The organism is Luteimonas sp. Soil_N_1 (genome assembly GCF_057656255.1).
Map to the genome: position 1 here is coordinate 1,754,514 of NZ_JBDGKS010000001.1, position 115,343 is coordinate 1,869,856.

General features: G+C 67.3%; 96 protein-coding genes, 5 tRNA genes and 1 pseudogene (2 of these 102 cut by a window edge). 65 read left to right on the top strand and 37 right to left on the bottom strand.

Translation table 11 applies throughout. From position 1 onward, the window contains the following. Positions 1–2,326, top strand: partial view of an efflux RND transporter permease subunit gene (locus AC3A4E_RS08175; protein WP_487631003.1) — the 3' portion only. The gene continues 758 nt to the left of window position 1, outside the view; 2,326 of the gene's 3,084 nt are visible here — the last part of the coding sequence; its start codon lies beyond the left edge, outside the window; it ends in the stop codon at positions 2,324–2,326. A gap of 325 nt (positions 2,327–2,651) precedes the next feature. On the opposite strand, the gene AC3A4E_RS08180 is transcribed toward AC3A4E_RS08175, so the two are convergent. From AC3A4E_RS08180 to ykgO, 5 genes are all read right to left on the bottom strand, one after another. Further along, the gene (locus tag AC3A4E_RS08180; RefSeq protein ID WP_487631004.1) at positions 2,652–3,860 is read right to left on the bottom strand and encodes a TraB/GumN family protein; all 1,209 of its coding nucleotides are present in this window, start codon (positions 3,858–3,860) and stop codon (positions 2,652–2,654) included. A 64-nt stretch (positions 3,861–3,924) separates the two neighbouring features. Continuing rightward, a complete protein-coding gene (locus AC3A4E_RS08185; protein ID WP_487631005.1) occupies positions 3,925–4,827 on the bottom strand; it encodes a carbon-nitrogen hydrolase in 903 nt (300 codons plus the stop codon). 161 nt (positions 4,828–4,988) lie between these two features. Next, positions 4,989–6,047, bottom strand: a complete 1,059-nt coding sequence (locus AC3A4E_RS08190) for an agmatine deiminase family protein (protein ID WP_487631006.1) — start codon at positions 6,045–6,047, stop codon at positions 4,989–4,991. Positions 6,048–6,051: 4 nt separating this feature from the next. Then, complete coding sequence (locus AC3A4E_RS08195; RefSeq protein WP_487631007.1) at positions 6,052–6,393, bottom strand: hypothetical protein; 342 nt, start codon at positions 6,391–6,393, stop codon at positions 6,052–6,054. 172 nt (positions 6,394–6,565) lie between these two features. Next, a complete protein-coding gene (ykgO, locus tag AC3A4E_RS08200; RefSeq protein WP_005913193.1) occupies positions 6,566–6,691 on the bottom strand; it encodes a type B 50S ribosomal protein L36 in 126 nt (41 codons plus the stop codon). Positions 6,692–6,805: 114 nt separating this feature from the next. On the opposite strand from ykgO, the gene cmk reads away from it, so the two are divergent. From cmk to galU, 7 genes are all read left to right on the top strand, one after another. Next, complete coding sequence (cmk, locus tag AC3A4E_RS08205; protein ID WP_487631008.1) at positions 6,806–7,483, top strand: (d)CMP kinase; 678 nt, start codon at positions 6,806–6,808, stop codon at positions 7,481–7,483. 252 nt (positions 7,484–7,735) lie between these two features. Continuing rightward, the gene (gene rpsA, locus AC3A4E_RS08210) at positions 7,736–9,424 is read left to right on the top strand and encodes a 30S ribosomal protein S1 (protein WP_487631009.1); all 1,689 of its coding nucleotides are present in this window, start codon (positions 7,736–7,738) and stop codon (positions 9,422–9,424) included. A 63-nt stretch (positions 9,425–9,487) separates the two neighbouring features. Beyond that, positions 9,488–9,790 (top strand): integration host factor subunit beta, encoded by a 303-nt coding sequence (locus tag AC3A4E_RS08215; protein WP_487631010.1) that lies wholly within the window; start codon positions 9,488–9,490, stop codon positions 9,788–9,790. Between the two features lie 182 nt (positions 9,791–9,972). Next, on the top strand, positions 9,973–11,151 hold the full coding sequence (lapB, locus tag AC3A4E_RS08220; RefSeq protein ID WP_487631011.1) for a lipopolysaccharide assembly protein LapB: 1,179 nt from the start codon (positions 9,973–9,975) through the stop codon (positions 11,149–11,151). Continuing rightward, on the top strand, positions 11,152–12,150 hold the full coding sequence (locus AC3A4E_RS08225; RefSeq protein WP_487631012.1) for an MraY family glycosyltransferase: 999 nt from the start codon (positions 11,152–11,154) through the stop codon (positions 12,148–12,150). A gap of 12 nt (positions 12,151–12,162) precedes the next feature. Beyond that, positions 12,163–14,073 carry a polysaccharide biosynthesis protein gene (locus tag AC3A4E_RS08230; RefSeq protein ID WP_487631013.1) on the top strand — a complete coding sequence of 637 codons (1,911 nt, stop codon included), beginning with the start codon at positions 12,163–12,165 and terminating at the stop codon, positions 14,071–14,073. Next, positions 14,070–14,972 carry a UTP--glucose-1-phosphate uridylyltransferase GalU gene (gene galU, locus AC3A4E_RS08235; RefSeq protein WP_487631014.1) on the top strand — a complete coding sequence of 301 codons (903 nt, stop codon included), beginning with the start codon at positions 14,070–14,072 and terminating at the stop codon, positions 14,970–14,972. The genes AC3A4E_RS08230 and galU overlap by 4 nt, the downstream gene beginning before the upstream one ends. A 340-nt stretch (positions 14,973–15,312) precedes the next feature. Here galU and tsf read toward each other — a convergent pair whose 3' ends face one another. The 6 genes from tsf to AC3A4E_RS08265 form a co-directional block, all read right to left on the bottom strand. Beyond that, the gene (gene tsf / locus AC3A4E_RS08240) at positions 15,313–16,191 is read right to left on the bottom strand and encodes a translation elongation factor Ts (protein ID WP_487631015.1); all 879 of its coding nucleotides are present in this window, start codon (positions 16,189–16,191) and stop codon (positions 15,313–15,315) included. A gap of 132 nt (positions 16,192–16,323) precedes the next feature. Continuing rightward, entirely contained in the window at positions 16,324–17,127 is an 804-nt protein-coding gene (gene rpsB, locus AC3A4E_RS08245; RefSeq protein WP_487631016.1) for a 30S ribosomal protein S2, read from the bottom strand. Positions 17,128–17,386: 259 nt separating this feature from the next. Then, positions 17,387–18,397 (bottom strand): Csu type fimbrial protein, encoded by a 1,011-nt coding sequence (locus AC3A4E_RS08250; protein WP_487631017.1) that lies wholly within the window; start codon positions 18,395–18,397, stop codon positions 17,387–17,389. Positions 18,398–18,405: 8 nt separating this feature from the next. Continuing rightward, the gene (locus AC3A4E_RS08255; RefSeq protein ID WP_487631018.1) at positions 18,406–20,754 is read right to left on the bottom strand and encodes a fimbria/pilus outer membrane usher protein; all 2,349 of its coding nucleotides are present in this window, start codon (positions 20,752–20,754) and stop codon (positions 18,406–18,408) included. Between the two features lie 10 nt (positions 20,755–20,764). Continuing rightward, positions 20,765–21,403 carry a fimbrial biogenesis chaperone gene (locus tag AC3A4E_RS08260; RefSeq protein WP_487631019.1) on the bottom strand — a complete coding sequence of 213 codons (639 nt, stop codon included), beginning with the start codon at positions 21,401–21,403 and terminating at the stop codon, positions 20,765–20,767. Positions 21,404–21,524: 121 nt separating this feature from the next. Then, positions 21,525–22,028, bottom strand: coding sequence for a Csu type fimbrial protein (locus AC3A4E_RS08265; RefSeq protein WP_487631020.1), 504 nt, complete (start codon positions 22,026–22,028; stop codon positions 21,525–21,527). Positions 22,029–22,249: 221 nt separating this feature from the next. Here AC3A4E_RS08265 and map point away from each other — a divergent pair, with 221 nt between their 5' ends. The 6 genes from map (at position 22,250) to trxC (ending at position 28,684) form a co-directional block, all read left to right on the top strand. Further along, positions 22,250–23,047 (top strand): type I methionyl aminopeptidase, encoded by a 798-nt coding sequence (map, locus tag AC3A4E_RS08270; RefSeq protein ID WP_232150546.1) that lies wholly within the window; start codon positions 22,250–22,252, stop codon positions 23,045–23,047. A gap of 49 nt (positions 23,048–23,096) precedes the next feature. Continuing rightward, positions 23,097–25,664 carry a [protein-PII] uridylyltransferase gene (gene glnD, locus AC3A4E_RS08275; RefSeq protein WP_487631021.1) on the top strand — a complete coding sequence of 856 codons (2,568 nt, stop codon included), beginning with the start codon at positions 23,097–23,099 and terminating at the stop codon, positions 25,662–25,664. 29 nt (positions 25,665–25,693) lie between these two features. Then, entirely contained in the window at positions 25,694–26,527 is an 834-nt protein-coding gene (gene dapD, locus AC3A4E_RS08280; protein ID WP_487631022.1) for a 2,3,4,5-tetrahydropyridine-2,6-dicarboxylate N-succinyltransferase, read from the top strand. Between the two features lie 114 nt (positions 26,528–26,641). Further along, a complete protein-coding gene (locus tag AC3A4E_RS08285) occupies positions 26,642–26,998 on the top strand; it encodes an arsenate reductase (RefSeq protein WP_487631023.1) in 357 nt (118 codons plus the stop codon). 57 nt (positions 26,999–27,055) lie between these two features. Next, positions 27,056–28,192 carry a succinyl-diaminopimelate desuccinylase gene (dapE, locus tag AC3A4E_RS08290; RefSeq protein WP_487631024.1) on the top strand — a complete coding sequence of 379 codons (1,137 nt, stop codon included), beginning with the start codon at positions 27,056–27,058 and terminating at the stop codon, positions 28,190–28,192. Between the two features lie 57 nt (positions 28,193–28,249). Then, entirely contained in the window at positions 28,250–28,684 is a 435-nt protein-coding gene (gene trxC, locus AC3A4E_RS08295; RefSeq protein ID WP_487631025.1) for a thioredoxin TrxC, read from the top strand. A gap of 10 nt (positions 28,685–28,694) precedes the next feature. Here the strand turns inward: trxC and AC3A4E_RS08300 are convergent, their stop codons facing one another. Further along, positions 28,695–30,161, bottom strand: a complete 1,467-nt coding sequence (locus AC3A4E_RS08300; RefSeq protein WP_487631026.1) for a GntP family permease — start codon at positions 30,159–30,161, stop codon at positions 28,695–28,697. Between the two features lie 106 nt (positions 30,162–30,267). On the opposite strand from AC3A4E_RS08300, the gene AC3A4E_RS08305 reads away from it, so the two are divergent. The 5 genes from AC3A4E_RS08305 to AC3A4E_RS08325 all read left to right on the top strand — a co-directional run bounded on the left by AC3A4E_RS08305 (position 30,268) and on the right by AC3A4E_RS08325 (position 40,800). Then, positions 30,268–32,526, top strand: a complete 2,259-nt coding sequence (locus tag AC3A4E_RS08305; RefSeq protein ID WP_487631027.1) for a TonB-dependent receptor — start codon at positions 30,268–30,270, stop codon at positions 32,524–32,526. Positions 32,527–32,683: 157 nt separating this feature from the next. Further along, positions 32,684–36,019, top strand: a complete 3,336-nt coding sequence (locus tag AC3A4E_RS08310) for a PAS-domain containing protein (protein WP_487631028.1) — start codon at positions 32,684–32,686, stop codon at positions 36,017–36,019. A 208-nt stretch (positions 36,020–36,227) separates the two neighbouring features. Next, the gene (locus tag AC3A4E_RS08315) at positions 36,228–36,716 is read left to right on the top strand and encodes an NUDIX hydrolase (RefSeq protein WP_332077655.1); all 489 of its coding nucleotides are present in this window, start codon (positions 36,228–36,230) and stop codon (positions 36,714–36,716) included. 164 nt (positions 36,717–36,880) lie between these two features. Then, positions 36,881–39,460 (top strand): bifunctional lysylphosphatidylglycerol flippase/synthetase MprF, encoded by a 2,580-nt coding sequence (gene mprF, locus AC3A4E_RS08320; protein ID WP_487631029.1) that lies wholly within the window; start codon positions 36,881–36,883, stop codon positions 39,458–39,460. Next, complete coding sequence (locus AC3A4E_RS08325; RefSeq protein ID WP_487631030.1) at positions 39,457–40,800, top strand: AcvB/VirJ family lysyl-phosphatidylglycerol hydrolase; 1,344 nt, start codon at positions 39,457–39,459, stop codon at positions 40,798–40,800. Before mprF ends, AC3A4E_RS08325 begins: the two co-directional genes overlap by 4 nt. Positions 40,801–40,821: 21 nt before the next feature. Here AC3A4E_RS08325 and mfd read toward each other — a convergent pair whose 3' ends face one another. From mfd to AC3A4E_RS08340, 3 genes are all read right to left on the bottom strand, one after another. Next, the gene (gene mfd, locus AC3A4E_RS08330; RefSeq protein ID WP_487631031.1) at positions 40,822–44,343 is read right to left on the bottom strand and encodes a transcription-repair coupling factor; all 3,522 of its coding nucleotides are present in this window, start codon (positions 44,341–44,343) and stop codon (positions 40,822–40,824) included. Positions 44,344–44,497: 154 nt separating this feature from the next. After that, positions 44,498–45,073: a GNAT family N-acetyltransferase gene (locus AC3A4E_RS08335; RefSeq protein ID WP_232138179.1), complete on the bottom strand. Its 576-nt coding sequence runs from the start codon at positions 45,071–45,073 to the stop codon at positions 44,498–44,500. Positions 45,074–45,193: 120 nt separating this feature from the next. Beyond that, positions 45,194–46,051, bottom strand: a complete 858-nt coding sequence (locus AC3A4E_RS08340; RefSeq protein ID WP_487631032.1) for a 23S rRNA (adenine(2030)-N(6))-methyltransferase RlmJ — start codon at positions 46,049–46,051, stop codon at positions 45,194–45,196. 180 nt (positions 46,052–46,231) lie between these two features. On the opposite strand from AC3A4E_RS08340, the gene AC3A4E_RS08345 reads away from it, so the two are divergent. From AC3A4E_RS08345 to AC3A4E_RS08370, 6 genes are all read left to right on the top strand, one after another. After that, positions 46,232–46,639 carry a hypothetical protein gene (locus tag AC3A4E_RS08345; RefSeq protein ID WP_487631033.1) on the top strand — a complete coding sequence of 136 codons (408 nt, stop codon included), beginning with the start codon at positions 46,232–46,234 and terminating at the stop codon, positions 46,637–46,639. 57 nt (positions 46,640–46,696) lie between these two features. Then, positions 46,697–47,377, top strand: coding sequence for a two-component system response regulator CreB (gene creB, locus AC3A4E_RS08350; RefSeq protein WP_487631034.1), 681 nt, complete (start codon positions 46,697–46,699; stop codon positions 47,375–47,377). A 1-nt stretch (position 47,378) separates the two neighbouring features. Then, on the top strand, positions 47,379–48,806 hold the full coding sequence (gene creC / locus AC3A4E_RS08355) for a two-component system sensor histidine kinase CreC (RefSeq protein WP_487631035.1): 1,428 nt from the start codon (positions 47,379–47,381) through the stop codon (positions 48,804–48,806). An 84-nt stretch (positions 48,807–48,890) separates the two neighbouring features. Further along, positions 48,891–50,270 (top strand): cell envelope integrity protein CreD, encoded by a 1,380-nt coding sequence (creD, locus tag AC3A4E_RS08360; RefSeq protein WP_487631036.1) that lies wholly within the window; start codon positions 48,891–48,893, stop codon positions 50,268–50,270. A 99-nt stretch (positions 50,271–50,369) separates the two neighbouring features. Next, on the top strand, positions 50,370–50,978 hold the full coding sequence (locus AC3A4E_RS08365) for a GNAT family N-acetyltransferase (RefSeq protein ID WP_487631037.1): 609 nt from the start codon (positions 50,370–50,372) through the stop codon (positions 50,976–50,978). Continuing rightward, positions 50,975–51,868: a carbon-nitrogen hydrolase family protein gene (locus AC3A4E_RS08370; RefSeq protein ID WP_487631038.1), complete on the top strand. Its 894-nt coding sequence runs from the start codon at positions 50,975–50,977 to the stop codon at positions 51,866–51,868. Before AC3A4E_RS08365 ends, AC3A4E_RS08370 begins: the two co-directional genes overlap by 4 nt. Before the next feature lie 688 nt (positions 51,869–52,556). Here the strand turns inward: AC3A4E_RS08370 and AC3A4E_RS08375 are convergent. The 7 genes from AC3A4E_RS08375 to AC3A4E_RS08405 form a co-directional block, all read right to left on the bottom strand. After that, positions 52,557–53,093, bottom strand: a complete 537-nt coding sequence (locus AC3A4E_RS08375; protein ID WP_487631039.1) for a phosphatase PAP2 family protein — start codon at positions 53,091–53,093, stop codon at positions 52,557–52,559. Continuing rightward, the gene (locus AC3A4E_RS08380; RefSeq protein ID WP_487631040.1) at positions 53,074–54,264 is read right to left on the bottom strand and encodes a glycosyltransferase family 4 protein; all 1,191 of its coding nucleotides are present in this window, start codon (positions 54,262–54,264) and stop codon (positions 53,074–53,076) included. Before AC3A4E_RS08380 ends, AC3A4E_RS08375 begins: the two co-directional genes overlap by 20 nt. Before the next feature lie 124 nt (positions 54,265–54,388). Next, the gene (gene ppx / locus AC3A4E_RS08385; RefSeq protein ID WP_487631041.1) at positions 54,389–55,933 is read right to left on the bottom strand and encodes an exopolyphosphatase; all 1,545 of its coding nucleotides are present in this window, start codon (positions 55,931–55,933) and stop codon (positions 54,389–54,391) included. A gap of 80 nt (positions 55,934–56,013) precedes the next feature. Then, positions 56,014–58,146 carry a polyphosphate kinase 1 gene (gene ppk1, locus AC3A4E_RS08390; RefSeq protein WP_487631042.1) on the bottom strand — a complete coding sequence of 711 codons (2,133 nt, stop codon included), beginning with the start codon at positions 58,144–58,146 and terminating at the stop codon, positions 56,014–56,016. Beyond that, the gene (phoR, locus tag AC3A4E_RS08395; protein ID WP_487631043.1) at positions 58,143–59,471 is read right to left on the bottom strand and encodes a phosphate regulon sensor histidine kinase PhoR; all 1,329 of its coding nucleotides are present in this window, start codon (positions 59,469–59,471) and stop codon (positions 58,143–58,145) included. The genes ppk1 and phoR overlap by 4 nt, the downstream gene beginning before the upstream one ends. A 585-nt stretch (positions 59,472–60,056) precedes the next feature. After that, positions 60,057–60,746 (bottom strand): phosphate regulon transcriptional regulator PhoB, encoded by a 690-nt coding sequence (gene phoB / locus AC3A4E_RS08400; RefSeq protein WP_232138165.1) that lies wholly within the window; start codon positions 60,744–60,746, stop codon positions 60,057–60,059. Between the two features lie 125 nt (positions 60,747–60,871). Then, on the bottom strand, positions 60,872–62,545 hold the full coding sequence (locus AC3A4E_RS08405; protein ID WP_487631044.1) for a M48 family metalloprotease: 1,674 nt from the start codon (positions 62,543–62,545) through the stop codon (positions 60,872–60,874). Between the two features lie 213 nt (positions 62,546–62,758). Here AC3A4E_RS08405 and grxC point away from each other — a divergent pair, with 213 nt between their 5' ends. The 4 genes from grxC to AC3A4E_RS08425 all read left to right on the top strand — a co-directional run bounded on the left by grxC (position 62,759) and on the right by AC3A4E_RS08425 (position 66,066). After that, positions 62,759–63,007, top strand: a complete 249-nt coding sequence (gene grxC / locus AC3A4E_RS08410; RefSeq protein WP_487632041.1) for a glutaredoxin 3 — start codon at positions 62,759–62,761, stop codon at positions 63,005–63,007. Next, entirely contained in the window at positions 63,004–63,396 is a 393-nt protein-coding gene (locus tag AC3A4E_RS08415; protein ID WP_487631045.1) for a carboxymuconolactone decarboxylase family protein, read from the top strand. The genes grxC and AC3A4E_RS08415 overlap by 4 nt, the downstream gene beginning before the upstream one ends. A gap of 165 nt (positions 63,397–63,561) precedes the next feature. Further along, complete coding sequence (locus AC3A4E_RS08420) at positions 63,562–64,569, top strand: isocitrate dehydrogenase (protein ID WP_487631046.1); 1,008 nt, start codon at positions 63,562–63,564, stop codon at positions 64,567–64,569. A 165-nt stretch (positions 64,570–64,734) separates the two neighbouring features. Further along, positions 64,735–66,066, top strand: coding sequence for a Na+/H+ antiporter NhaC family protein (locus AC3A4E_RS08425; RefSeq protein WP_487631047.1), 1,332 nt, complete (start codon positions 64,735–64,737; stop codon positions 66,064–66,066). An 85-nt stretch (positions 66,067–66,151) separates the two neighbouring features. Here AC3A4E_RS08425 and AC3A4E_RS08430 read toward each other — a convergent pair. The 5 genes from AC3A4E_RS08430 to AC3A4E_RS08450 all read right to left on the bottom strand — a co-directional run bounded on the left by AC3A4E_RS08430 (position 66,152) and on the right by AC3A4E_RS08450 (position 66,812). Continuing rightward, positions 66,152–66,236 (bottom strand) — tRNA-Leu (locus AC3A4E_RS08430). Positions 66,237–66,365: 129 nt separating this feature from the next. After that, positions 66,366–66,441: transfer RNA gene (locus AC3A4E_RS08435), tRNA-Lys, on the bottom strand. Between the two features lie 75 nt (positions 66,442–66,516). Continuing rightward, positions 66,517–66,593, bottom strand: a tRNA-His gene (locus tag AC3A4E_RS08440). 30 nt (positions 66,594–66,623) lie between these two features. Further along, positions 66,624–66,700: transfer RNA gene (locus AC3A4E_RS08445), tRNA-Arg, on the bottom strand. 35 nt (positions 66,701–66,735) lie between these two features. Further along, positions 66,736–66,812: transfer RNA gene (locus tag AC3A4E_RS08450), tRNA-Pro, on the bottom strand. A gap of 157 nt (positions 66,813–66,969) precedes the next feature. Here AC3A4E_RS08450 and AC3A4E_RS08455 point away from each other — a divergent pair. The 5 genes from AC3A4E_RS08455 to lon all read left to right on the top strand — a co-directional run bounded on the left by AC3A4E_RS08455 (position 66,970) and on the right by lon (position 74,284). Beyond that, positions 66,970–67,731, top strand: a complete 762-nt coding sequence (locus AC3A4E_RS08455) for a Bax inhibitor-1/YccA family protein (RefSeq protein ID WP_487631048.1) — start codon at positions 66,970–66,972, stop codon at positions 67,729–67,731. Between the two features lie 481 nt (positions 67,732–68,212). Further along, a complete protein-coding gene (tig, locus tag AC3A4E_RS08460) occupies positions 68,213–69,520 on the top strand; it encodes a trigger factor (RefSeq protein WP_487631049.1) in 1,308 nt (435 codons plus the stop codon). Between the two features lie 59 nt (positions 69,521–69,579). Beyond that, the gene (clpP, locus tag AC3A4E_RS08465) at positions 69,580–70,206 is read left to right on the top strand and encodes an ATP-dependent Clp endopeptidase proteolytic subunit ClpP (RefSeq protein ID WP_487631050.1); all 627 of its coding nucleotides are present in this window, start codon (positions 69,580–69,582) and stop codon (positions 70,204–70,206) included. Between the two features lie 113 nt (positions 70,207–70,319). Continuing rightward, entirely contained in the window at positions 70,320–71,606 is a 1,287-nt protein-coding gene (gene clpX / locus AC3A4E_RS08470) for an ATP-dependent Clp protease ATP-binding subunit ClpX (RefSeq protein WP_487631051.1), read from the top strand. 224 nt (positions 71,607–71,830) lie between these two features. Beyond that, positions 71,831–74,284 (top strand): endopeptidase La, encoded by a 2,454-nt coding sequence (gene lon / locus AC3A4E_RS08475; protein ID WP_487631052.1) that lies wholly within the window; start codon positions 71,831–71,833, stop codon positions 74,282–74,284. Between the two features lie 127 nt (positions 74,285–74,411). Here the strand turns inward: lon and AC3A4E_RS08480 are convergent, their stop codons facing one another. Then, the gene (locus tag AC3A4E_RS08480; protein WP_487631053.1) at positions 74,412–74,753 is read right to left on the bottom strand and encodes a hypothetical protein; all 342 of its coding nucleotides are present in this window, start codon (positions 74,751–74,753) and stop codon (positions 74,412–74,414) included. Positions 74,754–74,779: 26 nt separating this feature from the next. Beyond that, entirely contained in the window at positions 74,780–75,352 is a 573-nt protein-coding gene (locus AC3A4E_RS08485; RefSeq protein ID WP_487631054.1) for a Smr/MutS family protein, read from the bottom strand. 123 nt (positions 75,353–75,475) lie between these two features. Here AC3A4E_RS08485 and surE point away from each other — a divergent pair, with 123 nt between their 5' ends. The 4 genes from surE to AC3A4E_RS08505 are packed head-to-tail and all read left to right on the top strand — an operon-like array spanning position 75,476 to position 78,271. Continuing rightward, complete coding sequence (gene surE / locus AC3A4E_RS08490; protein WP_310234967.1) at positions 75,476–76,258, top strand: 5'/3'-nucleotidase SurE; 783 nt, start codon at positions 75,476–75,478, stop codon at positions 76,256–76,258. Continuing rightward, entirely contained in the window at positions 76,255–76,950 is a 696-nt protein-coding gene (locus tag AC3A4E_RS08495) for a protein-L-isoaspartate(D-aspartate) O-methyltransferase (RefSeq protein ID WP_487631055.1), read from the top strand. The genes surE and AC3A4E_RS08495 overlap by 4 nt, the downstream gene beginning before the upstream one ends. A 17-nt stretch (positions 76,951–76,967) precedes the next feature. Then, positions 76,968–77,534 carry a YqaA family protein gene (locus AC3A4E_RS08500; RefSeq protein ID WP_487631056.1) on the top strand — a complete coding sequence of 189 codons (567 nt, stop codon included), beginning with the start codon at positions 76,968–76,970 and terminating at the stop codon, positions 77,532–77,534. Next, entirely contained in the window at positions 77,531–78,271 is a 741-nt protein-coding gene (locus AC3A4E_RS08505) for a peptidoglycan DD-metalloendopeptidase family protein (RefSeq protein ID WP_487631057.1), read from the top strand. The genes AC3A4E_RS08500 and AC3A4E_RS08505 overlap by 4 nt, the downstream gene beginning before the upstream one ends. 214 nt (positions 78,272–78,485) lie before the next feature. Here the strand turns inward: AC3A4E_RS08505 and AC3A4E_RS08510 are convergent, their stop codons facing one another. Both AC3A4E_RS08510 and yhbY read right to left on the bottom strand, forming a co-directional pair. Next, positions 78,486–78,875, bottom strand: coding sequence for an Mth938-like domain-containing protein (locus tag AC3A4E_RS08510; protein WP_487631058.1), 390 nt, complete (start codon positions 78,873–78,875; stop codon positions 78,486–78,488). 18 nt (positions 78,876–78,893) lie between these two features. Continuing rightward, positions 78,894–79,199 carry a ribosome assembly RNA-binding protein YhbY gene (yhbY, locus tag AC3A4E_RS08515; RefSeq protein WP_487631059.1) on the bottom strand — a complete coding sequence of 102 codons (306 nt, stop codon included), beginning with the start codon at positions 79,197–79,199 and terminating at the stop codon, positions 78,894–78,896. 81 nt (positions 79,200–79,280) lie between these two features. Between yhbY and rlmE the strand changes: the two genes are divergently transcribed. From rlmE to AC3A4E_RS08585, 14 genes and pseudogenes are all read left to right on the top strand, one after another. Next, positions 79,281–79,913 carry a 23S rRNA (uridine(2552)-2'-O)-methyltransferase RlmE gene (gene rlmE / locus AC3A4E_RS08520; RefSeq protein ID WP_487631060.1) on the top strand — a complete coding sequence of 211 codons (633 nt, stop codon included), beginning with the start codon at positions 79,281–79,283 and terminating at the stop codon, positions 79,911–79,913. 51 nt (positions 79,914–79,964) lie between these two features. Continuing rightward, positions 79,965–81,890, top strand: coding sequence for an ATP-dependent zinc metalloprotease FtsH (gene ftsH, locus AC3A4E_RS08525; RefSeq protein WP_487631061.1), 1,926 nt, complete (start codon positions 79,965–79,967; stop codon positions 81,888–81,890). 238 nt (positions 81,891–82,128) lie between these two features. Further along, positions 82,129–82,176, top strand: a pseudogene (locus AC3A4E_RS08530) (hypothetical protein); the annotation flags it as partial. A gap of 147 nt (positions 82,177–82,323) precedes the next feature. After that, the gene (locus AC3A4E_RS08535; protein WP_487631062.1) at positions 82,324–82,524 is read left to right on the top strand and encodes a glycine zipper domain-containing protein; all 201 of its coding nucleotides are present in this window, start codon (positions 82,324–82,326) and stop codon (positions 82,522–82,524) included. After that, positions 82,524–83,423, top strand: a complete 900-nt coding sequence (gene folP / locus AC3A4E_RS08540; RefSeq protein WP_487631063.1) for a dihydropteroate synthase — start codon at positions 82,524–82,526, stop codon at positions 83,421–83,423. The genes AC3A4E_RS08535 and folP overlap by 1 nt, the downstream gene beginning before the upstream one ends. 163 nt (positions 83,424–83,586) lie before the next feature. Further along, positions 83,587–85,098: a sodium/proline symporter PutP gene (gene putP / locus AC3A4E_RS08545; RefSeq protein ID WP_487631064.1), complete on the top strand. Its 1,512-nt coding sequence runs from the start codon at positions 83,587–83,589 to the stop codon at positions 85,096–85,098. Between the two features lie 115 nt (positions 85,099–85,213). Beyond that, positions 85,214–86,182: a tRNA (adenosine(37)-N6)-dimethylallyltransferase MiaA gene (gene miaA / locus AC3A4E_RS08550; protein ID WP_487632042.1), complete on the top strand. Its 969-nt coding sequence runs from the start codon at positions 85,214–85,216 to the stop codon at positions 86,180–86,182. 168 nt (positions 86,183–86,350) lie between these two features. Further along, positions 86,351–86,635, top strand: a complete 285-nt coding sequence (gene hfq, locus AC3A4E_RS08555) for an RNA chaperone Hfq (protein WP_487631065.1) — start codon at positions 86,351–86,353, stop codon at positions 86,633–86,635. A gap of 20 nt (positions 86,636–86,655) precedes the next feature. Beyond that, positions 86,656–87,975, top strand: coding sequence for a ribosome rescue GTPase HflX (gene hflX / locus AC3A4E_RS08560; protein WP_487631066.1), 1,320 nt, complete (start codon positions 86,656–86,658; stop codon positions 87,973–87,975). Between the two features lie 192 nt (positions 87,976–88,167). After that, on the top strand, positions 88,168–89,361 hold the full coding sequence (gene hflK, locus AC3A4E_RS08565) for an FtsH protease activity modulator HflK (protein WP_487631067.1): 1,194 nt from the start codon (positions 88,168–88,170) through the stop codon (positions 89,359–89,361). Next, the gene (gene hflC, locus AC3A4E_RS08570; RefSeq protein ID WP_487631068.1) at positions 89,358–90,221 is read left to right on the top strand and encodes a protease modulator HflC; all 864 of its coding nucleotides are present in this window, start codon (positions 89,358–89,360) and stop codon (positions 90,219–90,221) included. The genes hflK and hflC overlap by 4 nt, the downstream gene beginning before the upstream one ends. Positions 90,222–90,234: 13 nt before the next feature. Beyond that, positions 90,235–90,420 carry a DUF2065 domain-containing protein gene (locus tag AC3A4E_RS08575; RefSeq protein WP_487631069.1) on the top strand — a complete coding sequence of 62 codons (186 nt, stop codon included), beginning with the start codon at positions 90,235–90,237 and terminating at the stop codon, positions 90,418–90,420. 516 nt (positions 90,421–90,936) lie between these two features. Continuing rightward, complete coding sequence (locus AC3A4E_RS08580) at positions 90,937–92,229, top strand: adenylosuccinate synthase (protein ID WP_232138123.1); 1,293 nt, start codon at positions 90,937–90,939, stop codon at positions 92,227–92,229. Positions 92,230–92,471: 242 nt separating this feature from the next. Then, entirely contained in the window at positions 92,472–93,170 is a 699-nt protein-coding gene (locus AC3A4E_RS08585) for a DUF429 domain-containing protein (RefSeq protein WP_487631070.1), read from the top strand. Between the two features lie 31 nt (positions 93,171–93,201). Here AC3A4E_RS08585 and AC3A4E_RS08590 read toward each other — a convergent pair whose 3' ends face one another. Together AC3A4E_RS08590 and AC3A4E_RS08595 are read right to left on the bottom strand one after the other, a co-directional pair. Next, positions 93,202–94,011, bottom strand: a complete 810-nt coding sequence (locus AC3A4E_RS08590) for a formate/nitrite transporter family protein (protein ID WP_487631071.1) — start codon at positions 94,009–94,011, stop codon at positions 93,202–93,204. A gap of 106 nt (positions 94,012–94,117) precedes the next feature. Next, positions 94,118–94,990: an AraC family transcriptional regulator gene (locus tag AC3A4E_RS08595; protein WP_487631072.1), complete on the bottom strand. Its 873-nt coding sequence runs from the start codon at positions 94,988–94,990 to the stop codon at positions 94,118–94,120. A 141-nt stretch (positions 94,991–95,131) separates the two neighbouring features. On the opposite strand from AC3A4E_RS08595, the gene AC3A4E_RS08600 reads away from it, so the two are divergent. After that, a complete protein-coding gene (locus AC3A4E_RS08600; RefSeq protein ID WP_487631073.1) occupies positions 95,132–95,887 on the top strand; it encodes an SDR family NAD(P)-dependent oxidoreductase in 756 nt (251 codons plus the stop codon). 257 nt (positions 95,888–96,144) lie between these two features. Continuing rightward, positions 96,145–98,340: a CHASE domain-containing protein gene (locus tag AC3A4E_RS08605; RefSeq protein WP_487631074.1), complete on the top strand. Its 2,196-nt coding sequence runs from the start codon at positions 96,145–96,147 to the stop codon at positions 98,338–98,340. A gap of 185 nt (positions 98,341–98,525) precedes the next feature. Here the strand turns inward: AC3A4E_RS08605 and smpB are convergent, their stop codons facing one another. Then, complete coding sequence (gene smpB / locus AC3A4E_RS08610) at positions 98,526–99,026, bottom strand: SsrA-binding protein SmpB (RefSeq protein ID WP_487631075.1); 501 nt, start codon at positions 99,024–99,026, stop codon at positions 98,526–98,528. Positions 99,027–99,064: 38 nt separating this feature from the next. On the opposite strand from smpB, the gene AC3A4E_RS08615 reads away from it, so the two are divergent. Together AC3A4E_RS08615 and AC3A4E_RS08620 are read left to right on the top strand one after the other, a co-directional pair. Beyond that, positions 99,065–99,499: a type II toxin-antitoxin system RatA family toxin gene (locus AC3A4E_RS08615; protein ID WP_487631076.1), complete on the top strand. Its 435-nt coding sequence runs from the start codon at positions 99,065–99,067 to the stop codon at positions 99,497–99,499. Then, on the top strand, positions 99,496–99,774 hold the full coding sequence (locus tag AC3A4E_RS08620; protein ID WP_487631077.1) for an RnfH family protein: 279 nt from the start codon (positions 99,496–99,498) through the stop codon (positions 99,772–99,774). The genes AC3A4E_RS08615 and AC3A4E_RS08620 overlap by 4 nt, the downstream gene beginning before the upstream one ends. A gap of 4 nt (positions 99,775–99,778) precedes the next feature. On the opposite strand, the gene AC3A4E_RS08625 is transcribed toward AC3A4E_RS08620, so the two are convergent. Further along, positions 99,779–100,165 (bottom strand): outer membrane protein assembly factor BamE, encoded by a 387-nt coding sequence (locus tag AC3A4E_RS08625; protein ID WP_487631078.1) that lies wholly within the window; start codon positions 100,163–100,165, stop codon positions 99,779–99,781. Between the two features lie 133 nt (positions 100,166–100,298). Here AC3A4E_RS08625 and fur point away from each other — a divergent pair, with 133 nt between their 5' ends. Further along, the gene (fur, locus tag AC3A4E_RS08630; RefSeq protein ID WP_232115395.1) at positions 100,299–100,703 is read left to right on the top strand and encodes a ferric iron uptake transcriptional regulator; all 405 of its coding nucleotides are present in this window, start codon (positions 100,299–100,301) and stop codon (positions 100,701–100,703) included. 127 nt (positions 100,704–100,830) lie between these two features. Here fur and recN read toward each other — a convergent pair whose 3' ends face one another. After that, entirely contained in the window at positions 100,831–102,498 is a 1,668-nt protein-coding gene (recN, locus tag AC3A4E_RS08635) for a DNA repair protein RecN (RefSeq protein ID WP_487631079.1), read from the bottom strand. A gap of 146 nt (positions 102,499–102,644) precedes the next feature. Here recN and hrcA point away from each other — a divergent pair, with 146 nt between their 5' ends. The 4 genes from hrcA (at position 102,645) to dnaJ (ending at position 107,592) form a co-directional block, all read left to right on the top strand. Continuing rightward, a complete protein-coding gene (gene hrcA, locus AC3A4E_RS08640) occupies positions 102,645–103,694 on the top strand; it encodes a heat-inducible transcriptional repressor HrcA (protein ID WP_487631080.1) in 1,050 nt (349 codons plus the stop codon). A 41-nt stretch (positions 103,695–103,735) separates the two neighbouring features. After that, positions 103,736–104,266 (top strand): nucleotide exchange factor GrpE, encoded by a 531-nt coding sequence (gene grpE / locus AC3A4E_RS08645; protein ID WP_487631081.1) that lies wholly within the window; start codon positions 103,736–103,738, stop codon positions 104,264–104,266. A gap of 135 nt (positions 104,267–104,401) precedes the next feature. Further along, the gene (gene dnaK / locus AC3A4E_RS08650) at positions 104,402–106,318 is read left to right on the top strand and encodes a molecular chaperone DnaK (protein ID WP_487631082.1); all 1,917 of its coding nucleotides are present in this window, start codon (positions 104,402–104,404) and stop codon (positions 106,316–106,318) included. 137 nt (positions 106,319–106,455) lie between these two features. After that, on the top strand, positions 106,456–107,592 hold the full coding sequence (dnaJ, locus tag AC3A4E_RS08655; protein ID WP_487631083.1) for a molecular chaperone DnaJ: 1,137 nt from the start codon (positions 106,456–106,458) through the stop codon (positions 107,590–107,592). 1,126 nt (positions 107,593–108,718) lie between these two features. Here dnaJ and AC3A4E_RS08660 read toward each other — a convergent pair. Further along, positions 108,719–109,480, bottom strand: a complete 762-nt coding sequence (locus AC3A4E_RS08660) for a 3-oxoacyl-ACP reductase (RefSeq protein ID WP_487631084.1) — start codon at positions 109,478–109,480, stop codon at positions 108,719–108,721. A gap of 200 nt (positions 109,481–109,680) precedes the next feature. Here AC3A4E_RS08660 and dapB point away from each other — a divergent pair, with 200 nt between their 5' ends. The 4 genes from dapB to greA all read left to right on the top strand — a co-directional run. Further along, on the top strand, positions 109,681–110,406 hold the full coding sequence (gene dapB, locus AC3A4E_RS08665; protein WP_487631085.1) for a 4-hydroxy-tetrahydrodipicolinate reductase: 726 nt from the start codon (positions 109,681–109,683) through the stop codon (positions 110,404–110,406). A 151-nt stretch (positions 110,407–110,557) separates the two neighbouring features. Then, a complete protein-coding gene (gene carA, locus AC3A4E_RS08670) occupies positions 110,558–111,709 on the top strand; it encodes a glutamine-hydrolyzing carbamoyl-phosphate synthase small subunit (RefSeq protein ID WP_487631086.1) in 1,152 nt (383 codons plus the stop codon). Position 111,710: 1 nt separating this feature from the next. Further along, a complete protein-coding gene (carB, locus tag AC3A4E_RS08675) occupies positions 111,711–114,980 on the top strand; it encodes a carbamoyl-phosphate synthase large subunit (RefSeq protein ID WP_487631087.1) in 3,270 nt (1,089 codons plus the stop codon). 25 nt (positions 114,981–115,005) lie between these two features. After that, a protein-coding gene (gene greA / locus AC3A4E_RS08680; protein ID WP_465074692.1) for a transcription elongation factor GreA crosses the window boundary here: on the top strand, positions 115,006–115,343 show its 5' portion. 127 nt of this gene lie beyond the right edge of the window; the window shows 338 of its 465 coding nt (coding positions 1–338); the start codon lies at positions 115,006–115,008; the stop codon falls past the right edge of the window.

Sequence of the window (115,343 nt, forward strand, 5' to 3'; positions counted from 1 at the left end):
GGACATCGCCGACGTGCGCTTCAAGCCGCAGCGCATGGACTACGGCCGCCGCCTCGACGGTCGCGCGGCAGTGGGCCTGGAGATCTACAAGGAGCGCGATGCGAACCTCGTGGAGGTGTCGCGCGCGGTGCTGTCCGAGGTGGAAGCGGCGCGCAGCGAGCCGGGGCTGGAGGATATCGACGTCAAGATCACCCAGAACATGGGTGAGGAAGTCACGTCCTCGCTGCTGGAACTGGTGGAAGCCGGCGCCATCGGCCTGGTGCTGTCGATCATCGTGCTGTACTTCTTCCTGCGCCACTGGCCGTCCACGCTGATGGTGACGCTGGCGATTCCGATCTGTTTCATCATCACCCTCGGCTTCATGCACTTCTTCGACGTCACGCTCAACGTGCTGTCGCTGATGGGGCTGCTGCTCGCGGTCGGCATGCTCGTCGACAACGCCGTGGTGGTGGTGGAAAGCATCTACCAGGAACGCGAACGTCTTCCCGACCAGCCTTGGCTGGCCTCGGTGCTGGGCACGCGCCATGTCGCGATCGCGCTGTCGGCCGGCACGCTGTGCCACTGCATCGTGTTCGTGCCCAACCTGCTGGGTGAGACCAACAACATCAGCATCTTCATGAGCCAGCTCGCGATCACCATCTCGGTGTCGCTGCTGGCCTCGTGGCTGGTTGCGGTGAGCCTGATTCCGATGATGTCGGCGCGCATGAAGACACCGCCGGCGGTGGCGCGTCCCGACGGCCTGATTCCGCGCATGCAGCGGCGCTATGCACGCGTGTTGCGCTGGTCGCTGCAGCACCGTGGCTGGAGCGTGCTGGGCATCCTGCTGGTGGTCGCGGTCAGCGTGTTTCCCGCGACCCAGATCAAGTTCGACATGTTCGGCGGCGGCAGTGGCGGCAAGGAAATCCAGCTCTACTACCAGTGGAAGGGCAGCTACAACCTGCAGCAGCGTTCCGACGAGGTGCGTCGCTTCGAGGATTTCCTCGACGAGCGGCGCGGGGATTTCCGCATCCGTCAGCTGTATTCGTGGTTCGGCGAGGGTGGCGACTCGGGCACGATGATCACCTTCGACGACTCCGTCGGCGACACCAAGGCCCTGACCGAAGCGATCAGCCAGGCGCTGCCCAAGTCCGCGCGTGCGGAGGTCGGCGTGCGTGAAGGCAACCAGGGTGGTGGCGGTGGCCCGGCAGGGCAGGGCGTGACGGTGCAACTGGTCGGCGACTCGACCCAGGTGCTGCGCGAGATCGCCGACAGCGTGATTCCGCTGCTGTCCGCCAATCCGTCGCTGCGCGACGTCCGCGTGGACTCGGGTGATCTCAACCACGAGCTCACGATCCGCGTCGATCGCGATCGAGCGGCCGCGTTCGGCTTCAGTGCCGAGCAGGTGTCGAACTTCGTCGGTCTGGCCTTGCGGGGCACGCAGTTGCGCGAGTTCCGTCGCGGCGAGGACGAAGTGCCGGTGTGGGTCCGGTTCGCGGGCGCCGAGCAGTACAGCGAGGCCGACATCGCCAGCTTCATGGTGCGGGCACCCGACGGGCGCAGCGTGCCGTTGACCAGCCTGGTGGAGATGCGCGTGGAGCCGTCGGCCAACCGTATCGTGCGCGTGGACCGACAGACCTCGCTGACGCTGCAGGCCGGCCTGGCCGGCGATGCCTCGATGCCGGATGCGCGCAAGGCACTGGAACAGACGCTGGAGGCGGTTTCGTTCCCCGCCGGGTATGGCTACACGTTCTCGGGCAGCGGCTTCGAAGACGACTCGGCTGCCTTCAGGCAGATGTCATTCAATCTGCTGATCGCGCTGATCATGATCTACGTGGTGATGGCGGCGGTGTTCGAGTCGTTGCTGTTCCCGGCCGCGATCATGAGCTGCGTGGTGTTCTCGGTGTTCGGCGTGTTCTGGCTGTTCTGGCTCACCGGCACGGCGTTCACGGTGATGGCCTTCATCGGTATTCTCGTGCTGATGGGCGTGGTGGTGAACAACGGCATCATCATGGTCGAGCACATCAACAATCTGCGACGACGCGGCATGTCGCGTCTCGACGCGCTGGTCGAAGGCAGCCGGGAGCGTCTGCGCCCGATCCTGATGACGATGGGCACGGCGATTCTCGCGATGATTCCGATCTCGCTCAGCGATACCGTCGTGCTGGGCGGCCTGGCCTACTCGCCGATGGCACGCGCGGTGGCGGGTGGTCTGGCGTTCTCGACCGTGGTCAGTCTGCTGTTCCTGCCCACGATCTACGCGATCCTCGACGACATGCGGCACGGCACCGTGCGCATGATCCGGCGGGCACGGGGCGTGCAGACGCCTGCGGTCGCCGCCACGCCATAACGCGGCACGGGTATCCGGCAGCTGGCATCACCAGCTGCCGATGCCTCGCGGCGGCGGGCAGACTGATCCGGCTTCGCCGGCCGATCGGATGTTCTTCAGGGCGTTCGGCACGCGTCGCTCCCGAGCGCGTCGATCACGTCGGGCAGGTGACTGGCGGTCCGGGATCGTGCCGCCAGCCTGTCCGAAGTGATGTGCCTTTCGGCGCCCGGTACGCGAATTCGCAGGGCAGGATGCACGCGTCGAATGACAGCGCGTCCCGGGAAACACATCGACGGTAGGCGGCGTGCATTACACGCGCACCGGAGTTTCCGCCGGTTGCCCCGGATCAGGAAAACACTTTTCCTGCGATGCGCAGCCCGGCCACCCAGACCCCGATACTCGAGCCGAGGTTGGCGAACAGGAAGCTCAGGATCGTCCGCGAGACGCGGTTGCGGTACCAGCCACGCAGCGTGCCGGCGTCGTCGCGCAGCGACAGGAAGTCGTTGTACGCCGGCTTGCGGATATAGGCCTCGACCAGCGCACTGAAGAGGCCCGGCGAGATGCCCGGTGGCCGGATCGGTTTCAGTGGCGCGGCGATCGCGGCGGCAAGAATGCCGAGCGGATGCGACAGCGCGGCCAGTGCGCCGAGTGCCGCGAAACTGGCGGTGATGACGACCCATTCCTTGACCAGTTGCCGGCCCAGCTCCGCGCCGCCCTGGTAATACCCCCAGCCGATCATCGCCAGGATCAGCAGCGTGATCGCGGTCATGACCCATTTCAGGCTGTTGCCGGGTGGTGCGTGCTCGAGCTCCTCGCGCGTCTGCGCGGGCGTACGGGTGTCATCGGCGAGATGGCGTGCGAGGCCCGCAAGATGGCCCGCGCCGACGACCGCCAGCACTTCGCGCGCGTCACCGGCCTGCTCACGCAGCTTCGCGGCCATGTACCGGTCGCGTTCGCTGATGATCGCCTCGTACAGCTGCGGGCTGCTCTTGGCGAACTCGCCGAAACTCGACTCCAGCATGTCGCCCTGCTTGAGCTTCTCGATCTCGTCTTCGTCGAGGTCATCGGTGGTCATCAGTCCACCGAGCAGGCTGCCGACGAGCTTCATGCGGCCGAGGAAGCCGAGCTTCCTGGATGCACGCTTGAACGTCAGTCCGACATCGCGATCGATCAGTGCAACCGGCAGTTCGCGTTCCCGGGCGAGGGTGACCGCGCGCTTGAGTTCGGCACCGGGCTCGATGCCGAGTTGTTCGGCAAGCCGGCGCTGGTAGGCGGCCAGCGCCAGATTGGCGGCGAACAGGGCAACCCGGCCCCTGCGGATCACGTCGACGAGGTTGAGTTTCGCCAGCGCGTCCGGATCGCTGATCGCCTGCAGACGCTGCGGGTCGAGTTCCACCGCAACCGTGTCGAACGCGCCGCTGCCGATCGCATCCTCGACCGCCTCCACGCTGACTCTGGAGACGTGGGCGGTTCCCAGCAGGGTGTAGCGCACGCCGTCACGTTCGACGACTGCATGTGGCTGGGATTGCCAGGAGGTGGCGGGGGAATCGGTCATCGTGGCGTCGTGGTCCAGGTACGGAATGTAAAGGCGGCGCTGCCGTGGACGGCAGCCCGCGCGTTCAATCGATGTAGCGCTTGAGCAGGTCGCCGTAGGCGTCGATGCGACGGTCGCGCAGGAACGGCCAGATGCGACGCACGTGCTCGCTGCGGCCCAGATCCACTTCGCAGGTCAACACGGTCGGGTCGGTACCCGCTTCGGCGAGGAACTCGCCCTGCGGACCGAGCACGTGACTGTTGCCCCAGAAGTCGATGCCGGACGCGCAGACCGGCGACGGCTCGTGGCCGACGCGATTGCACGACAGCACCGGCAACCCGTTCGCGACCGCGTGGCCGCGATGGCTGAGGATCCAGGCATCCCGTTGACGCTTCTTTTCGTCGTCCGCGTCGCTCGGATCCCAACCGATCGCGGTCGGGTACAGCAGCAGGTCCGCACCCGCCAGCGCCATCAGACGCGCGGCTTCCGGATACCACTGGTCCCAGCACACGAGCAGGCCGAGCCGGCCGACCGAGGTGTCGATCGGCTTGAATCCGATGTCGCCCGGCGTGAAGTAGAACTTCTCGTAGAAGCCCGGGTCGTCGGGGATGTGCATCTTGCGGTACTTGCCCGCCGTGCTGCCGTCCGCGTCGAAGACCACGCCGGTGTTGTGGTACAGCCCGGCGGCGCGGCGCTCGAACAGCGAGCTGACCAGCACGACCTTGTGCTGCTTGGCCAACGCGGCGAGACGCTCGGTGCTCGGGCCGGGAATCGGCTCGGCAAGATCGAATTCGTCGACCGATTCGTGCTGGCAGAAGTAGGCACCGTTGTGCAGCTCCTGCAGCAGCACGAGCTTGGCGCCCTGTTTCGCGGCTTCGGCGACGCGCGCTTCGATGATCGACAGGTTGGCGTCGGCATTGCCGGCGCCCTGGTCGATGACGGCGCGCTCCTGGATCAGCGCGACAGGCAACGTGGTCTTGCGGGACATGGATTCGAACCCTTGGAGTTAGGACGACATGCTAACGCGACGTCGTAAGCGGCTCTGGCCGGTTCACGCGTGCCGCGTGTGTGCAGGTGCAATGGTGTCGCCCCGGACGTACGCAAGCCCATCCTGGTGTCGTGCGCGGGCCACCGTACAGGCGGCCGCGATCAGGCGTGATCGACGGGCTCGCGCAACAGGCCTGCAGGCAACTGCATGGTGATGCAGTGCAGACTGCCGTTCTGCCAGATCAGCGGACGGCACGGCACCTGCACGATCTCGCGACCGGGATGCGCCTGCGCGAGCACCGCCGCCGCGGCATCGTCGGCCGGATCGCCGTAGGCCGGCATCAGCACCGCGCCATTGAGGATCAGGTAGTTCGCATAGCTCGCAGCGAGACGGCGCCCGTCATCGAGCACCGGCTGTGCCCACGGCAGCGGAAACAGCCGATACGGCACGCCATCGCGGGTGCGCAGCGCCGAGATGTCTTCGGCCATCGCCTGCAGTTCCGCATGGTGCGGATCGTCCACGTCGTCGCAGGCCTGGAACACGATCGCGTCGTCCGGTGCGAAGCGGGCGAGGGTGTCGATATGCGCGTCGGTGTCGTCGCCTTCCAGATAGCCGTGGTCGAGCCACAGCACGCGATCCTGGACGAGCCAGTCGGACAGCTTCGCGGTCAGCGTCTCGCGCGAGGCTTCTGGATGGCGTTCGTGGAGGCAACGCCAGGTCGTCAGCAACGTACCGGCGCCATCGGTCTCGATCGCACCGCCTTCGAGCGCGAAGTCGATCTCGCGTCGCTGCGCTTCCGGGGCGAAGACGCCGGCGCCGTGCAGATGGCCGACCAGCAGATCGTCCTGGCTCGCATCGAACTTGCCGCCCCAGCCGGTGAAGCGGAAATCGTTGAGCAGAAAGGCGTCATCGCCACGGCGCAGCGAAATCGGACCCGAGTCGCGCAGCCAGGTGTCGTCGTAGGCCGCTTCGACGAAACGCACCCGCGTCATGTCGATGCGGTTCGACGCCAGCCGCACGAAGGCGTAGCTCTGGATGTCCTCGTCCGGCACGCAGATCACGACCGGCTGGAAGCGGGTGATTGCCGCGACCAGCGCGATGTACGTGTCTTCGACCTCGCCCAGGCGCGCGGCCCAGTCGGTGTCTTCGTTCGGCCAGGCGATCAGGATCGCGGACTGGGGTTCCCACTCCGCGGGGAAGCGCAATGCGTGTTCGGTCATGGACTCAACGGATGGCGGGCTTGGGGCCGATCTCCGACGCCGTGGCACGGTTGGCGACGGTGTCGATGACCCGGTTCCGCTCGAAATAGACGGTGAAGGTGGGGTAGACCCAGCGGTTGATCGTCGGCCACTGGCGCTTCTGGCCGCCACGCGGATCCATGCGCTCGCTCGGTGCGCCGAAGCTGGCTTCGACATCGGCCATCGACATGCCACGCGCCGGTACGCCGACGCCGGCGGCCTGCCTGGTGCGATCGACCAGCAACGTGTCTGCAGCGGCGGGCGTGCTGGCGAGCAGCGCGCAACCGAGCGCGGCACCTGCGAGGATCGAAGCGAAGGAACGCGACATGGCGAGGACTCCGGAGCAGGGTGGCGATGGACGATCAGTGAAGCGGTGCACGTTTATTTAGCAGAATTCGCGCGACGGCGATGCGTGCACGGGCAGCATGCCCAGAACGAAGAAAGGCCGCATCGCTGCGGCCTTTCTCGCGTGCCCGCCGCTTGCGCGGTGGCAACGCGTCTCAGCGCTGGCGCGCCTTGAAACGCGGGTTGGACTTGCAGATCACGAAGACCTTGCCGCGGCGACGCACAACCTTGCAATCGCGGTGGCGGGTCTTCGCCGACTTCAGGGACGACAGGACCTTCATGGTGAACCTCTGGTATGGGATACAAACAGCAAGCCCGCTATTCTAGCTGCTCTTTCCCACACGATTCAAGCGCTTGGCTCTGTCGCAAGGCGGGGCGGCGCGCAGGAGGCGCAGATGACGGCCACGGTGCCGGTTTTGACGATCGACGGGCCTTCGGGTTCGGGCAAGGGCACCATCAGCCGCGCGGTCGCGCAGCGACTGGGTTGGCATTATCTGGATTCGGGCGCGCTGTATCGCGCGGTCGGCGTGGCCGCGGGCTGGGCCGATCTGGATCTCGACGACGGCGGGGCGCTGGTGCGCTGCACCTTCGATACGACCATCGCATTCGACGAGAGCGGCGAGGAGCTGCGTGTCCTGGTCAACGGCCATGACGCGACCGACGAGCTGCGGACCGAGACGGCGGGCGCCGCTGCGTCGGCCATCGCGGCGATCCCGGAGGTCCGTGCCGCGCTGAAGGACCGGCAACGTGCATTCAGGGTTGCACCGGGCCTGGTCGCCGACGGTCGTGACATGGGCACGGTGATCTTCCCGGACGCCGGGTGGAAGGTGTTCCTGACCGCGAGTGCCGACGAGCGGGCGGAGCGCCGCTATAAACAGTTGAAGAACAAGGGGGTTTCAGTCACAATGGACGGTCTGCTGCGCGAGATCCTCGCCCGCGACGCCCGCGATGCCAACCGTGCGGTGGCGCCGTTGCGGCCGGCCGAAGACGCCGTCCGTATCGACACCACCGGTCAGGGAATCGAGGCCGTCGTCGACCGGGTGCTCGCGTTGCTGCCCGCACGCAACGCCTGACCGGTCCACGGTCGGGCGCCTGCTGCAGGTCGGGTGGGCGGTTCCAGCCTGCTCCGGCGTTGTTGGAAGTGTGACATTCCATCGCTGTACCGCTGTGCCCCAAGTCGGCGTCCGGATTGCTCCGGCCGCCGGTCCATTCACCTCAACACTCACGGCCCTGCAATCCCGCGACGGCCGACCAACGGGTGGACTGCCGGCAACACGCGCTGACAAGGCGCCGCCACGCAGTCTGAGTCAACCAGGTATCTACCAATGACCGAATCATTCGCAGAACTGTTCGAAGCCAGTCAGACCAATCTGGCCAAGCTCAAGCCGGGCGCCATCGTCACCGGCATCGTCGTGCAGGTGCGCACCGACGTCGTCGTGATCAACGCCGGCCTGAAGTCGGAAGGCATCGTGCCGATCGAGCAGTTCCGTAACGAGGCCGGCGAGATCGACGTCGCGGAAGGCGACACCGTCAAGGTGGCGCTGGACGCGCTCGAGAACGGCTTCGGCGAGACCGTGCTGTCGCGCGAGAAGGCCAAGCGCGCCATGGTGTGGGACGAGCTCGAAGAAGCGCTCGAGAAGAACGAGACCATCACCGGTCGCATCAGCGGCAAGGTCAAGGGCGGCTTCACCGTCGACATCAAGGACGTCCGCGCATTCCTGCCGGGCTCGCTGGTCGACGTGCGTCCGGTCCGTGACCCGGTCTACCTCGAGGGCAAGGAACTCGAGTTCAAGCTGATCAAGCTGGACCGCAAGCGCAACAACGTCGTCGTCTCGCGCCGCGCAGTCGTCGAGAGCGAGCACTCGGAAGAGCGCGAGCAGCTGATGGAGAAGCTGGTCGAGGGCGCGGTGCTGAAGGGCGTCGTCAAGAACCTGACCGATTACGGCGCGTTCGTGGACCTCGGCGGCATCGACGGCCTGCTGCACATCACCGACATGGCCTGGAAGCGCGTGCGCCATCCGTCCGAAGTCGTGGAAGTGGGCCAGGAGCTCGAAGTCCGCGTGCTGAAGTACGACCGCGAGCGCAACCGCGTCAGCCTCGGCCTGAAGCAGCTGGGCGAGGATCCGTGGGACAACATCGCCCGCCGTTACCCGTCCAACACCCGCGTGTTCGGCAAGGTCTCCAACGTCACCGATTACGGCGCGTTCGTCGAGATCGAGCCGGGCGTCGAAGGTCTGGTGCACGTGTCCGAGATGGACTGGACCAACAAGAACGTCAACCCGTCCAAGGTGGTGCAGGTCGGTGACGAACTCGAAGTCATGGTGCTCGACGTCGACGAAGAGCGTCGCCGCATCTCGCTCGGCATCAAGCAGGTCACCTCGAACCCGTGGGAGACCTTCGCGGCCATCCACAAGAAGGGTGACAAGGTCGACGGCCAGATCAAGTCGATCACCGACTTCGGCATCTTCATCGGCCTGGACGGCGGTATCGACGGCCTGATCCACCTGTCGGACATCGCGTGGAACTCCACCGGTGAAGACGTGGCTCGCGCGTTCAAGAAGGGCGACACCGTCGAAGCCGTCGTGCTGGCGGTCGATCCGGAGCGCGAGCGCATCTCGCTGGGCGTCAAGCAGCTCGAGCAAGACCCGATGGGTCAGTTCATGGCCAACACCCCGCGTGGTTCGAAGGTCACCGGCACCGTCAAGGAAGTCGACGCCAAGGGCGCGATGATCGACCTGGGTGAAGGCGTGGAAGGCTATGTGCAGGCGCGTGACATCAGCGACCAGCGCATCGACGACGCCAGCCAGCACCTGAAGGTCGGCCAGGAAATCGAAGCCAAGTACTTCGGTGTGGATCGCAAGACCCGCGTCCTGCAGCTGTCGATCAAGGCGAAGGACGAGGCGGAAACCGCCGAGACCCTGGCCGAGTACAACAAGCAGGCATCGGAAGCGTCGAGCGGCACCACCAAGCTGGGCGCGCTGCTGCGCGAACAGCTCGGCAACAAGGGCGAGTAAGCCCATGCGGCGCCGGTCCGGGAGTATCCCGGGCCGGCGCTGTCGCATCTGCAAGAACGAGACATGACCAAGTCGGAACTCATCGAACTGCTGACCCAGCGCCAGGCGCACCTCAAGGGCGAGGACGTCGACCTTGCGGTCAAGGCCATGCTCGAGATGATGGGCGGCGCACTGGCCGCCGGCGATCGGATCGAGGTCCGTGGTTTCGGCAGCTTCTCGCTCCACTTCCGGCCGCCGCGCACCGGGCGCAATCCCAAGACCGGCGATGCCGTCGCGCTGCCGGGCAAGCATGTGCCCCATTTCAAGCCGGGCAAGGAGTTGCGCGATCGCGTCAGCGACGTGCATCCGATGCCGGCTGAAGATTGATCGCCCGAGGCGGTCCCATATTTTCTTTCACGCATGTCCCTGCGGATCTCCGCATGGTTGGCGTGCAGGATCGTCAAGCGGGTAGGATCGCCGATGCACCTTCGGCGTCGGCGCATTGCGCGCCTCACCCGTGTCGATCCCGGTCGCGCTTCCGCGGCCGATCCATCGTTGGAGCATGATCCATGGCGTTTGTCACCGAGTGGTTCTGGTTCTTCCTGCTGTTGCCGATCGCGGCCCTCAGTGGCTGGGTGATCGGTCGCCGCGGCGGCGAGCGCCACAGCGACACCCAGGTCAGCCGGCTGTCCACGACGTATTTCCGTGGCCTGAACTATCTGCTCAACGAGCAGCCCGACAAGGCGATCGAGCTGTTCCTGCACATCGCCGAACTCGACAAGGACACGTTCGAGACCCAGGTGGCGCTCGGACATCTGTTCCGCCGTCGCGGTGAAGTCGATCGCGCGATCCGCCTGCACCAGGGGCTCGTCCAGCGTCCCGACCTCAACGACCAGCAGAAGGTCCAGGCCCTGCTTGCGCTGGGCGAGGACTATATGAAGTCCGGTCTGCTCGATCGCGCGGAGACGGTGTTCACCGATCTGGCGCGGATCGACCAGCGTGCACCGCAGGCGTTGCGGCATCTGATCGGCATCTACCAGTCAGAGCGCGACTGGCCCAAGGCGATCGAGAACGCGACACGTTACGAGACCGCGACGGGTGAGCCGATGGGCAAACTGATCGCGCAGTTCGAATGCGAACTGGCCGATCGCCTCCGCTCGGCCGGTGACGTCGATGCCGCACGCAGTGCCGTGCAGCGTGCCTACGCCGCCGATTCGGGTTCCGTGCGTGCAGGCATTCTGGAAGGTCGCATCGAGATCGACGCCGGCAACGACCCGGCTGCAATCCGAGCATTCGAGCGCGCGGCACGTCACGACACGGATTTCCTGCCCGAAATCCTCGCGCCGTTGCTGTCGGCGTACGAGCGCGTCGGCGACGTGCCCGGCGCGCGCAATTTCCTGTCGCAGATGACCGAGCACTACAAGGGCGTTGCGCCCGTGCTGGCGCTGACGCGTCTGGTCGAGCAGGAGGAGGGCGTGCACGCGGCGCGGACCTATCTGGCGCGACAGCTCAAGGACCGTCCTTCAGTCCGTGGCGAGGCGGCGCTGATCGATCTGACGCTTGCGGACGGCGTCGATCATGTCGGCACCTTGCAGGAACTGCGCCTGATCACCGAGCAACTGCTGGTGCGCAACCCGAGCTACCGCTGCAAGCAATGCGGCTTCGGCGCGCGCAGCCATCACTGGCAATGCCCCAGCTGCAAGGAGTGGGGCACCATCAAGCCGCTGCTCAATTACGCAGTGGTCTGAGTGGTGGCACCCACGTTTGCCGCGGCGGTGCTGTGCACCGGTGCGTTTCTGGCAGCCCTGCTGTTGACCGCGCTCGCGCGGCAATATGCCTTGCGTCATCACTTGGTGGATATCCCCGGGGAGCGCCGCAGTCACGCGGCCGCTACGCCAAGGGGCGGCGGCGTGGCCATCGTCGCCGTCGTGCTGCCGGTGATGCTGTGGCTGGGGCTGGCGAGGGACGGTGTCGACTCCGTCCTGCTCGCGGGCGCGTGCGGGCTTGCGCTCGTCGCCGGGATCGGCTGGATGGACGATCACAGGCCGCTGTCGCCCTGGAGCCGGCTGGCCGTGCACCTGGTTGCCGCGGCGTTGCTGGTGCTCGGCGTTCTGTGGGCAGGCGGGCCGGTGTGGTGGGCCGCGATGACGTTCGTGCTGGCGCTGGGGCTGGTCAACGTCTGGAATTTCATGGACGGGATCAACGGCATTGCCTCGACCCAGGCGATCCTGGTGGCGGTCGCGTGTCTGTTGCTGGGGCTGCAAGGCAGTGGCGGTCTGCTGGCATGCGCGGTGATGGCCGCATGCGCGGGCTTCCTGCCGTTCAATTTCCCCAAGGCCAGAATTTTTCTGGGCGACGTCGGCAGCGGTGCGCTGGGGTACCTCGTTGCGTGCCTGATCGCCACTGCGGCGGTCACGGGCCCCGTGGATGCACTGGTGTGGTGGATTCCGCTGTCCGCATTTCTGGTTGACGCCGCGTTGACATTGCTGGCGCGCATCATTCGCGGCGAACGCTGGTGGGCACCGCACGTACAGCATGCCTATCAGCGCTGCATCCAGATGGGGCATTCGCATGCCGGCGTCACCACCGCTTACGCCGTCTGGACCCTGCTGTCGATGCCTGTCGCAGTCTGGATGGCAAGTGCATCTTCATCCGCTATCATCGGAGCGTCAGCCACGTGGTATGTCATCGCCACTGTCATCTGGCTCTGGATCCGGGACCGGCATCGCCGGCAGCAGGTGTCGTAAGGATGCGACCGAATGAGTGATTTCAAGGCAAGACTGGGCGTGCTTCTGCCACGCGCAGCGGTGTTCGTGCACGACCTGGCGATGGTGTGGCTGTGCTGGGTCGGACTGCACCAGTTCCGGCATTCCGTCATGCAGGGCGCACCGGCGTTCTCGCTGTGGTCGACGGAGATCGTCCTCATCCTGTTCGCGCAAGGCCTGATCTTCTGGCGTGTAGGCCTGTATCGCGGGGTCTGGCGGTTCGCGAGCGTCCCGGACCTGATGAACATCGTGAAGGCCTCGATCCTGGGCCTGATGGCGATCATGCTGGTGCTGTTCGTCTACAACCGTCTGGATCTGGTGCCGCGCACCGTACTGGTCACCTACCCGCTGCTGCTGGCGGCGCTGCTGGGCATGCCGCGGCTTCTGTACCGCGCGTGGAAGGATCACGGCATGGTGCGGACACACCAATCCGCCGTGCGCGTCCTGATTCTGGGCGCGGGTCAGGCGGGCGAGGCGCTCGTGCGCGATCTGCGCCGTACCGGCGCCTATGACCCGGTCGGGTTTCTCGACGACGCGCCCAAGCTGCGCGGCAGCCAGCTGCAGGGTCTGCCGGTCCTGGGCCGCATTGCGGATCTCGAAACGGTGGCCCCGGAAACCGCGGCCAAGCTGCTCGTGATCGCGATGCCGTCCGTCGACGCGGCGGAGATGCGCAAGGTCGTGGCGGCCTGCGAGCGGACCAGCCTGCCTTTCCGCACCGTTCCCCGGCTCGACGATCTGCTGGAAGGGCGCTCGCTGCCCGGCGAACTGAAAGAGGTCGCGATCGAGGACCTGCTCGGTCGCAAACCGGTGACGCCGGACTGGAAAGCGATCCGCGCGTGGTTGCGCGGGCGCAGTGTGCTGATCACCGGCGCCGGTGGCTCGATCGGGTCGGAACTGTGCCGCCAGTGCGCCCGCAACGGAACCGCGCAGATCGCGCTTGTCGAGATGGACGAGCTCGCGCTGACGCGCATCGAAAGCGAACTGCGGCGCGACTTCCCGCGCATCGAACTGATTCCTGTCCTGGGTGATTGCGGTGATGCGGCAGTAATCGCACATGCGATGCGCCTGTCGAAGCCCGATGCGGTGTTCCACGCAGCTGCCTACAAGCAGGTGCCGGTACTCGAAGCCCAGTTGCGCGAGGGCGTTCGCAACAACGTACTCGCGACACGTGTCGTGGCACACGCTGCGATCGAGCATCGCGTGGGCACGTTCGTGCTTATTTCCACCGACAAGGCCGTGGATCCGGTCAACGTGCTCGGCGCGACCAAGCGGCTGGCGGAAATGGTCTGCCAGGGTCTGGCCGGCACATCCGTCACCGACTTCATCACCGTCCGGTTCGGCAACGTGCTCGACTCGGCCGGCAGCGTGGTGCCGTTGTTCCGCGAGCAGATCCGGCGCGGCGGCCCGGTGACGGTCACCGATCCTGAAGTGACGCGTTACTTCATGACGATTCCAGAGGCCTGTCAGCTGATCATGCAATCGGTTGCGATCGGCTCGCCGCAGGCGGTCTACACGCTCGACATGGGCGAACCAGTTTCGATCCGGTTGCTGGCCGAGGAGATGATCCGTCTGGCCGGCAAACATCCGGGCCATGACGTCGCCATCGTGTACTCCGGATTGCGACCGGGCGAGAAGCTGCACGAGACACTCTTCCACGCCGACGAACGTTATCGGCCCACTGCGCATCCGAAGATTCTCCAGGCCGATGCACGCCCAGTCCAGACGGAGAGGCTCGGCATCGCACTGGCCAAACTCCAGGATGGTGTCCTGCGTTACGACCTGGATCTGCTCGCTGTCTCATTACGCGAAGCGGTGCCGGAATTCGCGCCGCTGGTTTCGTCTGCTGCACACAACAGTGGTGCGACAATCGTGGCGTTTCCCCCACGACACGCGAGACAGCTATGACGCAAAGGATCCGCAAGGCGGTGTTCCCGGTTGCAGGACTGGGCACCCGCTTCCTGCCTGCGACGAAGACGGTACCCAAGGAAATGCTGCCGATCGTCGATCGGCCCCTGATCCAGTACGCGGTGGACGAAGCGATCGAGGCGGGCTGCGACACGCTCGTGTTCGTGACCAACCGCTACAAGCACGCAATCGGCGACTACTTCGACAAGGCCTATGAACTTGAGGATCGACTCGAGGCGGCGGGCAAGCATGAACTGCTGGAAAAGGTGCGTCGTCCGTTGCCCGATGGGGTTCAGGCGATCTTCGTGACCCAGCCCGAAGCGCGTGGTCTCGGCCATGCAGTGCTGTGCGCGCGTGCGGTCATCGGCGATGAGCCGTTCGCGGTCATGCTGCCAGACGATCTGCTGTGGAACCGCAACGGCGCCGGTGCGCTGAGGCAGATGGCCGATGCCCACGAGGCGACCGGCGCGAGCATGATCGCGGTCCAGGATGTCGCGCGCGAGCAGACCGCCAGCTACGGCATCGTGGCGACCGACGCGTTCGACGGCCGCCACGGCCGTATCAATGCGATGGTGGAGAAGCCCAGGCCCGAGGATGCACCGAGCACCTTGGCGGTCGTAGGACGCTATGTGCTAGACGGCCGCATCTTCGAATTGCTGGAGAAGACCAGGCCGGGGGCGGGTGGCGAGATCCAGCTGACCGACGCGATCGCGGCGTTGCTGGCCGAACAGCCGGTGCACGCCTACCGCTTCAAGGGTGTGCGCTTCGACTGCGGCACGCATCTCGGGCTGATCGAGGCGACGATCCGTTACGCGCTCGACAACGAGAAGCTCAGCGGGCCTGCGGCGCTGCTGATGCGCAATGCGCTCGAGGAACTCGGCGTCCGCGATCTGGAGTGATCCGCGCTGCTTTGTGATCGGACCTGGAACGCCCCGTGACCGGGGCGTTTTCGTATCCGGGACATCGGCATCGAGGTGCCGCGCTGGCGCGCCCGCACATCCAGGGAGATGCGGGCGTCTGCGCGCATCAGCCACGGCGGAGGATGCGTTGCATCCGAAGCGGCGGCGAGGCCTCACAAGAGCGTGTGCGTTCGCGCCATGGGGTGTAGTTGCGCGAAGCCTGACCGGAGGCTCGTCGCATCGACGCTCGTCCGGTCCGCCCGGGATAAAAAAAACGCGCCTTCCGGCGCGTTTTTTTCCGATCACCTGGCGACGCCAGGGGCGTCGCGGGTGGGGATGATCAGGCCAGACCGGCCTGCTTCATCACTTCGGCGGCGTAATCCTCGACCACCTTCTCGATGCCCTCGCCAACGGCCAGGCGCTGGTAACCGACGACTTCTGCACCGGCGGCCTTGAGCACGGCCTCGACGGTCTTGTCGGTGTCGAGCACGTAGGGCTGACCGTACAGGGTGACTTCGTTGACGATCTTGTTGATCTTGCCGCTGATGATCTTCTCGAGGATATCGGCCGGCTTGCTCTTGTCCTTCTCGGACATCTTGGCCAGCTCGATTTCCTTTTCCTTCTCGACGAAGTCGGTCGGGACGTCGGCCGCCTTGTTGTAGGGCGGGTTCATCGCCGCCACGTGCATCGCAAGACCGCGGGCCAGGTCGGCATCGCCGCCCTTGAGCTCGACCAGCACGCCGATACGGCCGCCGTGGACGTAGGCAGCGATGTTGTTGTCGCTCTGCACGCGGACCAGGCGACGCACCTGCACGTTCTCGCCGACCTTGGAAATCACCGCGGCGCGGGTTTCCTCGATCGTCTCGCCGGACTCGACCTTCGCAGCCTTCAGAGCCTCGACGTCCGCGGCACCGGACGACAGTGCGGTCTGGGCGACGGTGTCGATGAAGCGCAGGAAGTTGTCGTCCTTGGCGACGAAGTCGGTCTCGGAGTTGATCTCGACGAGGACGGCGGTGGTGTCGTTCTGCGCGGCGGCGATACGGCCTTCGGCAGCAACGCGATCGGCCTTCTTGTCAGCCTTGGCCAGACCCGACTTGCGCAGGGCTTCTGCAGCGGCGTCGATGTTGCCGCCGGTTTCGCTGAGCGCCTTCTTGCACTCCATCATGCCGGCGCCGGTGCGCTCGCGCAGTTCCTTGACAAGGGATGCGGTGATTTCCATTGGAGACCTCTGAATTCGGGAGATGTCGGCAGGCAATGGCCCGCCCTCGATGTATCGGCGCCAGCGGCACACAGGTCCGCGCATGACGCGAGGCGCGGCCGCCCAGCATGGGACGGCCGCATGTCGCAGCGGTTACTCGGCCGCAGGTGCCGCTTCGGCCTGGGCGTCGTCGGCCTTCTTGCCGCGCGGGGCGCGGGCCGGCTTCTCGCCGCCTTCGGCGAACTCTTCCTCGCGCACATTGGCCGCGCTCGGAGTCGCAGCCTTGCCTTCCAGCACGGCGTCGGCCGCGGCGTTCGCGTACAGCTGCACGGCGCGGATGGCGTCGTCGTTGCCCGGGATCGCGTAGTCGACCAGGGCCGGATCGTAGTTCGTGTCGACGACCGCGATCACCGGGATGCCGAGCTTCTTGGCTTCCTTGATGGCGATGTCTTCATGGCCGATGTCGATGACGAACAGCGCGTCGGGCAGACGGTTCATGTCCTTGATGCCGCCCAGCGAGGCTTCCAGCTTGTCGCGCTCGCGGCGCAGGCCCAGCACTTCGTGCTTGACCAGCTTCTCGAACGTGCCGTCGGTCTCGGCTGCTTCCAGCTCCTTCAGACGCGACACCGACTTCTTCACCGTGGCGAAGTTGGTCAGCGTGCCGCCCAGCCAGCGCTGGGTCATGAACGGCATACCGCAACGCTCGGCTTCTTCCTTGATCGCTTCGCGGGCGCTGCGCTTGGTGCCGATGAACAGGATCATGCCGCGCTTCTGCGCGATACCCGAGATGAAGTTCATCGCGTCGTTGAACAGCGGAACGGTCTTCTCGAGGTTGATGATGTGGATCTTGCCGCGGGCACCGAAGATGTACGGCGACATCTTGGGGTTCCAGTAGCGCGTCTGGTGGCCGAAATGGACACCGGCTTCGAGCATCTGGCGCATGGTGATCTGGGGCATGGTGGAACTCCTGGCAGTGGAACCGGCCGCCACGGAAGGGTATGGGCGGTTGCGCCGCACGGGGCGGGGCAGTGGTTCCGGGGTTGAGCCTCCCTGTCGCCTCCGTGACCGAACCTCTTGCGAGGCACCCCGGCACGGGCTGTTGCGGCAGGTGTGGATTTGCCGGTGACGCCCGGCATTGGCGACCCGGTCTCCCGGGCAGCCGCCGATCATACGCCGGCTGTGGCATCGGAGCAATCAGGCGGCGCCAGCGTGCGGTTCAGTAGGTGATCGTGACCTGGACCGTGTCGGTGTACGTTCCTGCCGGGACGGTCTGGGGACCGGGTATCCGGCCATAGATGGACAGCGACTGGTTGCCGCCGGTCCCGGTGCCCGGCACGGCGCCGGTCGCGGTGGTCGCGCCCCAGCGCTGGTTCCGCGCGGCGTTGCTGTAGAGCTCGTAGTTCACGTAACTCGACCCGCCCGTGCCCAGGCGCATCCGTCGCGTGTTGCCCGAGGCATGGTTGCCGTTGTCGAGCCCCACCGTCCACGCGGTGCGCCCGGTGCAGTTGAATGCCAGCGTGGCGATCCGGTCGATCCCGCCCGTCACCCTTCCCGGCACGGTGCCGAAGCCCATCGGCGTGACGCTGGTGATGGTGCAGCGGCTCGGGACCGGTGCCGTCGCGGTGAACGGGAAGGTGACGCTGCCACCGCCGAGTCCGCCACTGGTGCAGGACGGCGGCAGGGCAGGTACGCCGACCAGCTGGTTGCTGTAGCGGTAGTCGAGGCGGGTTTCCATGCCGGTGAACGCATTGCTGAAAATGCCGGCCGACAGCGCACCTTGCGCCGGGACGCGGCCATAGACGGGAATGCTGAGACTGCCGGAGGCCCCTAGCGCGAGCACCGTGTATTCGAGCGTGGCTTCGAGCGGCGTCGGTGCGGCCGCCGCGCCGGTACTGCCCCACACCAGGGTCCGCGACAGGTCCCGGTAGATCTGGAACTGCAGCGGGTCGCCTTCGGCGTTGCGCATGCGGCGCGGTGTGTACTGTCCGCCACCCGCGATACCCGCGCCGATGTTGAGGCACATGCGGACCCGGACCGTCGAGAGCAGCGTGACGTTGAGCGTGGAGCAATTCACCGTCACCACGCCGTTGGCATCGACCGGCGTCGTGCCCGCCACGCTGCCGAACGCCAGTGGCGTCGCGCTGGCGGTACACGTGGTCGAGGCCCGGACCGGAGGTGGAGCACTGGCCATTGCGGCGCTGCCGAGGACCAGCAGCATGCTTTTCATCCAGATGCTCACGGCACGGACTCCGGCACGCAGCGCAAGCTCAGGGTGTCGGCATGCGGGGCGATGCCGGCGGGTGTCGTCGGCACCGATGCGGTGCACACGCCCCCCGCCGGCAGGCCGATCCGAAGCACGGTGCCGCCGGGCAGGTCCTCGGCGTAGACCTGGCCGTCGTAGCCGACCTGGTCCGGCATGCCGGCGGGTGCGTTCTCGATCCGGCTGCCGACCGGCAGGGGCGCGCCGTCCGCATCCAGCAACTCGATCATCACGGCGCGGACGCGACGGACCTCGAAGCCGACCCGGACACCGGCGCCCTGTGCCGGTGTCGCAAGGCGGGCGGCGTCGGTGACACGGATGTCCGCGGGCAGGTCCATCGGGTCGATCGAGAGGCGGTTGTGCTGCCAGGCGTTGAGCGGCGCCACCAGCAGCAGGCCACGGTCGTCGGTCTCGCCGATCCGCCGGTTCTCCAGCGCAACCGGCACACCGGCGTAGCCGCCAGCGGATACCACGGCGAAGGCGTCGGTGATCGCGCGTGCGGCGAACAGGCCCCCACCCATTCCGACGAGACTGCCCGAAGCCTGCGCATAGGTGAACCGGTTGTCGCCGGCCCGTGACATGCCACCGCCGATGCGGCCGCGCGACCCCTGCCAGGCGCCCTCGGCCAGCCCGCCCGACAATCCGCCCGCGCGCGCCTGGACCCGCCAGCCGGCGCCACCGTCGCCCGGGACGGGTCTGGAGACATCCACGACCGCACTGTCACCGCCCGTGTCGCGCTGCCACGACAGTGCGGCCTGGCGCTCACCCTGACGGCCGAGCGGGACCACCAGGCCGAGGTAGGCGCTGCGGTCGCGGTCCGCATCCAGCCCCTGGTTGATCGAAGCGCTGGCATACCAGCCGTTGGCGAAGCCGTGACTCCAGTACAGGCCGGCGTAACGGGCGCGATCGGGCGTACGTCCGGCCACGCCGTCCGCGCGATCCCGGGTCGCCTGGTCCAGGCGCACCCAGGTCACCCCGAGGTTGCCGGCGCGGGTACTGATGCCGACGACTGCGCGCTCGGTACGACTCGGCGGCGGTGGCCCGTACAGGGCTGCGACATCGCGATAGTCGCCCCGGGTGCGGCGGGTATCGGCGGCGAACTGGTACCGGCTGTCGCTCCAGGACCAGCCCAGGGTGAACTGGCTGCCACGCTGCGTGTCGGCGCGGCTGTGGGCGTACGCGGCATTGAATACGCCAGCCATGCCGGCCAGCCATGCGCCGCCTGTACCGGCGGTGACGAGCCCGTCACTGCCTTCGATATGGGCCTCCATCGTCAGCTGGTTGTTGACGCCGTAACGCAGGCTGCCACTGCCGACCAGGGTGTCGGCGTACTGGAAGGACGCGATGCCGTAGCGTTCCCGCACCTGGCCCAGGCCCAGCGACCAGTCGCTCAGTCCGGCCGCGAGCAGGCGCTGTGTCGAATAGAACGGAAAGTCGAGCGTGTTGACCCGGCCATAGGCGTCGGTGACCACCACCCGCGCGTTGCCGGCGCCGTTGACGCCCGGGACTGGCGCAAGCTGGAACGGACCGGGCGGCGTGCTGCCGGTGTACTGCCGAAGCCCGTTGACGTAGAGCTCGACATTGGACGGCACCGTCGCCTCGCCGAGAAACTCCGGCAACGGAATCGTGATGCGATACGGCTGCAGGGCGAAGTTGCGGCCGACCTGGATGCCACCGATGCGGACCGGTCGGGTCCAGTCCAGAAAGCCCGTGAACGTGTCGCCGACGATGACCGAGACGGCGGCGTCGGGAAACGACCATTGGATCCGGCTGTCCAGCCGCACGCTGTCGTGCTGCCTGCGCTCGCCATCAGGACGGAACACGCGGCCGACGCCGGTGGTCGAAACGATGGCACTGCCCATGCCGAAGATCCGCAGCTCCCCGAAGCCGCTCGCGCTCCAGCCGCCGCTGCTGTCGCTGGCGTAGAGGTCGTAATTGAGCAATATGCCCGGCGCGCGATCGGTCACCACGGCGCGCTCGTCCGCCTGACGACCGAGCCGCGTGGAGGACAGGGCGAGCACGTCGAGGGGCGCATCGATGCGCACGGCCTGGGTGGCCGGGTCGTAGCGCACATGGACGCCCGCGATCGTCTCGACCGCGAGAAGCGCACCGGTGTCGGGCGCCTCCAGGGCAAAGCCCAGGCGGCGCAGCGTGCTGCCGGTGGCATGCAGGCGGCCATCGATCTGCTCGAACGGAACCAGTCCGTCTTGCGCGACCTCGTTGACCGTGACCGCCAGATACAGGCGGGTGGGAACCGGCCGCCGGTCGTCGGGGTCCGGTATTGGCGAGGCATGTGCGGGCGACAGGGACAGCAGGACGGCCATGCCGACAGCGCTAGCGATCCGGCAGCAGCTGACGTGCATCCGGTTCGCCGTTGATGCGGGCCTCGATCCCGGCCGGAGCGCCGGGCTGCAACGCCCCCGGCAGCGGCCAGCGTCGGGTCTGGCCCGGCAGGACGTAGCCGGCCAGCCCCTCGGCCACGACCTGTCGCCCGCCTGTGCCCACACGGGCGAGATCGGCGATCTGCGCGCGCGCACTGCCGATGTTCTGGATCTCCACCGCCGGCCCCCCGTCCGCATCCTTGGCCAGGCGCGCGTGCAGGACCGGCGCCGCGGTGGCGGCGGGTTCGAGGAAGACGGGCACCGAGTAGCGCAGCACGAAGTTCAGACCGGTGCGCGCGGGCGCGGGCTTCGGCCCGGGCAGCTCGTCGACGATCAGCCGGTAGCTGCCCTCCTGCGTCGCGGGTGCATCGATCAGCCGCACGACCCGCACCAGTTGCTCGGCGCCCGGCGCGATCTCAAGCATCGGCGGGCTGACCGCGATATCCGAGGTTTCTGACAGCCGGTCTTCGCCGTCCACCTGCTGCCAGGCGAACACCCTGACCTGCGCGACCAGCCGCTGCGCGCCACTGTTGCGCAGGGTCAAGCCGTCCGCCGCACGCTGGGGCGCAATGGTCACCAGCGTGGGCGCCACCTGCAGGTCTGCTGCAATACCAGGTGGCGACAAAGCGAATCCCACGGCCAAGAGCAGGAGCGATGCGCGCATGTGGGCGCGGATTGACGCCGTCGCCGCGGGTCGTGAGCCAGCCACAGGCTCAGTAGGTGATCGTGGCGGTGACGGTGTCGCTATACGTTTCGGCGGCATAGTTCGCACTGGGAACGCGACCGTAAACGAAGACTTCCTCCACGGTTCCGGTGCCTGAGCCGCTCACCGTATCGGAGGTCTCGCCCCAGACGGTCGTGCGGCTCACGTCCTGGTAGAGCTGATAGGGCACCAGGATGCCGGCGCCGCTGGACATCGCCCGCGCGGTGACACCACCGCCGTCCGCGTGCAGGCCGGGGCTGAGCGCGATGGTGTAGCCGGTGCCGGGCGTGCAGTTGACGTTCAACTGGCCTACGGCATCCACATTGATCGCCGTCGACGGCTGGGCGCCGAACGCCACATCGGTGGCGGCAGGCGTATCGATGGAGCAGGCCGACGTGATCGTCAGGGTCACATCGAACGTCGTCGTTGCAGTCTGCTGTGCAGCGGCAGGCAGAGCGAAGGTGGACGCGGCGAGGGCGCCGATCAGCAGGCAGGCACGATGGAACGAACGCATTTGAGTCTCCTTGAAAGATGGGTCGTCCAGCGTCCGCCTCGCAGCGCCTGCACGTTCTGGAAATGCTAGGGAACGCGACGGTGCCCATGTGTGACCCGCAGCCACAACCGTGTGGTTTCAGAATCTTCTGAGCCCGGAGCGGGCGATCCGCGTTGCGTGCCCGGAGGCGCCCGATGCGGGCACGCCTGCGCTCGAAAGCGAATTTCGGCGATAATGCCGGCATGAGTATCCACACCAAGACGCCCGAAGAAATCGAGAAGATGCGCGTGGCTGGCCGCTTGGCCGCCGAGGTGCTGCAGATCGTCGCCCCGCATGTGAAGCCGGGGGTGACGACCGAGGAGCTGGACCGCATCTGTTACGACCACATCATCCGGGTGCAGGGCGCGATTCCGGCCAACGTCGGCTACAAGGGCTATCCCAAGACGACGTGCATCTCGGCCAACAACGTCATCTGCCACGGCATTCCCAACGACGCCAAGGTCCTTAAGGAAGGCGACATCATCAATATCGATGTCACCGTCATCAAGGACGGCTGGCACGGCGATACCAGCCGCATGTATTTCGTCGGTACGCCGTCGGTGATGGCGCGGCGTCTGGTTGAGGTGACGCGCGAGGCGATGTGGCGTGGCATCCGTGAAGTGAAGCCGGGCGCGACGCTGGGCGATGTCGGTCACGCGATCCAGAAGTACGCCGAGGCCGAGCGTTTCAGCGTGGTGCGCGAGTACTGCGGCCACGGCATCGGCAAGGTCTATCACGACGAACCGCAGGTGCTGCATTACGGCACGCCGGGCGCCGGCGTCGTGCTCAAGGAAGGCATGACCTTCACGATCGAGCCGATGATCAACGAGGGCACGCGCTTCACCAAGGTGCTGCCCGATGGCTGGACCGTGGTCACCAAGGACCGGAAGCTGTCCGCGCAGTGGGAGCACACGGTCGCGGTCACCGCAGACGGCGTGGACGTGCTGACCCGCATCCCGGGCGACGACAACGACCCGTTTCTCGACAACGCGCCTCTCTGACGTGGGCGAGCGCACCGCCCCCCAGGTCCCCGGCGCCGATAGCGACGACATGGCATGGGTGGCGGAGGCGCGTGCCGCGCTTGCCGCCCACGATGCGCGTCTGGCGCAGGGCTTCGACGCCGGCCAGCACATCGACCGTCTGCTCGCCGCGCGTGCCAACGCCGTCGATGGCTGGGTGCGCAAGGCCTGGGCGCGCTGCATTCCCGGCGACGCACCGCTGGCGCTGTTCGCGGTCGGTGGTTATGGCCGCGGCGAACTGTTTCCGCATTCCGATATCGATCTGTTGGTCATCGCCACGTCCGAGGCGCAGGCCGAACATGCCGAAGCACTGGGCCGCATGCTCGCGCTGCTGTGGGACTTCGGATTGCCGGTCGGTCACGCGGTGCGCAGTTTCGAAGAGTGCACGCGCGCCGCCGAAGATGTGACTGTGTTGACCGCGCTGCTGGAAGCGCGCCCACTGCTGGCCAACATCGGCGAGGTGCGTGCGCTGATGGACGCGATCGCCGATACCAAGGTCTGGCCGGCGGATGATTTCTTCCACGCCAAGCGCCGCGAACTCGAGATGCGCCACGCGCGCTTCGGCGATACCGCCGACAACCTCGAACCCAACATCAAGGACGGCCCCGGCGGCCTGCGTGACGTGCACAACCTGCGCTGGATGGCGCGGCGCGTGCTGGGCGTCTATGGCACCGAGGAACTGATCGCGCTGGGCCAGCTCGGCGTGGACGAACACGCAACGCTAGAGCGCGAACGCCGCACACTGTCGCGGCTGCGGTTCGGCCTGCATCTGGTGGCCGGCAAGGCCGAAGAACGTCTGCGTTTCGACTACCAGAAGGCGCTGGCGGCGCGGCTGCATCACGTCGAGGCCGCGGATAATCCGCTGGTCGAGAAAATGATGCAGGAGTTCTACCGCAGCGCTTCGGTGGTGCAGCGGATCAGCGAACGCATGCTGCAGCGGTTCGAGGAGCAGATCGAAGGCGAGGGCAGCCTGCAGCCGCTCGATGCCGAGTTCGGCAGCCAGCGCGGGTATCTGGTCGCGCGTGACGATGTCTGGCCGGGTGGTGACATCGCCCGCGTGTTCGATCTGTTCGCGATGTGGGCCGATCACCAGGAACTGCGCGGCCTGCATTCGCAGACGGCGCGCGCGCTCGCCGAATCGCTGCATGCGCTGCCGTCGTGGCGCAACGCATCGACTGAATTGCGCGAGCAGTTCCTCGGCCTGCTGCGCGGTCCGATTCCGGTGCGCACACTCGAACGCATGGCGCGTCTGGGTGTGCTGGGCGTGTGGATTCCCGAGTTCGCGAACGTCACAGGGCGCATGCAGTTCGACCTGTTCCACGTCTACACGGTCGATCAGCACACGCTCGCGGTGCTGCGCAACATCGCCAGCTTCGCGTCCGAGGCGCCGGACGAGCGCTTCTCCAGCGCGCACGAAGTCTGGCCGCAGCTGCGCAAGCCGGAACTGCTGCTGATCGCCGGCCTGTTCCACGACATCGCCAAGGGCCGCGGCGGTGACCATTCCGAACTCGGGGCAGTGGATGCGCGCGAGTTCTGCGAAGGCCACGGCCTGGGCGAGCCGGACACCGCGCTCGTCGAATGGCTGGTCAAGCGGCACCTGCTGATGTCGACCAGCGCGCAGAAGCTCGACATTTCCGATCCGGCGGTGATCCACAAGTTCGCCACCGAGGTCGCCGATCGTGAGCGCCTCGACTACCTCTACCTGCTGACCTGCGCCGACATTGCCGGCACCTCGCCCAAGCTGTGGAACGCATGGAAGGACCGGCTGCTGACCGACCTGCGCAGCGCGACGCGGCTGGCGTTGCGGCGTGGTCTCGAGAATCCGGTGGCCGCCGTCGAGCGCATCGCCGAAGCGCGCGATCGCGCGCGCGGTCTGCTGTCGGCGCACGGCGTCAATGACACCGAAGCTGATGCGCTGTTCACCCGCATTCCGCAGGAGAGTTTCCTGCGCGGTCGCGCCGACCAGGTGGTCTGGCAGGCGCTGGGCCTGCGTGACACCGTCGACGGCGATGTCGTGGTGCGCGTGCGCCGGCTTGCCGCAGGCGCCCAGGCGCTGGAAGTTTTCGTGCATTCGCCCGATCGTGATGGGCTGTTCTCGGCCATCGTCATCACCCTCGACCGGCTGGGTCTGGTGATCCAGCAGGCGCGCGCGCTGGACGGGCCGGGCGGCACGATCTTCGACGTGTTCCAGGTGCTGCCGGCGGACACGCGGCAGAGCCTCGAGCTTGCCTCGATCGAACGCAAGCTCACCACGGTGTTGACCGGTTCGCTGGATCTGCGCCCCGCACGTCGCGCGCAGCCGCGACATCTGCGCCATTTCCGCGTGCCGCCGCGTATCGAATTCAATGCCAGCGCCGATGGCCGGCACACCGTCTTCAGTCTCGTCTGTACCGATCGCCCCGGGCTGCTGGCCGATGTCGCCCACGAACTGCGCCAGCATGGCGTGCGCGTGCACGACGCGCGCGTGGCGACGTTCGGCGAACGCGTCGAGGACGTGTTCCGGCTGAGCGACAGCGCCGGTCGCCTGCTCGACGACGACGCGCAGGACGCCTTGCGCACCGCGCTGCTCGCCTCGATCGACGGCGACGTGGCACGATAACGCCCCGTTTTCCCCCACGAAGTCCCGTCATGACCCAAGCTCTGCAGACCACCATCGAAGATGCGTTCGCGCGTCGGAGCGACCTGACCGCTGCCGAAATCGGCGACGCCGTCAAACCGGCCGTCGAGCAGGCGATGCAGGGCCTGGAGTCGGGCGAATTGCGCGTCGCCCAGCCTGACGGCAACGGCGGCTGGCAGGTCAACGAGTGGCTGAAGAAGGCGGTGCTGCTGTATTTCCGCACCAACGACATGGCCGTCGTCGATGCGCAGCCGGCGCCGTTCTGGGACAAGGTCGAGCCGCGTTTCGCGGGCTACGACGAAGCGAAGTTCAAGGCCGCCGGCGTGCGCGTGGTGCCGGGTGCGGCCGTGCGCCGCGGCACCTACTTCGGCCGCGATGTGGTGCTGATGCCGAGCTTCGTCAACATCGGCGCGTACGTCGGTGAAGGCACGATGGTCGACACCTGGGCGACCGTCGGTTCCTGCGCGCAGATCGGCAAGCACGTGCATCTGTCGGGCGGCGCCGGTATCGGCGGCGTACTGGAACCGCTGCAGGCCAGCCCGACGATCATCGAAGACCACTGTTTCATCGGCGCGCGTTCGGAAGTCGTCGAAGGCGTCGTCGTCGGTCACCACAGCGTCATCGGCATGGGCGTGTTCCTCGGCCAGTCGACCCGCATCTACAATCGCGCGACCGGCGAAGTCAGCTACGGCTACGTGCCGCCAGGCAGCGTCGTCGTCTCCGGCCAGCTGCCGGCCAGGGACGGTTCCCATTCGCTGTACTGCGCGGTGATCGTCAAGCAGGTCGACGAGAAGACCCGCAGCAAGACCAGCGTCAATGATCTGCTGCGTGGTCTGGCGGACTGAGTGCTCGCTTCGCGGAACATCATGCGAACGGCGGCCCTCACCCCAACCCCTCTACCCCGGCGGGCACGTAGTCCCATCGGGAGAGGGGCTTAGAACAAAAGCACTGGAGCTGCGATGACCACCGTCTACGGCCTCAAGAACTGCGATACCTGCAAGAAGGCGACCAAGTGGCTCGACCGCTTCGGCGTCGCGCATACGTTCGTCGATTACCGGGATACGAAGCCGACGCCAGAGACGCTGGTCGAGTGGGCCGGCAAACTCGGCGGCTTCGAGGCGATGGTCAACAAGTCCTCGACGACCTGGCGGCAGCTGCCGGACAACCGCAAGGCCGCCGCCAGCGACGCGGAATGGAAGCTGCTGCTGCGCGAGTATCCGCAGCTGATCAGGCGCCCGCTGGTGGTGACCGATGACGGTGAGATCAGTCAGGGTTTCAGCGACAACGGCTTCAAGAAGCGTTTCAACATCGACTGAGCGCGCGCGGTGCCCGTTACGATGGCGGGCCTCGCACTTTTTCGGAAATCCGTCGTCATGAGCGCCGTCCTCGATCTCACCCGTGATCTGATCGCACGCAAGTCGGTCACGCCTGATGATGCCGGCTGCCAGCCGCTGATCGCCGCGCGCCTGCAGGCGGCAGGTTTCGCGATCGAGTCGATGCGCCACGGCGATGTCGACAATCTCTGGGCGACGCACGGGCAGGGCGCACCGGTGCTGGTGCTGCTGGGCCACACCGATGTCGTGCCGAGCGGGCCGGTCGAGGCGTGGACGTCGGATCCTTTCAAACCGGAGATCCGCGACGGTGTGCTGTACGGCCGCGGCGCCGCGGACATGAAGAGCGGGGTCGCGGCGTTCGTCGTCGCGGCCGAGCGCTTCGTCGCCGCGCATCCCGATCACACGGGCACGCTTGCGTTGCTGCTGACCTCGGACGAGGAAGGCGATGCGATCGACGGCGTGCGCCGCGTCGCACGCACCTTCGCCGAGCGCGGCACGCGCATCGACTGGTGCATCACCGGCGAGCCATCGTCGACGTCGACGCTCGGCGATCTGCTGCGCGTCGGTCGTCGCGGCAGCCTGTCGGCGACGTTGACCGTGCGCGGCGTGCAGGGCCACGTCGCCTATCCGGACAAGGCGCGCAACCCGATCCACGACGCGGCACCGGCGCTGGCCGAACTCGTCGCGCGGCGCTGGGACGACGGTTTCGAATCCTTTCCGCCGACCAGCCTGCAGATCAGCAACATCGCCGCCGGCACCGGCGCGACCAATGTGATTCCCGGCACCGCGACCGTGCAGTTCAACCTGCGCTACACGCCGCACTGGGATGCGCCGAAGCTGGAAGCCGAGATCGCGGCGTTGCTGGATCGCCATGCGCTCGATTACACGCTCGCCTGGCACCGCAGCGGCGAGCCGTTCTACACGCCGGAGGGTCCGCTGCGCGCCGCGGCGCGCGAGGTGCTGACGACATTCGCAGGCGCAGCGCCCGAAGAGAGCACCGGTGGCGGCACGTCGGATGCGCGCTTCATCGCGCCGCTGGGTGCGCAGTGCATCGAGATCGGGCCGGTCAACGCCAGCATCCACCAGGTCAACGAACACATCCGCGTCGCCGATCTCGAAGCGCTGCCCGATCTCTACGAAGCGCTCATCTCGCGGCTGCTGCCTGACGCGGACTGACATCTTGCCCACGTATCGACGCGCGCGCATGCACGCTGCGCAGGAAGGGAGAACACCATGACCGATTCCGCCATCGTCGCCTGTCCGCAATGCCACACCCGCAACCGCGTGCCGCATGCGCGGCTGGCGGATGCGCCGACCTGCGGCAAGTGCCAGGCCGCCTTATTGCCGGCACACCCGATCACTTTGACCGCGGGCACATTCGACGCGCACGCACTGCAGTCGGATCTGCCGCTGCTGGTCGACTTCTGGGCGCCGTGGTGTGGGCCCTGCCTGTCGATGGCGCCGGCGTTCGAACAGGCCGCCGCGCAGCTTGCGCCGCGGATCGTGCTGGCGAAAGTCGATACCGAAGCCGAACCGGTACTCGGCGGCCGCTTCCATATCCGCAGCATCCCGACGCTGGTGCTGTTCGCCGGTGGTCGCGAAGTCGCGCGCCAGTCCGGCGCACTGCCGTTGCAGGCGATCCTGCAGTTCGCGCGCCAGCAGCGCTGACGCGAATCCCTCAGACCCAGCCGGTCGCGTAGAACAGGCCGATGATCACGAACACCGCGAGTGTCTTGATCAGGGTGATCGCGAAGATGTCCTTGTAGGCCTGGCGATGGGTCAGGCCGGTCACGGCGAGCAGGGTGATCACTGCGCCGTTGTGCGGCAGCGTGTCCATGCCGCCCGATGCCATCGACGCGACGCGGTGCAGGACTTCCATCGGAATGCCGGCCGCGTTCGCATTGGCGATAAAGGTCTCCGACATCGCGGCGAGCGCGATGCCCATGCCGCCCGAGGCTGAGCCGGTGATGCCGGCGAGCGCGGTCACGGTGACGGCTTCATTGACCAGCGGATCGGAAATCGTGCCGAGGCCACGGGTCACCAGCAGGAAGCCTGGCAGCGCGGCGATGACCGCGCCGAAGCCGTATTCGGATGCGGTGTTCATCGAGGCCAGCAACGCGCCGTTGATGGCGGTCTTCGTGCCTTCGGCGAAACTCGTCAGCACCGGCTTCCATGCAAACGCCAGCACGGTGAGGATGCCGACCAGCAGCGCGCCCTGGACGGCCCAGATCGCGGCGATCCGCGAGACTTCCTGCACGACCGGCGCGGGATCGCCGATCACGCTCGGCAGGAAGCTGTGGCTCTCGCCGTAGAAAGTCGGAATCCAGCGGGTGAAGACGATGTTGCTCACGCCGACCAGCACCAGCGGCAGCAGCGCGATCAGGGGATTGGCGAGCGCGCCGCCGGCGAACGGCGCGGGTTCGTTGAGCAGCGTCGCCGGGTCGCCATAGCCTTCGCCGGCCCGCAGCGCCGCGCGGCGGCGCCATTCGAGATACGTCATGCCGATGGCGAGAATGAAGACGCCGCCGATCGTGCCCAGCACCGGCGCCGCCCAAGCATCGGTGCCGAAGAACGAGGTCGGAATGATGTTCTGGATCTGAGGCGTGCCGGGCAGGGCGTCCATCGTGAAGGTGAAGGCGCCGAGCGCGATCGTGCCCGGGATCAGGCGTTTGGGAATGTCGCTCTGGCGGAACAGTTCGGAGGCGAAGGGGTACACCGCGAACACCACGACGAACAGCGACACGCCGCCGTAGGTCAGCAGTGCGCAGACCACGACGATCGACAGCATCGCCTGCTTCGGGCCGAACAGCCGGATGGTCGCGGCGACGATCGATTTGGAGAAGCCCGACAGTTCGATGACCTTGCCGAACACCGCGCCGAGCAGGAACACCGGGAAATACAGCTTCAGGAAGCCGACCATCTTGTCCATGAAGAGGCCGGTGAACATCGGCGCGACCAGCGTGGGGTCGGTCAGCAGCACCGCGCCGAGTGCGGCGATCGGCGCGAACAGGATCACGCTGTAGCCGCGATAGGCGACCACCATCAGGAACACCAGCGCGCCCAGTACGATCAGAAAGTCCATGTCGCCCCACACCACCCGCGGCCCGCGGGCCAGATGGGGCGCAGTGTCGGCGTCGCCGCGCATCGGCGGCCATTGTCCGAAGGTACGATGCCGCGCGCCGCCGTCACTCCCTAGTCTTGCGTTCGGGCGGCACCGTGCCGCACATATGCGACCCGTGGGAGGGGACACAATGAAGCGCAACACCATCCGGCATACCGCCCTGAGTCTGGCTGTGGGTCTGGGACTTTCCGTGCCCGCTGTACACGCGCAGCAGGCCGCCGAACCGGCGCCGCAGACGCAGACCGGCAGCTCCGCCACGACGCTCGACGCGATCACCGTGACCGCGCGTCGCCGCAGTGAATCGATCCAGGATGTGCCGGTCGCGGTCAGCGCCTTCGGCGAGGAACAGCTCAAAGACCTGCAGGCCAACAACATCGACGGCCTGCAGGGCGCCGTGCCCAACCTCAACATCGTGCAGGGCCGCGGTTCGGCCAACAGCGTCAATGCCTTCATCCGCGGCATCGGCCAGCCGGACGCACTGCAGACCTTCGATCCGGGCGTGGGCCTGTACGTCGACGACGTCTACTACTCGCGCATCAACGGCGCGCTGTTCTCGCTGTTCGACGTGCAGCAGGTCGAAGTGCTGCGCGGCCCGCAGGGCACGCTGTACGGCAAGAACTCGACCGGCGGCGCGATCAAGGTCACGACCAAGAATCCCTTCGACGACAGTGGCGGCGCAGTCGAACTGACCGGCGGCGATCACGGACGTGCCGAAGGTCGTTTCTACGTCTCCGGCAAGCTCAGCGAGACCGTGGCGGCGAGCTTCGCCGGCGCGTGGCTCAACCACGACGGCTTCATCCGCGACCGCGTGAGTGGCAAGCACTACAACGACGACGACACGCGCGCGCTCCGCGCCAAGATCGCGTTCCAGCCGACCGACGATTTCCGCGCGACGCTGTCGATCGACCACACCAAGCAGGACGCCGCGCTGTCGCTGGGCCAGCCGACGGCGCCACTGCGCCGCACCGATCTCGTGCTCGGTCCGGTCACGCTGCTGCCTGCGCCGACCGGCGAGTTCGATTTCACCGCGCGCACGTCGTTCCGCCCCGACCAGGGTCAGGAGCTGAAGCACTCGGGCGTGTCGCTGGCGGCCGAGTGGGATCTGAGTGATGCGCTGCTGTTCAAGAGCATCACCTCGTACCGGGAACTGGAGACGCATTCCTTCATCGACATCGACGCCTCCGAATTCGAACTCGGCGACGTGCTGGTGGCGCTGGACCAGAATCAGTTCAGCCAGGAATTCCAGCTGCAGTACGACAACGGCAGCAACCTGCAGACGACGTTCGGCGCGTACTACATGAAGGAAGACGTGCCGTCCTACCAGGAAGCCTACGCCGACGATCTGTTCTCGTTCGCCGGCACGCGCGTGCCGTTCCTGCGCACCATCGCCGACGATCTGAGCACCGAGAGCATCGCCGCGTTCGCGCATGCGAACTGGGAGTTCGTGCCGACCTGGAAGCTCGCGGCCGGCCTGCGCTGGACCCGCGACACCAAGGACTACGACCGCAGCACCAGCACGTTCTGGGGAGCACCGCTGAGCGCGCTCAACGAGACCGTCGCTTTCAGCGCGAAGAAGAGCTGGACCGCGTGGACGCCGTCGGTGAGCCTGCAGAAGGCGTTCTTCGACAATCTGATGGGCTACGTGTCGGCGAACCGCGGCTTCAAGTCGGGCGGTTTCAACGGCCGCGCCAATACGCGCACTGACGCGGCAGCGCCGGACTTCGATCCGGAGTTCGTCTGGACCTACGAAGTGGGCGTGAAGGCCAATTCGCCAGACAACCGCCTGCGCGGCAGCGTTGCGGCGTTCTGGAGCGAGTACAAGGATTTCCAGGCCCGCGTGTCGCAGGACGTCGGCACGTTCCCCGTGCTCAACGCCGCGGAACTCGAGATCAAGGGCATCGAGTTCGAGGGCAGCGCGTTGCTGGGTGAGACCACGACGCTGAGCGCACAGGTCGGCTATCTCGACGCGCAGTACAAGTCCTTCGAGGATTTCCGTCTCGACCCGTCGTATCCGGGCTTCGATCCGAACGTCATCCACGACCATGTGCCGTTCTCGCCGGAATGGACTGCGCGCGTGGCCCTGCAGCACGGCTTCCCGCTCGCCAACGGCGGTCAGGTCAGCGTCGGCGGCGACGTGTCATATCGCAGTGACACCTGGCTGTCGGTCGACAACCGCGTCAACCTCAGCCAGGACGCCTACACCCTGGTCGGCGCCTACGGCGTGTGGGATTCGCCGCAGTACGTGTGGCAGGTCCGCGCCGGCGTGCGCAACCTGACCGACAAGACCTACAAGGTCGAAGGCCAGGAGTTCGCCAGCGTCGGCAACATCCAGACCGCGTACTACGGCTGGCCGCGCAACTGGTACGTGTCGGTGCGCTACAACTTCTGACGCGTCGCGGTTCCGACGTGATTGATGGAAGCGGAGGCCGCCTGCGGGCGGCCTTCGCGCGTCCGGACCATGGCTCGCGCTGCGCTATGCTCGCCGGCGAATCGAGGGGACGCCACGCCGTGATTGCGGCATCGACAACGCGCATCAGGAACACGGCATGTTGAGTGTCGGCGTCGTCGTCGCCGCGGTCGGCCTCTGGCTGGCCGCGATGTTCGCCGCCGCGGTCTACGGCGAGCGGCACCCCGATGCGCTCGGTGCGCGCTGGCGGCACATCTACGTGCTGTCGCTCGCGGTGCACTGCACCTCGTGGACCTTCTACGGCACGGTCACGCAGGCCGCGCGCTACGGCTGGCCACTGCCGCCGACGTTTCTCGGCGCGATCCTGTTCCATCTGCTGGCGTGGCCGGTGCTGCTGCGTCTGGTGCGGCTGGCGCGCGACAGCAATGCGACATCCCTGGCCGATCTGATCGCCTCGCGGCTCGGGCGCGATGCCTGGCTCGCGGCGACGGTCACGTTGGTCGTCGCCCTGGGTCTGGTGCCCTACATCGCACTGCAGCTGAAAGCGGTGGCGATGAGCTACGCGACGCTGCTCGGGCATCCACAGGCGCAGGCCGGCGCAGTCGCGCCGTGGCAGGACAGCGCGCTCTACGTCGCGCTGGCGATGGCGCTGTTCACGATGCTGTTCGGCACGCGCCGCGCGAGCGCCGCGGGGCACAACCGGGGCCTGGTGCTGGCGATGGCGTTCGAATCGGTGTTCAAGCTCGCGGCGATGCTCGCGCTGGGCCTGTTCGTCTGGTTCGGGTTGCGGGGTCTGCCAGAACTTGCATCGTCCGCGGTCGTGACGCCGGTGGTCGGTAGCGCCAGCGGTTTCGTGCCTTTGGTGCTGCTGGGCGCAGCAGCGATGTTCATCATGCCGCACCAGTTCCATGTCGGCGTCGTGGAATGCCGCGACGAATCGCATGTGCGCGCGGCGCGCTGGCGTTTCCCGCTGTATCTGTTGCTGATCGCACTGCCGATGCTGCCGCTCGCGCGCGCGGGCAGTGCATTGCTCGGCGATTCGGTGTCGTCGGACATGTACGCGCTCGCGCTGCCGCTGGCGATGGGGCAGGAAGGACTTGCGCTGGTGGTGTTCCTCGGCGGCCTGAGCGCGGCGACCGGCATGGTCATCGTCAGCACGCTGACCCTGAGCCTGATGATCGGCAACCACTGGTTCGCGCCGGGCCTGCTGCGCGGTGCATGGTCGCGCGGCGATGGCGACGATCATCGCGGCGCGCTGCTGATGCTGCGGCGTGGGGTGATCGTCGCGATCATGCTGCTGGGCTGGATCTACAGCCGCATGGTCAGCGGCAACGACGCGCTGGCCGATGTCGGCGCGGTCTCGTTCTCGGCGCTGGCCACACTGGTGCCCGCGCTCGGCTTCGCGGTGCTGCGTCCGCAGACGCCGCCATTCGCTGCCCTGGTCGGCGTGCTCGCGGCATTCGCCGCCTGGGCCTGGGTGATGCTGGTGCCGATGCTCGCGGGCGATGCGCCGACGTGGTTGCAGGCCTGGCCGGCCGCGCTCGCGTGGTTGTCGCCCGATGGTCTGTTCGGACTCACCGGCTGGAGCCGGCTTGGTCGCGCCGTCGGTGCGAGCCTGTTCGTCGGCGTGGCGCTGACGCTGCTGCTGTCGCTGCGCCATTCGCCTGACGACGCGGCCGCGCGACGGCGGCGTCCGGGCGCGAACCGGCAGACACTGGCGAGTGCCGGCCGGCGCTTCCTGTCGAGCACGCGCGTCGACGAGCTGCTGCAGGACGCACCGGTGCAGGGCCCCGTCCCGCGGCGCGTACAGGCGCGAATGGAACGCGAACTCTCGGCCGTGCTCGGTGCGGCGTCCGCGCGTCTGTTACTCGACGCCGCGCGTCGCGATGCCGGCCCTGATTTCGACACCGTCGCGGCGATCGTCGGCGAGGCCTCGCAGGATCTGCGCTTCAACCAGCGCGTGCTCGAAGCGGCGCTGGAGAACATGACCCAGGGCATCAGCGTCGTCGACGACAAGCTGCGGCTGGTCGCGTGGAATGCGCGCTACGCCGAGCTGTTCGGCTATCCGGCTTCATTGCTGCGCGTTGGCGTCGAGGTCGCGGCGCTGGTGCGGCACAACGTGGGCAGCGGCCTGATCGGCGCGGTCGATGTCGAAGCCGAAGTCGACAAGCGCCTGCGGCACATGCGCGCGGGCACGCCCTATGTCGCCGAGCGCCGGCTTGCCGGGGGGCAGGTCATCGAGATCCGCGGCAACACGATGCCCGGCGGCGGCTTCGTCGCGACCTTCACCGATGTCACCGCGTTCCGCCATACCGAGCATGCCTTGCGCCTGTCGAACGAAACGCTGGAGCAGCGCGTCGCCGAGCGCACCGACAGTCTCGACCAGGCACGTCGCGAAGCCGAGCGCGCGAACCTCGCCAAGACCCGCTTCCTGACCGCCGTCGGTCACGATCTGATGCAGCCGCTGCACGCCGCGCAGCTGTTCACCGATGCGCTGTCGCAGCAGTTGCCGGGCGATGTGGAACCGCGCCTGCGGCAGATCCGCGGTGCGCTGGATTCGACCAGCGATCTGCTGACCGGCCTGTTCGACATGTCACGCCTGGAAGCCGGCGGCCTGGTGCCGCAGCCGCGCGCGTTTCCGCTGGCCGAGGTGCTCGAACCGCTGGCGTCCGAGTTCGCCGCGCTCGCGGCCGAGCGTGGACTGACCTTCCGCTACGTGCGCAGCCGCGCCTGGGTCGACAGTGATCCGCAGCTGCTGCGGCGCGTGCTGCAGAATTTCCTCGGCAACGCGGTGCGCTACACCCGGCGCGGCGGCGTACTCATCGGCGTGCGGCGCGTGGATGGAAAAGTGCGCATCGAAGTGCACGACACCGGGCCCGGCATTGCGGACGCGCAGCAGGCGGTGATCTTCGAGGAGTTCCGGCGCGGCGAAGGCGCGGCGGGGCAGGGGCTCGGTCTGGGCCTGGCGATCGCGGATCGCATCGCGCATCTGCTGCACGCGCCGATCGCCCTGCGCAGCCGCACCGGGCATGGGACGGTGTTCTCGATCGCGGTCGCGGGTGCGCATGCCGATCGCGCCGCGCCGCCGCCCACCCGCGCAGGGCTCGCCGGCGCGCGCGTGCTGGTCGTCGACAACGATCCGGCAGCGCTCGCGGCACTGGCGACACTGCTGCGGGGCTGGGGCTGCAGCGTCGACGCGGTCGCCGATGGTGATGCGGCCGCGCATGCGCTGATGCAGATGCCGGCCGACCTGTGGGTGTTCGATTACCACCTCGATGACGGTGACACCGGCATCGCGCTGCATACGCGACTCGCCGCGCGCTTCGGCGAGCGTCCGACGCTGATCGTCAGCGCCGACGACACCGGCGCGGTCCGCAGCGACGCGCTCGCCACCAGCCTGTCGCTGCTGCCCAAGCCGGTGCGGCCGCTGGCGCTGAAGTCGGTGCTGGATCGCATGCGCGCAATGCGCGGCTGACGCATCTCCGGCCCGGCCACCTCGGTAACGGTGCCGTCATCCCGGCGGACGCTGGGATCCATTTCTTGCCGTGTCCTCCAGTGACGGGAACGCAAGATGGGTCCCAGCGTGCGCTGGGACGACGAGGCAGGGGATCTGCGACAGCCACCGGGACCTGATCGCCGCCTCGTTACAATCGCCGGCTTCCGTAATCTTCGACGCCGTTCCCATGCCCTACACCCCGATCGTCGCCACCCTCGGCTACGTGCTCTCGCCCGACCGCCGCCAGGTGCTGATGATCCATCGCAATGCGCGGCCCGGGGACCATCACCTCGGCAAGTACAACGGTCTCGGTGGCAAGGTCGAGCCGGACGAGGACGTCGTCGCCGGCATGCGCCGCGAGATCATGGAAGAGGCCGGCATCACCTGCGAGGCGATGACGCTGCGCGGCACGATCAGCTGGCCCGGATTCGGCAAGCATGGCGAGGACTGGCTGGGCTTCCTGTTCGTCATCGAGGCGTTCGCGGGCACGCCGATGACCTCGAATCCGGAAGGCACGCTGGAGTGGGTCGACGTCGACCGCATTCTGGAACTGCCGCTGTGGGAAGGCGACCGCCAGTTCCTGCCGCTGGTGTTCGACACCGACCCGCGTGCGTTCCACGGCGTCATGCCGTATCGCGACGGGCGCATGCAGTCGTGGTCGTTCTCGCGACTCTGAGTCGCGCTGCACGCCGACGATCCGGCGACGTCTGCATGCGCTGAACCGCGTCATCCGCCTGCATCGCGGTGGAATCCGACGGCGACGCCGTCCGTGCGCCGCAGGTGTATGCTCCGCCGCCATCGCGCCCCGCAATCGTGTGAGGGCGCAGGCGAGGGGTTCGCATGGCGTTGTCGTCCCGGCGTTCGCTGCAGGCACTGGTCGCGCGCGTGCTCGCGCACGCTGATGCTCTGCGCCGGATCGCGATCGTCGTCGGCATACTGGCGATCGGCACCCTGCTGGTGTTCGCGCTGCGCGGCTTCTGGCACGAACTGCGCTATGACGACATCGTCGCCGCGATCGAGGCCACGCCCGGCTCGCGGATCGCGCTCGCGGTGCTCGCGACCGCGGTGAGCTTTGCCGCGCTGGTCGGTTACGACGCCAGCTCGCTGCGTTACGTCGGCGCCCGCGTGCCGCCGCGCACGATCGCCAAGACGGCCTTCGTCGCCTATGCGCTGAGCAACACCATCGGGCTCGGCGTGTTCACCGGCGGCGCGGTGCGGATGCGGCTTTACGGCGCGGCCGGCGTGGAGCCTGCCGATGTCTCGCGCGCGATCGTCTTCAATGCGCTGGTGTTCGGGCTCGGCGCCTGCGCGGTCGGGGGTGCCGGCCTGTGGTGGGATGCCGCCGCGCTCGCGCCGTTGTTGCGTCTGCCGGCGTTGGCGGTCGCCGTCTGCGGCGCAGCGGCCTTGGCCGCTGTGTTGCTGGTGCTGGCGCTGTGTCACGTGCGCGATCGCATCGGCCGCGTGCGATTGCCTTCGCCACGACTCGCCTGGACGCAGCTGGCGCTGTCGGTGCTCGACATCACCGCGGCGGCTGCGGTGCTGTGGCTGCTGCTGCCCGAAGGCGCGGTGGGCTTCGCGACCTTCCTGGGGTTCTATGCGGCGGCCGTCGTCATCGGCGTCATCAGCCACGTGCCCGGCGGACTGGGTGTGTTCGAGGCGGTGATGCTGGTCGCGCTCGGCAGCAGCGTGCCGGCAGGCGAACTGGCCGGCGCGCTGGTGCTGTACCGGCTCGTCTATTACGTGCTGCCGCTGCTGATCGCGCTGGGCGTGCTGATCGTCCACGAGACCGGCCAGCTGGCGACGCCGGCGCGGCGCTTCCTGTCCGGCCTGGCGCCGCGTGTGCTCGCGGCCGCCACGCTGGTCGCGGCGGTGATGCTGCTGGTCTCCGGCGCGACGCCGGCGACCGGCCGCGCGTTGCAGACCCTGCAGGTGCTGCCGCTGCCGCTGGTCGAAGCGGCGCATTTCCTCAGTTCGATCATCGGCGTACTGCTGCTGTTCGTCGCGCGCGCGTTGTTGCGGCGGCTCGATGCGGCATGGTGGGCGGCCGTCCTGCTGGTCGCCCTCGCGCTGCTGTTCGCCTTGCCCAAGGGTCTGGCGCTGACGGAGGCCGTCGTGCTGTCCGCGCTGCTGGTCGCGCTGCTCGCGTCGCGCCGCTCGTTCAAGCGCCGGGCGTCGCTCTTGGCGGTGCCGTTCACCGGCGGCTGGCTGCTGGCGATGGCGGTAATCTGCGTCGCGGTGACGGGTCTGCTGTTCTTCGCCTATCGCGACGTCGCCTACGGCCATCAACTGTGGTGGCAGTTCGCGGTGTCGGGCGAGGCGCCGCGTTCGCTGCGCGCGATGGTCGCGGTCGCAGTGGTCGCGCTGGTGCTGGCGCTGCGCCAGCTGGTGCGGCCGGGCATGCCGGCGCCGCCCTTGCCGGATGCCGCGCAGCTCGCGCAGGCCCAGGCGATCCTGCGCACGCAGTCCCAGGCCGATGCGGGACTGGTCCTGACCGGCGACAAGCATCTGCTGTTCTCGGAAGCCGGCGACGCATTCCTGATGTACGGACGACAAGGCCGCTCGTGGATCGCGCTGTTCGATCCGGTCGGCCCGCGGGAGTCGTGGCCGGAACTGGTCTGGCGCTTTCTCGAACACGCCCGCGACGCCGGTGCGCGCGGCTGTTTTTACCAGGTCGGGCAGGACGCGCTGCCGCTGTATCTCGATGCCGGCCTGCGACTGTTCAAGCTCGGCGAGTACGCCAGCGTGCCGCTGACCGGCTTTTCGCTGCAGGGCAAGCGGCGCGGCAATCTGCGCACCGCGGTGAACCGGGCCGAGCGGGAGGGGCTGACTTTCGCGATCATCGACGCCGCCGACGTGCCGGCCGCGGTGCCGGGCTTGCGCGTGGTGTCCGAGGCCTGGCTCGGCGAGCATCGCGCTGCAGAGAAACGCTTCTCGATCGGCGCGTTCGATCCCGATTACATCGCGCGCAATCCGGTCACGGTCGTGCGCGATGGCGAGCGGATCGTCGCGTTCGCGAGCCTGCTCGTCGCCGGTGCGCCTGCAAGCGGCGAGGCTGAAGCCAGCATCGATCTGATGCGGCATCTGCCCGATGCGCCGCCCGGAACCATGGATTTTCTGTTCGCGCGTCTGCTGCAGCATCTCTCCGATGCCGGCTACGTGCGGTTCGGCCTCGGCATGGCGCCGCTGTCGGGCATGGCCGCGCATGCGCTCGCGCCGAACTGGCATCGCATGGGCCGGCTGCTGTTCGCGCGCGGCGAGCAGTTCTACAACTTCCGCGGCCTGCGCGCGTTCAAGGACAAGTTCGATCCGCAGTGGGATGCGCGTTATCTGGCCACGCCCGGCGGCGTGGCACCGTTGCTGGTGCTGGCGGATGCCTCGGCGTTGATCGCCGGTGGCTATCGTGGAGTGCTGTCGAAATGAGACTGCTGGTTTTCTGTGTGATCGCACTGCTGTGCGCGTGTCCTGCGTTCGCGCAGGAGCGTGTCAGCCACGGCTTCTTCCACGACGTCGCCCTGACGCGTCCGGCGCAGCCCGCCACGCACACGGTGCTGCTGCTCGGCACAGGCGACGACACCGCGACGGCGGCCGCGCTCGCGCGCGACGGTGCGCTGGTCGCAGCGATCGACGTGGCGCGCCTGCAGGCCGCATTCGCCAAAGACCCCGGTCCCTGCGCGTTCCCCGATGGCGATCTCGAAAATCTCTCGCACTGGCTGCAGGGCTACGCGCGGCTGCCGGATTACCGGCCGCCGGTGCTGGTCGGGCAGGGCGATGGCGCTGCGATCGTGTATGCGATGGCCGCGCAGGCGAATCGCGGTGTGTTCGCCGGCGTGATCACGCGCGGCGCGCTGCCGCCGCTCGCGCTCGGCAAGCCGCCGTGCAAGGGCGCAGGCACGCTGTTCAAGGCGTCGACGCCGGTACCGGAGACGGTGGCGTTGCAGGCGGTGCCGAGGTTGGCGACGCCGTGGCTGGCGCTGGGCGATGCGCGCGCACTGCCGGAATTGCAGGCCCTCGCCGCCGCTATCAACGGCGCCGCGGTGCGAGCCCACGGCAACGCAGTGCCGCCACTGGTCGCTGCCGTGCGCGCATTCGCCACGGCCTCGGCACGTACGCAGCCCGCGCCACCGCCAGCCGACGTGCGTGATCTGCCGCTGGTCGAGGTGCCCGCAACCGGCACCGCGCAACCGGTGTTCGTCGTACTGCTCAGCGGCGACGGCGGCTGGGCGGGCCTTGACGCCGAAGTCGCTGCAGCGCTCGCCGCGCGCGGCATTCCGGTTGTCGGCTTCGATTCGCTGCGCTATTTCTGGTCCGCGCGCACGCCCGATGGGCTCGCCCGCGATCTGGATCGCGTAGTGCGCGCGTATGCCACGCGCTGGCAGCGCCCTCGGGTACTGCTGATCGGCTACTCGCAGGGCGCAGACGTGCTGCCGTTCGCAGTCAATCGTCTGCCGGCCTCGACGCGCGCGACCGTCGCGCACACCGTGCTGATGGGACTGGGCAAGCGCGCGTCGTTCGAGTTCCACGTCGGCAACTGGCTGTCGGCCGGCGACGACGATGCGCTGGAGATCGCACCCGAAGTGCTGCGTCTGTCGGCCGAGCACACGCTGTGCATCGAAGGCGAGGGCGACAACGATGCGACCTGCGCGGCGTTGCCGCCAGGCCACGTCACCGTGCGCACGCTGCCCGGTGGTCACCACTTCGGCGGCGACTACACGCGGCTTACTGATCTGATTCTGTCCAGCACGGGCAACGCACCGCGCTGAACGATCAGACCTGGCGGTGCATCACCGCGCCGCCTGCGACGGCGCCAGCGCGATCAGCAGTCCACGCGCAGCCTGGATGCGCGTCTCAGCGTCCGGCAGTTCGAGGGTGATGCGCAGTTTGTCAGGGCCATCCATCTTGTAGTGCTTCGGCTGCCCCTGGATCAGGCGGATCACCGCCATCGGATCGACCTTCGGCTTCTCGATGAACTGCACGCGGCCGCCCTTGTCGCCCAGATCCAGCTTGCGCAGGCCGAGCGCGGTCGCCTGCAGCTTCAGGTCGGCGATCTGGAACAGATGTTTGGCGGGATCGGGCAGCAGGCCGAAACGGTCGATCATCTCGACCTGCAGCTCGCGCAGCTTGTCGATGTCGCGCGCACTGCTGATGCGCTTGTAGAGCATCAGGCGCGTGTGCACGTCGGGCAGGTAATCCTCGGGAATCAGCGCGGGCACGTGCAGCTCGATGTCCGCGCCACGCGCGTCCACATCGTCGACGTCCGGCAGCTTGCCCTGCTTGATGCTGCGTACCGCGCGTTCCAGCAGCTCGGTGTAGAGGCTGAAACCGACCTCGGCCATCTGTCCGCTCTGGCCTTCGCCCAGCAGCTCGCCGGCGCCGCGGATTTCCAGATCGTGGGTCGACAGGGTGAAGCCCGCGCCGAGTTCGTCCATCGAGGCGATCGCTTCCAGCCGCTTCTTCGCATCGCTGCTGATCGAGCGCTGGTCGGGAATCACCAGATACGCGTAGGCGCGGTGATGCGAGCGACCGACGCGGCCACGCAGCTGGTGCAGCTGGGCGAGACCGAACTTGTCGGCGCGATTGATGATGATGGTGTTGGCATTGGGAATGTCGATGCCCGACTCGATGATCGTCGAGCACAGCAGCACGTTGAAGCGCTGCTTGTTGAAATCCAGCATCACCTTTTCGAGCTCGCGCTCGGGCATCTGGCCGTGGGCGATGCCGATGCGCGCCTCGGGCACGAGTTCTTCCAGCTCGCGCTGCATGCGGCCGATGCTCTCGACATCGTTGTGCAGGAAATACACTTGGCCTCCGCGGCTGAGTTCGCGCTGGAAGGCCTCGCGCAGCTGCGCGTCGTCCCAGGGCACGACGAAGGTCTGCACCGCGAGACGGTGCGCCGGCGGGGTCGCGATGATCGACAGATCGCGCAGACCGGCCATCGCCATGTTGAGCGTGCGCGGGATCGGCGTGGCGGTGAGGGTGAGCAGATGCACGTTGGCGCGCAGTGCTTTCAGCGCTTCCTTCTGGCGCACGCCGAAACGCTGTTCCTCATCGACGATGACGAGGCCCAGGTCCTTGAACTTCACGTCCGGCTGCAGCAGCCGGTGCGTGCCGACGATGACGTCGAGCGTGCCGTCGGTGATCTTGCCGATCTCGGTCTTGATCTCTTTGGTGCTCTTGAAACGCGACAGCACTTCGACGCGGATCGGCCAGTCTGCGAAACGGTCGGCCATCGTGCGGTAGTGCTGCTCGGCGAGCAGCGTGGTCGGTACCAGCACCGCGACCTGCTTGCCGGCCGCGGCCGCGACGAAGGCCGCGCGCACCGCGACTTCGGTCTTGCCGAAACCCACGTCGCCGCAGACCACGCGGTCCATCGGTTGGCTGGAGCCGAGATCGCGGATCATCGCTTCGATTGCTGCATGCTGGTCGGGCGTTTCCTCGAACGGGAACGCGGCCGCAAACGGCTCGTACATCGTACGGTCGACTTCCAGCGCAAGTCCGGCGCGCGCCTGCCGTTTGGCCTGGATTTCCAGCAGTTCGGCAGCGACATCGCGGACCTTGTCGGCGGCTTTCTTGCGCGCCTTGGTCCAGGCCTCGCCACCGAGCGAATGCAGCGGCGCGGTTTCCGGCGACGCGCCCGAATAGCGGTTGACCAGATGCAGCTGCGACACCGGCACGTAGAGGCGATCGCCCTTGGCGTATTCGATGTCGAGGTATTCGCCCGGCTGACCACCGGCCTCGAGCACGACGAGCCCGCGATAGCGGCCGACGCCGTGATCCTCGTGGACGATCGGCGACCCTTCGCTCAGTTCGCCGAGGTCGCGGATGATGCTTTCGGGATCGCGCGCGGCCCGCTTGCGGCGACGCGGCTGCGCGGCGCGTTCGGGGAACAGCTGGCGCTCGGTGAGCACCGTGAGTTGCGGCGCATCGAGGGCGAAGCCGTTGTCGAGTGGCGCGATCGCGACGGCGAACTTCGTGTCCGTATCCGCGATGAAGCCCGGGAAGTCCTGCAGTACCGAAGGCCGCAGCTTGCCCGCGTGCAGGATTTCCAGCAGTGCTTCGCGGCGACCGGCCGAATCGGCGGCGATCAGCACGCGTCCCGGATAGCTGCCGAGGAAGGTCACCAGCGCATCGGCCGGCGTATGGTCGCGCGCGGCCAGCGGCAGATCGGGGGCCGGCTGGTCGCCGAGCGCTGACGCCTGCGCGTGGCGCGGATGTTCGGCGTCGCAGACCTCGACGCGCGCGCCCTGGTTGAGCCGCTCGCGTAGTGCGTCCGGCGTGAGCCAGAGTTCGGCCGGCGGCAGCAGCGGGCGCTCGATGTCGTGACGCAGCTGGTCGTAGCGGTGCAGCACCTGTTGCGTCCAGAAATGATCGCTGGCCGGCGACGCGCCGGTGTCGATAACCGGCAGCGTGTTCGCCGGCAGGTAATCGAACAGCGTCGCCGTCGACAGCGGCGCTTCGCCCTTGTCGAGCAGGGTGCGTCGCGGCGCTTCGAAGAACAGCGGCAGGTAGTACTCGATGCCCGCCGGTGCGGCGCCGGCTTTGAGGTCCTGGTACAGACCGCTGCGGCGGGTATCGATGTCGAAGCGCTCGCGCAGCGTGTCCATCGCGCGTGCGGTCGCGGCGTCGTCCAGCGGCACTTCGCGGCCGGGCAGCATGCGCAGCGCGGCGATCTTGTCGAGCGAGCGCTGGGATTCCGGATCGAAGGCGCGGATGGTTTCGATCGCGTCGTCGAACAGCTCGATGCGATAGGGCTGGTCGGCGCCCATCGGATACACATCGAGCAGACCGCCGCGCACGGCGAAGTCGCCCGGATCATGGACCTGCGGCACGTGCGCATAGCCGGCGCTTTCGAGCCGGCGCTTTTCGGCGTCGAGATCGAGCGTCTGGCCGACATCCAGATCGAAGCTCGCACCGGACACATGCCGGACCGGTGCCAGCCGCTGCATCAGCGTCTGCACCGGCACCACGACGATGCCGCGCTTCAGCGAGGGCAAGCGGTGCAGGGCGGCGAGGCGCTGCGAGACGATGTCCGGATGCGGGCTGAACCGGTCGTAGGGCAGGGTTTCCCAGTCCGGGAACGGCACCACCGGCAGATCGTGATCGTCGCCGCCGAGCGTGCGCAGATCATGTTCGAGCTGCTGCGCGCCGTGGTTGTCGCGGGCGACCAGCAACAGCGGTCCGTCGTGCGTCCGCGCCGCCTGCAGCACCGGCCATGCCAATGCGCTGCGGCTGGCGGGCGCCCGCCACCACGCGCGTGCATGACCGGCGGTGGGCAGGGGGGGCGAAGCGGTGACGGCGTGCGGCATGGAGAGATCCGGATGGCGGAATACAAAACGAAGACAGCGCCGAAAGCCAAGTGGCCGGCGCGAATCAGGGGGTGAAGTCTAGACGAGCGCGTCGCAGGAACTGCGACGGTGCAAGCGGAACCGCGCCGGCGAGCGGCGCGGTAAGGTCAGAAAGTCAGCCCAGACGCACGTTCGGCGTCGTGTCGACGACCTGGCGCTTGAGTTCGAGCGACACCCGGACCATGCCCGGCGCCTCGACGGCCTGCTGCTGGAAGCTCAACGACTTGGCGAGGGCGAGCATCGGCTCGTTCTCTTCCAGCACGTCGCCGAAGATGCGCTCCAGGCGCTTGCCCTTGGCCCAGCGCACCAGGCGGCGGAGCATGTGCCGTCCCAGGCCCATGCCGGCGACGTAATGGCTGACCAGGATGTGGAACTCGGCCTGACGCGTGCCCGGCAGGACCGCCGCGCGCGCCACCGCACCCACGAGCGCATCACCGGGTGTGTAGGGCTCGGCGGCGACCAGCACGAATTCCGATTTCGGATTCGGCTGGGTCAGACGGTTCGCGGTCTCGGGCGACAGCTCCGCCTTCGCATACAGGAAGCGCTGCCGCACCTCGTCGGGCTCGAGCAGCGCGAACGAGGCCCGGAGCGGCTCGGCATCGGCTGGTCGGATCGGGCGGATCAGCACCTGGCGACCATTGGCGAGGCGGATCTCCTCATGCCACGGGGGAAGTCGGTTGCGTGCGGTCATCGAGAGTCGGTATGAACGGGTATGTCCGACCTTACCCGCAGGGTCTATTCACGAACCGTGAAGGGGCTGCGCCCGTTGCGCGAAGTTGCCCCATTCATCCGACAGGTTCGACCACAACGTTCAGGCCGGCTCCCGCAGCCAGTGGAGGCGGGTGTCGGCGCCTGCTTCGCCGATGGCGTTTTTAAGCGCATCCAGCGCGGGAGCAAGCGCCGTGGCGAGCTGCCATGGCGGATCGAGGATCAGCAGGCCGCTGCCGTTCATGCGCAGCGGCGAGTCGTCGGCACGCACCAGCAGTTCGACCAGCAGCGAGGATTTCGTCTGCAGCTTGGCGGCCGACCGCAGGAACGGCGTCAGCGTGCGGCGCTGCTTGATCGGGTACCACAGCATCTGGATGCCCTGCGGCCAGCGCGCCAGACCCTCGCGCATCGCCTTGAGCGCGATCTCGAATTCGGCCGCCTGCGCCTCGTAGGGCGGGTCGACCAGGACGAGGCCGCGATTGAAGCGCTGGTCACCGATCTTGGGCGGCAGCAGGGATTTGAACGCCGCGTAGCCGTCGCCCGAATGGATCGCGACGCGCGGATCGGCGCCCAGTGCCCGGCGCAGTGCACCCGCTGCCGCCGGTTCGGTCTCGAAGCAGGCGATGCGGTCCTGCTCACGCAACGCATGGGCCAGCAGCCAGGGGGACCCGGGGTAGGCATCGGCGCCGTGCTCGGCCCGGCAGGCGTTGACCGCTGCCAGATAGCGCGTGATCAACGGCTGCTTCGGCGCGGTCGCGAGCAGCAGGCTGATGCCGTCGTCGGCCTCACCGGTGCGCCGGGCGCGCTCCTCGCGCAGGCGATAGACGCCGCCGCCTGCGTGGGTGTCGAGCGCGAAGCAGGGCGCGGGTTTGGCCGTCAGCGCATCGCAGATCGCGAGCACCACGAGGTGCTTGAGGACGTCGGCGTGGTTGCCGGCATGGAAGGCGTGTTGGTAATTCATCGCGACAGCGTACCGGGGGCCAGGCTCGAACGGTAAGCGGCACGCACGCCAGTCACCGCAAGGGCCTACCTCATGGCGCGGGTTTTCCGGTCCGCGAGAAGTGCGAGCCCTCCCATTTCGCGGACAAGGAAGTGGAACATCATCTGGGGGCGCATCCGATAACCACTGCGGAGAGAATCGATGACATCAAGGAAGATGGTCTTGCTCGTGTTTGGGCTTGCGCTCGCAACTGTGTGTGCAGGTACAGGTATCGCCAGCGACGACAAGGGGCTGGGGGCTTGTGAGGGCGTCAGGCTGAAAGGTCTAGTCGGTGGGCGGGCCCAGACGATCAATGATGTGATGGCCTCGTGGGTAGGCTCGCACCTGAGCGAGACGGTCGCACGATGGGGAGCGCCGTATTCGACGTTCGAGAACCGGGACGGCTCGCGGATCATCACCTGGAAAGATGGCGGATGCGCGAAGAATTTCAAAGTCGACCTTGAGGATGTTCTGACGCATTGGAGCGTGGGTTCTGGCTGCAGGTGCTTCAACGGCTCGTCTCCGTCTTTCGAGCGCCGAAACCTGCCCGTGCCGCACATGACTCTGTAGCCGCTCCAGTCATGACAGAATTTGCGGTGCCGCTCTTTACAGCGTTGTTGCCAATCAATGAAGCACCTCCTGCTGGTCGAAGACGAAACCGCGATCGCCGACGCCGTGGCGTACGCACTGCGCGCTGAAGGCTACGAGGTGCGCCATTGTCTGGACGGACGCGCGGCGCTGCAGGCTGTGGACAGTGGCAGGTTCGATCTGGCGATCCTCGATGTCGGCCTGCCCGATATCAGCGGCTTCGCGCTTTGCGGCGAACTGCGCCGCAAAGCGCCACTGCCGGTAATCTTCCTGACCGCGCAGGCAGCGGAATCGGAGCGTGTGCTCGGCTTCGATCTCGGCGCCGACGACTACATCGCCAAACCCTTTTCGTTGCGCGAGCTGGTGGCGCGTGTGCGGGTGGTCCTGCGTCGCGGCATGCCCGACACGGCGAAAGGCGAGGCGACGCGCAGCGGTGCGTTCGAGCATGACGCCGAAGGTCGGCGCGTCCGGTATCACGGCCATGCGCTCGATCTAACGCGCTACGAGTACGGCCTGCTGGCCGCGCTGCTGGCGAGGCCGGGCGCCGTGCTGTCGCGCATGCAGTTGATGGAGCGGGTCTGGGGCGATGCGCTCGACAGCGGGGATCGGACCGTCGACACCCACGTGAAAACACTGCGCGGCAAGCTGCGCGCGGTCGCGCCCGAGTCCGATCCGCTGCGCACGCATCGCGGCATCGGCTACTCGCTGGATCTCGACTGACATGCGTATCGGTCTGCGCATCCTGCTGGGCTACTTCCTGATCGTCGCGCTGGCGGCGTTCCTGCTGATGCGCGTCTTCACCCAGGAGATCAAGCCGGGTGTGCGCCAGGCGATGGAAGACACGCTGGCCGACACGGCTAATGTGCTCGCGGAACTGGCGACTGACGATTTCCTCGCCGGTCGCATAGACGGCGGCCGCTTCGCGACCCGCGTCCGCGCGCTGCGCGAGCGCGACATCGGCGGCAACATCTGGGGCTTCCGCAAGGCGCAGGCCGAATACCGCGTCTACGTGACCGATGCCGACGGCATCGTGGTGTTCGACTCGGCCGGCCGCGATCTCGGGCGCGACTACTCGCGCTGGAACGACGTACTGCTGACCCTGCGCGGCCAGTACGGCGCGCGCTCCACGCGCACAGACCCGGCCGACGACAGCACGTCGGTGATGCATGTCGCGGCGCCGATCCGCGATGGCAACCGTGTGGTCGGCGTGCTGACGGTCGCCAAGCCGAACAGCGCGATCGCGCCCTTCATCGCCCGCAGCGAACGCACGATCTTGCGCTGGGGCTTCCTGCTGCTCGGCACTGCGCTGGCGGTCGGCCTGCTCGCGGCGTGGTGGCTGTCGCGGCAACTGGGCGGCCTGCGGCGCTATGCCGACAAGGTGACGGCCGGCGAGCGCGCGACGCTGCCGGATTCCGCCGGCGAGTTCGCCGACCTCGGCCGCGCCCTGGAGACCATGCGTGAGCGCCTGGAGGGCAAGCAGTACGTCGAGCGCTACGTGCATGCGCTGACCCACGAACTGAAAGCGCCGCTGGCGGCGGTGCGTGGTGCGTCCGAGTTGCTCGAATCGCCCTTGCCCGAGGCCGACCGCGCGCGCTTCGCGACCAGCGTGCGCGAACAGAGCGAGCGCATGGCGCAGATGATCGACAAGTTGCTGGCGCTGGCCGCGGTCGAGCATCGCCAGCGGATCGAGCAGCCGACCGACATCGACGTACGCACCCTGATCGACGCCGCCGTCGCGCCGTTCGCGGATGGCGGCGTGCAGCTGCGGGTGGACACCGGAGATGCCGAAGACCTGCGCATCCGCGGCGACGCCTTCCTGCTGCGGCAACTGCTGTCGAACCTCGTCGACAACGCCCGCGACTTTTCGCCGGCCGAGGGCGTGGTCGACGTCACGGCACGGAGCGACGGCGCGCAGCTGCGGATCGTCGTGGCCGACCGCGGCCCCGGCGTGCCGGAGTACGCACTGCCGCGGGTGTTCGAGCGCTTCTTCTCGTTGCCGCGGCCCGGCGGCCGCAGCCGCAGCAGCGGGCTGGGCCTGGCCTTCGCGGCCGAGGTCGCGGCGCTGCACGGCGGCACAGTGCGACTGGAACACCGCGAAGGCGGCGGCACGCGCGCAATTCTCGAGTTGCCGCTGCCGGCCACCGGCTGAGACTTCTTCTTCGCTTCACACAGCCGCCCGCGTGCCCCCACGTACGCGGCGCAGTCTGCGCGCATCCCAACACGGAGCGTCGCGATGCGACTCATGCTGAAGATCCTGATCATCGCCGGGCTGAGCCTGGCGATCCTGATACCCCTGGTGCTGATCCGCGTCGTGATCCAGGACCGCGAGCAGCACCGCGCGGCCGCGGTCGCGCGCATCGCCTCGAGCGAGGCGGGCGCCCAGACCCTGAGCGCGCCGGTGCTCGTGGTGCCCTACACCGAGCGCGTGGAAGTCGAGCAGACCGATGACCGGGGCCGACCGACCGGCCGCGTCTGGCGCGACCGCAGCGGAGCCTGGACGTTCTTTCCCAAGACGATGGAGATGACCGGCACGATGTCGCCGTATCTGCGCCAGCTCGGCCTGCACGATGTGCGGATGTATGCACTCGGCGGTCAGCTGTCCGCAGACTTCGACGTGCGGATTCCCGAGGACATCGAGGGCTTGCCGCCCCGGAAGATCGGCACGCCGTGGATCGGCTACACCGTTGCCGATGTGCGCGGCTTGCGCGGTACGCCGCAGCTGCGTGTGGACGGTGCCGGCATCGCGCTGCACCAGGGCGCGGGCGGCGACGGCGGCACCGGTGTGCATGGTCTGTTGACGCGCCCCGCACTCGCCGACGCGCCCTTGCGGCTGCGCACGGTGCTGGACTTCGAGCTCACCGGCGCCGAGACGCTGGCCGTCGTTCCACTGGCCGACGAGAACCGCGTCACGCTGGATTCCGCATGGCCGCATCCTCAATTCAATGGCCGCTTTTTGCCTCGCGCCCGTGAGGTCGGCAAGAGCGGTTTCCACGCCGAGTGGGCCGTGTCTTCGCTGGCCAGCGACGCGCAGCTGCAGTACCGCAACGGTACGCGAGCCGATGCTGGCACCGCATCGCTGCTGCGCGGACATGGTGACGCCGGCGTCGACGTGCTCGGCATCTCGCTGGTCGACCCGGTGGATGCCTACACGCGCGCCGACCGCGCCAGCAAATACGGCATCGTGTTCGTGCTGCTGACCTTCACCGCGTTCTTCATGTTCGAGATGCTGCGCGGCCTGCGCATCCACCCGATCCAGTACGGCCTGGTCGGTCTGGCGCTGGCGATCTTCTTCCTGCTATTGCTCGGTCTGTCGGAGCACATCGCCTTCGACTGGGCCTACCTCACCGCGAGTGGTGCCTGTATCGGCTTGATCGGCGTTTACCTGAGCGCGGTGCTGCGCAGCCGGGTGCGCGGTCTGGGCTTCGCGGCGGGACTGGGCCTGCTGTACGCCGCGCTCTACGGGCTGCTGGTGTCGGAGGACAATGCGCTGGTGCTGGGCGCCGGCCTGCTGTTCGCGATCCTCTCCGCGATCATGCTGGTGACGCGTCGGGTCGACTGGTACCAGGTTGCGGCGACGCCGACGGCGACACCGCCGCCCCTGCCGCCGCGCTGATCCATCGAAGGTGCACATGTGGCCGCAGTCATCCCTGCGGCCACGCTGCGTTCCACGGCGCATACGAAGCGCCCACTGCACGCATGCCAGACTTCGCGCATGACGCCTTCAGCTCCCACCGTGCGCACGCTGTCGGGCGATGCGATGCACCCCTGGCTCGATGCGGTCGCGCAGCTGCGCATGACCGTGTTCCACGACTGGCCGTATCTCTACGTCGGCGACGCCGACTACGAACGCGGCTACTTGGCCGCGTATGCGCGCTCGCCGCGCAGCGTGTTCGTGCTGGCCTTCGATGGCGATACCGTCGTCGGTGCGTCGACCGGCCTGCCGCTGGCCGATGACACGACGGAGTTCCAGGCGCCGTTCGTCGATCAGGATGTCGCCGTCGACCGCGTGTTCTATTTCGGCGAGTCGGTGCTGCTGCCGCAGTGGCGTGGACACGGCATCGGTCATCGATTCTTCGATCTGCGCGAAGCCCACGCCCGCGCATTCGGCGGTTTCGACATGACCGCATTCGCCGCCGTCGATCGCGCCGAGGACGATCCGCGTCGGCCCGCCGATCACCACGACAACGAGGTGTTCTGGCACAAGCGCGGCTACGTGCGGCAACCCGGCATGACCATGCTGCTGCGCTGGGACGAACGCGATGTCGGGAATGTCGTGCATCCGATGACCTTCTGGACCCGTCCGCTGGAGGCCAGCGCATGAGAGTCGCCGCCGCACGCTACGCCATCGGCATGCCGCCGGATTTCGACGCCTTTGCCGCGCACCAGCGTCGTCTGCTTGGCGATGCTGCCGCGCAGGGCGCACAGATTGCCGTGCTGCCTGAATACCTCGCGCTGGAACTTGCCGCGACCTTCGACGACAGCGTGCGCAGCAACACGCTCGCTTCGCTGGCGGCCGTCCAGCGCTACCGCGACGACTGGCTCACGCTGTTCGCCGGCCTTGCGCGCGACACCGGCATGCACATCGTCGCCGGCTCCTTCCTCGACGACATCGGCGGCGGCCTATACCGCAACCGCAGTGACATCTTCTCGCCCGACGGCGGACACGGCTGGCAGGACAAGCTGCAGCTGACCGGCTTCGAGAAGAAGACCGGTGTGATCGAACCCGGCGATACGCTGAAGGTCTTCGACCTCGGCGGCGTGCGTGCCGGTATCGCCATCTGCTACGACATCGAATTCCCGCTGCCGGCCCGCACCCAGTGGGAAGCCGGTGCACGCCTGCTGCTCGTGCCCAGCTGCACCGACACCGCCGCCGGCGCGACCCGCGTGCGCGTCGGCTGTCTGGCGAGGGCGTTGGAGAACCGCTGTTTCGTCGCCCAGTCGGTGACGGCGGGAGACGCGCCGTGGACCCCGATCCTCGACATCAACACCGGCAGCGCCGGACTGTTCGCGCCGATGGACGTGGGGTTTCCCTCGGACGGGGTGCTGGTCGAGACCGGCGACGCGGATGTCTGGGCGATCGCCGATCTCGATGTCGATGCGTTGGAAGCGGCGCGTGCGGATGCGCAGGTCGACAATGATCGGGATTGGGCGGGGCAGGCGCGGCCAGCGCTGGCGAGGGCGGTGTTGGCGTCTTTTGAGTCGTCCCGTTAGTTTTTTTTGAGCCTGGAAAGAAGTTGTCACCGACTCCACTGCGGGCGAGACAACACCTTCGACTCTGCTTTGAAGCCGAAGCATGCTTACCGCCGAGCTTTTGATCTTCGATCCGCCGCGTTGAGCACACCCACCCGGAGGGCGCCGCCCATGGATGGGCGGCGTTTTCCGATCGAGGCAGGATGCCGAGTCGGAAAATCCCGGTGCACGTGATGCCTCGGGCTGTGGACGTGTCGGGGAGACGTTTTTCTTTGGTTCTGTTTCTTTTGGGGTCTACCAAAAGAAATGAACTCGGCCGCGTCAGCGGACGAAAGCGTTTGATCTACGCCTGTGAGTTTGCCTGCGGCAGGAGAAGCAACGTCAGACGCTTCCACTCGCCTTGCGGCGAGCGGGTTCATTTCTTTTGCTGGCCCCGCGCACGCAGTGCGAACGGCGCAGCCGGCCCCGCAGGGGCGAGCATCGAAGATGCGAGTCAAAGAAACGGAACCAAAGAAAACGGCCAGCCCCGACGGAGCAAACCCGGCCAGTCATTCGTTCCGGGATTTTTCGACTCGCCATCCTGGCTCGGTCGAAAAACGCCGCACATCCATGTGCGGCGCCCTACGGGTCTACAGGCTGCACGGCGGCGATCCGGAGAGCGGAAAGCAGAGCGAGAAGCGAATCGATGCTTCGTCGACATGAAGTCGGATCAGATGACGCCACCCGCCCAGAGCGAAGTGGCGCCGAGGGCGCTCCCAATCGCCGTTGCCGCCAGCACATCACTCGGATAGTGCAAGCCCAGCACCACCCGCGACACCGCCACACTCGCTGCAAACGGCACCAGCACGCCCGCGAGCATCGGATACCACGCCACCGCGACGATCGAGAAGGACACCGCGTGCAGCGTGTGTCCGGACGGAAAACTGAACTCGTCGAGCGGCGCGACCCAGGCGCGGATGCGGCCGTCGGCGGCAAACGGCCGCGGGCGTTTCGTCCAGCGTTTGAGGGATTTGTAGAGCAGCAGCGCGACGGCGCCGGTGGCGGCCATATGTGTCGCAGCGACCAGACCGTCGAAGCCGTCGATCAGCACCAGCGCGGCCATCAGCAGGTACCAGGACATGCCGTCGCCAAGACGGCTGACTGTGGAGAAGTAGCGGCGGATCCACAGCCGGGTGCAGGCGCGGTTGGCGCGCAGGCACCAGCCGGTGTCGTGGTGGAGCAGTCGGCTACGCGGCGGCGCGTGCATCGGCATCCTCGGCATCGGTCGGAGTGGGAAGCGGCATGCGCGCATCGGGCGAGCCGCTGCGCAGGCCGGACAGCAGCGCATCGAGATCGTCGGCGACATGCGCGGGCGTCAGTCGGCGCATCGCCTCGCGACCGGCGAGCCCCATCTCGCGGCGCATCGACGCGTCCTGCGCCAGCGCGACCGCGGCGGCGACGAACGCGTCCTCATCGTCACCGGCGATGCGCGCGCCCTGGAAGCCGTCGCACAGGTGTTCGGTCGCCGCGCCATGGTCGAAGGCGACCTGCGGCACGCCGCAGGCCATCGATTCGAGCACCACGTTGCCGAAGGTCTCGCTGCGGCTGGGGAACAGGAACAGGTCGGCGCTGGCGAAATGGCGGCCGAGGTCGTCGCCGCGCTGCGAGCCGCTGAAGATGAAATCCGGATTCGCGGCCTGCAGCACGTTGCGCTCCGGGCCGTCGCCGACGAAGACCATGCGCGCGTCCGGTCGCTCGGCCTGCAGGGCGCGGAACGCGCGCACCGCGAGACCCAGGTTCTTCTCGGCGGCGATACGGCCGACGTGGACCGCGACGAGGCCGTCCTCGTCGACGCCCCATTGCGCGCGGAGGTCCGCGTCGCGCCGCGCCGGATCGAATTGCGCGCAGTCGACCGCGCGCGACAGCACGACCGGATGGCCGATGCCGGCGTCGCGCAGTTCGCCGGCGAGTGCCTGCGTGGCGACGAGGGTGGCGTCGGCGCGGGCGTGGAAGCGTCGCATCCACGACAGTGCGGCAGGCTGCAGCCACGGCACGCCGTAAGCGCCCATGTAGATGTCGAAGCGGGTGTGCAATGCAGTGACGACCGGAATGTCCAGCGCCTGCGCGGCATTGAGCGCCGACCAGCCCAGCGGGCCTTCGGTGGCGACGTAGATCGCATCCGGGCGCGCGGCGCGCCAGCGGGTACGCAGGCGTTGTCCGGCGGGCAGTGCGAGGCGCAGTCCCGGATAGCGCGGCACGCGCAGGCCACGGATGCGCAGCGACTGGGCATCTGAGCCCGGTGGCTCGCCGGCACGGGCCGGGCGGATCACCTCGACCGCGTGTCCGCGTGTGCGCAGACCGCGGACGTAGGATTGCAGCGTCAGGGCCACGCCGTTGATATCGGGCGGGTACGTATCGGTGACGATCGCGTAGCGCATCGTTCGGTCCGGTCGCTGGTTGTGCGCAGCTTGCGGACGGAAGATGCCGCTTCGATGACCGGGGTTTGACGCTTCGGTGACAGCGTGACCGGATGCCGGTCACGTGATGTCAGAGCCGGCGAACTCAGTCCGCCGTGAGCGCCAGGGTGATGCCGAGCGCGGCCATGTCGTCGGGTTCGCCTTCCAGATCGGTGCGCAGCAGTGGCCGCGCATCGAGCCACTGGCGCGGCAGGCTCAGGCGCAGCAGCGGACCATCGGCAGTCGCCTGCAGGCGCGGAATCTCGTCGGCCTCGTGGCTGCGATGCAGCAGCACCGCGAGGCGCAGCAACGCGGCGGTGCGCCGTGCCTGCTGCAGCAGACGATCGGGCAGCGCCTCGAACGTGGACTTGCCGACCTTGCGGCGCTGGCAGCGCACGAGCGTGGCGAGGAACTGCTGTTCCTGGCGCGAGAAGCCGGCGATGTCGGAATGTTCGAGCACGTAGGCGCCGTGCACGTGGTACTGGCTGTGCGCGATCACGAGGCCCAGCTCGTGCACGCGCGCGGCCCAGGCCAGCATGCGCAGATCGTCGCCGTCGAGGCTCCAGCTGCGTGCGACCTGGTCGAACAGGCGCAGCGCCGTCGTCTCCACGCGCGTGGCCTGCGCCTGGTCGATGCCGTAGCGCTGTTCCAGCGCGGCGATCGAGCTTTCGCGCGGATCGTCGCTGCCGCCGCGGCCGAGCATGTCGCGCAGCACGCCTTCGCGCATCGCGGCCTTGCTGACCTGCATGCGATCGATGCCCAGCACCTGGAACGCCGCTTCGAGCACCAGCACGCCACCGGCGATGATCGGCCGGCGATCATCCGACAGGCCGGGCAGATTGATCGCATCGATATTGCCGGCCTGCAGCAGCGTGTCGCGCACGATCGGCAGCGCTTGCGCCGTCACCGCGCCCTTGGTCAGCTTCATCGCCGCGCAGATCTCGCCGATGGCCTTGTTGGTGCCCGAGGCGCCGACCACTTCCTGCCAGCCGAGCGTGCGATAGGTGCTGGCGAACTGCTGGAATTCCGCGGCCACTTCCGCCAGCGCCTCGCGCCAGCGCTTCTTGGACAGCTTGCCGCCGGGAAAGAAGCGACGCGTGCTGGCGACGCAGCCGATCTGCAGGCTTTCACGCTCCAGCGTGTCGAAGCCGCTGCCGATGATGCATTCGGTCGAGCCGCCGCCGATGTCGATCACAAGCCGTCGCTGGCCGGGCTTGGGCGGCTGCGCGTGCGAGACGCCGAGATAGATCAGACGTGCTTCCTCGCGGCCCGAGATCACTTCGATCGCATGGCCGAGCGCGGTTTCCGCCGGCACCAGAAAGGCCTGCGGCGCGGACAGCCGGCGCACCGTGTTGGTCGCGAGTGCACGCACGCGTTGCGGCGGGATGTCGCGGATGCGCTGGCCGAACCGCGACAGGCATTGCAGTGCACGCTGGCGCACGTCGGCATTGAGTCCGCCGCGGCCATCGAGGCCCTCGGCCATGCGCACGGTCTCGCGCAGGCGGTCGACGACGCGCAACTGCCCTAGCGTGTAGCGGGCCACGACCATGTGGAAGCTGTTGGAGCCCAGGTCGATCGCGGCGAGCATCTCGCCGTCCTCGAGCGGTACCGTCAGTGCCTCGGCGAGCGCGAGCGTTTCATGACCGGTCATGGCGTTCCTGGTGGCCGCGACGCAGAGTGCGCGCGCGGCGTTGGGGGAGCGGGCATGTTAATGCATGCCGCGCCGCACGCTCAGCCGCACAGATGTGCGAGCAGCCAGCCCTGCGCCGAATGCGGCATCGTGTCGCCGTCCGGTACGACCTTGACGTAGGTGCCGTCCTCGCGCAGTTCCCAGGCGTTGAGGTTGTCGGCCAGGTAGTTGTCGAGCGACTCGCTGCGCACGCGCACCGCGATATCCGGATCGAGGATCGGGAAGCCGGTTTCCACGCGTCGCAGTAGATTGCGTTCCAGCCAATCGGCGCTGGCGCAGAACAGGTCCGGGTCGCCGTCGTTGGCGAACCAGTACACGCGGTGATGCTCGAGGAAGCGACCGACTATCGAGCGCACGCGGATGTTCTCCGACACACCGGGTACGCCGGGACGCAAGGCGCAGGCGCCGCGGATGATCAGATCGATCTGCACGCCGGCCTGCGAAGCCACGTAAAGCGCACGCATCACCTGCGGCTCGTTGAGGGCGTTCATCTTGGCGACGATGCGCGCCGGCCGTCCGGCATTCGCATGCGCGGTTTCGCGTTCGATACGTGCGATGACGCCGGCATGCAGGGTGAAAGGCGACTGCAACAGACGTTTGAGCCCGATCGCAGGCGCCAGGCCCGACATCTGCTGGAACAGCAGGTGCACGTCGTTGGCGATGTCGGGATCGGTCGTCAGCAGACCGAAGTCGGTGTACACGCGCGCGGTGCCGGCGTGGTAGTTGCCGGTGCCCAGATGCACATAGCGGCGCAGCTTGCGGCCTTCGCGGCGGACCACGAGCAGCATCTTGGCGTGGGTCTTGTAGCCTACCACGCCGTAGACGACCTGCACGCCGGCCTCCTGCAACCGATCGGCGAGGCCGAGGTTGGCTTCCTCGTCGAAGCGCGCACGCAGTTCGACGACGACGGTCACGTCCTTGCCGTTGCGCGCGGCCTGGATCAGGTGCTCGACGATGCCCGAGTCCTTGCCAGTGCGGTACAGCGTCTGCTTGATCGCCAGCACGTTCGGGTCTTCGGCCGCCTGCTTGATCAGCTCCAGCACCGGCGCGAACGAATCGAAGGGGTGATGCAGCAGGATGTCGCCGTCGGCGATCAGCTCGAACATCGCATCGGTGCCCTTGGGCAGCCGCTGCTGGAAGGGCGGGAACTTGAGATCCGGCCGCTGCACGAGATCGAAGATCTGGCTGATGCGGTTGAGATTCACCGGGCCGTCGATGCGGTAAACCGCGTTCTCGGGCAGGTCGAAATTCTGCAGCAGCGTGCGCACGATCGGCTTCGGACACTTGGCCGAAATCTCGAGGCGCATCGCGCGCAGGTAACCGCGTCCGGCGAGTTCGTCGCGCAGCGCAAGGGCGAGATTTTCGACTTCCTCGTCGTCGACGATCAGTTCGGAGTTGCGGGTCACGCGGAACTGGTAGGCGCCCTTGACGTCCATGCCGGGGAAGAGCTCGTGCACGAACTCCGACAGCACCGACGACAGGAACACGAAGTCGTACTCGCCGCCGGAGATGCTCTCGGGCAGCTGGATGATGCGCGGCAGCGAGCGCGGCGCGCGAACGATGGCGAGATTGCCCACGCGGCCGAACGCGTCCTTGCCCTTGAGCACGACGACGATGTTGAGCGACTTGTTGAGGATCTTCGGGAACGGATGCGCCGGATCGAGGCCCAGCGGCGACAGCACCGGCATCACTTCGTCGCGGAAGTAGGCACGTAACCAGCGCGTCTGCCGCGCGGTCCACTGCTCGCGGCCCAGCACGCGCACGCCGGCTTCGGACATCGCCGGGCGCAGGACCTGGTTCCAGCACGAGTACTGCGCCTCGACCAGCTGCGCAGTGCGCTCGTGGATGCGCTTGAGCACGGTGGCGGGCGTGAGCCCGTCGGGTGGCAGCGGCACGCCGAAATCCTGCGCGTGATGCATGGTCGCGGCGCGGATCTCGAAGAACTCGTCGAGGTTGGTGCAGGCGATGCACAGATACTTCAGACGCTCGAGCAACGGCACCGACTCGTCCTGCGCCTGCGCCAGCACGCGGAAGTTGAAGTCCAGCTGCGAGAGTTCGCGGTTGAGGTACAGCGCCGGATCGCGCAGCGGGTCGATCGGGTCGGCGAGAACGTCGGGATCCAGACCGCGCACGGACTTCGTGGTTTTCTGGACGCGGGAACGGGCGGCGCTCATGCGGTGGCTCCGAAATACTGGGTGTCGCGGGCGCGGACGCGCTCAGCGGTGAAATGGCAGGCGAACCGGCTGCCGACGCCGACTTCGCTGTCGATCTCGAGCCGCGCCTGGTGCAGGTGCAGCACGTGCTTGACGATCGCCAGGCCAAGGCCCGTGCCGCCGGACTCGCGCGAGCGGCTGGTCGACACGCGATAGAAGCGCTCGGTGATACGGGGAAGATGCGCCGCCGGAATGCCGTAACCGGAATCCTCGACCGACAGCGCGACGCCGCCGGCATCCAGTGGCGCGTAGCGGATCGTGATGCGGCCACCGGCCGGCGTGTAGCGGACGGCGTTGCTGACGAGGTTGGAGAATGCGCTGTGCAGTTCCCGGGTGGATCCGATCAGGTCGGTCGGGGAGTTGTCATCCACCGCGATCGTATGCCGGCCCTGGCTCAACACTTCGAGTTCGCGGCGCAGGCTGGCGAGCATCGATGTCATCGAGACGACCTCGTCGCCGATGCTCTCCTGTGCCTCGAGGCGTGACAGGGTCAGCAGGTCCTCGACCAGCTGGGTCATCCGCTGCGACTGGTTCTGCATTTCCGACAGCATCGGCGCCCACTCCGGCTGTTCGGCCGGGTCGAGCATGTCCAGATAGCCGTGAACGACCGTCAGAGGGGTACGCAGCTCGTGCGAGACGTTGGCCACGAAGTCGCGGCGCATCTGTTCCAGCTTCACGATCCGGGTGACGTCGCGGGCGAGCAGCAGCCACAGGTCGTCGGAATAGGGGATCAGGCGCAGCTCCAGCCGGGTGCCTGACGAGTGCGGCGAGGGCACGTCGAGCATCGGTTCGGCACGTCGGCCCTGTGCCAGCCAGTGCGCCACCGGCAGCGGCTGCAGTGTTTCGCCGACCGGCCTGCCGACATCGCGTGGCATCTGCAGTCCCAGCAGCGACGTCGCCGCGCGGTTGAACCACTGCACGCGCTGGCTGTTGCGGTCCACGACGATCACCGCATCCGGCAGTGCCGCTGCGACTGCGCGATAGGCACGCAGCATCGCGATCAGACGCCGCTTGCGCGCGCGCATGTCCTGTTGTCCCCGGTGCAGCATGCGGTCCGTCTCCTGCCACACACCCGCGCCTTGCGGCGGTGGCACGCGGCTGCGCGACGTCAGCCGCGTCAGCAGGTCGTACAGTTTCCAGTAGTGCCAGGCGAGCACGCCCAGCGCGGCGATCGCCAGCGCCATCCAGATGTGGTCAGTCAGCGCTCCCAGCACCGCAGCGACGCCGAGCACGGCAACGAGCTGCAGCAATGTGCGGGTCCAGGCGACGTGGATACGGGGTGGCATGTCGGTGAGTCTAGGCAATGTCAGGTGACAGGTTGGCGTAAGAAATCAGGATGTCGAGTGGGGAGGTAGCGGTGGCTGTTGGCTTGCTGCGCTTTCGCGAAACACGACGGAACTTGGCGGCCAGCAGACCCGTCGGGCGTCGTCCATGGATGGACGGCGTTTTTCGATCGAGCCATGGATGGCGAGTCGAAAAATCCCGGAACGAATGACACGTCGGATGTGCTCCGTCGGGGAGGCCCTTTCTTTTGCTTACTTTTCTTTGGGCCAGCAAAGAAAAGTGAGTCGCTCGCCGACAGGCGAGTGAAAGCTCTGCAATTCGCGTGCACCGGGCGAGGATCAAGTGCTTTCGTCCGCTGTCGCGGCCGAGTTCATTTCTTTTGGTAGACCCCAAAAGAAACAGAACCAAAGAAAAACGTCTCCCCGACGGAGCAAACCCGGCCAGTCGTTCGTTCCGGCATTTTCCGACTCGCCATCCTGGCGCGGTCGGAAAACGGCGGGCATCCATGCCCGCCGCCCTCCGGGTGTTCGTTCTGCACAGCGGCGTTTCGTAAGTCAAAAGCGAAAGCAGGTCAGCTGGAGCGTTGGTTACACCGACGCCGAGAACCGGTACCCCGACCCCCGCACCGTCTGCACCATCCCATCCAGCGCACTCGGCTCGAGCGTCTTGCGCAGGCGGCGGATGTGCACGTCGACCGTGCGTTCCTCGACGTAGACGCTGCCACCCCAGACGTGGTCAAGCAGCTGCGAGCGGCTGTAGACGCGTTCGGGGTGGGTCATGAAGAAGTGCAGCAGCCGGTACTCGGTCGGGCCGATCGTGACCGGTGCGTCGCTGGCGAAGACGCGATGCGCGGCGCCGTCGATGCGCAGGGCGCCGACGGTGACGCTGCCGTCCTCGTCGTCGTCGCGTGCGCGGCGCATGACCGCGCGGATGCGGGCCAGCAGTTCGCGCGCCGAGAACGGCTTGACCACGTAATCGTCGACGCCTGCTTCGAGGCCACCGACGCGATCGTTCTCCTCGCCGCGGGCGGTGAGCATGATGATCGGGATGTCGCGGGTCAGGGCGTCCTTGCGCCAGCGGCGGGCCAGTTCCAGACCGCTGGTGCCGGGCAGCATCCAGTCGAGCAGAATCAGGTCCGGGACGCGGTCGACGATCGCCGACTGCGCCTCACGCGCGTCGCCGGCGTGCATCGGCTCGAACTCGCCCTTGCGGAGCGCGAAAGCGACCATGTCGCGGATCGCCGGTTCGTCATCGACGATGAGGATGCGTTTCTGCATGGATCGGTCCATAGCGCCGGTGGGATGGCGCCATTACACGACAGTTTTGTGACGGTTTGGCGACAGGCGGGGCCTGACCGTCATCCGCATGCGACAGGGCCGGCAGGCAGCCGGCCGGGCGCGCCTCAGCGGCGGCGCAGATCGTCGTCGCGGATCCCCTGGCGGTGCAGTTCCAGCACCATCGGTGTGACCGAGGCGATCCGTGCATCGATCCGTGTCCGTGCGTAGTAATCGAGATCGTCGCGACGCCGGAGGGTGTTGAGCTGGATCAGCGCCTGCTCGGCGCGCCCGCCGAGCAGGGCGGCCTCGGCCCAGGCCTCGCCGGCGCGCACCGGATCGCCTGCCATCTCGCTCGCCCGGGCAAACGCCCGCTGGAACGCGGGGTCGCCGCCGGAGGCATTGAGCAGCGGACGCAGGATCGCCTGGGCGCGCAGGCCCGCCTCGGGCGTGTTGCGTTCCGCCAGCGCGGTGGCGTAGGTCAGGACGACTGCGGGGTGGCGGGGCATGCGGTCGAGCAGGCTCTCGAACCGCTGGTCGGCGGCTGCGGCACGGCCGGCGCGGGCATCGGTTTCGGCCATGCCCAGCGTCAGCCAGACATCGCCGGGGTACTCGGCCAGCAGTTCGCGGAACACATCGCCCGCCGCGTCCAGTTCGTTGAGGCGCTGCCGGGCCACGGCCAGGCCGTAGCGTTGCGCGTCGGTGAGGGCGGCACTGCGACGCATGGCCTCGTACTCGCGCACCGCCTGCGCGGGCGTGTTCGCGCTGAGCACGCGCAGACGTTCGCGCGTCCAGCCGAACTGCGTCATGTCGATGCGCGACAGCGCGCCGGGTGGCAGGCGCAGGCCTGCCGGGAGCATCGGGTTGCCGAACCCACGGGCGGGGGCCTCGTAACTGCCGTCCACCGACACGCGTTCGGTGCGTGTGCCTTCCGGAGTCGACGTGGTGACCTGCACCGTGTCGCGGTCCATGCGCTCGGCGCGGTCACGGGCTTCGCTGATACGCGTCGTGGTGACCGGATGAGTCCGCAGGTAGTCGGGCAGGCGCTCGCGGTCGCCGCCCTGGTTGGTGCGGGACACCGCCTGCATGCGCTCGAACATCGAGGCCATGCTTTCGGGGTCGTAGCCGGCGCGCGACAGCGTGCGGATGCCGAGCCGGTCGGCTTCGGATTCGTTCGAACGCGTGTAGTCGATCTGGCGCTGCAGGGCGAGGCCCTGCGCGCCGGCGATGACCGCCATCGCGGCATCGTCGGAGGAATTGCTGCCGCTCTGCGAGGCGACCGCGATCGCGCCGAGCATCGCCAGCAGCATCGGCACCTGGTCGCGCTGCGCGCGCTCGACGCCGCGCAGCACGTGCGACTGGGTGACGTGCGCGACTTCGTGCGCGAGCACCGCGGCGACTTCGTCCTCGGTCTCGGCCGCCAGCACCAGACCGGCGTTCATGCCGATGTAGCCGCCCAGCGTGGCGAAAGCGTTGATGCTGCGGTCGCGCATCATGAAGAAAGTGAAGGCCTGCTGCGGCTGGTCGCTCGACGAGGCCAGGCGATTGCTCGTGGTCCGCAGCCAGGTGTCGACCAGTGGGTCCTCGAGCACGTAGTTGTAGTGGCGCAACTGCGCGAGCAGCATCTGCCCGTACTCGGACTGCTTCGCCGGACTGAGCACGGTGCCGGCAGAGGAGCCGATGTCCGGCAGGCGCGTGTCCTGCGCCGGTGCGCACACCGCAGCCGTTGCCAGCACCAGCGCCGTCAGCGGCGGCAGAAGGGCGAGGCGGGCAGGGCGGTGTGGAGTCTGGGCTGGGCGCATCGGCTCGTTCGTGTGAGGAAGCGAAACTGCAGCATGCCGGTGGCATGCGGGAAGGGCATGAATGCCATGTTAAGGCGGCGGTGCGCGGCACCACATGGAAAACACGGTGCCGCACCCCCATCTGACCGACAATCGCCCGACAAGTTTCCGGAGACTGCCGTGACCCCCGATTCCCCGACTTCCGCATCGCCCGGCACCGCGCCGGAGATCGTGATGTACACCAGCGCGATCTGCGGCTACTGCGTGGCCGCCAAGACCTTCCTCAAGAGTCAGGGGCTGGACTGGCGCGAGGTCCGCATCGATCTCGACGTCGCCGAGCGCGAACGCATGGTCGCGCTCGCGCGCCGGACCAGCGTGCCGCAGATCTTCGTCGGCGAGACCCATGTGGGCGGCTACGACGACATGATGGCCCTGCACCGCAAGGGCGGTTTCCTGCCGCTGGCACAGGGTCCGGGCGCATGAGCGCAGAGAGCGAGGCTGACCGCGTTGCCGAGTTCAGCGCATACCGCAAGCGTATGAACGAGCGCATCCTGGCCGAGCCCAACCAGGTCGTACGCCGCTTCTTCGCGCTCGACACGCAGACCTACCAGGCCGGCGCGCTCGATCTCAAGACCAAGGAACTGCTCGGTCTGGTCGCCTCGATGGTGCTGCGCTGCGACGACTGCATCAGCTACCACGTGGCGCAGTGCAAGGACGCCGGTGCGACGCGCGAAGAGCTGTTCGAAACCTTCTCCGTGGGCCTGGTCGTCGGCGGCAGCATCGTGATCCCGCACATGCGTCGCGCGGTCGATTTCCTCGACCGTCTGGAGCAGGGCGAGGCCGGAACGCCAGCGGTGCACGCGCACGACTGAGTGCGTCTGCGAGGCGCGCCGCAGGCATCGTGCGCGATGTCGCGGTCGCGCTCCGGTGTGCCTGCGTTTGGGTCGGGGTGGGCGCCTCGGGCATAATGGGCGGGTTTCCCCTTCACCCGACGCCGCGCATCGCGCGTCGTCCCTGCGCACGGAATCCCACCCCACATGACGCACACCATTACGGTCATCCGCGGCGACGGCATCGGCCCGGAGATCATGGACGCGACGCTGCACGTGCTCGACGCGATGCAGCTCGGCCTCACCTACGAAGACGCGGACGCGGGCCTGATGGCGCTCGAGAAGCACGGCGAACTGCTGCCGGCCGCGACGCTCGAATCGATCCGCCGCAACAAGATCGCGCTCAAGAGCCCGCTGACCACGCCGGTCGGTGGCGGCTTCAGCTCGATCAACGTGGAACTGCGTCGCCAGTTCGACCTCTACGCCAACGTGCGTCCGGCGACGTCGTTCCCGAACACGCGCTCGCGTTTCGCCGACGGCGTGAATCTCATCACGATCCGCGAGAACACGGAAGGTTCGTACATCAGCGAAGGCCAGGAAACCTCGGCCGACGGTGAGACCGCGGTGTCGATCACGCGCATCACCCGCAAGGGTTCGGACCGCATCGTGCGCTACGCGTTCGAGCTGGCACGCAAGACCGGTCGCAAGAAGGTCACGATCGTCCACAAGGCCAACATCCTCAAGAGCACCTCGGGCCTGTTCCTGAAGGTCGCGCGCGAAGTGGCGGCCGAGTATCCGGACATCGAAGCCAACGAAATGATCGTCGACAACACCTGCATGCAGCTGGTGATGCGTCCCGAGCAGTTCGACATCATCGTGACGACGAACCTGTTCGGCGACATCATTTCCGACCTGTGCGCCGGCCTCGTCGGCGGTCTGGGTCTGGCCCCGGGCGCGAACATCGGTACCGACGCGGCGATCTTCGAGGCCGTGCACGGCTCGGCGCCGGACATCGCCGGCAAGGGCGTTGCCAACCCGTGTGCGCTGCTGCTCGCTGCCTCGCAGATGCTCGACCATCTGGCGCTGCCGGAGCAGGCCGAGCGCCTGCGCAAGGCGATCGTCGCCACGCTCGAGGCCAAGGACGGCGTGACGCCGGACCTCGGCGGCACCGGTAACACGATGGCCTTCGCCAAGGCGATCGCGGCACGCCTGTAAGACGCGCCTGCACGCCACGCGCGCCGTGCTTCGGCGGCGTGGCGACGGGAACGGGACGCTTCGGCGTCCCGTTTTTCGTTGCAGGCCATCCTGCCGGTCGTCATGACGGACCGACGCGTCCTGCGCACAATGCGCACACGCATCGCCCTCCCGGAATCCATCCGCATGACCGTCCGCCCCAGCGCGCTCGCGCTGACGCCGCTGCTGCTGTTCCTTGCGCTCTTCTTCGGCGCCGGGCTGTATTTCACCGCGCAGGGCGAGGCGATGGGGTTCTACCAGCTGCGCGCGCCGGTCGCGATCCTGCCCGCGCTGGCGCTCGCCGCCTGGATCGCGCATCGCCGCGGCCTGCAGGCCGGCGACATCCTGCTGCGCGGCATGGGCGATCCCAACATCGTGCTGATGTGCCTGATCTTCCTGCTGGCGGGCGCGTTCGCCTACGTGTCGAGTGCGATCGGCGCGGTGGATGCGGTGGTGTCGATCGGTCTGTCGGCGATTCCCGCGCCGCTGATCCTGCCGGGCCTGTTCGTGCTGTCGGCGCTGATCTCGCTGGCGATCGGCACGTCGATGGGCACGATCGCCGCCGTCGTACCGATCGCGCTCGGCGTCGCCGAAGCGTCGGGTCTGGACCGTGCATTGGTGGTCGGCGCGGTGATCGGCGGCGCGATGTTCGGTGACAACCTGTCGATGATCTCCGACACCACGATCGCCGCCACCCGCACCCAGGGCGCGCAGATGCGCGACAAGTTCCGCGAGAACTTCAAGATCGCGATGCCGGCCGCGCTGGCCACGGTCGTATTGCTCGGCGTGCTGGGCGGCGCCTCGCCGATCGAATCCGAGAGCAGCGCGTCCGCGTGGCTGATGCTGCCCTACGTGATCGTGCTGGCGCTCGCCCTGGCCGGCGTCGACGTGCTGATCGTGCTGGGCCTGGGCATCGTGCTGGCCGGCGGCTTCGGTCTGGTGTTCGCCGACGACTACGGCGTGGTGCCGTTCGTGGGCGACATCTGGACCGGCTTCCAAGGCATGGTCGAAATCCTGCTGCTGTCGCTGTTGATCGGCGGCCTGGGCGCGTTGACCAAGGCCAGCGGCGGCCTCGACTGGCTCGCGCAGCTGATCGCAAAATTCGCGCGTGGGCGTCGCAGCCGGCGATCGGGCGAGTTCAGCATTGCCGCGTTGTCGACCGCGGCCGACGTGTTCACCGCCAACAACACGGTCGCGATCCTCGTCAGCGGCAGCGTCGCGCGCGATATCGCGGAGAAGCACGGCATCAGCCCACGACGTGCGGCCAGCGTGCTCGACATCTTCGCCTGCGTCGCGCAGGGCGTGCTGCCGTATGGCGCGCAGATCCTGCTGGCCGCTTCGCTGGCATCGGTGTCACCGCTCGCGCTCGCCGGCAGCGTGCACTACTGCTGGCTGCTGGGGGCGGTGACGATCGGTTTCATGCTGTGGCCGGGCCGCGGAGACGCCGGCGCTGTCGAGGCGCCGACCACGCGGAGCTGACGGTCGCGGCAATGCGTGGTCGCGTCGCGCTCGCGTCCATGCGCGGACGCGTCAGCCCGCATTGATGCTGTGGATCTTCCCGGGCTGGTGCGAAAGGGGGGACTCGAACCCCCACGCCTTGCGGCACTGGTACCTAAAACCAGGGCGTCTACCAATTCCGCCACTTTCGCTTGTTGCCCGCCGTGGGCGAGCCGCGGCATGTTAGTCCATCATCGCGCCGTTTTGGCAGGGCACGGGTTTCGCGGGTTGCCAACGCCGGAAACGAAAACGCCCGGCCGAAGCCGGGCGTTTCGTGTAACTGGTGGGCCGTCAAGGATTCGAACCTTGGACCTATTGATTAAGAGTCAACTGCTCTACCAACTGAGCTAACGGCCCGATGAAGCGGGCGCGCATTGTAATGCAACTTTGCGCGCTTGGGCAACACCTTTCGTGTGTTGCCCGGTGAAGCAATGGGGTGGAAGACGGGATTTGAACCCGCGACCCCCGGAATCACAATCCGGTGCTCTAACCAACTGAGCTACATCCACCACAGAAAACTTGTCTCGTACCGCCGGCGATGGCGCGCCCGACAGGAATCGAACCTGTAACCCCCAGCTTAGAAGGCTGGTGCTCTATCCGGTTGAGCTACGGGCGCCAGTGCGTCGAATGATAAACGCGGCTGGTACCCGATGGTCGGGGTAGAGGGATTCGAACCCCCGACATCCTGCTCCCAAAGCAGGCGCGCTACCAGACTGCGCTATACCCCGCCGGAACAAGCGGTCGAACCTGACCCCGACACGGCCAGGACCGTACGAAGGGCGCAATTGTACGACCGCCGCGCGCGCTGTCAATGCAGTGCAGCATACGGATGCACGTGTATCCTCCCTTCCAATCAGAATCCATGGACAGACAGGGGCGAAACTCATGCGCAGCGGCAATCCCGCACTGAAGGAATCCACCTTCCTCGATCTCGCCAGCGGCAGTGTCGTCTCGCGCGACAGCGAGGCGATGACCCTCAACGGCACCGTCAACAAGACCGGCTTCCTGCTGTTGCTGACAGTGCTCACCGCAGCCTTTGCGTGGTCGCAGGTCGAGTTCGGCGTCGACGGCCGTCCGCAGCCGGGCTTCGGCATGTACATGTGGGGCGGCCTGATCGGCGGCTTCATCCTGGCCATGATCACGGTGTTCAAGAAAGAGTGGGCGCCGGTCACTGCACCTGCCTATGCCCTGGTGGAAGGCTTCTTCCTCGGCGCGATTTCGGCGATGTACAACTTCATGTACGACGGCATCGTGCTGCAGGCGGTGATGCTGACCTTCGGCACGCTGTTCGCGCTGCTGTTCGCCTATCGCAGCGGTCTGATCAAGGCCACCGAGAACTTCAAGCTCGGCGTCGTCGCGGCTACGGGCGGCATCGCGCTGGTGTATCTGGCGACCATCGCGCTGGGCTTCTTCGGTGTCTCGATCCCGCTGATCCACGAATCGGGTCTGGTGGGTATCGGTTTCAGCCTGTTCGTGATCGTCATCGCTGCGCTGAACCTTGTGCTGGATTTCGATTTCATCGAAACCGGCGTCGAGCAGGGCGCACCGAAGTACATGGAGTGGTACGGCGCGTTCGGCCTGATGGTCACGCTGGTGTGGCTGTACATCGAGTTTCTGCGTCTGCTGTCGAAGCTCCAGCAGCGCTGAGCCTGCTCACAGCTGTTTCCGGAAAAGGCGCCTGCGGGCGCCTTTTCTTTGGATGGTCGTTCCCGGCAAACGCACCCGGCCCCGGGCGCGCGCGACGCACCACCATCCGCTCCGGTCCGGTCCGGTCCGGCTGCTTTCCGGGCTGGAGTCGCCTGGCGCGATGCGACAGGGGGAGGCAGTCGTGACCGCGCAATGGCGGGCGGTGTCTGTTCTTCCAGTGGACCAGCGTCCGTCGGCGGTCACCTGGGACGGCGCATTGCCCACCGCCGCTCCCCTCCGTCGCCTGATCTGCGCAGTCTGCGTCACGGGCCTTTGGCGAGGCGGTGGCGCCCGCTCGGCGAAGCGGTGGCGGCGAGGGCCTGAATCAGCCAAACTAGTCCGTTCCGTCGTCTGCCTCACCAGGCAGGCGGCCGGCAGAGCACAGAACGAATTCCCAATAGTCAGATGACATGCGGCACCGTCCGCAAGCGCAGGAGTGGATATGCAAGTTTCGGTCGAATCGCTGGGTAGCCTGGAACGCAAGATGACGTTCCGCGTGCCGTCCGAACGCCTGGAGACCCAGGTCGGTGGCCGTCTGCGCGAAATCGCGCGGACCACCCGTCTCAAGGGTTTCCGTCCCGGCAAGGTGCCGGCCAAGGTCGTCGAGCAGCGCTTCGGCGAGCAGGTCCGGGCCGAAGAGCTCGACCGTCTGCTGCGCGAGGGCTTCGACCAGGCCGTGCGCGAGAACGAGCTGAAGATCGCCGGCGCCCCGCGCATCGCGCCGGAAGGCGAGGCGGGCGAGGGCGAACTGGCCTTCACCGCGACCTTCGAGATCGTGCCGGACTTCGGCGACATAGAGCTCGAGAAGCTGGAAGTCGTGCGTCACACGGCCGAAGTGGCCGAGGACGACATCGACCGCATGATCGAGAACCTGCGCCTGCAGCGTCGCAGCTGGAGCGCGGTCACGCGTGGCGCCCAGCAGGGTGACGCGGTCGATGTCGAGACCTGGTCGCAGATCGGCGACGACCGCCTGCCGGCCGAAGGCGCCGAGCGTGGCGTCACCGTGCTCGGCTCGGGCGCGATGTACCCGGAGATCGAAGACGCGCTGGTCGGCCTGGCCAAGGGCGACGAGAAGGCGGTCGAGGTGAGCTTCCCCGCCGACTGGCGCGTGCCGCAGCTGGCCGGCAAGCAGGCGACCGTGCACGTCAAGGTCGAGCAGGTCTCCGAACAGCAGCTTCCGGAAGTCGACCAGGCGTTTATCCGCAGCTTCGGTGTCAAGAGCGGCGAGATGACCCAGTTCCGCGCCGAGATCCGCAGCAACCTGGAGCGTGAGCTCAAGGGTGCGCTGATGAACCGTCTGCGTCGCGAAGTCGGTGAGCAGCTGGTCGCGGCGTTCGCGCACGTCGAACTGCCGCCCAAGCTGGTCGAGTCCGAGGCGCAGTCGCTGCTGCGCCAGACCGTCGAGCAGGCCCGTCGCAACGGCCAGAACCCGAACGTCGCCGCCGACGCGCACAACGAGTTCCTCGAGCCGGCGCGCAAGCGCGTCCTCGTCGGCCTGCTGGTGGGCGAAGTTGCCCGTCGCAACCAGCTCAAGCTCGACCCCAAGCGCGTGAACGAAACGATGCGCCTGATCGCCTCGACCTACGAAGAGCCGCAGCAGGTCATTGAGATGTACCGCAACGACCCCCAGCTGATGTCGGGTCTGCAGAACCGTGTGATGGAAGAGCAGGTGATCGACTGGATCGCCGAGCGCGCCAAGCACACGGAGCAGTCGTTGAGCTTCCAGGACGCGATCGGCCCGCAGGGCTGAACCACGCGCACTCCGTCCGGTCCATGTGGGCCGGACGCTCCTCCGACGGAAATTGATTGATGAGCATCGAGACGAAAGCCCTCAACCTGGTGCCGATGGTGGTCGAGCAGACCAGCCGCGGCGAGCGCGCGTACGACATCTATTCGCGCCTGTTGAAGGAACGCGTGATCTTCCTGGTCGGCGGCATCGACGACCACATGGCGAACGTGATCGTCGCCCAGTTGCTGTTCCTCGAGGCGGAAAACCCCGAGAAGGACATCAACCTGTACATCAACTCGCCCGGCGGCATCGTTACGGCGGGCATGGCGATCTACGACACCATGCAGTTCATCAAGCCGGACGTCAGCACGATCTGCATCGGCCAGGCGGCCAGCATGGGCGCGCTGCTGCTGTCGGCGGGCGCCGCGGGCAAGCGTTATGCGCTGCCGAATTCGCGCGTGATGATCCACCAGCCGCTCGGCGGCTTCCAGGGCCAGGCGACGGATATCGATATCCACGCCCGGGAAATCCTGTCGATGAAGCAGCGTCTGAACGAAATCATGGCCCACCATACCGGCCAGCCGCTCGAGACGATCACGCACGACACCGAGCGCGATAACTTCAAGAGTGCGCAGGCTGCGCGCGACTACGGCCTGGTCGACCAGGTGCTCGAGCGTCGTCCCGAAGACACCATCACGCCTGCCTGATACCGGCTAAGCGATTGATTCAACACGCATCTGTCGCCCGGCGCACTCCGCGTGGAGGCGCTGGTCGCTGTGCTATTCTCGAAACGTAACCGCAACACAGATTTGGCGAAGGCATGAGCGAAGACCGTCAGGGTCGTTCCGGCGACAGCAACAAGATCCTCTACTGTTCTTTCTGCGGAAAGAGCCAGCATGAGGTGCGCAAGCTGATTGCGGGTCCCAGCGTGTTCATCTGCGATGAGTGCGTCGAGCTCTGCAACGACATCATTCGCGAGGAACTCGAAGAGAAGGCGCAGTCGGCGCGCAGCTCGCTGCCCAAGCCGCGCGAGATCCTCGAAGTGCTCGACCAGTACGTCATCGGCCAGCGACGGGCCAAGAAGACGTTGGCGGTGGCGGTCTACAACCACTACAAGCGCATCGAGAGCCGCAGCAAGAACGACGAAGTTGAGCTCGCGAAGTCCAACATCCTGCTGATCGGCCCGACCGGTTCGGGCAAGACGCTGCTGGCCGAAACGCTGGCGCGTCTGCTCAACGTGCCGTTCACGATGGCCGACGCCACGACGCTGACCGAAGCCGGCTATGTCGGTGAGGACGTCGAGAACATCATCCAGAAGCTGCTGCAGAAGTGCGACTACGACGCCGAGAAGGCGCAGCAGGGCATCGTCTACATCGACGAGATCGACAAGATCTCGCGCAAGAGCGAGAACCCGTCGATCACGCGCGACGTGTCCGGCGAAGGCGTGCAGCAGGCGCTGCTCAAGCTCATCGAAGGCACGGTCGCAAGCGTGCCGCCGCAGGGCGGTCGCAAGCACCCGCAGCAGGAATTCCTGCAGGTCGACACCAAGAACATTCTGTTCATCGTCGGCGGCGCGTTCGCGGGCCTCGACAAGGTGATCCAGGCGCGCAGCACCGACGCCAGCGGTATCGGCTTCGGCGCCAAGCTCAAGAGCTCCGAGCGCAAGGCGGAAGTGGGCAAGGTGCTGGCGGAGGTCGAGCCGGAAGATCTGATCAAGTTCGGCCTGATCCCCGAGTTCGTCGGCCGCCTGCCGGTCGTGGCGACGCTCGAGGAGCTGGACGAAGCCGCACTGATCCAGATCCTCACCGAGCCCAAGAACGCTATCAGCAAGCAGTTCAAGAAGCTGTTCGAGATGGAAGGCGTGGAACTGGAGTTCCGTCAGGACGCGCTCTCGGCGATCGCCAAGAAGGCGATCAAGCGCAAGACCGGTGCCCGCGGTCTGCGGACGATCGTCGAATCGGTGCTGCTCGACACGATGTACGACCTGCCGTCGCTGGAGAATGTCAGCAAGGTTGTCGTCGACGAGTCGGTCATCGAGCACAAGTCCGAGCCGTACCTGATCTACGAAACACCCCCGGCCGAGCAGAAGGCCGCGTCCGGCGACTGAGTCCGCGACCGGAACGAAATGTTCCGGGTGACGCATCATTCGCAGTTCGCGCGTCGTGCAAACGGTCAACCAAGCGCCGCAGGCTCCCTGAGCCTGCGGCGCTTTTGCATATGGGGTGGAACGCGCGCTTGCATCCCGGTCTGCCGCGCCCCATAAACGGGTGCAGGGTGGCGGTAGCGCCGCCGAGACCGTCCCGCCGGACGGCGCCAGACCGAGGAACGACGATGCCCCCACGCAGCACCCCCGAAACCCACGAACTGCCGGTCCTGCCGTTGCGCGATGTCGTCGTGTTTCCGCACATGGTCATCCCGCTGTTCGTCGGCCGCGACAAGTCGATCCGCGCGCTCGACATCGCCATGGAAGCCGACAAGCGCATCCTGCTGGTGGCCCAGAAGTCCGCTGACATCGACGACCCGGGCGCCGAGGATCTCTATAGCATCGGCACCCTGGCCACGGTGCTGCAGTTGCTGAAGCTGCCCGACGGCACGATCAAGGTGCTGGTCGAGGGCACCGAGCGGGTCAACCTGCGCGACATCCGCGAGAACGAGGGCGCGCTGGCCGGTACGGGCATGGCGGTGCCGCCCGTGGAGTCGCGTGAGCCGCGCGAGGTCGAGGCCATCGCGCGTTCGCTGATGAGCCTGTTCGAGCAGTACGTCAAGACGAACCGCAAGCTGCCGCCCGAGTTGCTGCAGACACTGGCCGGCATCGACGAGCCCGCGCGTCTGGCTGACACCGTCGCCGCGCACCTGGGCGTGCGCCTGGCCGACAAGCAGCGGTTGCTCGAAGCGACCGATACCGCCGACCGTCTGGAACTGCTGGTCGGTTTCGTCGATGGCGAGATCGACGTGCAGCAGATGGAGAAGCGCATCCGCGGCCGCGTGAAGTCGCAGATGGAGAAGTCGCAGCGCGAGTACTACCTCAACGAACAGATGAAGGCGATCCAGAAGGAGCTGGGCGAGATCGACGATGCGCCGAGCGACATCGACGAGATCGCGCGCAAGATCTCCGAGGCCGGCATGCCGAAGGCGGTCGAGACCAAGGCCAAGGCCGAGTTCAACAAGCTCAAGCAGATGCCGCCGATGTCGGCCGAAGCGTCGGTCGTGCGCAACTATCTCGACTGGCTGCTGGGCGTGCCGTGGAAGAAGCGCAGCAAGGTGCGCAAGGATCTGAAGTCCGCGCAGGACGTGCTCGACGCCGATCACTACGGCCTGGAGAAGGTCAAGGAACGCATCCTCGAGTACCTCGCGGTGCAGACGCGCGTGAAGCAGATGAAGGGCGCGATCCTGTGCCTCGTCGGCCCGCCCGGCGTGGGCAAGACCTCGCTCGGCCAGTCGATCGCGAAAGCGACGAACCGCAAGTTCACCCGCATGGCGCTGGGCGGTGTGCGTGACGAGGCCGAGATCCGCGGGCATCGTCGTACCTATGTCGGTTCGATGCCGGGCCGCATCGTGCAGAGCATGAACAAGGTCGGCACCAAGAACCCGCTGTTCCTGCTCGACGAGATCGACAAGATGTCGATGGACTTCCGCGGCGATCCGGCATCGGCGCTGCTGGAAGTGCTCGATCCCGAGCAGAACCACACCTTCAACGATCATTACCTCGAGGTCGATCTCGACCTGTCGGAAGTGATGTTTGTCGCGACGTCGAACTCGCTCAACATCCCCGGCCCGTTGCTCGACCGCATGGAAGTGATCCGGATCCCGGGTTACACCGAGGAAGAGAAGCTCAACATCGCCACGCGTTACCTGCTGCCCAAGCAGCTGAAGGCGAACGGGCTCAAGGTCGAGGAACTCGCCGTGTCCGAAGGTGCGGTGCGCGACATCGTGCGCTACTACACGCGCGAATCGGGCGTGCGCAACCTCGAGCGCGAGATCGCCAAGATCTGCCGCAAGGTGGTCAAGGAAATCGCGCTGGCCGGCCCTGTCGCCACGGGCAAGGGCAAGGCGAAGGGCATCAAGACGGTCAAGGTCACCGAGAAGAATCTCGACAGGTACCTCGGCGTGCAGCGTTTCGATTTCGGTCGCGCCGAGCAGGACAACGAGGTCGGTCTGGTCACCGGTCTGGCGTGGACGGAAGTCGGCGGCGATCTGCTGCAGATCGAAGCAACGCAGGTGCCGGGCAAGGGCCAGCTGATCCTCACCGGTCAGCTGGGTGATGTGATGAAGGAATCCGCGTCCGCGGCGATGTCGGTCGTGCGTTCGCGCGCCGAGCGCCTGGGCGTGGAGCTCGAAGTGCTGCAGAAGCACGACATCCACGTGCACGTGCCCGATGGTGCGACGCCGAAGGATGGTCCGAGTGCCGGTATTGCGATGGCGACGACGCTGGTGTCGCTGCTGACGAAGATTCCGGTCCGCGCGGACGTGGCGATGACCGGCGAGATCACCTTGCGTGGTCGCGTCACCGCGATCGGTGGACTCAAGGAGAAGCTGCTGGCTGCGCTGCGCGGTGGCATCAAGACCGTGATCATTCCCGAGGAGAACCGCAAGGATCTGTCCGACATCCCGAAGAACGTCACCGACGGCATGAAGATCGTGCCGGTGAAGTACATCGACGAGGTGCTGGATCTGGCGCTGGAGCGTCCGCTTCCGCCGCCGCCCGGTCAGAAGGTCGAGCGCAAGGCCACGCGCAAGGTCGTGCCGCGTGCCGAAGGTGCCAAGCGGACGCGCGTGAAGCACTGAGTCGCGCGCGCGAGCTGCAAGACCCGTCGGCCGTCGCTGCACATGCAGCGGCGGCCGTTTTCGTTGTGGGCTCTCCGGGCGGTCACCTGTCTCCGCATCGCGCGCCATCGACGCGGCGCGCCTGCGGTCACACAGCAGCTTGATCCTTCATGCGTCCGATCATGATGCTCGCGGCGACGTAGACCACGAGCAGCGCCGCGATGCAGGCGGGCGTCGCGATCCCCGCAAAGCCGAGACGTCGCGCGCGCGGGCGCGCGCCTTCCACGCGAGTAGCGCGGCACCACAGCCAGGCGCCCACGATCGACAGCACCGACGCAGGCAGCAGCGAGCCGAACGTCGTGACCATCCACAGCAGGCCCAGCGACGGCGTGCCGGACGAGTACCGCAGCCACATCCACATCTGGGCGAGTGCCGGAATCAGCCAGGCGACGACGCCCAGCGCAATCGCGGCGACTTTCAGACGGGACATGTCGCGTGGGACCACGCGTGACGCGCTCAGCGCTGCCGCGGCCGCAGCAACACCAGCACCGCGCCGGCGCCGCCCTGACCGCCGGGTGCACTGTGGAAGGCGAGTACGTCGGCACGTTGCCGTAACAGGCGATCGACGAGGTTCTTGAGGATCGGCGCATCGGGCGACGAGTTCAGGCCCTTGCCGTGGATCACGCGCACGCAGCCCACGCCGGCGTCGATCGCATCGCGCAGGAACAGACGCAATAAAGCAGTCGCCTGGTTCGCATCGCTGTGGTGCAGGTCGAGTTCTTCCTGCGCAGCGTATTCGCCGCGGCCGAGCCGCTTCAGCACGCGCGGTGAGATCTCGTCGCGGCGGTACTGCATCGTGTCGCCGCCGCCCAACAACGGGCCGTCCAGCAGTTGCCTGAATTCGCTGCGTGCTTCGGCATCGTCGCGTTCGGCCATGCGCGTCGACGGGCGCGGTTTCGGCGCCTGCGGCGGTAATTGGGCGGCCGGCAGCTCGCGGACCGGGCCGATCGCATTGCGGAACAGCGCGGCATCGTCGTCGTCATCGGACGGCGGTGCAGGTGGATCCGGGCGGTGGCGTCCTCGTTGCATGTCGATAGCGTAGCGGCGCGCGCGTCCGCCTGCAGTCTCCGGTTCCATCCGGAATGGGGCAGGGGAGATGCATCCGGTATCATGGCGATCTTGTCCGACGGCTCGGGGCCTCTAGAACGATCCATGCGCGTACTGGTCAGCAACGATGACGGCGTCGACGCTCCGGGAATCCGGATTCTTGCCCAGGGTCTGCGCGATGCCGGCCATGAAGTGCTGGTCGTCGCACCCGATCGCGACCGTTCCGGCGCGAGCAACTCGCTCACGCTCGACATGCCGCTGCGCACCGTGCAGGTCGATGCCTGCACCTGGCGCGTGCACGGCACGCCGACGGACTGCGTGCATGTCGCGATCACCGGCCTGCTCGAACTCGAGCCGGACATCGTGGTCTCGGGCATCAACAACACCGCGAATCTCGGCGACGACGTGATCTATTCCGGCACCGTCGCCGCCGCGATGGAAGGCCGCTTTCTCGGTCTTCCCGCAGTGGCGATGTCGCTGGTCACGCGCAACCACGATGGCAAGCATTACGAGACTGCCGCGCGCGCCGCGGTCGAGATCGTCGCGCGCCTGAAGGCTGACCCGCTGCCCGCCGACACGATTCTCAACGTCAACGTGCCGGACGTGCCGTGGGACGAACTCGCCGGTTTCGAGGTCACGCGTCTGGGCAACCGCCATCGCGCCGAGCCGTGCACGTCGATCGATGATCCGCGTGGCCGCACCTGGTGGTGGATCGGCGCTGCAGGTCCCGAACAGGACGCCGGCCCCGGCACCGATTTCCACGCCGTGCGCACGCAGCACATCGCGATCACGCCGATCCATGTCGACCTCACGCGCTACCAGGCGCTCGAGCACGTCGCCAGTTGGGTCGGTGGACTCGAAGCGGACCTCAAGGCGACCCAGGCGTGACGGCGCGGATGCGCCTGCAGCCCGAAGCGGTCGGCGTCGGGATGACCTCGCAACGCGTGCGTGACCGCCTGATCGAACGTCTGCGCGATGGCGCGCATCCCGGTGGTGGCATCAGCGACGAACGCGTGCTCAACGCGATCCGCACCGTGCCGCGGCATCTGTTCGTCGATGAGGCGCTGGCGACGCGCGCCTACGAAGACACCGCGCTGCCGATCGGTCACGGGCAGACGATTTCGCAGCCGTGGGTGGTCGCGCGCATGACCGAAGCGCTGCTCGCGAACGGCATGCCGGGCAGGGTGCTCGAAGTCGGCACCGGTTCCGGTTACCAGGCGACGATCCTCGCCGCGCTCGGCATCGAAGTGCACACCGTCGAGCGCATCGGCGAACTGCTGCGCATCGCGCGCAAGCGTTTCCGCTCGCTGGGCCTCAACGTGCGCAGCAAGCACGACGACGGCCGCATCGGCTGGCCGGAGAACGGCCCCTTCGACGGCATCATCGTCACCGCTGCCGGCCCTGCGCTGGTCGAAGCATTGACCGAGCAGCTCGCCCCGGGCGGCACGCTGGTCGCACCGGTCGGCGCACCGGGTTCGCAACGTCTGCTGGTGCTGCGCAGGCACGCCGATGGGCAGATCGAACAGCAGGATGTCGCCGCCGTCGCGTTTGTACCTTTGTTGTCTGGATACGTGGACTGATGCAGCTGTTTGCAAGGATGTACGACACCACGCTCGCGTGGGCCCGCCACCGTCATGCGCCGCGTTACCTCACTCTGATGAGCGCTGCCGAGTCAGTGGTCTTTCCGATTCCGCCCGACGTCATGCTCGCGCCGATGTCGCTGGCCAAGCCCAGGGCCTGGTGGCGGTTCGCGCTGCTGTGCACGCTTGGGTCAGTTGTCGGTGGTCTGCTGGGGTATGTCATCGGCCACTTCGCGCTGGATCTGGCCTGGCCATGGATCGTGCGCATGGGCTGGCAACCGGCGTTCGAGAATATCCAGGCGCTGTTCCTCGAACACGGCTTGCTGTTCGTGTTCATCGCGGCATTCACGCCGATTCCGTACAAGGTGTTCACGATCGCGTCGGGTTCGCTCGGGGTGGGCCTGCTACCGTTCATCGTCGGCTCGTTGCTCGGACGCGGTGCACGCTTCTTTCTCGTCGCGGGCCTGATGGCCTGGGGTGGCCCGAAGTTCGAACCGATGCTTAAGCGGTATATCGAGTGGCTCGGCTGGTTGATGGTGGGCCTGGTGGCCATTGGACTGATCTGGTGGGAGATGCGTGGATGAGGAAGCTCGGAGTGGTGCTGGCGGTGGGCCTGCTGACGGCCTGTGGCACCAGTACGGTGATCCGCGAAGGCGGATCCGCGCGCGCGACCTCGACACCGAAGCCCGGTGAGACCGCAACCGTGCAGCGCGGTGACACCGTGTATCGCATTGCGACCAATAACGGCATCAGCGCGCTCGATCTGGCGACCTGGAACAACATCCGCGCGCCGTACACGATCTACCCCGGGCAGCGCCTGCGCCTGTACCCCGGCAGTGGCAGCGCGCCGCCGGCGCGTCCCGCGTCCTCTTCGACAGCGCAGCGCCCGTCCTCGGCACGGCCCACGCAGTCGGCGCCGCAACCCGTCGCCGCCGCGCCTGCGAGCAGTCCGTTCCGTTGGCAGTGGCCAACGGCCGGTCAGATCGTCGGCCGCTATGTCGCCAACGACCCGACCAAGCAGGGTGTCGATATCGCCGGCACCGCCGGCCAGCCGGTCAATGCGGCTGCGGAGGGCGTCGTGGTGTACTCGGGCGCCGGTCTGGTGGGCTATGGCGAGCTGATCATCGTCAAGCACGACGAGCAGTGGCTGACCGCCTACGGCCACAACCGCACCCGCAAGGTCAACGAGGGCGAGCGCGTCCGCGCCGGCCAGCAGATCGCCGAACTGGGGCGCACCGGCGCCGCACGCGACATGCTGCACTTCGAGATCCGCTACAACGGCAAGCCTGTGGATCCGCTGACCTATCTCCCGGCACGCTGAGCATCGGTTTCGGGTTCCGGCCGGGCGGGAGGCTTAGTGCGCCTCCCGCTCGTCAATGTCGCGGTCCAGCGGACCATGTGCTGCAGACCTCACGCGCTGCAGCAGCAAGCAGGTCGATCTGCTGACGCGTCTGCCAGCGCACTGATCGTTACTCTCGAGTGCAGCAGTCCGGTGCCGTCGGCCACGCGGGCCGGCGTGGTGTCCCGGTGTCGGCTCAGCGTGCGGCGGTGTCGCCGGACAGCACGAATGCCGCAACCACGCGCCGACCTTCTCCCGCCAGCACGTTGAACGTACGCGCTGCGGCGGCATTGGTCATCGCTTCGAGGCCGATACCGCGCGACAGGCATGCCGCCATCGTCGCGGGTGGCGGAAAGCCCTGGGTCTCACCGGTGCCGAGCAGAACGACTTCCGGCTCCAGCGCCAGCACTTGGGCGAGGGCGTCGATGTCGAGCGAGCGGACATCCGTCACCGGCCAGTCCTCGACGAGGCTGCGTGGGGCGACGATGAAGCTGCGGCTCAGGCGGCGGTCGTTGACCAGCGCCAGGCGCCCGTCAGCACCGCGCAGGACGTAATCGAAATCAGGCGATTCGAGATTGAGCTGCATGCCGTCTCCGCCGACGGCTCAGGAGCGCGGCAACACGATCTGGCGACGGTCTTTGCTCTGGCGGTACAGGATCGCCACGTGGCCGATGCGCTGGACGAGTTCGGACGCGGTGCGGCCGGCCAGGTCGGCGATCATCGCGTCCCGCTCCTCGCGGTCCGACGCGCCGACCTTGACCTTGATCAGTTCGTGATGCTCGAGGGCGGCATCGATTTCGGCGACCAGCGCCTCGGTGATGCCTTTGCCGCCTACCTGCAACATGGCTTTGATGCCATGGGCCTGGCCGCGCAGAAAACGGGTCTGGGCAGCGGTCAGGGCATTACTCATGGATGAACCGATCGGGGGAATGAAAGCGACCGGCAGGATATCATGGCCACCGGACGCACCTGTCCCGCATTCGAGCCGTTGATGGCCTCCCGCAGCAAAAGCAGCCAGCGCTGGCTGAAAGAACATTTCTCCGATCCCTTCGTGAAGAAGGCCCAGAAGGACGGCCTGCGTTCGCGCGCCGCCTACAAGCTCGAAGAGCTGGTCGAACGCGACCGCCTGCTCAAGCCGGGCATGGTCGTGGTCGATCTGGGCGCGGCGCCGGGCGGCTGGTCGCAGTGGGTCCGTCAGGCGCTCGGCGACTCCGGACGGGTGATCGCGCTCGACATCCTCGACATGCCCACCCTGGCCGGCGTGGAGTTCCTTCACGGGGATTTTCGCGAGGATGCGGTCCTCTCGATGCTCGAATCCACGCTGGGTGGTCAGCAGGTGGACCTTGTGTTGTCCGACATGGCCCCCAACAAGAGTGGCATCGATGCAGTTGATCAGCCCCGCGCAATGCACCTGGCGGAACTGGCGATGGATTTCGCGGACAACCACTTGCGCACCGGCGGCACTTTCCTGATCAAGCTCTTCCAGGGCACCGAGTTCGACGATTACGTGCGCAATCTGCGGCGGCGTTACACGAAGCTGTCGATCCGCAAGCCGGCTGCATCCCGGCAGCGTTCGCCGGAAGTCTATGCGCTGGCGCAGGGCAAGCTGGCGGTGATGAAGTAGCATGACGCCGATTCAAACGCTCCACCGAACTCTCCACGAGAACCCCGAAACATGAACGATCTGGTCAAGAATCTGCTGCTCTGGGTGGTCGTCGCCGTCGTACTGATGGTGATCTTCCAGAGCTTCAGCCCCAGAACCGGCGCAGGCGGGCAGGACGTCCAGTACTCGCAGTTCATGGAGCAGGTCCGTCGCGACCAGATCGGCTCGGTGAAGATCGCCGAAGACGAACGCACCATCACGTTCGAGAGCAAGGGCGGCCAGAGCGGCACGGTCATCGCACCGCGTCGCGACGATCGCATGATCGACGACCTGATGAACCACAACGTCGCGATCGAGCAGGCGCCGCCGTCGAGCGGCATTTCGCTGGGTTACATCCTGATCCAGCTGCTGCCGGTCGCGCTGATCATCGGCTTCTGGTTCTTCATGATGCGGCAGATGCAGCAGGGCGGCGGCAAGGGCGCGATGTCCTTCGGCAAGTCCCGCGCAAAGCTGCTCAATGAAGAGCAGACCAAGATCACCTTCGCCGACGTCGCCGGTTGCGACGAAGCCAAGGAAGAAGTGTCGGAACTGGTCGAATTCCTGCGCGATCCGTCGCGCTTCCAGAAGCTCGGCGGCAAGATTCCGCGCGGCGTGCTGATGGTCGGCCCGCCCGGTACCGGCAAGACGCTGCTCGCCAAGGCGATCGCCGGCGAGGCCAAGGTGCCGTTCTTCTCGATCTCCGGTTCGGACTTCGTCGAGATGTTCGTCGGCGTCGGCGCGAGCCGCGTGCGCGACATGTTCGAGCAGGCCAAGAAGCAGGCGCCGTGCATCATCTTCATCGACGAAATCGACGCGGTGGGCCGTCATCGCGGCGCCGGTCTCGGCGGTGGGCATGACGAGCGCGAGCAGACGCTCAACCAGTTGCTGGTCGAGATGGATGGCTTCGAGGGTGGCGAGGGCGTGATCGTCGTCGCCGCGACCAACCGTCCCGACGTGCTCGATCCCGCGCTGCTGCGTCCGGGCCGTTTCGACCGCCAGGTCGTCGTGGGTCTGCCGGACGTCAAGGGCCGCGAGCAGATCCTCAAGGTGCACATGCGCAAGGTGCCGCTGGACGAGGACGTGCAGCCTCTCGTCGTCGCCCGTGGTACGCCCGGCTTCTCGGGTGCTGACCTGGCGAATCTCGTCAACGAGGCGGCGCTGTTCGCCGCGCGCGAGAACGGAAAGGAGGTCCGCATGGACCACTTCGACCGTGCCCGCGACAAGATCCTGATGGGTGCCGAGCGCCGTTCGATGGCGATGAGCGAGGACGAGAAGACGCTGACCGCCTATCACGAGGCCGGCCACGCGATCGTCGGTCGTCTCGTGCCCGAGCACGATCCGGTCTACAAGGTCACGATCATTCCGCGCGGCCGCGCGCTCGGCGTCACCATGTATCTGCCGGAAGGCGACCGCTACTCGATGAACCGTGTAGCGATCGAATCGCAGCTGTGCTCGCTGTACGGCGGCCGTGTGGCCGAAGAGCTGATCTTCGGCGTCGACAAGGTCACCACCGGCGCATCGAACGACATCGAGCGTGCGACCAAGATGGCCCGCAACATGGTCACCAAGTGGGGTCTGTCGGACGAGCTCGGCCCGATCGCCTATGGCGAAGAGGACGACGAGGTGTTCCTGGGCCGTTCGGTTACCCAGCACAAGTCGGTTTCCGATGACACCGCGCGCCGTATCGACGAGGTCGTGCGCACGATCCTCGACAAGGCCTACAACCGTACGACCGAGCTGCTGACCGCGAACATCGACAAGCTGCACGCGATGTCCAAGCTGCTGCTCGAGTACGAAACCATCGACGTGCCGCAGATCGACGCGATCATGGAAGGCCGCGATCCGCCGCCGCCCATGGGCTGGGCCAAGGCGAACGCCGACAAGAACGACGACAGCGGCGACAAGGGCGGCAACCGCCCGCTGCAGCCGCCGATCGGTGGTCCGGCCGAACAGGCCTGATCGCAGTCGCAAGTGTCACCAGAAGGCCGGGCGAACCCCGGCCTTCTGCGTGTCCGGGCCTGTGGATCCGCCGCAGGATGGGCGTCGCGCAGCCACATCCCCTGTCCGTGACCGGACGCGCACTGCGCACGCGTCCACCCGATGACCGCGGCATGACCGGTGGCACGGTGAAAGGCCCCGTGTCGTATTTCCCTCGATCGAGAAGACCTGCGGGCAACCGGTCGCGCACTGGTTCTCGCTGCTCGACGGTGTCGCCGACCGCGCGCGCATGCAGCAGGCCGCGTTCCTCAAGAACGAGCATGGCATCGGACACGGGCATGCGAACGCGCTGGTGGCGGCCCACCGCGCGCAGCGTGATTGCGGCCTCCGTGCTTGCGATGCGTGCAGGGGTCGGCCAGAGTCGCCGCTGGTGTATCGCAAGCGGGAGAGCACGATGTCCGGACAGAAACCGAAATTCCGATATCCACTGTTGCCGATCGGCATCGGTGCCGGTGTGGCGATCGGCGTCGCCATGGGCTCGGCATTCGACAATGTGTCCATCGGTGTCGCGATCGGTGTGGCACTCGGCGTCGTGTTCGGCATGAGCCGGCGCGTGGTGACGACCGAACAGAACGACCGCAAGGGCGAACGCTGATGTTCGATACCGCGCCGCAGCTTGACTGCAATGGCCGCGTGCTGCGGCTCGACCGCCCACGCGTGATGGGCATCGTCAATGTCACGCCCGATTCGTTCTCGGACGGCGGCACGCATGACACGACCGATGCGGCGATCGCGCACGGTATGCGCCTGGCGGAGGCGGGCGCCGACATGCTCGATGTCGGCGGCGAATCCACCCGTCCAGGCGCCGACGCGGTTTCCGTCGAAGAGGAGCTGCGACGTGTGGTGCCGGTGATCGAGGGTCTGGTCGCCCGCACCGCGCTGCCGATCAGCATCGACACCTCCAAACCCGAGGTCATGCGTGCTGCGGTCGCGGCCGGCGCGGGCCTGATCAACGACGTCTACGGCCTGCGTCGCGATGGCGCGCTCGAAGCCGCCGCGTCGCTCGGCGTGCCGGTCGTGCTGATGCACATGCTCGGCGAACCGGGCGACATGCAGGCGGCACCCGACTACGACGATGTCGTCGGCGAGGTGCATCGTTTCTTGGCCGAGCGCATCTTTTCCGCCGAGATGGCCGGTATCGCACGCAAGCACATCGTGGTCGATCCCGGCTTCGGATTCGGCAAGACCACCACACACAACATGACCCTGCTGGCGCAGTTCGCACGGTTTCTCGAACTCGGCGTGCCGGTGCTCGCCGGTCTGTCGCGCAAGCGCAGCATCGGCGAGCTGACGGGGCGCGACGTGCCGTCCGAGCGCGCGGCCGGATCCGTGGCCGCGCACCTGATCGCCGCGCAGAACGGCGCCCGCATCCTGCGCGTGCATGATGTCGCCGAAACCGTTGATGCGTTGAAGATCTGGCTCGCGGTGGATGCGGTGCCCACCCCGCGCGCAGCGACGCCGAAGCCCGCGATCAGCTGGCCCGACGACGCCTGACCGGCCCCGGCACGCGTCCGGTCACGGCGCGCTGTCCTGCATCGGATACGGGGTGGTCAGCGCTGCCCGGGACTGACCGCAAGGTGGGTCTGCGTTAGGCTGGTGCACCGCCGTGGCAGTCGCCGCGGCGTTTTCCGTGTCGTGTCACACCACAGGAGGCCCCGTGCTCAGATCCAATACGCCGACCATCGTCATGTTCCTCGTCTATCTGGCGGTGATGGTCGTGATCGGATTCGTGGCCTGGCGCCGGACCAAGAGTTTCGACGACTACATCATCGGTGGACGCAGTCTCGGCCCGGGCGTGACCGCGTTGTCGGCTGGCGCCTCGGACATGAGCGGCTGGCTGATGATGGGCCTGCCCGGCGCGATCTTCCTCAGTGGCGTGTCGGAGGCGTGGATCGCCGTCGGCCTGCTGCTCGGCGCCTATCTCAACTGGCGTTTCGTCGCCGGTCCCCTGCGCGTCTACACCGAGCGCACCGGCAATGCGCTGACGTTGCCGGACTTCCTGACCAACCGTTTCGATGACCGCAGCCGCATCCTGCGCGTGTTCACCGCGGTGGTGATCCTGGTGTTCTTCGCGATCTACTGCGCGTCGGGCGTGGTCGCGGGTGCGCGTCTGTTCGAGAGCGTGTTCGGCCTGACCTATGGCCAGGCGATCTGGCTGGGCGCGTCGGTCACCGTGCTTTACACCCTGGTCGGCGGCTTCCTGGCCGTGAGCTGGACCGATGTGGCGCAGGGCATGATGATGCTGTTCGCGCTGTTGCTGGCGCCGATCCTGGTCTTCATGCACACCGGCGGTTTCGACGCCAGCATCGATCTGATCCGCGCCAACGATCCGCTGCAGCTCGACTGGTTCCGCGGCGGCAATCTGGGCTTCATCGGCATCATTTCGCTGCTCGCCTGGGCGCTGGGTTACTTCGGCCAGCCGCACATCCTGGTGCGTTTCATGGCGGCGCAGAGCGTGCACACGATTCCCACCGCGCGCCGCATCGGCATGAGCTGGATGTTGTTGTGCATGATCGGCGCGATGTCGGTTGGTTTCTTCGGTATCGCCTACTTCGAGACCAATGCATCGCTGGCCGCGCCGGTACTCGAGAATCCCGAGCGTGTCTTCATCACGCTGGTCGAGCTGCTGTTCAATCCCTGGGTTGCCGGCATCATCCTGGCCGCGATTCTCGCTGCGGTCATGAGCACGCTGTCGAGCCAGTTGCTGGTGTGTTCCAGCGTGCTGTCCGAAGACCTGTATCGCGGGTTCTTCCGCAAGCACGCGCCGCAGAGCGAACTGGTCTGGGTGGGACGTGCCAGCGTGCTGGCGGTGTCGGTCCTCGCGATCTGGATGGCGCGCGATCCGGACAGCCGCGTGCTGGGCCTGGTGTCGTACGCGTGGGCCGGCTTCGGTTCGGCCTTCGGCCCGGTGTTGCTGCTGGCGCTGTTCTGGAAGCGCATGACCCGCAACGGCGCGATCGCCGGCATGCTGACCGGCGCGTTGATGGTGATTTTCTGGAAGGAGATTGTCGTCAACCGCATGGGCTCGGAGCTGTACGAGATGATCCCCGGCTTCCTGTCGGCGACCGCTGCGATCATCGGCGTCAGCCTGCTGGGCCGCGCGCCGTCGGCCGAAGTGCAGGCCACGCACGAGCAGGTGCAGCTGTCGCTGAAGGAAACCGGGTACTGACGATGGGGTGGGGTGTGTGCCTTGCGTTGCCGTCGTGCCGTCCCGGCAAGCCGCGGAGACCGGTGGTGGCCTGCCTGCACACGCGGGCGCAGGCGCGTGTGACGTGACGGATGTTATGGCCAGCGCCGGCTCGACGCCGGATCCGCGCCCGCGCGCCATCGCCCTGATGGGGCCGACGGCATCTGGCAAGACCGCGCTCGCGCTGGACTGGGCGGCGCGCTTCGGCGGTGAGATCGTCAGTGTCGATTCGGCGCTCGTCTACCGCGGCCTCGACATCGGTGCGGCCAAGCCCGATGCCGCCGAGCGTGCACGCGTGCCGCACCACCTGCTCGATCTCCGCGACCCGTGGCAGACCTATTCGGCCGCAGAGTTCGCGCGCGATGCGCGTGCGGCCGTTGTGGACATCCTCGCGCGTGGTCGCGTGCCCATCCTTGCCGGTGGCACCGGCCTGTACTTCGCCGCATTGCTTGACGGTCTGTCGCCGATGCCGGAAGCCGATCCCGGGACGCGTGCCGCCATCGCCGACGAGGCGGCTTCGCTCGGCTGGCCCGCGCTGCATGCGCAACTCGCGACGCTCGATCCCGAGGCCGCCGCACGCATCAAGCCCGGCGACCTGCAGCGCATCCAGCGCGCACTCGAGGTGCACCGGCTGACCGGCATTCCGATCAGCGAGTGGCAGAAGCGGCCGAGCACGTCGCCGCCGTTTCCCGCGCAGGTCCTCGCGCTGGCGATCGCGCCGCCGCAGCGCGACATGCTGCATGCCCGCATCGCCACGCGTTTCGACGCGATGCTCGCTGCGGGATTTCTCGACGAGGTGCGGGCGCTGCGCGCGTGGCCGCAACTGCAGGCACATCCCGCGCCGCTGGAACTGCCGGCGATCCGCGCCGTCGGCTATCGCCAGGCCTGGGAGTTCCTCGACGGGCACGGCACTGCGGACGACTTCCGCGAGCGCGGCGTCGCCGCCACGCGGCAGTTGGCCAAACGCCAGTTCACCTGGCTGCGGGGGCGTGGCGGCGCGCGGTGGTTCGACCCGGCGACGCAACGCGACGCGCTGGACGCCGAGGTCGACAGCTTCCTGGCCTGAACCGGCTGCACGGCAGTCACGAATCACCGATCCGGCACAGTCTTCCACCCCCGGGAAGGCACACGGCCGGTACCCGGGCCGTGTAACATCGGCCGGTCGCCGTTCCGGGGAGCGGACGGTGACCCGGCCAACAGGTCATCAGAACAACAACTACGCTGGGGAAACACCATGTCCAAGGGGCAATCCTTGCAGGATCCTTTCCTGAACGCACTGCGCCGTGAGCGCGTGCCCGTCTCGATTTACCTCGTCAACGGCATCAAACTGCAGGGCACGATCGAATCCTTCGATCAGTTCGTGGTGCTGCTGCGCAACACCGTGAGCCAGATGGTCTACAAGCACGCGATCTCCACCGTGGTGCCTGCCCGCAACGTGCGAGTGGCGCCGGGTGGCGGACTCGTCCAGCCGTCCGACGTCGACGGCGAGGGCGACGAGGCCGAAGAGATCCAAGACTGACCCCGAGGTAGAAGACCACTTTGTTCGAACGCTCCCGAAAGGGTGAAAACGCGCTGCTGATCCAGCCGCATGCGCATGGCCCGGCCGATGAAGGCGCGTTGGAAGAGTTTTCCGAACTCGCCCGCTCGGCCGGTGCCCGTGTCGCCGTGGTCATTCCGGCCCGCATCGACAAGCCCAATGCCGCCACGCTGTTCGGCAGCGGCAAGCTCGACGAGATCAAGAGTGCGGCCGAGGCCACCGGCGCCGACCTGGTGCTGGTCAATCACCGGCTCACGCCGGGCCAGGAACGCAACCTCGAAAAGTTTCTCGAGCGTCGCGTGGTCGACCGCACTGGCCTGATCCTCGACATCTTCGCCCAGCGCGCCCGCAGCCATGAAGGCAAGCTGCAGGTCGAGCTGGCGCAGCTGCGCCACATGGCCACGCGCCTGGTTCGCGGCTGGACCCATCTGGAGCGTCAGCGCGGTGGTTCGATCGGCCTGCGCGGCCCGGGTGAAACCCAGCTCGAAACCGACCGTCGTCTGTTGCAGAAGCGGCTCGAACAGCTGCAGGCGCGCCTCGACAAAGTGGAAGTGCAGCGCACCCAGATGCGCCGTGCGCGCGTGCGCAGCGAGCTGCCGCGCGTGGCGCTGGTCGGTTACACCAATGCCGGCAAGTCCACGCTGTTCAACACGCTGACCGGCGCCGATGCCTACGCCGCCGACCAGCTGTTCGCCACGCTCGATCCCACCGTGCGTCGCGTCGATCTGTCCGGTGGCAGCGTGGTGCTGGCCGACACCGTCGGCTTCGTCCGCGACCTGCCGCACGAACTCGTCGCCGCGTTCCGTTCGACACTGAGCGAAGCGCGCGAGGCCGATCTGTTGCTGCACATCATCGACGCCGCCGATCCGCTGCGGAACGAGCGCATTGCCCAGGTCGATGCCGTGCTGGGCGAGATCGGCGCCGGCGATCTGCCGCAACTGCTGGTGTTCAACAAGATCGACCGCATCGAAGGCGCGACGCCGCGCTACGACCAGGACCCGAACGCGCTGGCCGATGACGCCGTACGCGAGAGCGTGTGGATTTCCGCGCGCGATGGTCTCGGTCTCGATCTGCTGGCGCAGGCGCTCGCGCGCCGGCTCGGCATGCGTCGCGTCGCCGGCGAAATCCGCCTGCCGCCCGAAGCTGGCCGGCTGCATGCGCGCCTGCATGCGCTCGAAGGCGTGCGTGCGGAGACGGCGGACGAATCGGGTTGGCTGCTGCAGGTGGACCTGGCGCATGCCGACGCCGCGCGTCTGGCCGCCCAGCCCGACGGCGAACCGCTGCGGTCGCTCTTGCCTCCGGACGAGGACGACCACATCTGATCCGTTCCGTGAGCGCGTGACTGCATGCGATGGGGCCCTGCCAGCAAGGCCCGCGTCGTGAACAGGGACGCGCCTGTGGAATTCCCGGCATGACCGCCGGCATGCGTGGCCTGTGACAGGCGCGAGCCGGTTAGACTATGCGACCCCCGCGCCGCCGCCGACGCAGGCTGCGCGCCCAGAACTGGAGCAGGCATGGCCTGGAACATTCCCGGCAACAACAAGGACAACGATTCTCCGGACCGCAAGGATTCCGGAAGTCAGGGTGAACGCAATCCATGGCCGCCGCGCCGCCCGGGCGGTGGTGGTGGACGTGGGGGACGCGGCGGCGGTGGTGGCGGTTTCGACCGCATCCTCGACCAGTTCCGCGGGCTCTTCGGTGGCGGGTTCGGTGGCGGCAATCCGCTGCGCTGGATCGCGGTCGTCGTCGTCATCGTCCTGCTGCTCAACTGTTTCGTGCTGGTGGGTGAAACCCAGCGCGGCGTGGTGCTGCGCTTCGGCCAGGTCGCCCGCGTCATGCAGCCGGGTCCGAACTTCAAGCTGCCGTGGCCGGTCGAGCGCGTGACCAAGGTCGACGCGACCACCGTGCAGTCCTTCAGCAACACTGTGCCGGTGCTGACCCGCGACGAGAACATCGTCATCGTGTCGTTCAACGTGCAGTACCGCGTCGGCGATGCCGTGCAGTACCTGTTCGGCACCCGCAATGCCCGCGAGATGCTGGAGCAGACCGCGCTCAGTGCCGTCCGCGAGCAGATCGGTCGCGTGAATCTGGACGCTGCGCTCAACGCGCGTGGTCCGATCTCGACCGCGGCCCAGACCTCGCTGCAGGCCTCGCTCGACAGCTATCGCACCGGTCTGTTCGTCAACGAACTCAACCTGCAGGACGCGCGTCCGCCGGAAGAGGTCAAGGACGCGTTCGACGCCGTCAACAGCGCGCAGCAGATGAACGAGCAGCTGGTCAAGGAAGCCGGCGCCTATGCGGCGAAGATCGTGCCCGAAGCACGCGGTGAATCCGAGCGTGTCCGCTCGCAGGCCGAAGGCTACAAGACCGCCGAGATCGCCCGCGCCACCGGTGACGCGACCCGCTTCTCGCTGCTGGTCGATGCCTACGCCGGCGCGCAGGACGTGACCCGCAAGCGTCTGTGGCTGGAAACGGTGCAGAGCGTGCTCGCCGAAAATCGCGTCGTCGTCGGTGGCGATGGCCGCCAGCTGATCTACGTGCCGATGGCCGGGCAGGGCGGTGCACAGTCCGCGCCGTCCGTGATTCCGCCCGAGGTGCTGTCGCCGGCCGTCGAGGCCACGCGCAACGCCGGTAACAACAGCAACGCCGCGCCGACGACGGGGGCGGGCAGCCTGCCGCGTCCGCCGCGCGAGGGAGCAAGCCGATGAGACTCAACTTCGTCATTCCGCTGATCATCATCGTGCTGCTGGGCCTGATGGGCTCGGTGTACGTGGTGCGCGAAGGCCAGGTGGCCCTGGTGCTCAACCTCGGCCGCGTCGCACGGACCGACATCGGTCCGGGCCTGCACTTCAAGGTGCCGCTGATCGAATCGGCCCGCGTGTTCGACCGCCGCTTCAACGCCAGCGCGTTCTCGCCCGAGCGCTCGCTGACCTCCGAGCGCAAGGACGTCAGCGTGGACTTCGTGGCCATCGTCGCGATCAGCGACGTCGCCGCGTTCTACCGCGCCACGTCCGGCAACGAGTCCGATGCCAACCTGCGCCTCGAGCCGATCATCAAGAACTCGCTGCGTAACGAGATCAACGCCAGCACGCTGACGGAACTGGTGTCGGGCAACCGCTCGGAGTTCGTCGAGCGCCAGCTGCCGGGCATCAACGAAGCGGCCAAGTCGCTGGGCATGCGCATCATCGACATCCGTCTGAAGCAGATCGATCTGCCGACCGACAGCCAGGTGATCCAGCAGGTCTACAACCGCATGCGCGCCGAGCGCCAGGAAGTGGCCACGCGACTGCGCGCCGAAGGTGAGGAACGCGCCCGCGCGATCCGCGGCCAGGCCGATCGCGAGCAGACCGTGATCCTCGCCGAAGCCGAGCGCGATGCGCAGACCCTGCGCGGTGAAGGCGACGCCGAAGCGGCCCGCATCTACGGCAACGCCGCGAACCGCGACCCGTCGTTCTACGCGTTCCAGCGCAGCCTCGAGGCTTATCGCGCCGCGTTCGAAAAGGGCGACAGCGTGATCGTGCTCGAGCGCAACGATCCGTTCCTGCAGTACATGCGCAGCGACCGTTGATGGCTCGCGCCTGATGTCGGATCTGTGGGCGGCCTTGTGCCTGGTGTTCGTACTCGAAGGCCTGATCCTGTTCGCGTTGCCCGGCTTCTGGAAGCGCAACGCCGAACAGATGCTCACGATGCCGATCCCCACCCTGCGCCGCATCGGCGCAGGGGTGCTGGCGGCGGGATTGATCGCCCTGTACTTCGTACGGGGCTGATGTCGCCTCGGCGTCGCGCACGCGGCGGCTGAAGGCGACTCGAGTGATCGCCCCCTGAGCGGGGCTTCAATCTGGACCAGCCGGCCGTCCTAAAGGGCATCCGGACCGGTCGACGCCTTGACCCGATCGACTTGCCGGATGGCCCGGCGGCGCGCACCTGGCGCTTGATCGGGTGCGCGTCCGGGGCACCTGCGTCGCAACGCGCCCCGCCCGCGATCTCCGTCCGGCTCACGTTTCCTGCAGATCCGGGCCCGCGTCACGCGTCGGCTCGGGCGGCGCTGCGCCGTCCCGCACCCCCCATGAACGCGTCCCACAAACAGGTGGCCCCCGCCACCCGTTATCCGGATAATGCGGAAAAGCCGGACGGGCCATCTCGCATGAGTGGACTGCCGGCTTTTTCCGTGTCCGGCCCTGTGCGGCGGTCGTCTCCCCGATGGAGCGGCCAATCACCGGGCAAGGCTGGCCGGTCCCTTTCTGCGGCCCCGATGGCCGCAACGCAATCCAGGAGTCATCAAGATGGGTCAGTCAGTGGTGGTGATCGGCGCCCAGTGGGGCGACGAAGGCAAGGGCAAGATCGTCGACCTCCTCACGCAGGACATCGGCGCCGTCGTGCGCTTCCAGGGCGGCCATAACGCCGGCCATACGCTGGTGATCGGCGGCAAGAAGACCGTCCTCCACCTCATTCCCTCCGGCATCCTGCGTGACGATGCGCTGTGCCTGATCGGCAACGGCGTCGTGCTCAGCCCGGCCGCGCTGATCAAGGAAATCGGCGAGCTCGAAGCTGCCGGTGTCGAAGTGCGTTCGCGCCTGAAGATCAGCCCGGCAACGCCGCTGATCATGCCGTACCACATCGCCCTCGATCAGGCCCGCGAGAAGGCGGCTGGTGGCAAGGCCATCGGCACCACCGGCCGCGGCATCGGCCCGGCGTACGAAGACAAGGTGGCGCGCCGCGGCATCCGCGTCGCCGACCTGCATTACCCCAAGCAGCTCGAAGAACTGCTGCGCACCGCGCTCGACTATCACAACTTCGTGCTGACCAAGTACCTCGGGGTCGAAGCGGTCGATTTCCAGAAGACCTACGACGAAGCACTGGCGTTCGGCGATTACGTCGAGCCGATGAAGTCCGACGTGGCCGGCATCCTTCACGACCTGCGCAAGCAGGGCAAGCGCGTGCTGTTCGAAGGCGCGCAGGGCGCACTGCTCGACATCGACCACGGCACCTATCCCTACGTCACCAGCTCCAACACCACCGTCGGCGGCGCACTGGCCGGCACCGGCGTTGGCGCGGACGCGATCGACTACGTGCTCGGCATCGCCAAGGCGTATGCAACGCGCGTGGGCGGTGGTCCGTTCCCGACCGAGCTCGACGACGAGATCGGCCAGGGCATCCGCGACCGCGGCCAGGAATACGGCGCGTCCACCGGCCGGCCGCGTCGCTGCGGCTGGATGGACATCGTCGCGCTCAAGCGCGCCGTCGCCATCAACGGCATCTCGGGCCTGTGCATCACCAAGCTCGACGTGCTCGACGGCATGAAGACGCTGAAGATCTGCATCGCGTACGAGTACCGCGGCAAGCGCACCGAGTACGCGCCGCTCGACGCCGCCGGCTGGGACGAGTGCACGCCCGTCTACCTCGAGTTCCCGGGCTGGGAAGAAACGACCCACGGCATCACCGAGTGGGACAAGCTGCCCGCCGCCGCACGCGCCTACCTGCGTGCGCTGGAAGAACTGGCCGGCTGCCCGATCAGCATCGTCAGCACCGGCCCGGACCGTGCGCACACGATGGTGCTGCAGGATCCGTTTGCCTGATCGCGTTCCGCTTCCGGTTCCAGAGCAACGGCCCGGTGATCCCGGGCCGTTTCTTTCTGCAGGAAGGAACACGGGCGGATACGCGGATCGATCGTTCGCCAGGGGTTCGACCGCGTCGAGCCGGCTGTGGGCCCAGCGGGCTGTCTGACGCGCCGCCGCTGTGTGGCCAGCGCGACATCGAGCGCCGCAGCTTGTCATGCTGGCGGTGTTGGCCAGTGGCCTGCGTGTAGAGGACCTGATCGATGACATGTGTGGGCGTGGATGGCGCGAAATCCGGCTGGATCGGCGTCTGGCGGCAGGGCGAGGCGTTCGCGTTCGAGGTCTATCCGGACGCGGTCAGCCTGCAGACGAGCCACGCGGCCGCGGCGGTCATCGCGGTGGATGTGCCGATCGGACTTGCGGATGCGGGCAGTCGCACTGCGGATCGCGAGGCGCGACGATTCGTGGGCGGACGTCGTGCGTGCAGCGTGTTTTCGGCACCCGTGCGCGGGATTCTGGATGCGGCAAGCCAGCCGGAAGCGTCGAGGCGCCATCGGGAGATCGACGGCCGCGGCTTCGGCGCGCAGGCGTTCGGCATCCTGCCGAAGGTGCGCGAGTGGGATTCGCTTCTTCAATCCAGCGCCCACGCCAGGGCGCAGGTGCGCGAAGTGCATCCGGAAGTCTCGTTCGCCGCGCTCAACGGTGGGTGTGGCGTTGCGGACCGCAAGAAATCGGCGAGCGGACAGGGGACCCGATTGCGACTGCTGTCGGCCGTTTTCGATGAGGCGGCGATCGGTTGTCTGCTCTCGCGCGTGCCACGGCGATGTGCGGCCGCCGACGATGTGCTCGATGCGCTGGTCGCGCTCTGGACGGCCGAACGCATCGCGGCAGGTCACGCCAGTTCGCTTCCATCACCGCCGGAAACCGATCTCCACGGACTGCAGCGTGCCATCTGGTACTGAGCGACGGCGTCCCGTTTCGACGTGCCGTTGATCAGCGCTTGCGCAGATAGATCGCCCAGTACGCCAGCCCGAGCCCACCACCGCCGATGATGTTTCCCAGCGTCGACCACAACAGGTTGGCGCCCGCCGCGCCCCACGACAGTCCCGCCGGCAGTTCAGCACCCGTCGCTGCCTGCGCGAGCAGGCCCAGTGGCAACAGCGACATGTTCGCGATCGAATGCTCCAGGCCCAGTGCGACGAAGGCCGCGACGGGCGGCACGATGACGGCGACTTTTTCGACGGCGGACTTCGCGCCGGCGGCCATCCACACGGCCAGGCAGACCAGCAGATTGGCAAGGACGCCACTGGCGACGATGCTGCCGGCGGACTTCGACGTTTTGTCGGCCGCGAGTTCGATTGCGGAGATGGCGAATGCGCCTTCACCTGCGAGATGCAGGCCGGCGCCGATGGCGAGCAGGACGAGCAGCAGAGCGCCGACGAGGTTGGCGATCCACACGAGGCCCCATGCGCGCACCAGCTGGCCGGGGCCGATGCGATGTTGTGCGAGCGGCAGAGTCATCAGCGTGTTGCCGGTGAACAGTTCGGCGCCGGCCAGCAGCACGAGGATCAGGCCGAGTGCGAAGCCGATGCCGACGGCGATCTGGGTCAGGCCGTAAGGCAGGTCGGCGGCGCCTGCGCCGATCAGGACGGCGACGAGACTGCCAAAGCCGATGTAGGCGCCGGCGAGCAGGCCGAGGCTGGTCATCCTGCCGGCAGGCAGCGTGGCCTTTTCGACGCAGGTGTCGGAGATCGCACTCGCGATGTCCTCGGGCGGGGCGATGGCGGGAGAGGCGTCGGCCATGTGGGCGCATCCGTTCGGGAGAGCGTCCAGCTATACGCAGGCAGAGGTGAAGCAGGTGGCCACGGCGCGGGTTCGGACAGGTGATGCGGTGAGGCGCGGTGTCGCGTCAGACGACTGCAGCGCGTGTATCCGCAACGGGCGGACGGCCGAACATGCGTCCGTATTCGCGGGTGAACTGCGGTACGCTCTCGTAGCCCACGGCGTAGGCGGCGCTGCTCGCGGCCATGCCCTGCGATTGCATCAGCCTGCGCGCTTCGATCAGGCGCAGGCGCTTCTGGAACTGCAGAGGCGACAGCGATGTGATCGACTTGAAGTGGCGATGGAAAGCAGACGCGCTCATGCCGGCTTCGGTGGCGAGCGCGTCGACTGGCAGCGGCCGGGCGTAGTCGCGGCGCAGCAGTTTCACCGCACGGGCGATGCGCTGCACGTGGCCGTCGGGCCAGCCGAGGTGGCGGATCGCGTGTCCGTGCTGGCCAGCGAGCAGCCAGTAGTGCAGTTCGCGGATGCGTTGCGCCTGCAGCACGGGCAAGGCATCCGGCTGCTCGAGCAGTTGCAGCAGGCGCAGCGCGGCATCAGCCACTTCGGGTTCGGTGGGATGCACGCGCACGGGACCGGGATCGTCGGCCGGCGGCGGGCCCATCTGCGCGACGAGGTCGGCGATCACAGTCGGGTCGAGTGCCAGCACCAGTGAGTAGTACGGCGATGCCGCACTGGCGTGGGTGATCTGGCTGACGGTGGGAATGTCCGCGGTGATCAGCAGCGATTGGCCTGCGGCGAAGTCGAATGCGCGCGTGCCGAAGGTGACGCGCTTGCCGCCCTGCTGCACCAGACACAGCAGCGGGCGCTGCACGTCGTGCATGAGCGCGCTGGGCGCGAGCGCGCGCACGGCCATCAGGCCGGGAATGGGCGAGGGCGCGAGGCCATCGGCGCCGGCATGGGCGTCGGCGTGGCGGCGGACAGCTTCGGGCAATGTGGACATGGCGGGATCGTAGCGCCGGCACGCGTGGTGTGCGCGATGCGTGGCAGGAATGGGCAAGGCCCCGGGAGGTTCCGGCAACGCGGTGGCTGGTGGCGGGCGCAGTCTTTGCAGCGTCCTTCCTCACTCGACAAGGTGTTTCCCATGACTCCGATTGCCCTCATCACCGGCGCCAGCCGCGGACTCGGCCGCAATACCGCAATCGCCGTCGCCCGCGGTGGCGGCGATGTCGTACTGACCTACCGCAGCAATGCCGAAGAAGCGCATGCGGTCGTCGCCGAAATCGAAGCGCTGGGCCGCAAGGCGGTGGCACTGCAGCTCGATACCGGCGATGTCGACGCGTTTCCGGCGTTCGTCGATCGCCTGCGTGCGGCGCTGCACGAAACCTGGCAGCGCGAGGACTTCGATCATCTCGTCAACAATGCCGGCCACGGCGACACCGCGCCGATCGCCGGGACTACCGTCGCCCAGCTCGACCGGCTGGTGGACGTGCACTTCAAGGGCGTGTTCTTCCTGACCCAGGCGTTGCTGCCATTGATCAGGGACGGCGGGCGCATCGTCAACATCTCGACCGGCCTCACGCGTTTCGCGTATCCGGGCTACGCGGCGTATGCAGCGACCAAGGCCGCAGTGGAAACGTTGAGCCTCTACATGGCCAAGGAATTCGGTACGCGCGGTATCGCGGTGAACACCGTGGCGCCGGGAGCGATCGAAACGGACTTCGGCGGGGGCGCGGTGCGCGACAACGCGCAGATCAACGCGCAGCTCGCGGGGATCACCGCGTTGGGGCGCGTGGGTGTTGCCGATGACATCGGGCCGATGATCGCCGCGCTGCTGGGCGATGCGAACCGGTGGGTCAATGCGCAGCGGATCGAGGTGTCCGGCGGGCAGGCGATCTGAATCGGCGGGGCGCGGACGGGAGCGCGACTCCGGGCATCTGACACGTCGCGGCATCCGCGCAAGACGTTGTCAGGAGGTGACGGCGCATCGCGCACGTGGCCGCAGATGCAGCGTCCACGGACGCCGGTCACCGCCTGCGTGCGTGATCGGGTCGCACGTGCGGAGACGTGTCGGGCTGCGCGCGTCGGAAGCGCGTTCGACCGGCGGATGCGATGCGCACGGAGGCGCCGGTTGCACGCGCTCGTTATGCTGTGGCGATGGCAGCGCCGGCGTCCCGTCCCAAACCACCGACCGCCCGTGGTCGTCCCGCGTGGCGACTCAAGCGCAGTCTCGTGCTCGCGCTGCTGGTGCTGGTGGGCGCGCTGGCGATGGTGGTGCTGTACGCGCGCGGGGCCGGCGAGCGCGAGCAGCGGCTGGCGCAGGCGAACTTCGTGTCGGATGCCGAGCAGGTGGCCGAGACCGTGCGCCAGCGGCTGTTGCAGTACGAACTCAGCATCCGCGGTGGTGTCGCCCTGCACAGCGCGGCGGTGGACACGCCCAGCGCACGGCAATGGCGCGGCTATGTGGAAGGCCTGGACATCAGGCGCCAGCTGCCCGGGCTGATGGGCATCGGATACGTCGCCTATCTGGATCCGCGGTCGCTGGCCGAGCTGCAGTTGCGCCAACGCGACGCGGGCGACGGTCTGTTCACGCTGTCGCCGCGCGGCGTGCGTGACCGCTACGGCGCGGTCGTGTACTTCGAACCCGAAATCGACTCGAGCCGCATGGTGGTCGGCTACGACCAGTACAGCGACCCGCTGCGTCGACGTGCGATGGACGCGGCCCGCGACACCGGCGAGGTGCGACTCAGCGCGCCGCTGCGTCTGCGCCAGCACGGGCAGGCCGGGCAAGCGGGCATCCTGCTGTTCGCGCCGGTCTATCGCACGGCGCGTCTGCCGGCCTCGCAGGCCGCGCGCGAGAACGCGCTGGTGGGCTGGGTCTACGCGCCGTTCCGGACGGCCGAGTTCATCGACCGCTCGATGATTCCTGTGAGCCACAACCTCGCGTTCCGCATCGTCGATGTCACCGACGGACCGGCGGTGACCCTGCTCGCGTCCGACGGGTGGCGGGACAATGCCGCGGCCGACAATGCGGTGCACACCCTGTCCCAGCGGCTGTACGGACGGGACTGGCGCTTCGATTTCCAGCACGTCGGGCCGCTGAGTTCGGGCGGCATGCGTGAGCTGCAGGCCACACTCGTGGTCGGAATCCTGGCGTCGCTGCTGCTGTTTGCGGTGGTGTTGACGCTGGCCCATACCCAGACGCGCGCCGAGGCACTGGCGCATCGACTCAGCGATTCGTACCGCCGCAGCGAGCAGCGGTTCCGCAACGCGATGCAGTACTCGGCGATCGGCATGGTGCTGCTCGACCGCAACGGCGTGATCGTCGAAAGCAATCCGGCGATGGCGGAGATTGCAGGTGTCGACCAGTCCACCCTCAACGGCACACCGTTCGGACGGTACTTCGCCGACGGTGGCAACGAGGTCACCCGCACGCGGGAGATGCAGGCCTTGCGGGAAGGGGTGTACCGCAGCACGCGACGTTTCAAACGTCACGATGGCGACATCCGCGAAGTCCATCTGGCGGCCACGCTGATGCCGGGCAGTGACGGCAACGACGTCGCCCGCATGGTGCAGGTCGACGACGTGACCGAACGTCTGCGCGCGGAGGCGCAGGTACACGCGCTCAACCGCACACTGGAATCCCGTGTGGAAGAGCGCACGCGCGAACTCACCCAGGCCAACCACGAGCTCGAATCGTTCGCCTACATCGTGTCCCACGATCTGCGCGCGCCGCTGCGCAGCATCGACGGATTCGGCCGCATCCTGGCCGAACGCTACGAATCGGTGATCGATGCGCAGGGCCAGGATTATCTGGCCCGGGTACGCAACGCCGCGGCGCGGATGGACGCGCTGATCGACGCGCTGCTGAAGATGTCGAGGATCAGTCGTGGCGAGTTCCGGCGCGAGCCGCTGGATCTGAGTCGCATGGCAGGCGAGGTGCTGGCCGAACTGCGCCAGGACGACCCACATCGCGAGGTCGCCGTGCGGATCGCTCCCGGCCTGCACGCCGAAGGCGACGCGGCGCTGGTCCGGAATCTGATCGAGAATCTCATCGGCAATGCGTGGAAGTTCACGGCCAACACGGGGCAGGCAACGATCGAGTTCGGCGTCGCACCGGGTGGCGTCTTCTACGTGTCCGACAACGGCGCGGGCTTCAATGCCGAGTACGCGGGCAAGCTGTTCCGGCCGTTCCAGCGTCTGCATCGCGACGACGAGTTCAAGGGGCACGGCGTGGGTCTGGCCTCGGTGCGGCGGATCGTCGAGCGGCATGGCGGGACGATCGAGGCGACAGGGCGGCTCGACGGCGGGGCGACGTTCCGGTTCACGCTGGCGTCGACAGCACGTCTCTGACAGCCGCGCCGGCGCATTGGCGCCTCGTGTGCGTAACAGGCTCAGGGGAGCGGGCAGGCCGGGCTACACAGTGTCCCGGTCAGGGGAGCGGGCAGGCCGGGCTACACAGCGTCCCGGTCCGGATGGCGGGCTGAGCCGACCGGCGACTTCGGCGGATGCGACGACGCATGGCGCCGCGGTGTGCGTCAGGCGTTCTTGTTGTGGGCCCGCATGGCCCGCTGCTTGTCGCGCGCCCAGTCCTTGTCACGCTCGGCGTTGCGCTTGTCGTGGTTCTGCTTGCCCTTGGCGAGCGCGATCTCGGCCTTGACCTTGTTGCCCTTCCAGTACACCGCCGTGGGCACGATGGTGTAGCCCTCGCGCTGCACGCGGCCGACCAGCACGTCGATCTCGCGCCGGTGCAGCAGCAGCTTGCGCGAGCGGTGCGGGTCGGCGACCACATGCGTCGAGGCCTGGATGAGCGGCGTGATCTGCGCGCCGATCAGGAACAGCTCGCCCTTCAGCACCATTGCATAGCTTTCGCCGATGTTCGCGCGGCCCGCGCGGATCGCCTTCAGCTCCCAGCCCTGCAGCGCCAGACCGGCTTCGAACCTGTCTTCCAGCTGGTATTCGTGGCGCGCGCGCTTGTTCAGCGCGATGGTGCCCGTGCTGTTTGCCTTATCCTTGCTGCCACCGCTTTTCTTGCTCATCCGTCCATTGTCCTTCAAGCAGGTCCCCCAGGCGAGTCATGCCCAAGATCGAACGTAGTGCCCTCGTCGGGCAGCCCGCCGAGCGCATGTACGCGCTGGTCAACGATGTCGCCGCCTATCCGCGCCGCTTCGCCTGGTGCGATGCGGCGGAAATCCAGGAGTCGACGGGGTCGCGCATGGTCGCGCGTCTGGATCTGGGGCTCGGTGCGCTGCGTACCTGGTTCACCACCGAGAACACACTGTCACCGCCTGATGTCATCGACATGCAGCTGCGCGACGGGCCGTTCAAGTCGCTGCACGGACGCTGGACCTTCCGCACGCTCGACGCCGGTGCCTGCAAGGTCACGCTGCAGCTCGAGTTCGAGCCGAAGAGCCGCCTGATGCTGCCGGCGCTCACGATCGGCTTCAAGGGGCTTGCCGACCGCATGGTCAATGACTTCGTGAGTGTCGCCGAGCGCGAGCCCGCAGCGTGAAACAGGTGCGCGTGGTCCGGGCGTGGCCCGCGCGGCATCTGGACTGGCTGCTGCAGCTCGATGACGCCGCCACGGTGGCCAACGCAGTGGCCGATGTGCAGGCGCGGGCGCCCGAGGCTCTGCATGCGGTCGCCGGGTATGCGGTGTTCGGTGTCCGGGCGCAGGCCGACACGCTGCTCCGCGACGGCGACCGGCTTGAACTGCTCGAAGCCTTGCAGGCTGATCCGAAGGACGCCCGCAGGCGTCGCGCCGCAGTGAGCCGCGGCGCGGGCTGAAACCTCAGCGTCCGCGGTTGCCGCGCTCGCGCGGCAGGTTGCCGAACTTGCGCATCTCCGCGGCCAGTTCTTCGTCACGCTTGGGGAAGTAGTCACCTTCCCAGCGCGCCAGCTGGTCGTTCTCGAAGAAGACCGTGAAGTTCTTGATCTCGGTGCGGCCACGACGGTCCACGCGCTGCGACGCCGTGTAGTCCCAACGCTGCTGGTGGAACGGGTCGCTGATGGACGGCGTGCCCAGCAGTGCCTCGACCTGCGGCTTGCCCATGCCGACCTGCAGCTGCTCGACCGCAGACCCGTCGACCAGGTTGCCCTGATAGATCGGCTGCTTGTACAGCAGGCCGCAACCACTGGTCGCGAGGGCGAGAACCGGAACGAGAAGAAGCTTGTGCATGTCGTGGGTGACGGCCTGGAATGACCGCCCGATGATACACTGCGCACCACGCCGCAACCGCGATCCAGGCAGCTGGCGTTCAACCGCCAGTGGTACGCCGGCCCGTTTTTGGTCGGCCCGTTCGGAGACACCCATGGAATCGCTCGACCTGCGCAAGGCGGGACTCAAAGTCACCCATCCGCGCATGCGGATCCTGCAGCTGCTCGAGCAGCGCACGCCGCGCCAGCACCTGACCGCCGAAGCCATCTACCGCCAGCTGCTGGAGCAGGGCGACGAGATCGGCCTGGCCACCGTCTACCGCGTGCTGACCCAGTTCGAGGCCGCCGGCCTCGTGCTCAAGCACAACTTCGAGGGCGGCCACGCCGTCTATGAACTCGATCGCGGCGGCCACCACGACCACATGGTCGACGTGGACAGCGGCAAGATCATCGAGTTCGAGAGCGCCGAGATCGAAGAACTGCAGCGGCAGATCGCCGACCAGTACGGTTACATCCTCGAAGAGCACTCGCTGGTGCTCTACGTCCGCAAGAAGCGCTGACATTCTTTTCGCTGACGGCCGCGATGTTCGCGGCCGTCAGCGTCAAGGTCACAGGCCGTTGCCGCGCCTCGTCAGGTTCTAGCGTCAATGACCGCAGCGGTATTGGTCCGCGCGGCTGTGCATCCCCTCACACCATGCCCTGCAGCAGCTTGCGGGCTGCGGCGCGCGCTTCCTTGCTGACGTCGACGCCGCCGAGCATGCGTGCGAGTTCCTCGGTGCGCTCGCCGGTGTCGAGCAGGCTGACCCGGCTTTCGGTCGCGCCCTCGGCGCTGGATTTGTGCACGCGGTAATGCGTGTGGCCCTTCGAGGCCACCTGCGGCAGATGGGTCACGCACAGCACCTGCCGGCTTTCGCCGAGCGCGCGCAGCTTGCGGCCGACGATGTCGGCGACCGCGCCGCCGATGCCCGAATCCACTTCGTCGAACACCATCGTCGGCACGGCATCGTGCCCGAGCGCAGCCACTTCGATCGCCAGCGAGATGCGCGACAGTTCGCCGCCCGACGCGACCTTGCGCAGGGCACGCGGCGGCTGGCCGGCGTTGGCCGACACCATGAATTCCACACGCTCGGCGCCCTGCGGATCGGGCCGCGTGGTCTCGACCGGTTCGATCGCGACTTCGAACACGCCGCCGCCCATGCCGAGTTCGTGGATCAACGCGGTGGTCGCGCTCGACAGCGCCTTGGCCGCCTTGCGACGTGCCGCGCCGAGACGATCGGCGGCGGTGCGCCAGCGGCCCATCGCGGCTTCGATCTCGCCGTCGAGTTGCGTGAGGCGTTCGCCGGCGCCGTCGAGTTGATCGAGCTCGCCGGCGAGGCGCGTCTGCACGTCGATGAGTTCTTCCGGCGTCACGCGATGCTTGCGCGCGAGTTCGTGCAGCCGGCCGAGGCGCTGTTCCAGCGTCTCCAGCTGTTCGGGATCGATGTCGAGATCGTCGCGGACCTGGCCCAGCAGCAACGTGGCCTCGTCGAGCTGGATCGCAGCGGCATCAAGCATCGCGTCGACGTCGCCCAGCCGCGGCTCGTGCGCGCGCATCCGCGCCAGATCGTGGCGCAGCGTCTGCAGCGCCTGCGGCAGGCCGAGATCGTCGTCGCCGCGCATGCGCTCCAGCGCCGTATCGCAGGTCTGGATCAGGCCGGCCGCGTTCGCGTGCCGGCGATGGCTCGCGAACAGGTCGGCCACCGCGTCGGCGGCAAGCGATTCGCCTTCGAGTTCGTCGAGCTGATGACGCAGCCAGTCGCGACGCTCGGCGACATCGCCGATGCCGACCAGCGCGTCGCGCTCGTCGTGCAATGCGCGCCAGGCTTGCGCGGTCGCACGCACCTCGGCGAGCAGCGCGCCATTGCCGGCCTGCGCATCGAGCAGCGCAAGCTGGCTGCCGCGGGCGAGCAGGGCCTGGTGTTCGTGCTGGCCGTGGATCTCGACCAGATGCCCGGCCAGTTCGCCGAGCTGGGTGATCGTCGCCGGGCGACCATTGATCCAGGCGCGCGAGCCGCCATCGGCGCGCAGGGTGCGGCGCAGCTGGCAGGTGTCGCCATCATCGAGTTCGTGCTCGCGCAGCCAGCGCAGCGCAGGCGCGGCATCGTCGAGCGCGAACTCGGCATGCAGTTCGGCGCGCTCGGCGCCATGGCGCACGATGCCGCTGTCGGCGCGCTGTCCCGACAGGAAGCCCAGCGCATCGACCAGCAGCGACTTGCCGGCGCCGGTTTCGCCGGAGATGACGGTCAGGCCTGCGCCGAACTCCAGATCCGACTGGCTGGCGACGGCGAAATTGCGGATGGCGAGATGGGTCAGCATGGGTGCGGATTGTGCCTTGGCGCGTCGCGGGCGAGTAGATCGGCGTCTGGATCGGCATTCGATGGTGCGCTAGATAACGTGCATCCGTCTCACGACGAGAGAATGCGGCGCTTGCATCGCAGGTAGGCGCACCGTATACCGCCCGCATGTCCTCCGATCCCCGCCATCCGCTCGATCCGCGTGCCCGGCAGCTGCTGCGCACACTGATCGCCCGGCATATCCAGGACGGGGAGCCGGTCGGTTCGCAGACGTTGGCGCGGCATGCAGGGCTGGATGTGAGCGCGGCGACGATCCGCAACATCCTGTCCGATCTCGAGGAATCCGGCCTGCTGGTCTCGCCGCATACCTCGGCCGGCCGCGTGCCGACGGCGCAGGGCTACCGGGTGTTCGTCGACTCGCTGTTGCAGGTCAAGCCGCTGCGTGCACCCGAACTCGAACGTCTGCGTGGCGAACTCGGCGTAGGCGGGCACCAGTCGCTGCTGGGCAGCGCGTCGGAGCTGGTGTCGGCGATGACCCATTTCGTCGGCGTGGTGTCGGTGCCGCGACGCGAGCAACTGGCGTTCCGGCATATCGATTTCGTGCCGCTCGATGGCCAGAGGATCATGGCCATCATCGTGTTCGCCGACCACGAAGTGCAGAACCGCATCTTCCAGACCCGGCGCGGCTTCGAGGCCGTGGAGCTGGAACGCGTGGCGAACTATCTCAACCAGCAGTTCGCCGGGCGCCCGCTGGGCGACATCCGGGCGGCACTGGTCGAGGAGCTGCGCAACGCCCGCGACGAGATGGAAGCGCTGCTGTCGCAGACCATGGAGCTCGCCGAACAGGCGCTGGTGCCTGCTGAGGACGACATGCTGCTGGCCGGGCAGAACCGCCTGATCGGCGTGCAGGACCTGTCGGATCTCGATCGTCTGCGCGACCTGTTCGAGGTGTTTGCGCGCAAGCGCGAGATCCTGCAGTTGCTCGAACGCACGATCCGCGCGCCGGGCGTGCGGATCTTCATCGGTGAGGAAACCGGGCTGGCGCCGCTGGAGGGCATGTCGCTGGTGACTGCGCCCTATGGCGCCGGCGGCCGCACGCTGGGCGTGCTGGGCGTGATCGGCCCCACGCGCATGGCCTACGAGCGGGTGATTCCGGTGGTGCAGGCGACCGCGAGCGTGCTGGGCGCGGCCTTGAATCCGGACGCCCCGACCCCATAGCTGGTGCCGTCGGCGGCCAGACGACCGCCCCGGAACCCGACATGACCCAGCAGCACGATTCGCAGTCCCCCGATTTCCACGAGACCGATGGCCCGGAAGCGGCCTCGGTCGAGCAGCAACTGGCCGACCAGGTCGAGCGCCTCAGCGGCGAGCTCGAACAGCTCCGCGCGCAGGTGTTGCTGGAACGCGCCGATCTCGAGAACCAGCGCAAGCGTCTGGCCCGCGAGGTCGAGAACGCACGCCGCTTCGCCAACGAACGCCTGCTGGCCGCACTGGTACCGGTGTTCGATGCACTCGAAGCCGGTCTGGCCAGTGCGCCGGAGAACGATCCGCTGCGCAGCGGCGTCGAGTTGACCCTGCGCGAGCTGACCCGTGCCACCGAGAGCAACGGCCTGGCCACGCTGGCGCCGGCGCCGGGCGACGTGTTCAACCCCGAACACCACCAGGCGATGAGCATCGTCGATGTGCCGGGCGTGGCGCCGGGCGCGGTGGCCCAGGTGTTCCAGAAGGGCTACCTGCTCAACGAGCGTCTGCTGCGACCGGCCATGGTCGTCGTCGCCAAGGCTGACTGAACGCCCCGGGCCCCGGCCCGATCGCGAATTCCGATGCGTCACACCGCTTGAACGCTGTGTTGCGTGTCCCCAGATCACGGTCATCGACGGTTCCGGCCGTCACCCAGACACATACCTTTTAGAGGAAGCAGCGCAATGGCAAAGATCATCGGCATCGACCTCGGCACGACGAACTCGTGCGTGGCGATCATGGACGGCGGCAAGGCCAAGGTCATCGAGAACAGCGAGGGCGATCGCACGACGCCGTCGGTCGTCGCCTATACCAAGGACGGCGAAGTGCTGGTGGGCGCGTCGGCCAAGCGCCAGGCGGTGACCAATCCGCACAACACCTTCTTCGCGGTGAAGCGCCTGATCGGCCGCAAGTTCAAGGACGGCGAAGTCCAGAAGGACATCGGCCTGGTGCCGTACAAGATCCTCGAGCACGACAACGGCGACGCCTGGGTGTCGACCAGTGACGGCAAGCGCCTGTCCGCGCAGGAAGTCTCCGCGCGCATCCTCGAGAAGATGAAGAAGACCGCCGAGGATTACCTGGGCGAGAAGGTCACCGAAGCCGTGATCACGGTGCCGGCCTACTTCAACGACAGCCAGCGCCAGGCGACCAAGGACGCCGGCCGCATCGCCGGTCTCGACGTCAAGCGCATCATCAACGAGCCGACCGCGGCCGCGCTGGCCTATGGCCTCGACAAGTCCGGCGGCGACCGCAAGATCGCCGTGTACGACCTCGGTGGCGGCACGTTCGACGTGTCGATCATCGAGATCGCGGAAGTCGACGGCGAGAAGCAGTTCGAAGTGCTGGCCACCAATGGCGACACCTTCCTCGGCGGCGAAGACTTCGACGCACGCGTCATCGATTACCTGGTCGAAGAGTTCAACAAGGACCAGGGCATCGACCTGCGCAAGGATCCGTTGGCGCTGCAGCGTCTGAAGGATGCGGCCGAGCGCGCGAAGATCGAGCTCTCCAGCTCGCAGCAGACCGAAGTGAACCTGCCGTACGTCACCGCCGACGCATCGGGCCCGAAGCACCTCAACATCAAGCTGACCCGCGCCAAGCTCGAGTCGCTGGTCGAGGAACTCGTGCGCAAGACGATCGAGCCCTGCCGCACCGCGCTCAACGACGCAGGCCTGCGCGCGTCCGACATCAACGAGGTGATCCTCGTCGGTGGCCAGACCCGCATGCCCAAGGTGCAGGCGGCGGTCGCCGAGTTCTTCGGCAAGGAACCGCGCAAGGACGTGAACCCCGACGAGGCCGTTGCGATCGGCGCGGCGGTGCAGGGCGGCGTGCTGGCCGGTGACGTCAAGGACGTGCTGCTGCTCGACGTGACCCCGCTGAGCCTCGGCATCGAGACCCTGGGTGGTGTGTTCACCAAGATCATCGAGAAGAACACCACGATCCCGACCAAGGCCTCGCAGACGTTCTCCACCGCCGACGACAACCAGTCGGCCGTGACCGTGCACGTGCTGCAGGGCGAGCGCGAGCAGGCCCGCTTCAACAAGTCGCTGGCCCGCTTCGACCTCACCGGCATCGACGCTGCGCCGCGCGGCATGCCGCAGGTCGAGGTGTCGTTCGACATCGACGCCAACGGCATCCTGCACGTGTCGGCCAAGGACAAGAAGACCAACAAGGAACAGAAGGTCGAGATCAAGGCCGGTTCGGGCCTGTCGGACGACGAGATCGCCCGGATGGTCGCCGACGCCGAAGCGCACCGCGAAGACGACAAGAAGTTCCAGGAGCTGGTCGGCGCACGCAACCAGGCCGATGCGCTGGTGCACGCCACGCGCACCGCGATCAAGGACAACGGCGACAAGGTGCCGGGCGACGTGATCGGCAATGCGGAGTCGGCGATCGCCGAGGTCGAGACCGCGATGAAGGGCGACGACAAGGCGCAGATCGAAGCCAAGTCCAAGCACCTCGAGGAAGTCGCGCAGCAGCTGTTCGCAGCCGCCGGCGCGGCGGGCCAGGGCGACGCCGGTGCGGCTTCGGGCGATGCGCCGAAGTCCGACGATGTCGTCGATGCCGAGTTCACCGAGGTCAAGGACGACGAGAAGAAGTAAGTCGGTACCGCCGCGGCCCTGCCGCGGCGTTTCGGCCGGAACCCCGGCATCGCGCGCGCCCCCGGCGGCGGTGTCGGGCGACCGGCTTCCGTTTTTAACGAGACCGTCGCTGCGACGGTCCCTGCGACCGGTTTTCCATGAGCAAACGCGATTATTACGAAGTGCTGGGTGTCACCCGCAGCGCGACCGAAGACGAACTGAAGAAGGCCTATCGCCGGTGCGCGATGAAGCACCACCCTGACCGCAATCCCGGCGACGCGAGTGCCGAGGCTGCGTTCAAGGAGTGCAAGGAGGCCTACGAAGTGCTGTCGGACGGCGGCAAGCGGCGCATGTACGACCAGCACGGACACGCTGCGTTCGAGCACGGCATGGGCGGCGGCAATGCCGGCCCGGGCTTCGGCGGCGGCGCCGACATGGGCGATATCTTTGGCGACATCTTCGGCAACATCTTCGGAGGTGGCGGCGGCCGTGGAGGCCCGCGTCGCGGCGCCGACATCGGCTACGTGATGGAGCTCGACCTCGAAGACGCGGTGGGTGGCGTCGAGAAACGCATCGAACTGCCGACGCTCGCCGGATGTGACGACTGCGACGGCAGCGGTTCGGAAGACGGCAAGCGCGAGACCTGTTCGACCTGCGCCGGCCGCGGCCAGGTGCGCATGCAGCGCGGCATCTTCACGATGCAGCAGGCGTGTCCGCATTGCGGCGGCCAGGGCCAGATCATCGCCAACCCGTGCAAGACCTGCCGCGGCGCCGGTCGCGTCGAGGAAGAGAAGGTGCTGTCGGTGAAGGTGCCCGCGGGCGTCGATACCGGCGACCGGATCCGGCTTGCCGGCGAAGGCGAAGCCGGTCCGTCGGGTTCACCCCCGGGCGATCTGTATGTCGAAGTCCGCGTACGTCCCCACTCGATCTTCCAGCGCGACGGCGACGATCTGCATTGCGAAGTGCCGGTGCGCATTTCGCAGGCCGCGCTGGGCGACATCGTGCGCGTCCCCACGCTCGGCGGCGAAGCGGAAATCCGCGTGCCGGCCGAGACGCAGACCGGCAAGGTGTTCCGCCTGCGCGACAAGGGCGTCAAGTCGGTGCGCAGCCGCAGCCCCGGCGATCTGTACTGCAAGGTCGTGGTCGAGACGCCGGTCAATCTGACCAAGGAGCAGCGCGAGCTGCTCGCGCAGTTCGAGACCACCTTCACCGGTGAGAACGCACACCGCCACTCGCCGAAGTCCAGCACCTTCATCGACGGGGTGAAGGGCTTCTGGGACCGCATGACGTCCTGAGTTTTTTGGGACCGTTCCACTGACACGCCCGGCCCAGTGCCGGGCGTCGTCGTTTGTGGGGTCGAAGCATCGATTCCGACGGCGGCAGACGCTTCCGGGCCATGACGCGTGACCGGCCCCGGTGATCCACAAAAGGTGTGGATCAACTGTCGACAAAGCTGTGGATAAGCAGTCCAAGTGCGCGTTTGCACTGGCGCACGGCGCGCTGGTCATTGTGTCGCCACTGTGACGCCGCGCACACGGGCCGGGCGCGGTGGCCGTTCTGCACGATGCCCGCCGTGGCGGGCTTCTCGGCGCACTCTCGCGGAAAAACGCTTGACGCCACCCCTGGATGGGCCTAGCCGGCGCGCTGTCCACATGCGGTGTGGATGGACTGTGGGTCAAGGTGTGGATAAGCGTGTGGAACGGCGTCGTAGCAGGGTGTAAAAATCGTGGTGATTTTCTGGTCACTCGCGGGGTGAGGGCCTGTTTTCGTGCTTGACCTGCGCACGGTGCAGTGCAGTCGTGTGTTGTCGGCATGTGACTGGTCGGGTGCCTGGTACACGCGCTCCGCGCTGGGGCAGCGTCGGTACTTCGGAACGGGTCGGGCGATATCGCTTACGGCGACGAATCTCGTCTGCGCGCAGGCCCGTCGAAGCGATTGACCCGCGCGCACCGGTCGCGTAGCGACGCGGTTCTCCACAGCGCATGTGGATCGTCTGACGACAAAGTTGTGGATAAGCGTCACGCGCGGCGCTGCGACGGTCCTCGAAACGGGTGGTTATTTTTTAACCAGTTGTAGGGATGTGCGCGAACACGGCGCTTGACCCGCGCACGCGCTTCGTCATCGCGTTACGTGGGATCGGATCGCCCGCATGTTCCGGACGCACGCAATGCGCAGTCGCGCTTGACCGGTCCATGGCGACCGACTAGCCCACCGGTCATCCACAGCGGCTGTGGATGATTCGATGACAAGTCTGTGGGTAAGCGACGCGACGCCGCCTGCGACGCGGCGCGCGCAGCGCTGGTCATTTATTGACCAGCGCTGCGAAGTCACTTCGAGATGCCGCTTGACCCGCGCAGCGCGATCCGCATGCGCATCGCGCGCGCGCCGGGATCCGGTTCGACATCGGCGCGCATGGAACACTCAGTCGCGTACGAGCCCGCCGTCGACGACGAGGTTCTGTCCGGTGACCGCGCGCGACCAGGGCGAGGCGAAGAACAGCACCGCATCGGCAAACTCGACCGGCGTGGTCACGCTGCGCAGTGGCGTGTTCGCGGCGATGTAGTCGAACACTGCGTCGGGCGTCGCGGCGCTTGCATCGGTGGTGCGCAGCAGGCCGCCGGACAGCATGTTGACGGTGATGCCGTCCGGGCCGAGATCGCCGGCGAGCGTGCGGGTCAACGACAGCAGTGCGGCCTTCGCGGCCGTGTAGTCGTGATAGGGCACCACCGGGTTCTGGAACAGGTTGGTGCCGATGTTGATGACGCGGCCGAAGCCGTAGGCGCGCATGCCCGGCAGCGCGGCCTGCACCGTGTGCAATGCGCCGCGCACGCTGCCTTCGAACTGCGCGGCGAATGCAGGCCAGTCGATCGTGTCGGCTTTCGCGCGCGCATCGCCATCGAATGCGAAATCGACCAGCGCGTTGTTGACGACGGTGGTGATGTCGACGCCGAAGTGCGCGCGCGCCTGTGCATACAGCGCATCGACCTGGGCGCGGTCGGTGACGTCGGCCTGCAGCGCGATCGCGCGCGTGCCGATCTGCGCCGCCAGCGCCTCTGCGGCCTCACGGCTGCGGCGGTAGTTGACGACGACGCGGGCGCCTTCGCGTGCGAAGGCGAGGGCGATCTCGCGCCCGAGGCCGCGGCCGGCGCCGGTGACGAGGACGATCTGTTCGGACAGCTGCATGGGAAGGTCCCGGGAGGAGGGGGCGGACAGGGTAAACGCGTCCCGATCCATCACCGGACGCGCAGTGGCAAGGGCCTGCAGGCACCGGCTTCCCGTCCTGCCGCGCGCCGCTAGAATGCGGGGATGAGCATTCCGCACACCGCATTGCCGTCGACCACGACGCTCCAGCCTTCGCGCCAGCTTTCCCGGACAGGTGCCGCATGACCGCGCCGGTCAAGGTGCTGGTGCACGGCGCCTCCGGGCGCATGGGGCAGGCGTTGCTGCGACTGGCGGCGGAGCGCGGAGATCTCGACATCGTCGCGGCGGTGTCGGGCCGTGCGCCGAAGCAGCGGGTCATCGATGGCGTGCCGTACTTCGGTGCGTCCGAACTCGGTGGCGTGCCCGCGTTCGATGTCGCCATCGACTTCAGCCTGCCGGGCGGCTTCGATCCGCTGCTCGCGCTGTGCGTCAAGCGCCGCGCCGCGCTGGTATCGGGTACGACCGGACTCGACGACGCGCAGCGTGCGGCGCTGGATGGCACGGCCGCGACGGTTCCGGTGCTCTGGGCGTCGAACTTCAGCCTCGGTGTCGCCGTGCTGCAGGATCTGGTCGCGCGCGCTGCGGCGGTGTTGCCGGGCTGGGACTGCGACATCGTCGAATCGCACCACACGCGCAAGCTCGATGCGCCGTCCGGCACCGCGTTGACGCTCGGGGAGGCCGCGGCCGGACAGGGCGCGACGCCGCACTACGCATCGATCCGCGCCGGCGATATCGTCGGCGAGCATCTGGTGCAGTTCACCGGCACCGGCGAACGCGTCGAGCTGGTGCACCGCGCCACCAGTCGCGATGTGTTCGCCAGCGGCGCACTGCACGTGGCGACCCGGTTGGCGGGGCGTCCGCCCGGCCGCTACGCGATCGCTGACCTGCTGGGGGCCGGTCCCGCCTGATCCATCCGCCGCGTTCACTGAACGCAGCGTGCGAATCGCTGGCGCAGGTCCGGCCGGACCCGTACAATTCTCGCTCGCCTGAACCCCAAACCTCCGGACCGGTTTCCACCGCTCTGGCGGTTTCCTGCAACCTGACGTAGGCGAAGACCTCGTGACAGATACCGCAATTCTCGTCCTTGAAGACGGCACCGTATTCGAGGGCGTTTCCGTGGGCGCCGTTGGCCTCTCCGTCGGCGAAGTGGTGTTCAACACCGCGATGACCGGCTACCAGGAAGTGCTGAGCGATCCCTCGTACGCGCGCCAGCTGGTGACGCTGACCTATCCGCATATCGGCAACACCGGCTGCACCGACCAGGACGACGAAGCGTCGCAGGTCTGGGCGTCGGGTCTCATCGTGCGCAACGTGCCGCGCCGTCCTAGCAGCTGGCGCAGCCAGGTGTCGCTGCCCGAGTGGCTGCGCGCACGCGGCATCGTCGCCATCTCCGAAATCGACACCCGCAAGCTGACGCGCCTGCTGCGCGACCGCGGTTCGATGAACGGTGCGGTGATGGCCGGCGACGTCAATGTCGAACAGGCGCTCGAAGCCGCACGCAAGTTTCCGGGCCTCAAGGGCATGGATCTGGCGAAGGTCGTCAGCACCGCCGAGCGCTACGGCTGGACCGATGGCCAGCTCGATCTCGACAGCAATGCCTTCGTCACCGCGCCTGCAAAGTTCAAGGTCGTGGCCTACGACTACGGCGTGAAGACCAACATCCTGCGCATGCTGGCCGAGCGCGGCTGCGAACTGACGGTGGTGCCGGCGCAGACGCCCGCCGCCGACGTGCTCGCGCTGAAGCCCGACGGCGTGTTCCTGTCGAACGGCCCGGGCGATCCGGAACCCTGCGATTACGCGATCGACGCGATCCGCAGTTTCATCGACGCCAAAGTGCCGACGTTCGGTATCTGTCTCGGCCATCAGCTGCTGGCGCTCGCCGCCGGCGCGAAGACGCTGAAGATGCCGCACGGGCATCACGGTGCGAACCACCCGGTGCAGGATCTGAGCGGGCCTGATGGAAGCCCGGGCAAGGTGATGATCACCTCGCAGAACCACGGCTTCGCGGTCGATGAGGCCTCGCTGCCGGCCAACGTGCGCGTGACGCATCGTTCGCTGTTCGATGGCACCAACCAGGGCATCGAACTCACCGATGCGCCTGCTTTCAGCTTCCAGGGTCACCCGGAAGCCTCGCCCGGTCCCCACGATGTCGCGCCGCTGTTCGATCGGTTCGTCGCGTCGATGCACAACAAGAACGCCGAGAGCCGCTGACATGCCAAAGCGCACTGATATCCAGACCATCCTCATCATCGGCGCCGGCCCGATCGTCATCGGCCAGGCCTGCGAGTTCGACTACTCCGGCGCGCAGGCGTGCAAGGCGCTCCGCGACGAGGGTTATCGCGTGGTGCTGGTCAACAGCAACCCCGCGACGATCATGACCGACCCGGACATGGCCGACGCGGTCTACATCGAGCCGATCAACTGGCAGACGGTCGAGAAGATCATCGCCAAGGAAAAGCCCGACGCGCTGCTGCCGACGATGGGCGGCCAGACCGCGCTCAATTGCGCGCTCGATCTCGCCGACCACGGCGTGCTCGAGAAGTACGGCGTCGAGCTGATCGGCGCCAAGCGCGAAGCGATCCGCATGGCGGAAGACCGCGAGCTGTTCCGCGTGGCGATGGGCGAGATCGATCTCGAATGCCCGCGCGCCGAAGTGGCGCACACGCTCGAGGAAGCGATCGACATCCAGACGCGCGTCGGCTATCCGACGATCATCCGTCCGAGCTTCACCCTCGGCGGTTCGGGCGGCGGCATCGCCTACAACCGCGAGGAACTGGTCGACATCGTGACCCGCGGTCTCGAGCTGTCGCCGACGACCGAAGTGCTGGTCGAGGAATCGGTGCTGGGCTGGAAGGAATTCGAGATGGAAGTGGTCCGCGACACCGCGGACAACTGCATCATCGTCTGCTCGATCGAGAACCTCGATCCGATGGGCGTGCACACCGGTGACTCGATCACCGTCGCGCCGGCGCAGACGCTGACCGACAAGGAATACCAGCGCCTGCGCAATGCGTCGGTCGCGGTGCTGCGCAAGATCGGCGTCGACACCGGCGGCTCGAACGTGCAGTTCGGCATCAATCCGAAGGACGGCCGCGTGGTCGTCATCGAAATGAATCCGCGCGTGTCGCGTTCGTCGGCGCTGGCGTCGAAGGCGACCGGCTTCCCGATCGCCAAGGTCGCGGCCAAGCTGGCCGTGGGCTACACGCTCGACGAACTCAAGAACGAGATCACCGGCGGCAAGACCCCGGCCTCGTTCGAGCCGTCGATCGATTACGTGGTCACCAAGATTCCGCGCTTCGCGTTCGAGAAGTTCCCGCAGGCCGATGCGCGCCTGACCACGCAGATGAAGTCGGTCGGCGAAGTCATGGCGATGGGCCGCACTTTCCAGGAATCGATGCAGAAGGCGCTGCGCGGTCTGGAAACGGGCAAGGTCGGCTTTGACCCCACCGGTCTGGATCTGACCGACGAAGACGACATGGCGACGCTGCGCCGCGAAGTGCGCGAGCCGGGCCCCGAGCGTCTGTTCTATCTGGCCGATGCGTTCCGCGCCGGCCTGTCTGTCGAAGATGTCTACGCGCTGTCCTACGTCGATCACTGGTTCCTCGACCAGATCGAAGAGCTGATCACGACCGAGGCCGAAGTCGCCGCTGCCGGCATCGATGCACTCGACAAGGCGCGCGTGCGTGCGCTCAAGCGCATGGGCTTCTCCGATGCGCGCCTGTCGCAGCTGCTGGGCACCGACGAGCAGGCGATCCGTGCGCTGCGCCGCGCGTTCGGCGTGCGCCCGGTCTACAAGCGTGTCGACTCCAGCGCGGCCGAGTTCGCCACCGATACCGCGTACCTGTATTCGACCTACGAGGACGAGTGCGAGGCGCAGCCGACCAGCCGCGACAAGATCATGATCCTCGGTGGCGGTCCCAACCGCATCGGCCAGGGCATCGAGTTCGACTACTGCTGCGTGCATGCCGCGCTGGCGCTGCGCGACGACGGGTACGAGACCATCATGGTCAACTGCAACCCGGAAACCGTGTCCACCGATTACGACACCTCCGACCGCCTGTACTTCGAGCCGCTGACGCTCGAAGACGTGCTGGAGATCGTCGAGGTCGAGAAGCCCAAGGGCGTGATCGTGCAGTACGGCGGCCAGACCCCGCTCAAGCTCGCGCGTGCGCTCGAAGCCAACGGTGTGCCGATCATCGGCACTTCGCCTGACTCGATCGATCTGGCCGAAGACCGCGAGCGCTTCCAGAAGCTGGTCGACGAACTGGGCCTCAAGCAGCCGCCGAACCGCACCGCGCGCAACCCCGAGGAAGCGCTGGTGCTGGCGCGCGAGATCGGCTATCCGCTGGTCGTGCGTCCGAGCTACGTGCTCGGCGGCCGTGCGATGGAAGTGGTGCACGCCGACAGCGATCTCGCGCGCTATATGCGCGACGCGGTCAAGGTGTCGAACGATTCGCCGGTGCTGCTCGACCGCTTCCTCGACAACGCGGTCGAAGTCGACATCGACGTTATCGCCGACAAGGACGGCAACGTGCTGATCGGCGGGGTCATGGAACACATCGAGGAAGCTGGCGTGCATTCGGGCGATTCCTCGTGCTCGCTGCCGCCGTATTCGTTGTCGGCAGACGTGCAGGCGCGTTTGCGCGAGCAGGTCGTGGCGCTGGCGCGCAAGCTCAAGGTGATCGGCCTGATGAACACCCAGTTCGCGGTGCAGACCGACGACGACGGCGTCGATACGATCTTCCTGCTGGAAGTGAATCCGCGTGCCTCGCGCACGGTGCCGTTCGTGTCCAAGGCGATCGGCATGCCGCTCGCCAAGATCGCTGCGCGTTGCATGGCCGGCAAGACGCTGGCCGAGCAAGGCGCGACGACCGAGATCGTGCCGGAGTACTTCTCGGTCAAGGAAGCGATCTTCCCGTTCGCGAAGTTCCAGGGCGTCGACCCGATCCTCGGCCCGGAGATGCGCTCCACCGGTGAGGTCATGGGCGTGGGCGAGAGCTTCGGCGCGGCGTTCGCACGCGCGCAGGAAGCGGCGAGCATCAAGACCCCGCCGACCAGTGGCAAGGTGTTCGTGTCCGTGCGCGATCCCGACAAGAAGCGTGTGCTGCCGGTCGCCCGCGACATCATCGCGCGTGGCTACACGATTGTCTCCACCGCCGGCACCGCCAAGTGGCTGCGCGAGCACGACATCGAGTGCGAGCAGATCAACAAGGTCGTCGAAGGCCGTCCGCACATCGTCGATCTGATCAAGAACGGCGAGATCGCGTACATCGTCAACACGACCGAGGGCAAGCAGGCGATCTCCGACTCGTTCTCGATCCGTCGCGAGGCCCTGCAGCACCGGGTGACGTACTCGACCACCGTTGCCGGCGCGAAGGCCCTGCTGCATTCTCTGGAATTCCGCGGCAGCGGCCCGGTCTGGGCACTGCAGGAACTGCACGCGCGCCTCAAGGGCAGCGCGGCAGCCACTTCAACACACTGACGGAGGCACGCCCATGCGCGCACCCATGACCCTGCGCGGCGCCCAGCGCCTGCGCGAAGAACTCGAAGAACTGAAGTCGGTCAAGCGCCCGGCGGTGATCGAAGCGATCTCCGAAGCGCGTGCACACGGCGATCTCAAGGAGAACGCCGAGTACCACGCCGCGCGCGAGCAGCAGAGCTTCATCGAAGGTCGCATCAAGCAGCTCGAAGGCGAGCTGTCGCATGCCGATCTGATCGATGTCGCCAAGCTCAATGCCGGCGACAAGGTGGTGTTCGGTGCGACGGTCGTCATCGCCGATACCGAGACCGACGAAGAGAAGCGCTACCAGATCGTCGGCGACCTCGAAGCCGACATCAAGAAGGG

Bases quoted from the DNA above. Each gene is read 5' to 3' on its own strand.
- AC3A4E_RS08180 (WP_487631004.1), bottom strand. From the start codon at position 3,860: ATGACCGATTCCCCCGCCACCTCCTGGCAATCCCAGCCACATGCAGTC.
- AC3A4E_RS08185 (WP_487631005.1), bottom strand. From the start codon at position 4,827: ATGTCCCGCAAGACCACGTTGCCTGTCGCGCTGATCCAGGAGCGCGCC.
- AC3A4E_RS08190 (WP_487631006.1), bottom strand. From the start codon at position 6,047: ATGACCGAACACGCATTGCGCTTCCCCGCGGAGTGGGAACCCCAGTCC.
- AC3A4E_RS08195 (WP_487631007.1), bottom strand. From the start codon at position 6,393: ATGTCGCGTTCCTTCGCTTCGATCCTCGCAGGTGCCGCGCTCGGTTGC.
- ykgO (WP_005913193.1), bottom strand. From the start codon at position 6,691: ATGAAGGTCCTGTCGTCCCTGAAGTCGGCGAAGACCCGCCACCGCGAT.
- cmk (WP_487631008.1), top strand. From the start codon at position 6,806: ATGACGGCCACGGTGCCGGTTTTGACGATCGACGGGCCTTCGGGTTCG.
- rpsA (WP_487631009.1), top strand. From the start codon at position 7,736: ATGACCGAATCATTCGCAGAACTGTTCGAAGCCAGTCAGACCAATCTG.
- AC3A4E_RS08215 (WP_487631010.1), top strand. From the start codon at position 9,488: ATGACCAAGTCGGAACTCATCGAACTGCTGACCCAGCGCCAGGCGCAC.
- lapB (WP_487631011.1), top strand. From the start codon at position 9,973: ATGGCGTTTGTCACCGAGTGGTTCTGGTTCTTCCTGCTGTTGCCGATC.
- AC3A4E_RS08230 (WP_487631013.1), top strand. From the start codon at position 12,163: ATGAGTGATTTCAAGGCAAGACTGGGCGTGCTTCTGCCACGCGCAGCG.
- galU (WP_487631014.1), top strand. From the start codon at position 14,070: ATGACGCAAAGGATCCGCAAGGCGGTGTTCCCGGTTGCAGGACTGGGC.
- tsf (WP_487631015.1), bottom strand. From the start codon at position 16,191: ATGGAAATCACCGCATCCCTTGTCAAGGAACTGCGCGAGCGCACCGGC.
- rpsB (WP_487631016.1), bottom strand. From the start codon at position 17,127: ATGCCCCAGATCACCATGCGCCAGATGCTCGAAGCCGGTGTCCATTTC.
- AC3A4E_RS08250 (WP_487631017.1), bottom strand. From the start codon at position 18,397: ATGAAAAGCATGCTGCTGGTCCTCGGCAGCGCCGCAATGGCCAGTGCT.
- AC3A4E_RS08255 (WP_487631018.1), bottom strand. From the start codon at position 20,754: ATGGCCGTCCTGCTGTCCCTGTCGCCCGCACATGCCTCGCCAATACCG.
- AC3A4E_RS08265 (WP_487631020.1), bottom strand. From the start codon at position 22,028: ATGCGTTCGTTCCATCGTGCCTGCCTGCTGATCGGCGCCCTCGCCGCG.
- map (WP_232150546.1), top strand. From the start codon at position 22,250: ATGAGTATCCACACCAAGACGCCCGAAGAAATCGAGAAGATGCGCGTG.
- glnD (WP_487631021.1), top strand. From the start codon at position 23,097: ATGGCATGGGTGGCGGAGGCGCGTGCCGCGCTTGCCGCCCACGATGCG.
- dapD (WP_487631022.1), top strand. From the start codon at position 25,694: ATGACCCAAGCTCTGCAGACCACCATCGAAGATGCGTTCGCGCGTCGG.
- AC3A4E_RS08285 (WP_487631023.1), top strand. From the start codon at position 26,642: ATGACCACCGTCTACGGCCTCAAGAACTGCGATACCTGCAAGAAGGCG.
- dapE (WP_487631024.1), top strand. From the start codon at position 27,056: ATGAGCGCCGTCCTCGATCTCACCCGTGATCTGATCGCACGCAAGTCG.
- trxC (WP_487631025.1), top strand. From the start codon at position 28,250: ATGACCGATTCCGCCATCGTCGCCTGTCCGCAATGCCACACCCGCAAC.
- AC3A4E_RS08300 (WP_487631026.1), bottom strand. From the start codon at position 30,161: ATGCGCGGCGACGCCGACACTGCGCCCCATCTGGCCCGCGGGCCGCGG.
- AC3A4E_RS08305 (WP_487631027.1), top strand. From the start codon at position 30,268: ATGAAGCGCAACACCATCCGGCATACCGCCCTGAGTCTGGCTGTGGGT.
- AC3A4E_RS08310 (WP_487631028.1), top strand. From the start codon at position 32,684: ATGTTGAGTGTCGGCGTCGTCGTCGCCGCGGTCGGCCTCTGGCTGGCC.
- AC3A4E_RS08315 (WP_332077655.1), top strand. From the start codon at position 36,228: ATGCCCTACACCCCGATCGTCGCCACCCTCGGCTACGTGCTCTCGCCC.
- mprF (WP_487631029.1), top strand. From the start codon at position 36,881: ATGGCGTTGTCGTCCCGGCGTTCGCTGCAGGCACTGGTCGCGCGCGTG.
- AC3A4E_RS08325 (WP_487631030.1), top strand. From the start codon at position 39,457: ATGAGACTGCTGGTTTTCTGTGTGATCGCACTGCTGTGCGCGTGTCCT.
- mfd (WP_487631031.1), bottom strand. From the start codon at position 44,343: ATGCCGCACGCCGTCACCGCTTCGCCCCCCCTGCCCACCGCCGGTCAT.
- AC3A4E_RS08335 (WP_232138179.1), bottom strand. From the start codon at position 45,073: ATGACCGCACGCAACCGACTTCCCCCGTGGCATGAGGAGATCCGCCTC.
- AC3A4E_RS08340 (WP_487631032.1), bottom strand. From the start codon at position 46,051: ATGAATTACCAACACGCCTTCCATGCCGGCAACCACGCCGACGTCCTC.
- AC3A4E_RS08345 (WP_487631033.1), top strand. From the start codon at position 46,232: ATGACATCAAGGAAGATGGTCTTGCTCGTGTTTGGGCTTGCGCTCGCA.
- creB (WP_487631034.1), top strand. From the start codon at position 46,697: ATGAAGCACCTCCTGCTGGTCGAAGACGAAACCGCGATCGCCGACGCC.
- creC (WP_487631035.1), top strand. From the start codon at position 47,379: ATGCGTATCGGTCTGCGCATCCTGCTGGGCTACTTCCTGATCGTCGCG.
- creD (WP_487631036.1), top strand. From the start codon at position 48,891: ATGCGACTCATGCTGAAGATCCTGATCATCGCCGGGCTGAGCCTGGCG.
- AC3A4E_RS08365 (WP_487631037.1), top strand. From the start codon at position 50,370: ATGACGCCTTCAGCTCCCACCGTGCGCACGCTGTCGGGCGATGCGATG.
- AC3A4E_RS08370 (WP_487631038.1), top strand. From the start codon at position 50,975: ATGAGAGTCGCCGCCGCACGCTACGCCATCGGCATGCCGCCGGATTTC.
- AC3A4E_RS08375 (WP_487631039.1), bottom strand. From the start codon at position 53,093: ATGCACGCGCCGCCGCGTAGCCGACTGCTCCACCACGACACCGGCTGG.
- AC3A4E_RS08380 (WP_487631040.1), bottom strand. From the start codon at position 54,264: ATGCGCTACGCGATCGTCACCGATACGTACCCGCCCGATATCAACGGC.
- ppx (WP_487631041.1), bottom strand. From the start codon at position 55,933: ATGACCGGTCATGAAACGCTCGCGCTCGCCGAGGCACTGACGGTACCG.
- ppk1 (WP_487631042.1), bottom strand. From the start codon at position 58,146: ATGAGCGCCGCCCGTTCCCGCGTCCAGAAAACCACGAAGTCCGTGCGC.
- phoR (WP_487631043.1), bottom strand. From the start codon at position 59,471: ATGCCACCCCGTATCCACGTCGCCTGGACCCGCACATTGCTGCAGCTC.
- phoB (WP_232138165.1), bottom strand. From the start codon at position 60,746: ATGCAGAAACGCATCCTCATCGTCGATGACGAACCGGCGATCCGCGAC.
- AC3A4E_RS08405 (WP_487631044.1), bottom strand. From the start codon at position 62,545: ATGCGCCCAGCCCAGACTCCACACCGCCCTGCCCGCCTCGCCCTTCTG.
- grxC (WP_487632041.1), top strand. From the start codon at position 62,759: ATGTACACCAGCGCGATCTGCGGCTACTGCGTGGCCGCCAAGACCTTC.
- AC3A4E_RS08415 (WP_487631045.1), top strand. From the start codon at position 63,004: ATGAGCGCAGAGAGCGAGGCTGACCGCGTTGCCGAGTTCAGCGCATAC.
- AC3A4E_RS08420 (WP_487631046.1), top strand. From the start codon at position 63,562: ATGACGCACACCATTACGGTCATCCGCGGCGACGGCATCGGCCCGGAG.
- AC3A4E_RS08425 (WP_487631047.1), top strand. From the start codon at position 64,735: ATGACCGTCCGCCCCAGCGCGCTCGCGCTGACGCCGCTGCTGCTGTTC.
- AC3A4E_RS08455 (WP_487631048.1), top strand. From the start codon at position 66,970: ATGCGCAGCGGCAATCCCGCACTGAAGGAATCCACCTTCCTCGATCTC.
- tig (WP_487631049.1), top strand. From the start codon at position 68,213: ATGCAAGTTTCGGTCGAATCGCTGGGTAGCCTGGAACGCAAGATGACG.
- clpP (WP_487631050.1), top strand. From the start codon at position 69,580: ATGAGCATCGAGACGAAAGCCCTCAACCTGGTGCCGATGGTGGTCGAG.
- clpX (WP_487631051.1), top strand. From the start codon at position 70,320: ATGAGCGAAGACCGTCAGGGTCGTTCCGGCGACAGCAACAAGATCCTC.
- lon (WP_487631052.1), top strand. From the start codon at position 71,831: ATGCCCCCACGCAGCACCCCCGAAACCCACGAACTGCCGGTCCTGCCG.
- AC3A4E_RS08480 (WP_487631053.1), bottom strand. From the start codon at position 74,753: ATGTCCCGTCTGAAAGTCGCCGCGATTGCGCTGGGCGTCGTCGCCTGG.
- AC3A4E_RS08485 (WP_487631054.1), bottom strand. From the start codon at position 75,352: ATGCAACGAGGACGCCACCGCCCGGATCCACCTGCACCGCCGTCCGAT.
- surE (WP_310234967.1), top strand. From the start codon at position 75,476: ATGCGCGTACTGGTCAGCAACGATGACGGCGTCGACGCTCCGGGAATC.
- AC3A4E_RS08500 (WP_487631056.1), top strand. From the start codon at position 76,968: ATGTACGACACCACGCTCGCGTGGGCCCGCCACCGTCATGCGCCGCGT.
- AC3A4E_RS08505 (WP_487631057.1), top strand. From the start codon at position 77,531: ATGAGGAAGCTCGGAGTGGTGCTGGCGGTGGGCCTGCTGACGGCCTGT.
- AC3A4E_RS08510 (WP_487631058.1), bottom strand. From the start codon at position 78,875: ATGCAGCTCAATCTCGAATCGCCTGATTTCGATTACGTCCTGCGCGGT.
- yhbY (WP_487631059.1), bottom strand. From the start codon at position 79,199: ATGAGTAATGCCCTGACCGCTGCCCAGACCCGTTTTCTGCGCGGCCAG.
- rlmE (WP_487631060.1), top strand. From the start codon at position 79,281: ATGGCCTCCCGCAGCAAAAGCAGCCAGCGCTGGCTGAAAGAACATTTC.
- ftsH (WP_487631061.1), top strand. From the start codon at position 79,965: ATGAACGATCTGGTCAAGAATCTGCTGCTCTGGGTGGTCGTCGCCGTC.
- AC3A4E_RS08535 (WP_487631062.1), top strand. From the start codon at position 82,324: ATGTCCGGACAGAAACCGAAATTCCGATATCCACTGTTGCCGATCGGC.
- folP (WP_487631063.1), top strand. From the start codon at position 82,524: ATGTTCGATACCGCGCCGCAGCTTGACTGCAATGGCCGCGTGCTGCGG.
- miaA (WP_487632042.1), top strand. From the start codon at position 85,214: ATGGCCAGCGCCGGCTCGACGCCGGATCCGCGCCCGCGCGCCATCGCC.
- hfq (WP_487631065.1), top strand. From the start codon at position 86,351: ATGTCCAAGGGGCAATCCTTGCAGGATCCTTTCCTGAACGCACTGCGC.
- hflK (WP_487631067.1), top strand. From the start codon at position 88,168: ATGGCCTGGAACATTCCCGGCAACAACAAGGACAACGATTCTCCGGAC.
- hflC (WP_487631068.1), top strand. From the start codon at position 89,358: ATGAGACTCAACTTCGTCATTCCGCTGATCATCATCGTGCTGCTGGGC.
- AC3A4E_RS08575 (WP_487631069.1), top strand. From the start codon at position 90,235: ATGTCGGATCTGTGGGCGGCCTTGTGCCTGGTGTTCGTACTCGAAGGC.
- AC3A4E_RS08580 (WP_232138123.1), top strand. From the start codon at position 90,937: ATGGGTCAGTCAGTGGTGGTGATCGGCGCCCAGTGGGGCGACGAAGGC.
- AC3A4E_RS08585 (WP_487631070.1), top strand. From the start codon at position 92,472: ATGACATGTGTGGGCGTGGATGGCGCGAAATCCGGCTGGATCGGCGTC.
- AC3A4E_RS08590 (WP_487631071.1), bottom strand. From the start codon at position 94,011: ATGGCCGACGCCTCTCCCGCCATCGCCCCGCCCGAGGACATCGCGAGT.
- AC3A4E_RS08595 (WP_487631072.1), bottom strand. From the start codon at position 94,990: ATGTCCACATTGCCCGAAGCTGTCCGCCGCCACGCCGACGCCCATGCC.
- AC3A4E_RS08600 (WP_487631073.1), top strand. From the start codon at position 95,132: ATGACTCCGATTGCCCTCATCACCGGCGCCAGCCGCGGACTCGGCCGC.
- AC3A4E_RS08605 (WP_487631074.1), top strand. From the start codon at position 96,145: ATGGCAGCGCCGGCGTCCCGTCCCAAACCACCGACCGCCCGTGGTCGT.
- smpB (WP_487631075.1), bottom strand. From the start codon at position 99,026: ATGAGCAAGAAAAGCGGTGGCAGCAAGGATAAGGCAAACAGCACGGGC.
- AC3A4E_RS08615 (WP_487631076.1), top strand. From the start codon at position 99,065: ATGCCCAAGATCGAACGTAGTGCCCTCGTCGGGCAGCCCGCCGAGCGC.
- AC3A4E_RS08625 (WP_487631078.1), bottom strand. From the start codon at position 100,165: ATGCACAAGCTTCTTCTCGTTCCGGTTCTCGCCCTCGCGACCAGTGGT.
- fur (WP_232115395.1), top strand. From the start codon at position 100,299: ATGGAATCGCTCGACCTGCGCAAGGCGGGACTCAAAGTCACCCATCCG.
- recN (WP_487631079.1), bottom strand. From the start codon at position 102,498: ATGCTGACCCATCTCGCCATCCGCAATTTCGCCGTCGCCAGCCAGTCG.
- hrcA (WP_487631080.1), top strand. From the start codon at position 102,645: ATGTCCTCCGATCCCCGCCATCCGCTCGATCCGCGTGCCCGGCAGCTG.
- grpE (WP_487631081.1), top strand. From the start codon at position 103,736: ATGACCCAGCAGCACGATTCGCAGTCCCCCGATTTCCACGAGACCGAT.
- dnaK (WP_487631082.1), top strand. From the start codon at position 104,402: ATGGCAAAGATCATCGGCATCGACCTCGGCACGACGAACTCGTGCGTG.
- dnaJ (WP_487631083.1), top strand. From the start codon at position 106,456: ATGAGCAAACGCGATTATTACGAAGTGCTGGGTGTCACCCGCAGCGCG.
- AC3A4E_RS08660 (WP_487631084.1), bottom strand. From the start codon at position 109,480: ATGCAGCTGTCCGAACAGATCGTCCTCGTCACCGGCGCCGGCCGCGGC.
- dapB (WP_487631085.1), top strand. From the start codon at position 109,681: ATGACCGCGCCGGTCAAGGTGCTGGTGCACGGCGCCTCCGGGCGCATG.
- carB (WP_487631087.1), top strand. From the start codon at position 111,711: ATGCCAAAGCGCACTGATATCCAGACCATCCTCATCATCGGCGCCGGC.